The organism is Acinetobacter sp. RW6 (assembly GCF_041956835.1).
Classification (GTDB): Bacteria; Pseudomonadota; Gammaproteobacteria; order Pseudomonadales; family Moraxellaceae; genus Acinetobacter; species Acinetobacter calcoaceticus.
The window spans coordinates 115344-230686 of record NZ_CP167121.1; the positions used below are offsets into that span (position 1 = coordinate 115344).

108 protein-coding genes and 7 tRNA genes (1 of these 115 only partly in view) are annotated in these 115343 nt (G+C 38.7%); 65 read left to right on the plus strand and 50 right to left on the minus strand.

The genetic code is table 11. The features are described from left to right. Window positions 1–45 precede the first annotated feature (45 nt). The 3 genes from ACB088_RS00595 to ACB088_RS00605 form a co-directional block, all read right to left on the minus strand. On the minus strand, window positions 46–627 hold the full coding sequence (locus ACB088_RS00595; protein WP_199990782.1) for a dual specificity protein phosphatase family protein: 582 nt from the start codon (window positions 625–627) through the stop codon (window positions 46–48). Then, window positions 624–1436, minus strand: a complete 813-nt coding sequence (locus tag ACB088_RS00600; RefSeq protein ID WP_375037728.1) for an MBL fold metallo-hydrolase — start codon at window positions 1434–1436, stop codon at window positions 624–626. The genes ACB088_RS00595 and ACB088_RS00600 overlap by 4 nt, the downstream gene beginning before the upstream one ends. A 316-nt stretch (window positions 1437–1752) precedes the next feature. Further along, entirely contained in the window at window positions 1753–2403 is a 651-nt protein-coding gene (locus tag ACB088_RS00605; protein WP_000175335.1) for a peroxiredoxin, read from the minus strand. A gap of 407 nt (window positions 2404–2810) precedes the next feature. Here ACB088_RS00605 and secA point away from each other — a divergent pair, with 407 nt between their 5' ends. Both secA and ACB088_RS00615 read left to right on the plus strand, forming a co-directional pair. After that, window positions 2811–5531, plus strand: a complete 2721-nt coding sequence (gene secA, locus ACB088_RS00610; RefSeq protein ID WP_375038749.1) for a preprotein translocase subunit SecA — start codon at window positions 2811–2813, stop codon at window positions 5529–5531. A 132-nt stretch (window positions 5532–5663) separates the two neighbouring features. Further along, on the plus strand, window positions 5664–6107 hold the full coding sequence (locus ACB088_RS00615) for a hypothetical protein (protein ID WP_375037729.1): 444 nt from the start codon (window positions 5664–5666) through the stop codon (window positions 6105–6107). 64 nt (window positions 6108–6171) lie between these two features. Here ACB088_RS00615 and ACB088_RS00620 read toward each other — a convergent pair whose 3' ends face one another. Both ACB088_RS00620 and ACB088_RS00625 read right to left on the minus strand, forming a co-directional pair. After that, on the minus strand, window positions 6172–7482 hold the full coding sequence (locus tag ACB088_RS00620; RefSeq protein WP_056483459.1) for an MFS transporter: 1311 nt from the start codon (window positions 7480–7482) through the stop codon (window positions 6172–6174). Between the two features lie 133 nt (window positions 7483–7615). Continuing rightward, window positions 7616–8257 carry a hemolysin III family protein gene (locus ACB088_RS00625; protein WP_003655229.1) on the minus strand — a complete coding sequence of 214 codons (642 nt, stop codon included), beginning with the start codon at window positions 8255–8257 and terminating at the stop codon, window positions 7616–7618. 128 nt (window positions 8258–8385) lie between these two features. On the opposite strand from ACB088_RS00625, the gene ACB088_RS00630 reads away from it, so the two are divergent. Next, window positions 8386–9597, plus strand: coding sequence for an SAM-dependent methyltransferase (locus tag ACB088_RS00630; RefSeq protein WP_092708696.1), 1212 nt, complete (start codon window positions 8386–8388; stop codon window positions 9595–9597). 12 nt (window positions 9598–9609) lie between these two features. After that, the gene (locus tag ACB088_RS00635; protein ID WP_375037730.1) at window positions 9610–10029 is read left to right on the plus strand and encodes a GNAT family N-acetyltransferase; all 420 of its coding nucleotides are present in this window, start codon (window positions 9610–9612) and stop codon (window positions 10027–10029) included. Between the two features lie 29 nt (window positions 10030–10058). Here the strand turns inward: ACB088_RS00635 and ACB088_RS00640 are convergent, their stop codons facing one another. The 5 genes from ACB088_RS00640 to ACB088_RS00660 form a co-directional block, all read right to left on the minus strand. Next, complete coding sequence (locus ACB088_RS00640; RefSeq protein ID WP_375037731.1) at window positions 10059–10919, minus strand: patatin family protein; 861 nt, start codon at window positions 10917–10919, stop codon at window positions 10059–10061. 11 nt (window positions 10920–10930) lie between these two features. Beyond that, window positions 10931–11188 (minus strand): hypothetical protein, encoded by a 258-nt coding sequence (locus ACB088_RS00645; protein ID WP_004638947.1) that lies wholly within the window; start codon window positions 11186–11188, stop codon window positions 10931–10933. 164 nt (window positions 11189–11352) lie between these two features. Beyond that, on the minus strand, window positions 11353–13488 hold the full coding sequence (locus ACB088_RS00650; RefSeq protein ID WP_375037732.1) for a 3-hydroxyacyl-CoA dehydrogenase NAD-binding domain-containing protein: 2136 nt from the start codon (window positions 13486–13488) through the stop codon (window positions 11353–11355). 18 nt (window positions 13489–13506) lie between these two features. Next, window positions 13507–14712 carry an acetyl-CoA C-acetyltransferase gene (locus tag ACB088_RS00655; RefSeq protein WP_003655241.1) on the minus strand — a complete coding sequence of 402 codons (1206 nt, stop codon included), beginning with the start codon at window positions 14710–14712 and terminating at the stop codon, window positions 13507–13509. A 170-nt stretch (window positions 14713–14882) separates the two neighbouring features. After that, window positions 14883–15893, minus strand: a complete 1011-nt coding sequence (locus ACB088_RS00660; RefSeq protein ID WP_004638954.1) for an AraC family transcriptional regulator — start codon at window positions 15891–15893, stop codon at window positions 14883–14885. A gap of 210 nt (window positions 15894–16103) precedes the next feature. On the opposite strand from ACB088_RS00660, the gene ACB088_RS00665 reads away from it, so the two are divergent. The 6 genes from ACB088_RS00665 (at window position 16104) to ACB088_RS00690 (ending at window position 23914) form a co-directional block, all read left to right on the plus strand. Continuing rightward, window positions 16104–17222, plus strand: a complete 1119-nt coding sequence (locus ACB088_RS00665; RefSeq protein ID WP_375037733.1) for a CaiB/BaiF CoA transferase family protein — start codon at window positions 16104–16106, stop codon at window positions 17220–17222. Window positions 17223–17377: 155 nt separating this feature from the next. Then, the gene (locus tag ACB088_RS00670; protein ID WP_080632415.1) at window positions 17378–18610 is read left to right on the plus strand and encodes a carbohydrate porin; all 1233 of its coding nucleotides are present in this window, start codon (window positions 17378–17380) and stop codon (window positions 18608–18610) included. A gap of 175 nt (window positions 18611–18785) precedes the next feature. After that, complete coding sequence (locus ACB088_RS00675) at window positions 18786–21191, plus strand: glucose/quinate/shikimate family membrane-bound PQQ-dependent dehydrogenase (RefSeq protein WP_375037734.1); 2406 nt, start codon at window positions 18786–18788, stop codon at window positions 21189–21191. A gap of 166 nt (window positions 21192–21357) precedes the next feature. Continuing rightward, entirely contained in the window at window positions 21358–23001 is a 1644-nt protein-coding gene (locus ACB088_RS00680) for a nitrite/sulfite reductase (protein ID WP_209831984.1), read from the plus strand. Further along, on the plus strand, window positions 22994–23479 hold the full coding sequence (locus ACB088_RS00685; RefSeq protein WP_004638960.1) for a DUF934 domain-containing protein: 486 nt from the start codon (window positions 22994–22996) through the stop codon (window positions 23477–23479). The genes ACB088_RS00680 and ACB088_RS00685 overlap by 8 nt, the downstream gene beginning before the upstream one ends. A gap of 81 nt (window positions 23480–23560) precedes the next feature. After that, window positions 23561–23914 (plus strand): multidrug efflux SMR transporter, encoded by a 354-nt coding sequence (locus tag ACB088_RS00690; protein ID WP_004638961.1) that lies wholly within the window; start codon window positions 23561–23563, stop codon window positions 23912–23914. Window positions 23915–23966: 52 nt separating this feature from the next. On the opposite strand, the gene ACB088_RS00695 is transcribed toward ACB088_RS00690, so the two are convergent. The 3 genes from ACB088_RS00695 to ACB088_RS00705 form a co-directional block, all read right to left on the minus strand. Continuing rightward, window positions 23967–24410 carry a VOC family protein gene (locus ACB088_RS00695; protein ID WP_375037735.1) on the minus strand — a complete coding sequence of 148 codons (444 nt, stop codon included), beginning with the start codon at window positions 24408–24410 and terminating at the stop codon, window positions 23967–23969. A gap of 131 nt (window positions 24411–24541) precedes the next feature. Continuing rightward, on the minus strand, window positions 24542–25717 hold the full coding sequence (locus ACB088_RS00700; protein WP_375037736.1) for a thiolase family protein: 1176 nt from the start codon (window positions 25715–25717) through the stop codon (window positions 24542–24544). Window positions 25718–25825: 108 nt separating this feature from the next. After that, window positions 25826–26341 (minus strand): GspH/FimT family pseudopilin, encoded by a 516-nt coding sequence (locus tag ACB088_RS00705; protein ID WP_375037737.1) that lies wholly within the window; start codon window positions 26339–26341, stop codon window positions 25826–25828. A 379-nt stretch (window positions 26342–26720) separates the two neighbouring features. Between ACB088_RS00705 and omp38 the strand changes: the two genes are divergently transcribed. Next, on the plus strand, window positions 26721–27779 hold the full coding sequence (omp38, locus tag ACB088_RS00710) for an outer membrane protein Omp38 (RefSeq protein WP_375037738.1): 1059 nt from the start codon (window positions 26721–26723) through the stop codon (window positions 27777–27779). Window positions 27780–27903: 124 nt separating this feature from the next. Here omp38 and ACB088_RS00715 read toward each other — a convergent pair whose 3' ends face one another. The 5 genes from ACB088_RS00715 to ACB088_RS00735 all read right to left on the minus strand — a co-directional run bounded on the left by ACB088_RS00715 (window position 27904) and on the right by ACB088_RS00735 (window position 33465). After that, the gene (locus ACB088_RS00715; protein ID WP_005036254.1) at window positions 27904–28062 is read right to left on the minus strand and encodes a hypothetical protein; all 159 of its coding nucleotides are present in this window, start codon (window positions 28060–28062) and stop codon (window positions 27904–27906) included. 3 nt (window positions 28063–28065) lie between these two features. Then, window positions 28066–29271: an RtcB family protein gene (locus ACB088_RS00720; RefSeq protein ID WP_375037739.1), complete on the minus strand. Its 1206-nt coding sequence runs from the start codon at window positions 29269–29271 to the stop codon at window positions 28066–28068. 276 nt (window positions 29272–29547) lie between these two features. Then, window positions 29548–31008 carry an amino acid permease gene (locus tag ACB088_RS00725; RefSeq protein WP_375037740.1) on the minus strand — a complete coding sequence of 487 codons (1461 nt, stop codon included), beginning with the start codon at window positions 31006–31008 and terminating at the stop codon, window positions 29548–29550. Window positions 31009–31029: 21 nt separating this feature from the next. Next, window positions 31030–32043: a methyltransferase gene (locus tag ACB088_RS00730; RefSeq protein WP_375037741.1), complete on the minus strand. Its 1014-nt coding sequence runs from the start codon at window positions 32041–32043 to the stop codon at window positions 31030–31032. A 63-nt stretch (window positions 32044–32106) separates the two neighbouring features. Next, the gene (locus ACB088_RS00735) at window positions 32107–33465 is read right to left on the minus strand and encodes a uracil-xanthine permease family protein (protein ID WP_199990765.1); all 1359 of its coding nucleotides are present in this window, start codon (window positions 33463–33465) and stop codon (window positions 32107–32109) included. Window positions 33466–33642: 177 nt separating this feature from the next. On the opposite strand from ACB088_RS00735, the gene typA reads away from it, so the two are divergent. From typA to ACB088_RS00750, 3 genes are all read left to right on the plus strand, one after another. Further along, complete coding sequence (typA, locus tag ACB088_RS00740) at window positions 33643–35478, plus strand: translational GTPase TypA (protein ID WP_375037742.1); 1836 nt, start codon at window positions 33643–33645, stop codon at window positions 35476–35478. Window positions 35479–35733: 255 nt separating this feature from the next. Then, entirely contained in the window at window positions 35734–36165 is a 432-nt protein-coding gene (gene mscL / locus ACB088_RS00745) for a large conductance mechanosensitive channel protein MscL (protein ID WP_003655263.1), read from the plus strand. A 140-nt stretch (window positions 36166–36305) separates the two neighbouring features. Continuing rightward, the gene (locus tag ACB088_RS00750) at window positions 36306–36659 is read left to right on the plus strand and encodes a gamma-glutamylcyclotransferase family protein (RefSeq protein ID WP_199990764.1); all 354 of its coding nucleotides are present in this window, start codon (window positions 36306–36308) and stop codon (window positions 36657–36659) included. Between the two features lie 10 nt (window positions 36660–36669). On the opposite strand, the gene ACB088_RS00755 is transcribed toward ACB088_RS00750, so the two are convergent. Next, entirely contained in the window at window positions 36670–36960 is a 291-nt protein-coding gene (locus ACB088_RS00755; protein WP_003655265.1) for a peptidylprolyl isomerase, read from the minus strand. An 18-nt stretch (window positions 36961–36978) separates the two neighbouring features. Beyond that, window positions 36979–37803 carry a bifunctional DNA-formamidopyrimidine glycosylase/DNA-(apurinic or apyrimidinic site) lyase gene (gene mutM / locus ACB088_RS00760; RefSeq protein ID WP_375037743.1) on the minus strand — a complete coding sequence of 275 codons (825 nt, stop codon included), beginning with the start codon at window positions 37801–37803 and terminating at the stop codon, window positions 36979–36981. Between the two features lie 76 nt (window positions 37804–37879). Here mutM and ACB088_RS00765 point away from each other — a divergent pair, with 76 nt between their 5' ends. The 4 genes from ACB088_RS00765 to ACB088_RS00780 all read left to right on the plus strand — a co-directional run bounded on the left by ACB088_RS00765 (window position 37880) and on the right by ACB088_RS00780 (window position 42856). Next, window positions 37880–38446 carry a DNA-3-methyladenine glycosylase gene (locus tag ACB088_RS00765; RefSeq protein ID WP_199990763.1) on the plus strand — a complete coding sequence of 189 codons (567 nt, stop codon included), beginning with the start codon at window positions 37880–37882 and terminating at the stop codon, window positions 38444–38446. Between the two features lie 133 nt (window positions 38447–38579). After that, window positions 38580–40757, plus strand: coding sequence for a TonB-dependent receptor family protein (locus ACB088_RS00770; protein WP_375037744.1), 2178 nt, complete (start codon window positions 38580–38582; stop codon window positions 40755–40757). A gap of 9 nt (window positions 40758–40766) precedes the next feature. After that, entirely contained in the window at window positions 40767–41876 is a 1110-nt protein-coding gene (locus tag ACB088_RS00775; RefSeq protein WP_375037745.1) for an NADH:flavin oxidoreductase/NADH oxidase, read from the plus strand. 56 nt (window positions 41877–41932) lie between these two features. Then, window positions 41933–42856 (plus strand): AEC family transporter, encoded by a 924-nt coding sequence (locus ACB088_RS00780; protein WP_375037746.1) that lies wholly within the window; start codon window positions 41933–41935, stop codon window positions 42854–42856. 34 nt (window positions 42857–42890) lie between these two features. Here the strand turns inward: ACB088_RS00780 and ACB088_RS00785 are convergent, their stop codons facing one another. The 4 genes from ACB088_RS00785 to ACB088_RS00800 form a co-directional block, all read right to left on the minus strand. Then, entirely contained in the window at window positions 42891–43715 is an 825-nt protein-coding gene (locus ACB088_RS00785) for a tetratricopeptide repeat protein (RefSeq protein WP_375037747.1), read from the minus strand. A 186-nt stretch (window positions 43716–43901) separates the two neighbouring features. After that, complete coding sequence (locus ACB088_RS00790) at window positions 43902–44612, minus strand: DsbC family protein (RefSeq protein WP_375037748.1); 711 nt, start codon at window positions 44610–44612, stop codon at window positions 43902–43904. A 148-nt stretch (window positions 44613–44760) separates the two neighbouring features. Further along, window positions 44761–45483 carry a YgfZ/GcvT domain-containing protein gene (locus ACB088_RS00795; protein WP_375037749.1) on the minus strand — a complete coding sequence of 241 codons (723 nt, stop codon included), beginning with the start codon at window positions 45481–45483 and terminating at the stop codon, window positions 44761–44763. Window positions 45484–45542: 59 nt separating this feature from the next. Beyond that, window positions 45543–45659: a hypothetical protein gene (locus ACB088_RS00800; RefSeq protein WP_133747760.1), complete on the minus strand. Its 117-nt coding sequence runs from the start codon at window positions 45657–45659 to the stop codon at window positions 45543–45545. 38 nt (window positions 45660–45697) lie between these two features. On the opposite strand from ACB088_RS00800, the gene ACB088_RS00805 reads away from it, so the two are divergent. The 4 genes from ACB088_RS00805 (at window position 45698) to ACB088_RS00820 (ending at window position 47638) form a co-directional block, all read left to right on the plus strand. Next, a complete protein-coding gene (locus ACB088_RS00805) occupies window positions 45698–46150 on the plus strand; it encodes an SRPBCC family protein (protein ID WP_375037750.1) in 453 nt (150 codons plus the stop codon). A gap of 142 nt (window positions 46151–46292) precedes the next feature. Continuing rightward, complete coding sequence (locus ACB088_RS00810) at window positions 46293–46649, plus strand: DUF488 domain-containing protein (protein ID WP_375037751.1); 357 nt, start codon at window positions 46293–46295, stop codon at window positions 46647–46649. Window positions 46650–46740: 91 nt separating this feature from the next. Next, window positions 46741–47085, plus strand: coding sequence for a zinc ribbon domain-containing protein YjdM (locus tag ACB088_RS00815; protein ID WP_017392485.1), 345 nt, complete (start codon window positions 46741–46743; stop codon window positions 47083–47085). Between the two features lie 211 nt (window positions 47086–47296). Further along, window positions 47297–47638, plus strand: a complete 342-nt coding sequence (locus ACB088_RS00820; RefSeq protein WP_375037752.1) for a YegP family protein — start codon at window positions 47297–47299, stop codon at window positions 47636–47638. Between the two features lie 55 nt (window positions 47639–47693). Here the strand turns inward: ACB088_RS00820 and ACB088_RS00825 are convergent, their stop codons facing one another. The 4 genes from ACB088_RS00825 to ACB088_RS00840 form a co-directional block, all read right to left on the minus strand. Then, entirely contained in the window at window positions 47694–49409 is a 1716-nt protein-coding gene (locus ACB088_RS00825) for a proline--tRNA ligase (RefSeq protein WP_281832860.1), read from the minus strand. A 58-nt stretch (window positions 49410–49467) separates the two neighbouring features. Further along, a complete protein-coding gene (locus ACB088_RS00830; RefSeq protein ID WP_375037753.1) occupies window positions 49468–52566 on the minus strand; it encodes an efflux RND transporter permease subunit in 3099 nt (1032 codons plus the stop codon). Window positions 52567–52581: 15 nt separating this feature from the next. Then, on the minus strand, window positions 52582–53691 hold the full coding sequence (locus ACB088_RS00835) for an efflux RND transporter periplasmic adaptor subunit (protein ID WP_375038751.1): 1110 nt from the start codon (window positions 53689–53691) through the stop codon (window positions 52582–52584). Between the two features lie 68 nt (window positions 53692–53759). Then, window positions 53760–54398, minus strand: coding sequence for a hypothetical protein (locus ACB088_RS00840; RefSeq protein WP_199990746.1), 639 nt, complete (start codon window positions 54396–54398; stop codon window positions 53760–53762). A 285-nt stretch (window positions 54399–54683) separates the two neighbouring features. Between ACB088_RS00840 and pilG the strand changes: the two genes are divergently transcribed. The 6 genes from pilG (at window position 54684) to ACB088_RS00870 (ending at window position 63294) form a co-directional block, all read left to right on the plus strand. Continuing rightward, on the plus strand, window positions 54684–55067 hold the full coding sequence (gene pilG, locus ACB088_RS00845) for a twitching motility response regulator PilG (protein ID WP_042897425.1): 384 nt from the start codon (window positions 54684–54686) through the stop codon (window positions 55065–55067). A gap of 23 nt (window positions 55068–55090) precedes the next feature. Then, window positions 55091–55453 (plus strand): PleD family two-component system response regulator, encoded by a 363-nt coding sequence (locus tag ACB088_RS00850; protein WP_005036319.1) that lies wholly within the window; start codon window positions 55091–55093, stop codon window positions 55451–55453. 59 nt (window positions 55454–55512) lie between these two features. Then, window positions 55513–56049, plus strand: a complete 537-nt coding sequence (locus tag ACB088_RS00855; RefSeq protein ID WP_005309806.1) for a chemotaxis protein CheW — start codon at window positions 55513–55515, stop codon at window positions 56047–56049. 42 nt (window positions 56050–56091) lie between these two features. Continuing rightward, window positions 56092–58173, plus strand: a complete 2082-nt coding sequence (locus ACB088_RS00860) for a methyl-accepting chemotaxis protein (RefSeq protein WP_375037754.1) — start codon at window positions 56092–56094, stop codon at window positions 58171–58173. A 148-nt stretch (window positions 58174–58321) separates the two neighbouring features. Further along, a complete protein-coding gene (locus ACB088_RS00865) occupies window positions 58322–62827 on the plus strand; it encodes an Hpt domain-containing protein (RefSeq protein ID WP_375037755.1) in 4506 nt (1501 codons plus the stop codon). Beyond that, entirely contained in the window at window positions 62827–63294 is a 468-nt protein-coding gene (locus ACB088_RS00870) for a hypothetical protein (RefSeq protein WP_004639007.1), read from the plus strand. The genes ACB088_RS00865 and ACB088_RS00870 overlap by 1 nt, the downstream gene beginning before the upstream one ends. 36 nt (window positions 63295–63330) lie before the next feature. Here the strand turns inward: ACB088_RS00870 and dapE are convergent, their stop codons facing one another. The 3 genes from dapE to ACB088_RS00885 form a co-directional block, all read right to left on the minus strand. Continuing rightward, a complete protein-coding gene (dapE, locus tag ACB088_RS00875) occupies window positions 63331–64467 on the minus strand; it encodes a succinyl-diaminopimelate desuccinylase (RefSeq protein WP_056483376.1) in 1137 nt (378 codons plus the stop codon). Between the two features lie 125 nt (window positions 64468–64592). Next, complete coding sequence (locus ACB088_RS00880) at window positions 64593–64736, minus strand: entericidin A/B family lipoprotein (protein WP_003655297.1); 144 nt, start codon at window positions 64734–64736, stop codon at window positions 64593–64595. A 118-nt stretch (window positions 64737–64854) separates the two neighbouring features. Further along, a complete protein-coding gene (locus ACB088_RS00885; RefSeq protein WP_375037756.1) occupies window positions 64855–65739 on the minus strand; it encodes a DUF1853 family protein in 885 nt (294 codons plus the stop codon). 104 nt (window positions 65740–65843) lie between these two features. Here ACB088_RS00885 and ACB088_RS00890 point away from each other — a divergent pair, with 104 nt between their 5' ends. From ACB088_RS00890 to ACB088_RS00925, 8 genes are all read left to right on the plus strand, one after another. Then, on the plus strand, window positions 65844–66215 hold the full coding sequence (locus ACB088_RS00890; protein ID WP_375037757.1) for a YbaN family protein: 372 nt from the start codon (window positions 65844–65846) through the stop codon (window positions 66213–66215). A 117-nt stretch (window positions 66216–66332) separates the two neighbouring features. Beyond that, window positions 66333–66836, plus strand: coding sequence for a cell wall-recycling L,D-carboxypeptidase ElsL (elsL, locus tag ACB088_RS00895; protein ID WP_375037758.1), 504 nt, complete (start codon window positions 66333–66335; stop codon window positions 66834–66836). Window positions 66837–67043: 207 nt separating this feature from the next. Next, window positions 67044–67119 (plus strand) — tRNA-Val (locus tag ACB088_RS00900). A gap of 24 nt (window positions 67120–67143) precedes the next feature. After that, window positions 67144–67220, plus strand: a tRNA-Asp gene (locus ACB088_RS00905). Between the two features lie 48 nt (window positions 67221–67268). Continuing rightward, window positions 67269–67345 (plus strand) — tRNA-Asp (locus ACB088_RS00910). Window positions 67346–67434: 89 nt separating this feature from the next. Beyond that, a tRNA-Val gene (locus ACB088_RS00915) sits at window positions 67435–67510 on the plus strand. A gap of 36 nt (window positions 67511–67546) precedes the next feature. Then, a tRNA-Asp gene (locus ACB088_RS00920) sits at window positions 67547–67623 on the plus strand. A 66-nt stretch (window positions 67624–67689) separates the two neighbouring features. Continuing rightward, window positions 67690–67765 (plus strand) — tRNA-Val (locus ACB088_RS00925). Between the two features lie 471 nt (window positions 67766–68236). On the opposite strand, the gene ACB088_RS00930 is transcribed toward ACB088_RS00925, so the two are convergent. The 4 genes from ACB088_RS00930 to yccS all read right to left on the minus strand — a co-directional run bounded on the left by ACB088_RS00930 (window position 68237) and on the right by yccS (window position 74725). Next, window positions 68237–69022, minus strand: a complete 786-nt coding sequence (locus ACB088_RS00930) for a YdcF family protein (RefSeq protein WP_080027716.1) — start codon at window positions 69020–69022, stop codon at window positions 68237–68239. A gap of 114 nt (window positions 69023–69136) precedes the next feature. Then, a complete protein-coding gene (locus ACB088_RS00935) occupies window positions 69137–71719 on the minus strand; it encodes a PepSY domain-containing protein (protein ID WP_375037760.1) in 2583 nt (860 codons plus the stop codon). Window positions 71720–71874: 155 nt separating this feature from the next. Beyond that, window positions 71875–72450: an SdpI family protein gene (locus ACB088_RS00940; RefSeq protein ID WP_005036343.1), complete on the minus strand. Its 576-nt coding sequence runs from the start codon at window positions 72448–72450 to the stop codon at window positions 71875–71877. Window positions 72451–72550: 100 nt separating this feature from the next. Beyond that, window positions 72551–74725: a YccS family putative transporter gene (gene yccS / locus ACB088_RS00945; RefSeq protein ID WP_375037761.1), complete on the minus strand. Its 2175-nt coding sequence runs from the start codon at window positions 74723–74725 to the stop codon at window positions 72551–72553. Window positions 74726–74851: 126 nt separating this feature from the next. On the opposite strand from yccS, the gene ACB088_RS00950 reads away from it, so the two are divergent. Beyond that, window positions 74852–76066 (plus strand): multidrug effflux MFS transporter, encoded by a 1215-nt coding sequence (locus ACB088_RS00950; protein ID WP_199990736.1) that lies wholly within the window; start codon window positions 74852–74854, stop codon window positions 76064–76066. 25 nt (window positions 76067–76091) lie between these two features. Here the strand turns inward: ACB088_RS00950 and ACB088_RS00955 are convergent, their stop codons facing one another. Continuing rightward, entirely contained in the window at window positions 76092–76799 is a 708-nt protein-coding gene (locus ACB088_RS00955) for a nitroreductase (RefSeq protein ID WP_375037762.1), read from the minus strand. A gap of 509 nt (window positions 76800–77308) precedes the next feature. Here ACB088_RS00955 and ACB088_RS00960 point away from each other — a divergent pair. The 6 genes from ACB088_RS00960 to sbmA all read left to right on the plus strand — a co-directional run bounded on the left by ACB088_RS00960 (window position 77309) and on the right by sbmA (window position 83430). Next, on the plus strand, window positions 77309–77512 hold the full coding sequence (locus tag ACB088_RS00960) for a hypothetical protein (protein WP_375037763.1): 204 nt from the start codon (window positions 77309–77311) through the stop codon (window positions 77510–77512). Window positions 77513–77696: 184 nt separating this feature from the next. After that, a complete protein-coding gene (locus ACB088_RS00965; protein ID WP_132071758.1) occupies window positions 77697–77837 on the plus strand; it encodes a hypothetical protein in 141 nt (46 codons plus the stop codon). A 99-nt stretch (window positions 77838–77936) separates the two neighbouring features. Further along, the gene (locus ACB088_RS00970; protein ID WP_004639031.1) at window positions 77937–79412 is read left to right on the plus strand and encodes a sodium:alanine symporter family protein; all 1476 of its coding nucleotides are present in this window, start codon (window positions 77937–77939) and stop codon (window positions 79410–79412) included. Window positions 79413–79581: 169 nt separating this feature from the next. After that, the gene (locus tag ACB088_RS00975) at window positions 79582–80556 is read left to right on the plus strand and encodes a patatin-like phospholipase family protein (protein WP_307012654.1); all 975 of its coding nucleotides are present in this window, start codon (window positions 79582–79584) and stop codon (window positions 80554–80556) included. Between the two features lie 204 nt (window positions 80557–80760). Next, window positions 80761–81996 (plus strand): threonine ammonia-lyase, encoded by a 1236-nt coding sequence (locus tag ACB088_RS00980; protein WP_045435365.1) that lies wholly within the window; start codon window positions 80761–80763, stop codon window positions 81994–81996. A gap of 237 nt (window positions 81997–82233) precedes the next feature. Then, complete coding sequence (gene sbmA / locus ACB088_RS00985; protein WP_375037764.1) at window positions 82234–83430, plus strand: peptide antibiotic transporter SbmA; 1197 nt, start codon at window positions 82234–82236, stop codon at window positions 83428–83430. 39 nt (window positions 83431–83469) lie between these two features. On the opposite strand, the gene ACB088_RS00990 is transcribed toward sbmA, so the two are convergent. Next, window positions 83470–84219, minus strand: coding sequence for a DUF4850 domain-containing protein (locus tag ACB088_RS00990; RefSeq protein WP_375037765.1), 750 nt, complete (start codon window positions 84217–84219; stop codon window positions 83470–83472). A 124-nt stretch (window positions 84220–84343) separates the two neighbouring features. Here ACB088_RS00990 and ACB088_RS00995 point away from each other — a divergent pair, with 124 nt between their 5' ends. From ACB088_RS00995 to ACB088_RS01010, 4 genes are all read left to right on the plus strand, one after another. Next, the gene (locus ACB088_RS00995) at window positions 84344–85408 is read left to right on the plus strand and encodes a DUF1176 domain-containing protein (protein WP_375037766.1); all 1065 of its coding nucleotides are present in this window, start codon (window positions 84344–84346) and stop codon (window positions 85406–85408) included. 39 nt (window positions 85409–85447) lie between these two features. Further along, window positions 85448–86218 carry a hypothetical protein gene (locus ACB088_RS01000; protein ID WP_375037767.1) on the plus strand — a complete coding sequence of 257 codons (771 nt, stop codon included), beginning with the start codon at window positions 85448–85450 and terminating at the stop codon, window positions 86216–86218. A gap of 110 nt (window positions 86219–86328) precedes the next feature. Further along, window positions 86329–86853, plus strand: a complete 525-nt coding sequence (locus ACB088_RS01005) for a hypothetical protein (protein ID WP_375037768.1) — start codon at window positions 86329–86331, stop codon at window positions 86851–86853. Between the two features lie 124 nt (window positions 86854–86977). Beyond that, on the plus strand, window positions 86978–87565 hold the full coding sequence (locus ACB088_RS01010) for a hypothetical protein (protein ID WP_375037769.1): 588 nt from the start codon (window positions 86978–86980) through the stop codon (window positions 87563–87565). A gap of 84 nt (window positions 87566–87649) precedes the next feature. Here the strand turns inward: ACB088_RS01010 and ACB088_RS01015 are convergent, their stop codons facing one another. From ACB088_RS01015 to gatC, 5 genes are all read right to left on the minus strand, one after another. Continuing rightward, the gene (locus ACB088_RS01015; RefSeq protein WP_017392506.1) at window positions 87650–88228 is read right to left on the minus strand and encodes a DJ-1/PfpI family protein; all 579 of its coding nucleotides are present in this window, start codon (window positions 88226–88228) and stop codon (window positions 87650–87652) included. Window positions 88229–88397: 169 nt separating this feature from the next. Further along, window positions 88398–88862 (minus strand): hypothetical protein, encoded by a 465-nt coding sequence (locus ACB088_RS01020; RefSeq protein WP_199990729.1) that lies wholly within the window; start codon window positions 88860–88862, stop codon window positions 88398–88400. Between the two features lie 113 nt (window positions 88863–88975). Further along, window positions 88976–90445 carry an Asp-tRNA(Asn)/Glu-tRNA(Gln) amidotransferase subunit GatB gene (gene gatB / locus ACB088_RS01025; RefSeq protein ID WP_132071654.1) on the minus strand — a complete coding sequence of 490 codons (1470 nt, stop codon included), beginning with the start codon at window positions 90443–90445 and terminating at the stop codon, window positions 88976–88978. Then, window positions 90445–91923, minus strand: coding sequence for an Asp-tRNA(Asn)/Glu-tRNA(Gln) amidotransferase subunit GatA (gene gatA, locus ACB088_RS01030; RefSeq protein ID WP_375037770.1), 1479 nt, complete (start codon window positions 91921–91923; stop codon window positions 90445–90447). Before gatA ends, gatB begins: the two co-directional genes overlap by 1 nt. Before the next feature lie 53 nt (window positions 91924–91976). Next, window positions 91977–92291: an Asp-tRNA(Asn)/Glu-tRNA(Gln) amidotransferase subunit GatC gene (gene gatC, locus ACB088_RS01035; protein WP_000107699.1), complete on the minus strand. Its 315-nt coding sequence runs from the start codon at window positions 92289–92291 to the stop codon at window positions 91977–91979. A gap of 133 nt (window positions 92292–92424) precedes the next feature. Between gatC and ACB088_RS01040 the strand changes: the two genes are divergently transcribed. The 6 genes from ACB088_RS01040 (at window position 92425) to ACB088_RS01065 (ending at window position 97246) form a co-directional block, all read left to right on the plus strand. Beyond that, window positions 92425–93465 carry a rod shape-determining protein gene (locus tag ACB088_RS01040; RefSeq protein ID WP_004789315.1) on the plus strand — a complete coding sequence of 347 codons (1041 nt, stop codon included), beginning with the start codon at window positions 92425–92427 and terminating at the stop codon, window positions 93463–93465. A gap of 16 nt (window positions 93466–93481) precedes the next feature. Then, the gene (gene mreC, locus ACB088_RS01045; RefSeq protein ID WP_092708854.1) at window positions 93482–94339 is read left to right on the plus strand and encodes a rod shape-determining protein MreC; all 858 of its coding nucleotides are present in this window, start codon (window positions 93482–93484) and stop codon (window positions 94337–94339) included. Next, a complete protein-coding gene (gene mreD / locus ACB088_RS01050; RefSeq protein WP_003655328.1) occupies window positions 94326–94817 on the plus strand; it encodes a rod shape-determining protein MreD in 492 nt (163 codons plus the stop codon). The genes mreC and mreD overlap by 14 nt, the downstream gene beginning before the upstream one ends. Next, complete coding sequence (locus ACB088_RS01055) at window positions 94805–95365, plus strand: Maf-like protein (RefSeq protein WP_375037772.1); 561 nt, start codon at window positions 94805–94807, stop codon at window positions 95363–95365. The genes mreD and ACB088_RS01055 overlap by 13 nt, the downstream gene beginning before the upstream one ends. A gap of 113 nt (window positions 95366–95478) precedes the next feature. Continuing rightward, window positions 95479–96933 carry a ribonuclease G gene (gene rng / locus ACB088_RS01060; protein WP_005036381.1) on the plus strand — a complete coding sequence of 485 codons (1455 nt, stop codon included), beginning with the start codon at window positions 95479–95481 and terminating at the stop codon, window positions 96931–96933. Between the two features lie 139 nt (window positions 96934–97072). Further along, window positions 97073–97246: a PA1571 family protein gene (locus ACB088_RS01065; protein ID WP_002116397.1), complete on the plus strand. Its 174-nt coding sequence runs from the start codon at window positions 97073–97075 to the stop codon at window positions 97244–97246. A gap of 29 nt (window positions 97247–97275) precedes the next feature. Here ACB088_RS01065 and ACB088_RS01070 read toward each other — a convergent pair whose 3' ends face one another. Then, window positions 97276–98661, minus strand: a complete 1386-nt coding sequence (locus tag ACB088_RS01070; protein ID WP_042897680.1) for a wax ester/triacylglycerol synthase family O-acyltransferase — start codon at window positions 98659–98661, stop codon at window positions 97276–97278. 171 nt (window positions 98662–98832) lie between these two features. Then, window positions 98833–99567, minus strand: coding sequence for a phosphoadenylyl-sulfate reductase (locus tag ACB088_RS01075; RefSeq protein WP_004639063.1), 735 nt, complete (start codon window positions 99565–99567; stop codon window positions 98833–98835). Between the two features lie 184 nt (window positions 99568–99751). On the opposite strand from ACB088_RS01075, the gene thrH reads away from it, so the two are divergent. Next, entirely contained in the window at window positions 99752–100369 is a 618-nt protein-coding gene (thrH, locus tag ACB088_RS01080) for a bifunctional phosphoserine phosphatase/homoserine phosphotransferase ThrH (protein WP_003655338.1), read from the plus strand. A 59-nt stretch (window positions 100370–100428) separates the two neighbouring features. Here thrH and ACB088_RS01085 read toward each other — a convergent pair whose 3' ends face one another. Both ACB088_RS01085 and ACB088_RS01090 read right to left on the minus strand, forming a co-directional pair. Further along, window positions 100429–101793, minus strand: coding sequence for an outer membrane protein transport protein (locus tag ACB088_RS01085; protein ID WP_209735093.1), 1365 nt, complete (start codon window positions 101791–101793; stop codon window positions 100429–100431). A gap of 598 nt (window positions 101794–102391) precedes the next feature. Then, window positions 102392–103090 carry an NAD(P)H-dependent oxidoreductase gene (locus ACB088_RS01090; RefSeq protein WP_375037773.1) on the minus strand — a complete coding sequence of 233 codons (699 nt, stop codon included), beginning with the start codon at window positions 103088–103090 and terminating at the stop codon, window positions 102392–102394. A 154-nt stretch (window positions 103091–103244) separates the two neighbouring features. On the opposite strand from ACB088_RS01090, the gene ACB088_RS01095 reads away from it, so the two are divergent. Then, a complete protein-coding gene (locus ACB088_RS01095) occupies window positions 103245–104282 on the plus strand; it encodes an AraC family transcriptional regulator ligand-binding domain-containing protein (protein WP_375037774.1) in 1038 nt (345 codons plus the stop codon). A 48-nt stretch (window positions 104283–104330) separates the two neighbouring features. On the opposite strand, the gene ACB088_RS01100 is transcribed toward ACB088_RS01095, so the two are convergent. Next, the gene (locus ACB088_RS01100) at window positions 104331–105323 is read right to left on the minus strand and encodes a fatty acid desaturase family protein (protein ID WP_375037775.1); all 993 of its coding nucleotides are present in this window, start codon (window positions 105321–105323) and stop codon (window positions 104331–104333) included. A 105-nt stretch (window positions 105324–105428) separates the two neighbouring features. Beyond that, window positions 105429–106229 carry a PaaX family transcriptional regulator C-terminal domain-containing protein gene (locus ACB088_RS01105; RefSeq protein WP_375037776.1) on the minus strand — a complete coding sequence of 267 codons (801 nt, stop codon included), beginning with the start codon at window positions 106227–106229 and terminating at the stop codon, window positions 105429–105431. 353 nt (window positions 106230–106582) lie between these two features. Between ACB088_RS01105 and ACB088_RS01110 the strand changes: the two genes are divergently transcribed. The 8 genes from ACB088_RS01110 (at window position 106583) to ACB088_RS01145 (ending at window position 112111) form a co-directional block, all read left to right on the plus strand. Then, the gene (locus ACB088_RS01110; protein WP_005036395.1) at window positions 106583–107401 is read left to right on the plus strand and encodes an undecaprenyl-diphosphate phosphatase; all 819 of its coding nucleotides are present in this window, start codon (window positions 106583–106585) and stop codon (window positions 107399–107401) included. Between the two features lie 153 nt (window positions 107402–107554). Next, a complete protein-coding gene (locus ACB088_RS01115) occupies window positions 107555–108553 on the plus strand; it encodes an NAD(P)H-quinone oxidoreductase (RefSeq protein WP_375037777.1) in 999 nt (332 codons plus the stop codon). Between the two features lie 208 nt (window positions 108554–108761). Continuing rightward, window positions 108762–109637, plus strand: a complete 876-nt coding sequence (gene hchA / locus ACB088_RS01120) for a glyoxalase III HchA (protein ID WP_375037778.1) — start codon at window positions 108762–108764, stop codon at window positions 109635–109637. 266 nt (window positions 109638–109903) lie between these two features. Beyond that, complete coding sequence (locus tag ACB088_RS01125; RefSeq protein WP_375038753.1) at window positions 109904–110266, plus strand: hypothetical protein; 363 nt, start codon at window positions 109904–109906, stop codon at window positions 110264–110266. A 35-nt stretch (window positions 110267–110301) separates the two neighbouring features. Then, window positions 110302–110757 (plus strand): hypothetical protein, encoded by a 456-nt coding sequence (locus tag ACB088_RS01130; protein WP_133747800.1) that lies wholly within the window; start codon window positions 110302–110304, stop codon window positions 110755–110757. Continuing rightward, window positions 110757–111188 carry a hypothetical protein gene (locus ACB088_RS01135; protein WP_375037779.1) on the plus strand — a complete coding sequence of 144 codons (432 nt, stop codon included), beginning with the start codon at window positions 110757–110759 and terminating at the stop codon, window positions 111186–111188. The genes ACB088_RS01130 and ACB088_RS01135 overlap by 1 nt, the downstream gene beginning before the upstream one ends. 198 nt (window positions 111189–111386) lie before the next feature. Beyond that, window positions 111387–111752, plus strand: a complete 366-nt coding sequence (locus tag ACB088_RS01140) for a hypothetical protein (protein WP_375037780.1) — start codon at window positions 111387–111389, stop codon at window positions 111750–111752. A gap of 65 nt (window positions 111753–111817) precedes the next feature. Next, on the plus strand, window positions 111818–112111 hold the full coding sequence (locus ACB088_RS01145) for a hypothetical protein (RefSeq protein ID WP_375037781.1): 294 nt from the start codon (window positions 111818–111820) through the stop codon (window positions 112109–112111). Between the two features lie 356 nt (window positions 112112–112467). On the opposite strand, the gene ACB088_RS01150 is transcribed toward ACB088_RS01145, so the two are convergent. Next, window positions 112468–112540: transfer RNA gene (locus ACB088_RS01150), tRNA-Arg, on the minus strand. A gap of 356 nt (window positions 112541–112896) precedes the next feature. Between ACB088_RS01150 and ACB088_RS01155 the strand changes: the two genes are divergently transcribed. Beyond that, window positions 112897–113109: a TIGR03643 family protein gene (locus ACB088_RS01155; RefSeq protein WP_375037782.1), complete on the plus strand. Its 213-nt coding sequence runs from the start codon at window positions 112897–112899 to the stop codon at window positions 113107–113109. A gap of 118 nt (window positions 113110–113227) precedes the next feature. On the opposite strand, the gene ACB088_RS01160 is transcribed toward ACB088_RS01155, so the two are convergent. Continuing rightward, the gene (locus ACB088_RS01160) at window positions 113228–114583 is read right to left on the minus strand and encodes an amino acid permease (RefSeq protein ID WP_003655361.1); all 1356 of its coding nucleotides are present in this window, start codon (window positions 114581–114583) and stop codon (window positions 113228–113230) included. A 379-nt stretch (window positions 114584–114962) separates the two neighbouring features. On the opposite strand from ACB088_RS01160, the gene prpF reads away from it, so the two are divergent. Continuing rightward, window positions 114963–115343, plus strand: partial view of a 2-methylaconitate cis-trans isomerase PrpF gene (prpF, locus tag ACB088_RS01165; RefSeq protein ID WP_375037783.1) — the start only. The gene runs 807 nt beyond the window's last position; 381 of the gene's 1188 nt are visible here — the first part of the coding sequence; the start codon lies at window positions 114963–114965; its stop codon lies beyond the right edge, outside the window.

Consider the following 115343-nt stretch of genomic DNA (forward strand, 5'->3'; position numbering starts at 1 on the left):
TTATTTGCCTATCAATCGCGTTTGTATACAAAAGCAATCCAGTCTTTAGCTGCTGGAATTCGACAGTTGCTGTTGAGTCCATTTTACATTTTCAGGTGTAAATAGGCGGTCAATGTTTTTCCAGATAATATGGTAGCCATAACCACCTTGTTTCATTTCTTTGACCGCATCATCAATTGCCCAATTCTCAAAAATAATTCGATACATGGCAACACTGGCTCCTGTACGGTCTGAACCATGGTAGCAGTGTAATAAAACACGTTGATTATTCTGTTTGGCAATCTTAATTTGTTGCATGACTTCTAATAGATCTTGTCGATCAATTGCCCATGTGTTGATAGGAATATGTACAAGATTAAAATTTTCATTTTTAAAAACTAAATCATCTGCCGCTTTGGCTCTTAGGTTAATAATAGTTCCAATTTGATGGCGTTTTATCTCGGGAACCATCGTTGCATCGGGTTGTTCACTGCGAAAAACATCACCACTAATTTGATAAAAGTTATGACTCTGAGAGACTAAAGTACCCCAATCTTGTGGTCTATGTTCATGGGCAATACTTTCATGTTGCATACATCCCTGTAAATTTATACAGATGGCAAGTGTGATGAGTGATAATTTTTTCATGTTTGATACCGGTTAAGCTCATAAGGATCATGAGCACAAATTATTTCAATCGTTGGCTCATGTTGAGCTAAATGCTGCAAGCGTTTGAGATTAACAAGACGTTTCTCATTATCTTCTGCAAATGTTTTTTCCAGCAAACTAAGTGATCTTAATTTATTTTTAGGGTTTAACTCTAGGTGTGAGTAGTACGCATCTCCACAAAATAATAACCATTGATTTTGTTGCTTTATCGCAATGCCACAATGACCAGCTGAGTGACCCAATAAAGGCACCATTAAAATTTCATCTTGAAAAAGAGGAAAGCCTTTTACTTTTTCCAGATTAAACCATGCTTCACCTTGCTGATATTCAACGAAGTTCCAGTAACGATGGTCTTTATATTGATTGTTTCTGTAGCGAAGTTTGCCCTTAAAATTTGGTAGTTGAGCCGCGTTATATTCTGCCGCTAAAACATGAACTGTGGCATGAGGAAAATCTGAAATTCCACCTGCATGATCAAAATCAAGATGAGTGACAAAAATATGTTGTACATCCTTAGGATTAAACCCGAGCTTTTGGATTTGCTGGATGGCACTAAACTCAAGGTTAGTCTCAATTTTGCCTAAACGTTGGACTAATGAACCTAGTCGCTGTTTCATATGTAGGTAATCTTGCAGTCCGAAGCCTGTATCAATAAGCACTAGACCTCGATCGGTTTCAACCAACAGGCAATGGCAGACGACTTCAGCCCGGAAGCCTTTTTGTCCAAAGAGTGGGGCACAAACTGGGCACATGCTGCCGCACTTTAAATGATGAATTTTATGGATCATGATTTTTATTTTTTATACCGAATCGCTTCGAGTTATAACTGATCTGGGCAGTAAAAACCATGTGTATTCAATACATAAATAAAAAGCCATCACGTTGGATGACTTTTTAGAGTGTGATATTTACTTAAGATTTTCTAAAAATTTGGTACTTGCTTCGCATGTCCTGTTATGAACTTTTTAACTGGTTGCGTACGTGTCGCTGACAGTTTTTATTCGAAAAGTTTCGAATGTTTGCCTATGCGCTTCGCTTGTCTTGTAGCGAACTTTTCAAATGCTTGCCTACGCACTTCGTTTGTCTTGCAAGCAATAAAAACCTTTAGTCGGTTTTATTGCTTTCAGGCTGTGGCGTGAGGCGTAAATAAGGTTTAACCGCTGTATAGCCTTTAGGGAAGCGCTGTTTAATTTCTTCTTCATCTTTAAGTGATGGCACAATAACGACATCTTCACCTTGTTGCCAGTTCGCAGGCGTAGCGACTTTATGCTTGTCAGTTAATTGTAATGAGTCAACAACACGTAAGACTTCATTAAAATTTCGGCCTGTTGAAGCAGGGTAGGTAATGATTAAGCGAACTTTTTTATTTGGATCAATAATCACTAAAGAACGTACAGTCAATGTTTCACTGGCATTTGGATGAATAAATCCATACAGCTCTGAAACCTTGCGGTCTTTATCTGCAATGATTGGAAAATTTACAGTCGTATTTTGTGTTTCGTTAATGTCATTGATCCAACCCTTATGAGACTCTACATCATCTACTGACAGAGCAATCGCTTTAACATTACGTTTTTCAAATTCATCTTTTAATTTTGCTGTGTAACCTAACTCTGTTGTACATACAGGAGTATAGTCGGCTGGATGTGAAAATAAAATTCCCCAACTATCCCCTAAAAAATCATAAAAATTAATTGTGCCTTCGCTCGATTCTTGTTGAAAATCGGGGGCTGTGTCTCCTAATCGTAGTGTCATGATCGTTCCTCAATTGCTCATAATTTGTTATTCGATCCAATAAATATGCAGCATTATCTTTATGATTAAAATTATTGTTTTTGTATTTTATTATGAGTTTTTTATATAAGTGTAAATATATATGACTAAAACTCACTATTTTATGTGCTTAATCAATGTAACTTTAAGGTAAATTTGCTAAATTAGATTTCTCGGAAGTTATGCTTAATAGATGAGCGTTAATGTTACGTTTTTAGGGGCAGGGCGCATTACGGGGGACTAGGCGAATGATAAAACCATTCGTCTAACTATCAGATTTTTTTTAGGGGTTTTGTGCAAAACCCTTGTACTTCAAATTTCTGGCACCATAATAAACGACTGAGAAAAAGTTTATTCATTTGACCAAGCAAGATTTAGAGAGTTTATCCATGTTGGCAAGTCTGATCGGAGGTATCTTCGGTACAAAAAATGAGCGCGAACTCAAACGCATGCGCAAAATTGTTGAGCAAATCAATGCGCTCGAGCCGACGATATCAGCTTTAAGCGATGCAGACTTATCTGCAAAAACTCCAGAATTCAAACAACGTTATAATAATGGCGAAAGTTTAGATAAATTACTTCCAGAAGCGTTTGCAGTGTGTCGTGAAGCTGCCAAACGTGTAATGGGCATGCGTCACTATGACGTTCAGCTTATTGGTGGTATTACCTTACACGAAGGTAAGATTGCCGAAATGCGTACCGGTGAAGGTAAAACCCTTATGGGTACTTTGGCGTGTTATTTAAACGCATTAAGTGGCGAAGGCGTTCATGTCATTACTGTGAACGATTATTTGGCACAGCGTGATGCTGAGTTGAACCGCCCATTATTTGAATTTTTGGGTTTATCTATTGGTACTATCTATTCAATGCAAGGCCCGTCAGAAAAAGCGGAAGCTTATCTTGCTGATATTACTTATGGTACCAATAATGAATTCGGTTTTGACTACTTACGTGACAACATGGTGTTTTCTTTAGCAGAAAAGAAACAACGTGGCTTGCACTATGCCATTATCGATGAAGTTGACTCAATCTTGATTGATGAAGCACGTACACCATTAATTATTTCTGGTCAAAGTGAAGACTCTTCGCATCTTTATGCTGCAATCAACACGATTCCCCCTAGATTACGTCCGCAAAAAGAAGAAAAAGTCGCAGATGGCGGGCATTTCTGGATTGATGAAAAACAGCGTTCAGTTGAAATGACCGAAATTGGTTATGAAACTGTTGAGCAAGAACTTATTCAGATGGGCTTGTTGGCTGAAGGTGAAAGCTTATATTCAGCAACGAATCTAAGCCTTGTTCACCATGTGTCTGCCGCTATTCGTGCACATTTCTTATTCCAACGCGATGTTCACTATATTATTCATGATGGTGAAGTCGTGATTGTTGACGAACATACTGGCCGTACAATGCCGGGCCGTCGTTGGTCAGAAGGTTTGCATCAAGCAGTTGAAGCGAAAGAAGGTTTGGAAATTCAGCCTGAAAACCAGACTTTAGCGACCACAACATTCCAGAACTATTTCCGTCTATATAAAAAGCTTTCAGGTATGACAGGTACTGCTGATACTGAAGCTGCGGAAATGAAAGAAATTTATGGCCTTGATGTTGTGATTATTCCAACTCACCGCCCAATGGTACGTAATGACCAAAACGATTTAATTTATTTAAACCGTAACGGTAAATATGACGCGATTATTCAGGAAATTACGAATATTCGTGAGCAAGGTGTGGCACCGATTCTTATTGGTACAGCGACCATTGAAGCTAGTGAAATTTTATCTTCTAAGTTAATGCAAGCTGGTATTCATCACGAAGTGTTGAATGCAAAACAACATGAGCGTGAAGCTGACATTATTGCTCAAGCGGGTAGCCCGAATGCAGTAACGATTGCAACGAACATGGCGGGTCGTGGTACAGACATTATCTTGGGTGGTAACTGGAAAGCGAAACTTGCCAAACTTGAAAACCCTACTGCTGAAGATGAAGCACTTCTGAAAGCACAATGGGAACAAGACCACGAAGATGTATTACAATCAGGTGGTTTGCACATCATTGGTTCTGAACGCCATGAATCACGTCGTATTGATAACCAGTTACGTGGTCGTGCGGGCCGTCAGGGTGACCCTGGTGTTTCTCGTTTCTATTTGTCTCTTGAAGATGACCTTATGCGTATTTTCGCAGGTGACCGCGTAGTCGGAATGATGCGCGCGATGGGTCTACAAGAAAATGAAGCGATTGAACATAAAATGGTGAGTCGTTCAATTGAGAATGCTCAGCGTAAAGTTGAAGCTCGTAACTTTGATATTCGTAAAAACTTATTGAAATACGATGATGTGAATAATGAACAACGTAAGATCATTTATTCACAACGTGATGAAGTGTTAGCTGAAAATACTTTAAAAGAATACGTCGAAGAAATGCATCATGAAGTGATGAAAGGCGTGATTGCTAACTTTATTCCACCTGAGTCAATTCATGACCAGTGGGATGTTGAAGGTTTAGAGAATGCTTTACGTATCGATTTGGGCATTGAGCTGCCAATTCAGGAATGGTTAGATCAAGATCGCCGTCTGGATGAAGAAGGTTTAGTTGAACGAATCAGTGATGAAGTGATTGAACGTTATCGTCAACGCCGTGCTCAAATGGGTGATGAATCAGCAGCAATGCTTGAACGCCACTTCGTTTTAAACTCTCTTGATCGTCATTGGAAAGATCACTTAGCTGCAATGGACTACTTGCGTCAAGGTATTCACTTACGTGGCTATGCGCAAAAGAATCCTGAACAGGAATACAAGAAAGAAGCTTTCAACCTGTTTGTAAATATGCTTGGTATTATTAAAACTGATGTTGTGACTGATTTGTCTCGTGTACATATCCCAACACCAGAAGAACTTGCAGAAATGGAAGCTCAACAGCAGCAGCAAGCTGAATCAATGAAGCTTTCTTTTGAACATGACGATGTAGATGGTTTAACTGGAGAAGTTACTGTTTCTCAAGAAACCATGAACGAGTCTGCCGATCAGCAAGCTTTCCCTGTTCCAGAAAGCCGCAATGCGCCATGCCCATGTGGTTCAGGATTAAAATATAAGCAGTGTCACGGTAAGATTTAAGCTGCCTTAACGAAAAAAAGCAGAACAATTGTTCTGCTTTTTTTATGTTTGTAGTAAGCCTGTGAATAATGTTTGCAGTTTTAAGCATTAAATGCTATTTACTTCTCATCCAGAGTGTATGTTGGAAAGACAATGAAAAAAGTATTACAACCTTTATTTTTAACTGTTCTTGCTGTGCCTAGTTTTGTTTTCGCAGCAGAAGCAGCTTCAGCCCCTCAAACGACAACGGTTGATAAAGTACTTGCAGCAAAAGGGCCAACTTCGGCTCAAGCTGTAGTGAAGCAAGAAAATACAACTGTGATTAGTCCTCGTACAGGTATTCGCTATACGTTAGGTAACACAGGTAATCGCCCAATTATTTTACAAACTACTGCGATTGCTCCGGCAAACTCGGCAAACATTAATCGTATTGTGGCAACTAACCCTGCTTTATCTGTGAAGAGCCAAGAAAAAGCAAAAGTGGCTTTAATTGGTGAAGCAGCTGTAGCAGGACCAGCGGCAGTTGCGGCAAGCAATGTAGCAGCTCCAGCTGTAACAAATAGCGTTACACCAGCAAATCCGGCATCAATAAATTAAGCTGTATCTGTAAAAAAAGCCGGTCAATGATGAACCGGCTTTTTTATATAAGAATTTCTAGTTTTTAGATCTGATTATTCACATCATCATTTTTTGTTTCACGAATAAATAAGAAAGCGATGAGTGATAGAAGGGATGCTGCAGTAAGATAATAACCAACTGCATATAAACCATAAGTTTCAGCAAGCTTCGTTGCAATAAGTGGAGCAAAAGATGCACCAAAAATACCTGCCAAGTTGAACGTTAATGCTGAACCTGTATAACGGACTGAAGTTGGAAAAAGTTCAGAAAGAACGGTACCAATCGGACCATAGGTCAAGCCCATAATTGACAAGCCTGTACATAAGAAGAGAAAGACAATTAACGTATTTCCAGACTCTAACATGCTAGAGAAGAACAAACCGAAAATTGCAGCAGCAATACAAACACCAATCGAAGTGGCTTTACGACCAAATTTTTCTGCAAAAATAGCCGATAAAGGAATGAATGCAGCAAAGCACAGTGTGGCAAAGAGTTGAAGTTCCAAGAACTCACCGCGTGCATAGCCTAATTTAGTGGTTGCCCAGTTTAAGGCAAATACCGTCGTAAGATAGAACACCACAAAAGTACAGATTGCTGCAATCGTACCAAGTACAAGTTTGCCTGTATGTTTGGTTAAGACTTCTTTAAATGGAATATTTACTTCTTTTTGCTTATCCAAGACCTTTTGAAATGCTGGAGTCTCATGGAGTTTTAAACGAATATATAAGCCAACAATCACTAATACAGCACTTGCAATAAAGGGAATACGCCAGCCCCATTGCATGAATGCCTGCTCAGGAATGGCTGCACCCAATAATAAAAATGAACCTGTTGCTAAAATAAAGCCAATTGGAGCACCAAGCTGTGGGAACATGCCATACCATGCGCGCTTACCTTCAGGTGCATTCTCTGTCGCAAGTAATACAGCACCGCTCCATTCACCACCTAAACCTAAGCCTTGCCCTAGACGACATAGAGCCAATAGTAAAGGCGCGGCAAGACCAATTTGTGCATAGGTTGGAAGTAAACCAATACAGACTGTTGAAATACCCATGGTGAGCAAAGCTGCAACTAGAGTGGCTTTACGACCAATACGGTCTCCTAAATGACCGAATAATGCTGCACCGATAGGGCGGGCAATAAAGGCAATGGCGAAGGTTGCTAAAGATTGTAATACTGCGGCACTGCCACTACTAGCAGGGAAAAACAGGTGAGGAAAAATAATAACGGCAGCTGTTGCATAGATATAAAAGTCGAAGAACTCAATGGTTGTACCGACTAAGCTTGCAAACAAAACCCGCGCTTTTGAATTAGTGGCTACTGCCGGAGCAGCAGTCGCAGAAGTTGACTCCATATAAGACCTTATATCAGTTAAAATTTATTTTTAATTTACTATTCTTTTTAAAGACATATTTTTCTAAAAGAATAGTGTGAAAGAACATCATCCATGACTCTTTCAGGATCACTGAATAAGAGTGAAAAATGAACTAAACAATGTACCAATAGATAGCAAGAAAGTGTGCTCCTGCACCTAAAAGCACAAAAATGTGCCAGATCGCATGGGTATATCTTACCTTTTTTAACGCGTAAAACAATGCTCCGACCGTATAAGCTAACCCGCCAATAATCAAGAAAATCAATGCGTCTTTACTCAAATAAGTACGCATATCATCCATTACAAAAACGGCAAGCCATCCCATTACAATATAGGCCAGCAAAGAAATTTTTTGAAAACGATGAATAAAAACTAACTTGAAAAGTGTACCAATTGCAGCAATGCTCCAGAGTGCAATCAGCAGAATATGGGCTTTTTGTGTAGGAATCGCGATGCTTAAGAAAGGGGTATATGTCCCAGCAATTAAATAATAAATAGCAGTGTGGTCTAGTTTCTTATACCAGTAACGTAGATTTTGTGTTTGAGCAAAGTGATAGAGTGTTGAACTCGTGAAAACTAGAATTAGACTAAATGAGTATACCCATAAACCCACCCACTGAGCAGTTGGAAGATAAGATCCCTTCATAATTAAAAAGATAGAAGCAATAACTGCCATAACGACACCAGCTCCATGGCTGTAGGCGTTAAGTAGTTCTTCTTTAGGATCGTAAGTTTCCAGCACAGATTTACTCATGAGTTTAATTTTTTTGATTAAAAATACAAATGTATAGAAATACAAAACAGTCGTAAAGTTATTTTATTTTTAATCCTAGACCCTTTAAACTTCTATTTTATATGAGTCTTCATTTTTTAGGTATATCCGTGTCGGTTTTCTCCTTTGAGCAAGAACAGCAATTCTTTTATGAAATCAAACAAATGCTTGATGAGCAGACTTTTGAGCGTTTGATTTTGAGCCAATATAAAGGAGAGTTGGAACAACTGGAAAAAATCACTTTCCGTGTTGTCGAGTTACATGGACAAAAACAGCTTTCAGCTCTATATCACCACACTACTCAGGATGTGACCAAAAACTATTCTTTTGAAGAGGGTTTGGAGCAGATTGCAGCGCTTTTAGTGCAGTGTAAGCAAGCGAACTTATTTTCAACTAGTCAAGAAATCCAACTTAAAAAAAATAAGAAAAAAGCCCTATTAAATATAGGTAAAAAGCAGACTGTAAATGCGACACAAACGGTTCAGACGCATGATCGTGAAAAGCAACGCTATGTACAGCAGGGCAATGCATTTCTAAAAGAGCTTGGTATTACCGATGAAAAAGGCCAAATCATTCCAAGCATGGCCCGTAAATGGAAACAGATAAATAAATTTATTGAAATTTTTGCGAGTGCCTATGAACAGATTGACGCATCTCAGCAAGAGCTACGGATTGTCGATTTCGGTTCAGGTAAAGGCTATTTAACTTTTGCTTTATATGATTATTTGCAAGAACAACAAAAAACACCTCTAATTACCGGTGTTGAATTACGCCCAAATCTGGTTGAATTTTGCCAAAAAGTTGCAGATAAAGTTGATTTCAATCATTTAGACTTTTTTGAGGGTGATGTACGTAGTTATCAACCGGAAAAGTTGGATGTCATGATTGCTTTGCATGCTTGTGACATTGCTACCGATTTTGCGATTCATACCGGCATTCGTTTAAATGCATCAATGATTATGTGTGCCCCATGTTGCCACAAAGAGTTACGCCCACAATTACATAGTCCCGAAGTTTTACAGCCAATGCTCCAATTTGGAATTCATGCTGGTCAGCAAGCTGAAATGTTAACCGATACATTACGTGCATTACTTTTAAAAGCTTATGGCTATGAAACTAAAGTTTTTGAGTTTGTATCGCTTGAACATACCAGTAAAAACAAAATGATTTTGGCGACGAAGCGTAAAGATGTTGCTCAGCCTGATGCCAAGATCATGGCTCAAATTCAAGCCTTGAAAGACATGTATGGTATTAAAAAACAAACTCTAGAATTGTTATTACAAGACCAGTTGCCTATCGAGAATATTGGTTGTAAGTGTTAAGCAGGTTAACCCATGTATAAAATTATAGCGGGTGGGTGGGAGCAGCTTGAGAAAGATGCCAAGCTCATCCGTGAGCAAGTTTTTATTCAAGAGCAGGGAATTGCCCCTGAAGATGAATGGGATGATTTGGATGCCATGGTTTTACACTTTATTGTGTATGACCGTGAGCAACCCATTGCGACAGCACGCTTGTTGCCACAGCATAGTGTAGGGCGGGTAGCTGTTTTGGTACCTTATCGTAAGCAAGGTGTGGGCAAAATTTTAATGGAGCATATCATTGAATATGCGCGCCAGCAGAACTTACCTTATCTAAAGCTTTCAGCTCAAACTTATGTGACCGCGTTTTATGAAGCATTGGGCTTTGTAGTTCAAGGCGAGGAATATCTAGATTGTGGTATCCCACATATTGATATGACTTTAGAGTTAAATTGAGACTTCTTTTTAGAAATCTCAATTTGGTATTATTTCATTGCATTCCAGCTTTCAATGGCTTGTAAACCTGTTTCTAAGCCGACTTCATAGCTATAGCGAAGCTTTTTCGGATTAGTACTTAAACGACCTGCCATATTCTTAAGGGGTGGCGGGCAAATTTCTAAAATTTGCTGGTCTGGGTTAGAACCGCGGACAAAATCTACTGAAGCATTATATCTGGCACAACGGCTACGTAAGCTATTTGCAAAACCATAATGATGTTTAAACGCATATTTCGCGAGGAATTGATCACCTCTGCTGCTGGCTTTAAAGTAATTTTTCGGGCGAGTGCGTAAAACTAACAGCTTTTTGACATCACTTTGCTGAGCCGTCCAGCGAACAGGTAGGGCATCTGCAACGCCACCATCAAAGTATGGTTCACCCATAATATCGACGGGATGACGCGTTAAAACTGGAATCGAGCTAGATGCACGAAGCGCATTCAACAAGTTGTCTTTACCCGCACGAAGATATTCTGCATGCCCTGTTTTGGCATGCGTTAATACCATATAAAAATCAGGATTTTTGGCAAACAGACTTTGCTGATCAAGCGGATGCTCTTGCTCGCCAATCTCCCACATCCATTTCAAATCAAGTAAATCGCCGCCTTTAAAGAAGCGTTTGTAATCGATAAATTCAGGACGCAGGGAGTGATCGACATAAAACGTTAACGTGCGGCCTTGCTGGCCAGCTAAGTAATTTGCAACGTTGGTTGAACCAGATGATACGCCAACATATAAATCGAAAGGGTTGAACTGCTGCTGTAAAAAAGCATCAAGTACGCCACTGGTAAAGGCACCACGCATGCCTCCACCCTCTACAACAAGTGCATTACGGGAAAAATCTGTCATTTGATATCTAATTACTGAGTTGAGTTCTGATGTTCTTTCATATCCATTTCAGACATGTTGTCACTATGTTGAGCGTGTTGCTCTGTGGAATTTTCAGCTTTTTGCTGCATTTGCTCTTGTTGTGCTTTGCGCTGAGCTCCTGGCATATAGTCAGGTTCATTACTCATCGCTAAATAGAAAAAGCCAAGGAAAATCGCACTCAAAACACCAACGATCAGAACAAATTTCCAACCTAAAATTGCTGACTCGGAAGAATTTTTATCGGACATAAGGATTTCTCGAATGTGCTTTAGAAGCACAAAAATGAAGTCTATTTATAGCATATTTAGGCAGGAGGCTGAAATCTTAAAGGTCATAAAGAAAAACCCATATAAATAAAATATATTTATATGGGTAAGGTTTATACAGTTTTTAAATATCCAATAAGTCTAAGTTATTGAATATTTTGTTTCTGCTGAGCTTTGGTTTTTAGCAAAGTTGGAGGTGTAAAACGTTCACCATATTTGGCAGCTAATTCTTCAGATCGTTTTTGTGCTTTATCAGTACCGTATTGATTCAGGAACTGGATCGCACCTCCGGTCCAAGGAGCGTAACCAATACCAAAGATTGAACCGACATTGGCATCAATAACAGTCTCTAATACGCCTTCCTCATAACAACGTAGGGTATCTAAAGCCTGTACAAACAGAATGCGATCGATCATATCTTGTTCAGAAATATCATGATCTTTTTGCCAGCGGTTTAAACCTTCCCACAGGTGCTTTTTACCACTTTCAGGATATTCATAGAAACCTGCACCGGCTGCTTTACCTTTACGGTTTAACTCATGAATCATGGTATGAACGACCTCATCGACAGAGGTCTTAGGCAAATCTTTACCTTCGGTTTGTAGGGCTTTACGTGCTTCACTGGCAACATGTTCGGTTAAGGTTAAAGATACTTCATCTTGAATAGCGAGGGGACCTACAGGCATGCCTGCTTTAAGAGCGGCCATTTCAATGCGGGCCGGATGAACACCTTCGGCAAGTAAGCGCATACCTTCTTGAATAAAAGTACCAAATACACGACTGGTAAAGAAGCCACGGCTATCATTGACAACAATTGGCGTTTTTCCAATTTGTTGTACAAAGTCGTAGGCTTTAGCAAGTGTGTCGCTTGAAGTGTTTTTACCTTTAATGATTTCGACTAACTGCATTTTGTCGACTGGGCTAAAGAAATGTAGTCCAATAAACTTCTGGGCATCTTTACTCGCCGTCGCCAAACCTGTAATAGGCAGGGTGGATGTATTCGATGCAAAGATTCCACCTTCAGCTAAATATTGTTCAGCTTCTTGAGTGACTTTGGCTTTGAGCTCTTGGTTTTCAAATACCGCTTCAATAATCAGATCACAGCCTTGCAAGTCTTGTGCTGAGGCAGTTGCTGTAATGAGGGATAATACTTGGTCACGTTTTTCTGCGGTCATACGGCCTTGAGAAACGCGTTTATCTAAAAGTTTCTGCGAATAGGCTTTGCCTTTTTCAGCATTTTCAACAGACACATCTTTCAGAACAACAGGAATGCCTTTCATTGCGGTTGAATATGCAATACCAGCGCCCATCATACCTGCACCTAACACACCAACTTTGGTGGCTTGCCATTTTGCAATATCAGCAGGGCGGCTAGCGCCAGACTTAATTGCATTTAGACCGTGCCAGAAAGTACCGATCATATTTTTAGAGATTTGACCTGTGGTGAGTTTAGTGAAGTAACGAGATTCGATGCGTAAAGCGGTATCTACATCGACCTGAGCGCCTTCGACTGCTGCCGCCATAATTGCTTCAGGAGCAGGGTAACAACCTTTGGTTTTGTCTCTTAACATGGCAGGAGCAATAGCAAGAACTTGAGCAACAGCTGGAGTCTTTGGATCGCCGCCCGGAATTTTATAACCCTTCACATCAAAAGGTTGTTGAGACTTAGGATTGGCTTTTATCCAAGTAATCGCTTTCTCTAAAAGCTCTTGTTCGTTTTCAGCAGTGTCATGTATCAGACCTAAAGATTTTGCTTTATCAACACCGAACTGCTTACCTTCCATTAAAAATGGCAATGCGTTTTGTAAGCCAAGCAGGCGTACCATGCGGACGATACCACCGCCACCTGGTAAAAGGCCTAAAGTGACTTCAGGTAGGCCGAATTTGCTTTTTGGGTCATTAATTGCAATACGATGATGGCAGCTTAATGCAATTTCCCAACCGCCACCAAGGGCTGTGCCATTTAAGGCTGCAACTACAGGAATACCTAGAGTTTCAATGGTACGTAAATGACCTTTTAACTTTTCAACCATGTTGAAGAAATCAGTGGCATGTTCAGGCTGAACCTGAATAAGCTCATCTAAGTCGCCGCCTGCAAAGAAAGTTTTTTTGGCTGAGCGGAAAATAACACCCGCAAGTGCTGTTTCTGCTTTTAGTTTTTGGGTTGCTTCATCAAGCGAGTCACGAAACTCGGCATTCATGGTATTTGCAGATTGACCTGTTGAATCAAGCGTTAAAATGACAATGTTATCGGCATTTTTTTCGTATTGGATTGCACTCATCTTTTATATCCCTAATCTTTATACGCGTTCAATAATGGTGGCAATACCCATACCACCACCAACACAGAGCGTAGCTAAACCGCGCTTTTTATTTTGACGTTCAAGCTCATCAAGTAGCGTGCCTAAAATCATGGCACCCGTTGCACCTAATGGATGACCTAAAGCAATCGCACCGCCATTTACGTTAACTTTTTCTGGTGGAACATTGAGTTCATTGATAAAACGCATCACAACTGCTGCAAAGGCTTCATTGACTTCAAATAGGTCAATATCATCAATAGTAAGTCCAGCTTTTTCTAACGCTTTACGTGCAGCAGGAGCAGGGCCAGTCAGCATGATCGTTGGGTCTGTCCCGACCAGTGCAGTCGCCAAAACTTTAGCGCGCGGTTTTAAGTTTTGTTCTTTCACGGCTTTTTCAGAAGCCAATAAAACAACAGCAGCTCCATCGACAATGCCTGATGAGTTACCTGCATGATGAACATGATTGATTTTTTGTGCTTCAGGGTATTTTTGTAAGGCGATGGCATCAAAACCCATTTGTCCCATCATTTCAAAACTTGGGTTGAGTTTAGTCAGTCCTTCAACTGTCGTATTTCCTTTAATAAATTCATCTTTTTCTAAAATAACCACACCCGAGTGATCTTTTACAGGAACCACAGATTGATCGAAATAGCCATTTGCCTGAGCTGCTGCAGCTTTTTGCTGAGAGTTTACTGCAAATGTGTCTACATCTTCGCGAGTATAACCATCTAAGGTTGCAATGAGGTCAGCCCCTACACCTTGTGGAACAAATGATGATTTAAGGTTTGTTTCAGGATCTAACGCCCACGGCCCACCATCTGAGCCCATTGGAATGCGTGACATTGACTCGACGCCACCAGCAACCACTAAATCTTCCCAGCCTGAGCGAACTTTCATTGCTGCCATGTTGACTGCTTCTAAACCTGAAGCACAAAAACGATTGATTTGCACCCCAGCAACATCATCATTCCAACCCGCTGCAATGGCTGCTGTTTTGGCTATGTCACCACCTTGGTCACCAATTGGCGTTACGCAGCCCAGAACAATATCGTCGACTTTAGACGTATCGAGTTGATGGCGCTGCTGTAATTCGTTTAATAAAGTGGTGAGTAAGGTAATTGGTTTTACTTCGTAAAGAGAGCCGTCTTTTTTTCCTTTTCCGCGTGGTGTGCGAATGGCATCAATAATATAAGCCTCGCTCATAACAGTTCCTTTTTTATTGCTTAAAATTTATTTGTGTTTTGAGTGTACTGGTTTTAAGAGCGAGTGCAATGACGATAAGCGCACCCGTCAGGTGATGATTTTTGCCAATAGAGATACAAAAAAGCCCAAGTCATGCTTGGGCTAAATGTGAAACTAAAGAGATTAAAGAATTAGTGGTAGCCGTGTAGCTGGCGATATAAACCAGGAGTCACACCTGTCCACTTTTTAAATGCGCGGTGGAAAGTACTGGTTTCACTAAAGCCAACTTGTTGTGCAACATCTTCAAGTGTTAATTCAGGGTTGAGTAACAAGTGAATAGCAGCATCTCGGCGTAGGGCATCTTTCACGCCTTGGTAGCTCTTACCTTCAGCAGCCAAGCGGCGGCGTAAGGTTTGAGGAGACAAGTACAACATTGATGCAACGTCATTAAGCGTTGGCATTTCTTCACCAATCTGGCTTTTGAGCACGTCACGAATACGAGAAGTCAGCGAGTTGGTGTTTTTGAATTTTACTAAAAGCTGAGCAGGAGCTGCTTTTAAGAACTCTTCTAGCGTTTTTTCATCTTGGCGGATTGGTAAGTCAAGATAATCGGCTGCAAAGGTAATTTCAGTACGCGGTGCATCAAACTGCATGACCGGCGCAAAAAATAATGCATCATATTCATCTGCATGGGCAGGACGTGGATAGCTAAAATGAACACGTTCTAAAGGTAAGCGACGTTCAATCAGCCACGATGCCAAACCATGCCAAATCATTAACATACTTTCAGTAATGAAATGGTCCGGATCTAATGTTTTTGGAATGAGTGGAACTAAACGTGCTTCATGTTTGTCACGCTCTAGGCTTACAGACCATTCGTCACCGAATAATTTGTAAAATTGAGATGAGAGTTCAAGGGCTTGGCCCAAGGTTTTTGCATGAATAATCAACTGACACATAATGGCAAAAGTGCCCAAACGACGTGGCTGTACATCAAAACCAACGTGTTCATCTTGTGTGACCATCCACAACATTTTTATAAAACGAGTGTATTGTTCTGGCGAGATTCGAGCTTTAGGTTGACGTAATAGTTCCGCTTCGATACCCACATGTGAAAGTAACGTCTCGACATCCATGCCAAGGCGTTTTACGCCTGTTAAAGCCGCATTCACGAAGTGGATGCTAATCGTATCGCGACTCATATTGAATCCTTCAGTCTCTTTGATGTTCACTTTAAATTGACCTAAATGACCGTCTAAAAAAATAAATTGGCGATTTACAACAGAGTAAAAGCACTTTTTACATGTTAAATTGCCGAAATGATCAAGGTAAATGGCTGAACATGACATTGTTTTAGAATATTTGCTTAACTAATATAAAAGAAAATATGAATAATAGTGGTTAAAAAAACGATGACGACAGCATTAAATGGACTTAAAGTTCTAGATTTCTCGACACTCTTACCTGGACCCTTTGCCACAATGTATTTAGCCGATATGGGCGCAGAAGTCATCCATATTGAATCGCCATCACGTCCAGATTTAATTCGCATCATGCCGCCATATGCAAATGGACAAGCAACCGCACATAGTTATCTAAATCGAAATAAACAGTCGATTGTTCTCGATTTAAAAGATCCGGCTAGTATCGATCTGATTAAAGCCAAGATTTCTGAGTTTGATATTGTCATTGAGCAGTTTCGACCTGATGTGATGCGCCGTCTGGGATTAGACTACTCAACGCTTGCAGAAATTAATCCACGTTTAATTTATTGTTCAATTACCGGATATGGGCAGACTGGAAGCTATAAAGACAGAGCAGGGCATGACATTAACTATTTAGCTTTAGCCGGTATTGCTGGGTATAGCGGCCGACAAGACAGTGGTCCGCCACCGCTTGGTATTCAAGTTGCAGATATTGCAGGTGGTTCACTTCATGCAGTGATTGCTATTTTAGCCGCAGTGGTTGAGCGCGCGAGTAGCGGTATAGGGCAATACATTGATATTTCCATGACCGATTGTGTTGCTAGCTTAAATAGTATGGCTGCGTCAGCCACACTTGCTGCTCAGGTCGAGCAGGCCCCAGAGCATGGCATGCTCAATGGCGGCATTTTCTATGATTATTATATGACTCAAGATGGGCGCTATCTATCAATTGGTAGTCTTGAACCACAATTTATGTCAGGTTTATCAATAGCTCTTGATTTGCCACTATTATTACAAAAAGGTGCTTCATTAGATGCCGATGACCGACAAGAAGTTAAACAAGCTATTCAAGAAAAAATTAAAACTAAATCATTTAAAGAATGGCATGAAATATTCGCAAATCTTGATGTGTGTGTAGAACCTGTCTTAAGTTTAAATGAGGCTTTAAATTCGCCACTAGCACAACAACGTGGATGGATTGTGGATGTACCTTTGCAAAATAATACAGCAGATACAGAACCACAATTGGCTTGTCCAATTAAGTTTTCACGATCTAAAATGAGATATTCCTTTATAGGTCAAAAGCTTGGCGAAGGGCGATGGTAAGGGCTTGATGTTATTTTTTAGTCAGGGTGGGTGAAAATTATTATCTGATTAATCAATTAATTAACATTTTGAATAATTTCTTTACATAAAATTAGCGTACCCTTAATAAACAAAGACATAAAAGGTATGTAAACATGAAAGCACATAAATCCTTGATGGCTTCTTGTTTATCCGTTTTATCAATTACCCTTTTTATTCAGCATGCACAAGCTGCGGCTGCATTTGACCCAAATAGTCCGTGGATGTTGGGTGATTGGAACGGTCAACGCACAGCGTTACAAGCACAAGGTTATGATTTTTCGTTTGGATATACCGGTGAATATGCTGGTATTTTAGACTCAAAGCAGACATCTACCCATGGTAGTGCTTATACAGGGCAACTTGCTTTAGGAACTCATTTTGACCTAAATAAAATTTTAGGTTGGCAAGATACAGAAGCTCAAATCACATTAACTTATCGTGATGGGCAGTCGCTTTCTGAACACTCACCAGCTTTAGCAGGGCACTTAAGCTCGGCACAAGAAGTGTGGGGGCGTGAGCAGACTTGGCGTTTAACAGATTTATGGATCAAGAAGAAATTCATGGATCAAAAGTTAGACGTTAAAGTCGGTCGTTTTGGCGAGGGTGAAGACTTTAATAGCTTTGACTGTGATTTCCAGAACTTGGCGCTTTGCGGCTCTCAAGTAGGGAACTGGGTCGGCGATCAGTGGTATAACTGGCCAGTTAGCCAATGGGCAATGCGTGTTAAATATAACTTGCAACCTGACTTATATACGCAAGTGGGTGTATATGAATATAACCCAGAAAATCTGGACCGAGGTAAAGGTTTTAACCTAAGTACTGATGGTTCGCATGGGGCGATTATTCCTGCCGAAGTGGTGTGGTCACCTAAATTAGGTGCTCAAAGCATGTCTGGTGAATACCGTTTAGGTTATTACTACAGCACTGCTGATGCCGAAGAAATTGCTGATAAGACCAAAAATTCTCATAAGCAAGGTGTTTGGGTAACTGCAAAACAAAAATTATTCCAGCCTGCTGATCAAACAGATCGCGGTTTAACAGGTTTTGTGAACCTGACTTTCCACGACTCTGACACCAACAAAATTGATAACATGCAAAATGTAGGCTTAGTCTATAAAGGTTTGCTGAATCAACGTCCTCAAGATGAGTTGGCATTAGGTGTTGCGCGTATCCATATCAACGATGATTGGAACGATGTCCAAAATAAAGAATACGACACTGAATACAATACCGAGCTTTACTACGGTATTCATGCAACGAATTGGCTGACTATCCGTCCAAATGTGCAATATGTTCGTCATGTTGGTGCATTAAAAAATGGTGATAACACTTGGGTAGGCGGTATTAAATTCTCAACTGCATTCTAAGCGTAATTACTCCGAAAACGGATTGTCGAGGGTTAAATCATTGATTGACATAACTTGACCTTCCGTTTTTTTCTTTGTGCCTGAGTTTTATTTTAGATGTATTGATATGCCAGTTTTTTGATCAAAAGCTTGGCGTATCTTTCCGATAAAAATGATGATTGATAAGAGGTGATTTATGAATCAACCTACTTCAAGATCAGGATTAACGACTTTTACCGTAATTATTATTGGGTTATTAGCGTTATTCCTGTTAATTGGAGGTATTTGGCTCGCTACATTAGGCGGTTCAATTTACTATATTATTGCTGGTGTATTACTCCTGATTGTTGCATGGCAACTTTATAAGCGCGCTTCCACAGCATTGTGGGTGTATGCCGCTTTAATGCTAGGTACCATTATTTGGGGAGTCTGGGAAGTTGGAACCGACTTTTGGGCTCTTGCACCGCGTTTAGACATTTTAGGCATTCTTGGTTTATGGTTATTGGTTCCAGCCGTGACTCGTGGAATCAACAACCTTGGATCAAGTAAAGTTGCCTTATCTTCAACTTTAGCAATTGCAATCTTGTTGATGGTCTATTCCATTTTCAATGATCCGCAAGAAATTAATGGTGAAATCAAAACACCTCAACCAGAAACTGCTCAAGCAGTATCTGGTGTTGCTGAGAGTGATTGGCCCGCTTATGGTCGTACTCAGGCAGGTGTGCGTTATTCTCCGTTAAAACAGATTAATGACCAAAACGTAAAAGATTTGAAAGTTGCTTGGACTTTACGTACTGGCGATCTTAAAACGGGTAATGACTCTGGCGAAACAACCAATCAAGTTACTCCGATTAAAATCGGTAATAACATGTTTATCTGTACAGCTCATCAGCAATTAATCTCGATTGATCCTGCTACAGGTAAAGAAAAATGGCGTTTTGATCCGAAGCTTAAAACGGATAAATCGTTCCAGCATTTAACTTGTCGTGGTGTGATGTACTACGATGCAAACAACACAACTGAGTTTGCAACGAGTCTTCAAGGCAAGAAATCTAACTCTACACAATGTCCGCGTAAGGTCTTTGTTCCAGTGAATGATGGCCGTTTAGTTGCGGTGAATGCTGACACTGGTAAAGCATGTACTGACTTTGGTAAAAATGGTGAAGTGAACTTGCAAGAGTTTATGCCATATGCTTACCCAGGTGGCTATAACCCAACATCTCCTGGTATCGTGACTGGTTCAACTGTCGTTATTGCTGGTTCGGTAACAGATAACTACTCAAACAAAGAGCCATCAGGTGTAATTCGTGGTTACGACGTTAACACTGGTAAACTTCTTTGGGTATTTGATACTGGCGCAGCAGATCCAAATGCAATGCCGGGTGAAGGTACGAATTTTGTTCATAACTCACCAAATGCTTGGGCTCCTTTAGCATACGATGCAAAACTTGATATTGTTTATGTGCCAACAGGTGTAGGTACTCCAGACATCTGGGGTGGTGACCGTACTGAACTTAAAGAGCGTTATGCAAACTCAATGTTAGCGATTAATGCCTCTACTGGTAAATTAGTATGGAACTTCCAGACAACCCATCACGATTTATGGGATATGGATGTACCATCTCAGCCATCTTTAGCTGATATTAAAAACAAAGCTGGCCAAACTGTTCCTGCAATCTATGTATTGACGAAAACAGGTAATGCCTTTGTTCTTGATCGCCGTAATGGTCAACCAATTGTTCCTGTAACTGAGAAACCAGTTCCACAAACAGTTAAACGTGGACCACAAACGAAAGGCGAGCATTATTCAAAAACTCAGCCATTCTCTGACTTGAACTTGGCACCACAAGACAAATTGACTGATAAAGATATGTGGGGTGCCACAATGCTTGATCAGCTCATGTGTCGTGTTTCGTTCAAACGTCTAAATTACGATGGTATTTATACTCCACCATCTGAAAACGGTACTTTAGTTTTCCCTGGTAACTTAGGTGTGTTTGAGTGGGGCGGTATGTCGGTTAACCCTGACCGTCAGGTTGCTGTAATGAACCCAATCGGATTGCCATTTGTGAGCCGTTTGATTCCTGCTGATCCAAACCGTGCGCAAACTGCAAAAGGTGCGGGAACTGAGCAGGGCGTACAACCAATGTACGGCGTACCTTATGGCGTAGAAATCAGCGCATTCTTATCTCCACTTGGTTTACCTTGTAAACAACCAGCTTGGGGATATGTTGCAGGCGTAGATTTGAAAACCCATGAAGTGGTATGGAAAAAACGTATTGGTACAATTCGTGACAGCTTACCGAACTTGTTCCAATTACCAGCTGTAAAAATTGGTGTTCCTGGTTTAGGTGGTTCAATCTCTACTGCCGGTAATGTCATGTTTGTTGGTGCAACTCAAGATAACTACTTACGTGCATTTAATGTCACTAACGGTAAGAAACTTTGGGAAGCGCGTTTACCAGCGGGTGGACAAGCAACACCAATGACTTATGAAATCAATGGTAAGCAATATGTTGTAATTATGGCCGGTGGTCATGGTTCATTTGGTACGAAAATGGGCGACTATTTAGTGGCTTATGCCTTACCAGATAACAAATAAAATGCTTCTATAAAAAGGGCCTGGATTTATCCAGGCTTTTTTTATGTCGATTTATATTAAAGCTTATCAATAAAACCGTTATTAAATATGCAAAAAAAGCATTTTATTGATGAATAAAAGCTCGCTATGCTATCTGCCTTAATAATGAAACTACTAGCCGTACGCCATGTATTTATATACCGATTTCGATCAGCAGCTGATTAATCAACGAGTTGCTCAGTTCCGCGATCAGACAGAGCGCTATTTAGCGGGCAAACTTTCTGAAGATGAATACCGTCCATTACGTTTGCAAAATGGTTTATATGTGCAACGCTATGCGCCTATGCTGCGTATCGCCGTGCCGTATGGCTTAATGAATTCAAAACAATTACGTAAAATTGCTGAAGTTTCAACTGAATATGATCGTGGCTATGCACACGTATCTACACGTCAGAACATTCAGTTAAACTGGCCAGCTCTTGAAGATGTACCAGAAATTTTAGCTGAACTTGCAACCGTGCAAATGCATGCCATTCAAACCAGTGGTAACTGTATTCGTAACACAACGACTGACCAATATGCAGGTGTGGTTGCAGGTGAAATTGCAGACCCACGTCCAACATGTGAATTGATCCGTCAGTGGAGTACGTTCCATCCTGAATTTGCATTCTTGCCACGTAAGTTCAAAATTGCCGTTTCTGCACTTGAAGAAAAAGACCGTGCAGCAACAGCATTCCACGATATTGGTGTATATATCGTGCGTAATGAAGCAGGTGAAATTGGCTACAAAATTATGGCTGGTGGTGGTTTAGGCCGTACCCCAATCATTGGTAGCGTCATTCGTGAGTTTTTACCACGTGAAGATTTAATTGCATACTTAGAAGCAGTTTTACGTGTTTATAACTTACATGGTCGTCGTGATAATAAATATAAAGCGCGTATCAAAATTCTAGTGAAAGCGTTAACTCCTGAAGTTTTTGCTCAGAAAGTTGAAGCTGAATTTGAACATACACGTGAATCATTAAAAATTCAGCCAGAAATCTTGAAAAAACTGGATGAAGAGTTCATCCCATTTGACTATCAAGATTTGGCAGATGAAGATTTCACTGCTTTATTTGCTGAGCATCCAAAATTCAAGCAATGGTTCAATATCAACACACATGCGCATAAAGTAAAGGGCTATCGTATTGTTACGATTTCTCTAAAACGTGCAGGTATTGCACCGGGTGATATGACCACTGAAGAAATGAACTTTATTGCAGATCTTGCTGATAAATATACGTTCGGTGAACTTCGCACCACTCACGAACAGAACATTGCTTTAGCAGATGTGCCACAAAAAGATTTGTTCGATGTATGGCAAGCGCTTGAACAACAAAATATGGCACGTGCGCATATTGGTTTTATTACCGATATTATTAGTTGCCCTGGCGGTGATTTCTGTTCACTTGCAAATGCGAAATCAATTCCAATTGCTGAAGCAATCACGCGTCGTTTCGATGATTTAGATAAGGTGTATGACCTTGGTCATTTAGACTTAAATATTTCTGGTTGTATGAATGCCTGTGGTCACCACCACGTAGGTAACATCGGTATTTTAGGTGTAGATAAAAAAGGTGCTGAATTCTACCAAATTACATTAGGTGGTAATTCGGACCATGATGCATCAATCGGTGACATCTTAGGGCCATCATTTGCAGCAGATGCTGTGCCTGACGTAATTGAAGAAATATTAAATACTTATCTTGATTTACGTACTGAAGGTGAGCGTTTTGTTGACACATATCGCCGTGTAGGAATTCAACCATTTAAGGAGCGTGCATATGCTTAATACAGCTCTACCAGTGCTTTATAAAGATGGCACGATCGCTGACAATACTTATCAAATCATTGCTGAAGATGGTGTTATTCCTCAAGGTGACGTTGTTGTAACAACAGCTCAACTAGACCAATTAGCAAACATTCAAGGTAAAAAAGCTTTGTATGTTACTGTGAATGATTCACCTGAAGATCATACATTCCCATTAAACGAGCTTAATGCAATTTTCATTGAGTTTGCAGGTTTTGGTGATGGTCGTGGTTACTCATTTGCTGCACTATTACGTCGCCAAGGTTTCCAAGGTGAATTACGTGCAACGGGTGATGTGTTTAAGGATGTATTAAACTACTTAAAACGTTCTGGCTTTGATAGCTTTGTCGTAAAAGAAGGCAAAGACGTACAAGAAGCGGCGGCAGGTTTACAAGACTTTACCAACCCATATCAAGCTTCAACCGCTGTACCGCAAGCAAGTTATCAAACTGGCGCTTAAATAAATTTCAAATACGAAAGCTGAACTTAGGTTCAGCTTTTTTTATAAATAATTTTTAAATGACTTAACTGAAGAACAAGAATGCTAGGCTTAATTTCAAAAATAAATCCCGGTGCCTGGTGGCTATTATTTGCCATCGCGACGGATGTACTCTCAACATTCTATTCTGCCAGAGGTAATGGCTTAGTTAATAAGACAGCTCAAGGTATTGCTCTTATTTTATATATGATCTCTTTCGCTTGCGCTGCCATTGCTTTGAAATATATGCAGGCTGGAATTTTGTATGTACTTTGGTCTGGAATTGGCGTATTAGCGACAGCTTTTCTGGCAAAGATTTTTCTGGGGCAAAATATTGATGTGGCAGGATGGGTCGGAATTGGATTCATTACAGTGGGGCTGATGATTATTGCTCAATATTCCAATATCGATATTTAAAAGCCTCATAGAAATATCTGAGTGTTTCTATGAGGCTTAAGTGTTGAAAATATTAAGTATCAAGCTGGCAGTTAACCATCCACTTTATACCGAACTGGTCGGTAAAAGCGCCGTACAATGCGCCCCAGAACGTTTTTTCTAGAGGCATTTCAATTTGACCATTAACAGATAAAGCATCAAAAAGTTGTTTTGCTTTTTCTTGCTCATCTTTTTCAAGATTAATCGAAATGTAGTGATTATTACCTTGGGTAAAGACACTGTTAGGAGTACAGAACTGATCATTTGTATCTGATGCCATAAGTACAGTGTATTCATTAATTGGCAGTGAAACATGAAGAACTAGATTCTTATCAGCTTCCGATAAAGTCACGCCTTCAGTAGGTGGCATATCGCCATAGCGGCTCAACATGCCGAACTCACCGCCAAAAACTGACTTATAGAAATTAAACGCTTGCTCTGCCTGACCTTGAAAGTTGAGATAGTGATTGAGTTGCATTGTTATAGTCCATTGTTGTTTTCATTTAGAAGAATAAGTTAAAACGTAAAAGTGATTTTGTGGGTCATTTTTTGTAGTTTTTTCATAAAAAAATCCCGCCGAAGCGGGATTTTGAAATATTGTTTTTTTAATTAAATGAGTTCAATTGCAACGGCTGTAGCCTCACCACCACCAATACAAAGTGCAGCAATACCTTTTTTACCGCCAGTGCGTTTAAGAGCATGGATCAACGTAAGAATGATACGAGATCCAGTAGAGCCAACAGGGTGACCTAATGCGCAAGCACCACCATTGATATTTACTTTTTCAGCATCAAGTTTGAAATCATCAATAGGGCACATGGTGACCATGGCAAAAGCTTCGTTAATTTCCCATAAGTCGACATCTTGAACATTCCAGCCAGCTTTTTTCAGAACTTTCTCGATAGCCCCAACAGGAGCGATTGTAAATTCTGAAGGGTGCTGAGAGTTTGATGCTGTTGCGATAATTTTCGCAAGCGGCTGTAAACCACGTTGAGCAGCAACTTCACTTGATGTCAGTACTAATGCAGATGCACCATCCGAAATAGAACTCGCGTTTGCTGCGGTGATTGTTCCGTCTTTTGCAAAAGCTGGTTTAAGTGAAGGAATTTTGTCGATCTTTGCATTTAGAGGTTGTTCATCTTGATCAACAACAACATCGCCTTTGCGACTAGGTACGGTAACCGAAACGATTTCATCTTTGAAGTAGCCTTCAGTAATCGCTGTTTGAGCACGTTTCAAAGAACGAATTGCAAAGTCATCCATTTGCTCACGTGTATAGCCACGTGTGTTTGCCATATCTTGAGCAAAAGAACCCATTAAACGACCAGTTTCAGCATCCTCAAGTCCATCAAGAAACATATGATCCTTAATTTCGCCGTGACCCATACGATAGCCAGCGCGTGCTTTTGGTAAAACATAAGGCGCATTTGTCATAGATTCCATACCGCCAGCAACAACAATTTCAGCACTGCCTGCTTTAATCATATCGGTTGCTTGCATTACTGCTTTCATGCCAGAGCCACAAAGCTTATTAATCGTTACTGCACCTGTGGAATCCGGCAAGCCAGCTTTGCGCATTGCTTGACGAGCAGGGCCTTGTTTTAAACCAGCAGGAAGAACACAACCCATAATGACTTCTTCGACATCAGTAGGTTGTAAACCTGCTCTTGCGATTGCTTCTTTAATGGTTACAGCACCTAGTTCAGGCGCAGTAAGTCCCGATAACGATCCTTGAAAACCACCCATGGCAGTACGAGCACCATTAACAATTACGATGTCAGTCATTGTTCTAATCTCCAGTTGTTCTTAATCTCAAAATAAGAAATATTTAAAACCTAGGCAGTATATTGCAAAAATCAGAGAGAAATATCTTCTGCATTAGACTGTAGAGTTCTAACAATTTTTAAGGTCTTCTAAACGAATATGTCCCATTTTGCTGAGAACTAATTTAAAGTTTTTAAGCTGATCATAAGAACAATAAGTAAAACTGCCATTAGACTCACGTGGCAGTCCAGTGTCTCCCTGAAATACGATACTATTGAGTTTTTTTCCGAATTTTTGAAATTTTAAAGAACCATAACGATGATTAAGTTCAACATTGGTCAATATCTCTTCGTCGCTTTCTCTCTGTAGATTATGATTTGTGTCTACAAAGCTTATAAGGCTTGTATCCCAATTACTATTACACAGCGTTAAATCAACACTTGGGCAAAGTACGACACTCTTATGTCGTAGAATTGCGTCGTATTTTGCTTTTTGTATATGAATTGTCAGTAGTCGAGGAGTGTTTTTTAATTCTACCGAAGCTATAAATTGATGGTATAAAGGAAGAGCTATAGTGAACATAATCATAAGAATTGCGAGCGTTATAGTGAGTTCCATCAATGTGAAACCAGGAGATTTAAACATTAAAATTCCTTAATATATAAATAAATATTTTGATTTTATGCGTTCTATCAATGATTTATATGGCTTTTTATAATGAGGAAACACAAAATTAAATAAAGGTTATCAGGACGCTAGAATACTGGTAAAATCACCCTAAGCGAAAGAAAGAAGTTATTCATATTTGCTAGTTGAGTAAAAAATTACCGAATTACAACGGAAATTGTAAGTAATTTTGTCAATAATTTACTTGATTAAAATTATCAAGCACTTGGAAAGTCTATCAAGTGTTTGTATGATTCAAATGTGAATAGCTTAAAAATAATACTGGGGTAAAAATATCTCAGGGGCCAATAAATTTAGGCTGAGCTTGAACAACAATTGTTATCTCTGGAGGATATCCATGAAATTGAGTCGTATTGCACTTGCTATGCTTGTCGCTGCTCCATTAGCTGCTGCTAATGCTGGCGTAACTGTTACACCATTATTGCTTGGTTACACTTTCCAAGACAGTCAGCACAACAATGGTGGTGACAAAGGTGAGTTAACTAACGGACCTGAACTACAAGACGATTTATTCGTTGGTGCAGCTCTTGGTATTGAGTTAACACCATGGTTAGGTTTCGAAGCTGAATATAGCCAAGTAAAAGGTGATGTAGACACTAACTACGGTGAATACAAACAAAAACAAATCAACGGTAACTTCTATGTTACTTCTGATTTAATCACTAAAAACTATGATAGCAAAATCAAGCCATACGTATTATTAGGTGCTGGTCACTACAAATATGAATTTGATGATGCTCGTCTAGCTTATCGTGATGGTGAAGAAGGTACTTTAGGTAATGCTGGTTTTGGTGCTTTCTGGCGCTTAAATGATGCTTTATCTCTTCGTACAGAAGCTCGTGGTACTTATAACTTTGACGAAAAATTCTGGAACTATACAGCTCTTGCTGGTTTAAACGTAGTTCTTGGTGGTCACTTGAAGCCTGCTGCTCCTGTAGTAGAAGTTGCTCCAGTTGAACCAACTCCAGTTGCTCCACAACCACAAGAGTTAACTGAAGACCTTAACATGGAACTTCGTGTGTTCTTTGATACTAACAAATCAAACATCAAAGACCAATACAAGCCAGAAATCGCTAAAGTTGCTGAAAAGTTAACTGAATACCCTAACGCTACTGCACGTATCGAAGGCCACACAGATAACACTGGTCCACGTAAGTTAAACGAACGTTTATCTTTAGCTCGTGCTAACTCTGTTAAATCAGCTCTTGTAAACGAATACAACGTTGATGCTTCTCGTTTGTCTACTCAAGGTTTCGCTTGGGATCAACCGATTGCTGACAACAAAACTAAAGAAGGCCGTGCTATGAACCGTCGTGTATTCGCGACAATCACTGGTAGCCGTACTGTAGTTGTTCAACCTGGTCAAGAAGCGGCAGCTCCTGCAGCAGCTCAATAATTTGAGTTCTTGAACAGTAAAAAAGCGACTCGTTAGAGTCGCTTTTTTTATTGCGATTTTTAAAATATTTAATCATTTCTATGTCTCCTTCATAATAATTTCTTTTGTTTACTGTCTAAAATATTTACCAATCGCCTTTTCTCAATTGCTGTTTAGTATCTTGTCTATCTCTACGATGTTGGGCACGAGGTTTTTCCGTTTCATGCATCCCGCCTTTGTGAAGTAAGGGGGAAAGAGCTACTTGATTACGGACTTTGATTTTTGACATTTCTTTAATTTTCATATTTTAACCTTTAATACATAAAACTTGTTTAAGTGTGTGGACAACTTCAATGAGGTCAGCTTGATTTGCCATGACTTCATCAATATCTTTATAAGCACTTGGGATTTCATCGACAACCCCACTGTCTTTACGGCACTCAATACCTTGGGTTTGTTCAATAAGATCTTGCTGGTTAAAAAGGTTTTTTGCCTTGCTTCGACTCATCTTACGACCTGCGCCATGAGAACAAGAACAAAATGACTGAGGGTTTGCTTTACCTCTGACGATATAAGATCTTGCCCCCATTGAACCTGGGATAATGCCTAATTCATCTAAACCAGCACGAATTGAGCCTTTTCTGGTAATCAATAAATTTTCACCAAAATGTGTTTCACGGCTTACATAGTTATGGTGACAATTAATTGCTTCTTTTGTCATTTGAAAAGAGGGTAGAAGAGGGCGAATTGCTTCTAATATTAATCGCATCATTTCTTTGCGATTTTCAAAAGCATATTCTTGAGCCCATTCTACCGCTTCCACATAATCATCGAAACTTTTTGAGCCTTCGGCAAAATAACTCAAATCTTTATCAGGTACATGACCAAAACGATGCTGAGCCTCTTTCTTAGCTAACTCAATAAAATAAGTGCCAATAACGTTACCAAGCCCTCTGCTACCCGAATGCAGCATAATCCATACGTCTTGATTTTCATCAATACAGAGCTCGATAAAGTGGTTGCCGCCACCTAAAGTGCCCAATTGTTTTTGCCATGTCGCATCAAATTGTCGGAGCATCCGAACAAGGCCTGGATGCTTTTTGATAATCGATTCTAAGCTTTTTTCAAGTGGAATAATACTTGAAGCTTTTGCCTTGACCTGTTTATGTAAAGCAAATCCGACGGGTACTTTACGTTCGATTGCATCGCGTAAACGGCTTAAATTATCTGGTAATTGAGAAGCCTTTAGACTTAAACGAATTGCATTCATCCCACAGCCAATATCTACGCCTACAGCAGCAGGAATAATGGCATGTTTAGTCGGAATAACACTGCCTACAGTCGCGCCTTTTCCGACATGAACATCTGGCATAACAGCAATATGTGAGTATATAAATTGCAGTTGAGCCATTTTCTTGAGTTGTTCGATACTTTCACTATCTATATCTTGAGTGAAAATTTTAACGGGGACACCATACAGTGCCTCCTCATTTAATATTTTTTGTATGCCCATAATTTTTCTCTTATTTTTGTCCGAGCAGGCATAAAAAAACCTAGCGAATGCTAGGTTTTAAATTTGAGCATTCGGACAAGTGAAGTGAATTTGTACACTTGTCCGTGAGCTGACATCGTGCCAAATTATTTAGTCTGTTTTACCTTGTACTGTTGGCATGATGCCCTCCTTATTTAAAAGTGCCGTTGAAAATCTGAACGGCATTGTACGCTTTTTAAATCAAAGATCAAGTTTTTGATCTTTGATTAACTTTAAATTACCTATTGAAATCGATTTTTAATCTTGTTCAGGTTTGACGTTCATCTGATCATAAGGGATCAGTTTGGTTTTATTTTTCCACTTATAGCCTAACCAAATAATCAAGAACAATGGCAAGCTAATATAGGTTGAAAGTAGGCCTAACCAGTCAATTTTTCCACCTAAAATGGCTTGATAGTTTTGTCCCAAAATAATGATTGAACATAGGATAAATGCAAACCAAGGGGCAAATGGGAAAAATTTGGCACGGTATGCTAAATCTTCTAGTTTATAGCCTTGAGCAATATAACCTTTGCGGAAACGATAGTGCGAAATAGCAATGCCTAACCAAACAATAAAGCCGCACATACCTGACATATTAAGTAGCCAGTTAAATACTTGCTTTTCACCAATAAAAGTCGTCAAGAAACAAAATGCAGCGATAAATGTTGTGGCATATAGTGCATTCATCGGAACACCACGACCATCAAGTTTTGCAAAACATCTTGGCGCACGACCTTCCTGAGCCATTTTAAACAACATACGGGTTGAAGAGTACATGCCCGAATTGCCTGCAGATAAAATAGCGGTAAGAATGACAGCATTCATTAAACCAGCAGCAAAGGCAAAGCCAACTCTTTCATAGAGTAAGGTAAATGGAGAAAGTGCAATATTTTCAGTAGTAGCTGCTTGTAATAAATTTGGGTCATCATAGGCAATGAGAGTGCCGATAATGAAAATACATAAGATATAAAATAGTAAGATTCGCCAGAAAATCTGTTTGATTGCAAGTGGAATTGTCTTCTTTGGATCTTTTGATTCGCCAGCGGCAACGCCCACCATCTCAGTTCCTTGGAAAGAGAATCCGGCAATCATTGCTACACCAATCATGGCCTGCAAACCACCTACAAAAGGTGCTTCTTTGTAGGTCCAGTTTCCAAAAGCTGCGACACCTGGAGTTAGCATAATCTTAATGATCATGGCTAAACCAATGATAATAAAGGCAATAATAGCGATCACTTTTACCATTGAGAACCAGAATTCGCTTTCGCCGAATCCCTTTACTGTCATGGCATTAATCATAAAGATAACGATAAGGAACAGGGCACTCCAATAGAATCCTGGTATATCAGGGAACCAGAATTTCATAATAAACTGAACTGCAACAAGTTCGAATGCAACCGTAATCGCCCAGTTATACCAGTAGTTCCAACCTAAAGCGAAGCCAAAGCCTTCTTCGACATAACGACTGCCATATGTAAAAAAAGCACCAGAAGTCGGATTGTGGGTTGCAAGCTCACCTAAACTGGTCATTAAAAAGTAAATCATAATGCCAATGAGGGAGTAGGCGAGTAGCGCTCCACCTGGGCCAGCATTTGCAATGGTTGATCCAGAAGCAAGGAAGAGGCCTGTACCAATGGAACCACCAATGGCGATCATATTCAGATGACGAGCCCCGAGCTTACGCTGGAGTTTTTCAGGAGCATGTGTTTCGCTCATGGAGATTCCTTACATAGTTTGTTATGCACAGGCATATAACACCTTAAAGCCTTGAAGGTCAGTTTTAATCTGGCACTGACCAAAGTGCTTCTCAATTAAGATCGGATAGTTTAAAAAACGGTTTGCTACAATCCATAGCTCACCTGATGCCTTTAAATGTTTTTTAGCGTTCCGGCAGAGTCCTTCACTTGCATCATAGTTGGTATGAATACCTTGATGAAAAGGAGGATTACTGACAATGGCATCGAGTTCTGTCGGAGCGTCTGCAATACCTATGACAGGCTGCAATCTCAACTGGTCTGAACCTATTCCATTTCGACTCAAAGTCATTTCCGTTGACCGTAAAGCGAAAGCATCAATATCTAGAGCATGAATAATATTACTTGAATTTATTTTTGCCAAATAGCAACTGATAATTCCAGCACCACACCCGAAGTCGGCAATTCTACCTGATTTCACCTGATTAAGATAAGGGAGTAAAACAGCAGTTCCGACATCTAGGTGATTTTGACTAAAAACACCGGGTAGGGCACAAATCGTAAGCTCTTGTTCATTCACCTGAACAGTATAAGTTTTAAGCCAGCTTTCCAGAGGTTTGATCTTTTCAGTTTTCTCAATCTTTAAATGCCACAGCTGACAGTGGCGGGCACTATCAAGTTTTAGTACTTTGCCGAAGTTTTGTAATTGTTTGGCGGCTCTTTCTACGCCACCCTTTTTTTCACCGACTAAAAAAACAGCTTGATTGGTTTTAAGATGACTCATCACTACATGCAATATGTAATTCAAGAGCTCTTTAGATTTTGGAACAAAAATGATTGCTTGGTCGAATTCTTGTGGTGGAAACTCAACTGAGAAGTACGCTTTTGTTCCACTATTTATAAATCCCTGATAGTCGGCATGGTTCCATGTCCAGACTGACGCATCAGTCCCAGTGGGTAATTGACTGACTAAGGCATCATTCGGTGCATTAATTAACAAGATTCTACCTTTTAAATAGTCTTGCTGTCTTAATACCACTTCACTTCTAGGATCCATGTACATCTCTCATGAAGAAGAATGCCCAGTGGGAGCTGGGCAGTAATCAAAATTAAAAGTTAGTTATTTATGCGTTTCAGGAAGTACAACATTTAAAATTAATGCTGCTATACCACCTGTTGCCACGCCAGAGCTAAAAATATTTTTAAATAATTCTGGAAGGTGCTCTAAAATTTGAGGAACTTGAGCAACACCTAAACCTAATGCAAGTGAGATGGCAATAATTAATAATGCTCGGCGATCAAGATGAACTGAAGACAGAATATTAATACCAGATGCAGCCACTGCACCGAACATGACCATAACAGCGCCACCTAATACCGCTTGAGGAACTGCTTGTATCACACCAGCTACCGCAGGAAATAGACCTAATAAAATCAGTAAAATGGCAATCCAGATACCTACATAGCGGCTAGCAACCCCAGTGAGTTGAATTACACCATTATTTTGAGCGAAAACAGAACTAGGGAAAGTGTTAAATAATCCTGCTAATAAAGAATTTGCACCATTAACTAATACGCCACCTTTAATACGTTGCATCCACACTGGACCATTAACAGGTTGGTTGGAAAGTTTACTAGTTGCTGTCACATCACCAATTGCTTCTAAAGAGGTCACCAAATAAATGAATGCCATTGGAATGAATAATCCCCATGAGAAGCTCAAACCAAAGTGCATTGGTGTTGGAATTTGTACGAGTGGCGCATCTTTAATACCAGAGAAATCTAGATATCCCATAAATCCAGCAAGAATGTAACCACTCACTAAAGCGATTAAAATAGCTGAGCTTTTAATCCAAACCACTCGAATACGATTTAGAACAACAATAATGGCAAGTACGGTACATGACATAATAAGGTTGTCTGCACTTGCAAAAGTATGATCTTGCATGGCTTGGTAGCCACCACCCATACTAATCAAGCCTTCTTTAATAAGCGTTAAGCCAATTAATAAAACAACAATGCCAGTCACCAAAGGCGTAATTAGTCTTTTTACCCATGGAAGAATTTGCGAAACACCCATTTCAATGAAGGAACCTGCAATGACCACACCAAATATTGCAGCCATGACTTGGTTTACAGGTGTTCCTGCGGCAACCATTGCACTACCAATACCAATAATAGGACCAATAAAGTTAAAGCTTGTGCCTTGAACAATAAGAAGACCAGCACCAAATGGACCAACTTTTTTACATTGTAAAAATGTAGCAATGCCCGAAATCACCAAAGACATCGATAAAATCATGTTAGTTTCAGTACGTGAAACACCTAAAGCTAAACAAATTAAAAGGCCGGGTGTAACAATTGGTACAATAATCGCAAGCAAATGCTGGAAAGCTGCTAAAAAAGCGATCAAAGGTTTTGGTCGATCATTTAAACCATAAACAAGGTCTAAATGGTCTTGAGAGTGTTGATTGGACATGGGTGTAGGTCCGCCGCAATTTTGCAAATTGGCGCTATTCTAATCGAGATAACTATCTTTACAAAACGAAATACAGACTATTAGAAATTTTTTTGTCAATGTCAATAAACTGTCACTACTCAAGAGTAGTGTTTTTCTGTATAATTTGCCCTCAAACTTTAGGCGTATCGAATTTACATGTCAGATATTAAAACACTCCGTAACATTGCCATCATTGCGCACGTCGATCATGGTAAAACGACTTTAGTCGACAAACTTTTACAACAATCAGGTGCATTAGGTGATCGCGCGGGTGAAATCGAGCGTGTGATGGATTCAGGTGCAATTGAAAGTGAACGTGGTATTACCATTCTTGCAAAAAACACTGCAATTAAATGGACTGATGCGCGTACAAATACAGAATACCGCATTAACATCGTGGACACCCCAGGACATGCTGACTTCGGTGGTGAAGTTGAACGTGTAATGTCGATGGTTGACTGCGTACTTCTTCTTGTCGATTCTCAAGAAGGTCCAATGCCACAAACTCGTTTTGTGACATCGAAAGCCTTTGCGAGCGGTTTGAAGCCAATCGTGATTATCAACAAAGTAGATAAGCCAAGTGCGCGTCCTGATTGGGTAATTGACCAAGTATTTGATTTGTTTGATAACTTAGGTGGTACTGACGAACAGTTAGACTTCCCAGTTGTTTATGCTTCAGGTCTTCGTGGTGTTGCTGGTCCTTCTCCAGAAGAACTTGCTGACGACATGACTCCATTGTTCCAAACAATTGTAGATATCGTTGAACCACCAGCAGTTGATGTTGATGGTCCATTCCAAATGCAAATCTCTTCACTTGATTATAACAGCTTCGTAGGTGTTATCGGTGTTGGTCGTATTCAGCGTGGTTCAGTTAAATTAAACACACCTGTAACTGTTATCGACAAAGAAGGTAAAACACGTAACGGTCGTATCTTAAAAATCATGGGTTACCATGGTCTAGATCGCGTTGACGTTGAAGAGGCAAATGCTGGTGATATCGTTTGTGTAACAGGTATCGATGCACTTCATATTTCTGACACGATTTGTGATCCGAAAAATGTTGAAGCTTTACCGCCGTTATCTGTAGATGAACCTACTGTTACGATGACTTTCCAAGTAAACAACTCACCGTTTGCGGGTAAAGAAGGTAAATTTGTTACTTCACGTAATATTCGTGAACGTTTAGATCGTGAATTGATTCACAACGTAGCATTACGTGTTGAAGATACTGACAGTCCAGACCGTTTCAAAGTGTCTGGTCGTGGTGAACTTCACCTTTCAGTTCTTATTGAAAACATGCGTCGTGAAGGCTTCGAAATGGGCGTATCACGTCCACAAGTTATTTTGAAAGATGTTGACGGCGAAAAGCAAGAACCATACGAAAACGTAACATTTGACGTTGAAGAACAGCACCAAGGTTCGGTAATGGAACAAATGGGTTACCGTAAAGGTGAAATGACAAATATGGAAGTTGACGGTAAAGGCCGTATCCGTATTGAAGCAACTGTTCCTTCACGTGGCTTAATTGGTTTCCGTTCTGAATTCTTGACCATGACTTCTGGTACAGGGATCATGACATCAAGCTTCTCGCATTACGGTCCAATGAAACAAGGTACTGTTGCGAAACGTCAAAACGGTGTGTTGATTTCTATGGTTCAAGGCGTTTGTTTGGGCTATGCATTATTCACATTGCAAGACCGTGGTCGTCTATTCGCTAAACCTCAGTTAGAAGTTTACGAAGGTATGATCATTGGTATTAACTCTCGTTCAGATGATATGGTTGTTAACCCAACTAAAGCGAAACAGTTAACAAACGTACGTGCATCTGGTACAGATGAAGCGTTAACGTTGACACCAGCTGTTGAATACACGCTTGAACAAGCGCTTGAGTTCATTGAAGATGACGAATTAGTTGAAGTTACTCCAAAGTCAATCCGTATCCGTAAGCGTTACTTGACTGAAAACGAACGTAAACGTAACCGTGATAAATAATTTTTCTTAAATGAAAAAGAAAAAACCGCTAAATTAATTTAGCGGTTTTTTTAATCGTTATATCTGAAATTAAACTAAGCTTAAAATCATATTTTTCTTATCAGAGGATATGTTGTTAAAGTGTGAAATAACTTTCTTTTTTTGATAAAAATATTAAATTATCAATATCATGGCGAGTACTATCTAAATGGATAAGATGCCAATGAAAAAGAAAAATATAACGTGTTTTAACCCCCGACATCTGGAGATGTTTAGATGAGTATTATTCAAGAATTTAAAGAATTTGCCGTGAAAGGCAATATGATGGATTTAGCCATTGGTGTGATTATTGGTGGTGCTTTTGGCAAAATCGTAGACTCTTTAGTAAAAGATATTATCATGCCGCTTATCAGTGTAATTACTGGTGGTGGTGTTGATTTTTCGCAGAAATTCATTGTATTAGGAGCGAATCCTACCAATCTGCAATCTTTAGATGCTTTGCAAAAAGCAGGTATCAATGTTTTAACCTATGGTAATTTCCTCACCATTTTAATCAACTTTATTATTTTGGCTTGGGTTGTGTTCTTAATGGTGAAATTATTAAACAGACTTCGCCGTGATAAGAATGAGCCAGAAGCTCCAGCTGCAACTCCTGAAGATATTCAATTATTACGTGAAATTCGTGATGAGTTGAAAAAGCAAGCTTAACAATATTCTGAATTAATAAAAACGGTACTTAAAGTGCCGTTTTTTATTACTAAGTATTTTATGTTGGACTAAAGATATTGATAAAATTGAAAGGTTACCGATAAGTTCAACTACACATATTGTAAAAGGGGTATAAATAAATGAATCAGCTTTTTGTGTATGGAACCTTATGCCCAAATAAAGCAAATGCTCATATTTTAGAGCAGATTGGCGGTAACTGGATAAAAGCCAGTGTGCGTGGTGTGATTCATATTTTAGATTGGGGACCCGACAAAGGCTTAAAAGCAATTGTTTTGGACGCAAAAGCCGATTGGGTAGAGGGTTATCTGTTTAGCACAGAAAAACTGGCAGAAAACTGGCAGATGCTTGATGATTTTGAAGGTTTTCAATATCAACGTGTCATAGCCGATGTGAAGCTTGAGTCAGGTGAACAGATCAAAGCTTGGACATATCAACTGAATGCACAGGCTCAAGCTTCTGAAAACCACAATTAAAATAATGGAATCAACGTAAGCTACTCATTCTGAATTTAACTTCTAAAAGATGATAACCAAATTGGCTTTTTATTGGTCCTTGTAGTACACGCTCAGCGGCTGTAAATACCACTTTATCAATCACTGGTACCAGCTGTCCTTTTTTGACTTCGCCTAATTCACCACCGCGTTTTGCTGAATTACAAGTTGAATATTGCTTGGCAAGTTTGGCAAAGTCAGCACCACTTTGTAGCTTCTTTTTTAACTGTTCAGCTAAGTCTTTATCTTTGACCAGAATATGTCGGACGATTGCTGTTTGCATTATGACTTCCTCTGAAAATTAGAGCTTATTGGGCTTTTTGAGGGGTTGGCACTCTGGGCAAAATACACTAGCACGTTGTCCGAGTTTCAAGTTTTCTAGTGTGGTTTCACAGTTAACACACATCTGTCCTGCACGTCCATACGCCAAAAGGGTCTGTTGGAAATAACCATTTTCTCCCATGGCATTGCTGTAATCACGTAAGGTCGAACCACCCAAATCAATCGCCGATTTTAAAATCCGTTTGATTTCGATCACCAGTTTCTCGATTTGCTCAAAGCTAAGGTCCGCAGCAGGCTGTGCGGGATGGATCCCGACATTAAATAAACTTTCAGTTGCATAAATATTGCCAACACCAACCACAACATGATTATCCATAACTGCAATTTTTGTGCCGACAGATTTGTTTTTAAGTTTTGAAGCTAAATATTCTGCATTAAAGTCGGTACTTAAAGGCTCGGGCCCTAAAGTATCAATTAATTTCCCTTGTGTTTCAGAGTTTAGCCAGAGAATGCAGCCAAAGCGACGTGGGTCATGATAACGTAACTCATGTTCTTCAAAGCGAATGATGAAGTGATCGTGTTTTCTTAATTCATCATTTGGTTGACACAAGCGGAAGCTGCCTGACATTCCTAAATGCCAAAGCATTTGATCTTGTTCAAATTCTGCCAAGATATATTTAGAACGACGATTTAATCCAATAAGACGTTGTCCAACGAGTTTTTGAACATCATCTGGTATTGCCCAGCGTAAGCTAGGATTGCGTACTTCTACACTTTGAACTTTTTGATTCAATAAGGGAAATAAACTGGTTTTAGTTGTTTCGACTTCGGGTAACTCAGGCATCGCCAACTCGCAGAATTAACAGATATACTGGAATAATCAAGTATATCGTGTGGTATGTAATATTTCAGAGATTACTATGTCAGATATTTTACCATTAAGCTGGTTTCAACGTGAAACTTCACAGGTTGCTCATGATTTAATCGGATGCGTGCTATGTAAGCGACAGCCTGATGGACACGTCATTCGATGTACGATTACCGAAACAGAAGCTTATTTAGGAATTCGAGATAAAGCTTGCCATAGTTACAATGATAAACGCACAGCTCGAACAGATGTAATGTATGGTCATGGTGGTACGATTTACGTCTACTTAATTTACGGCATGTATGAAATGCTCAATCTCATTACCCAGACAGAAGGCATCCCTGAAGGGGTAATGATTCGTTCTGTATTTTTAAGTAATGCTTCAACTAAAAAAGAATATAAGCTTTTAGCTGGACCCGGCAAACTCACACGATATTTAGGCATTGATCGAAGTTTAAAAGGTCAGACTTTAGGTGAAGAATCTGGACTGTGGATTGAATCGGCATCAACGCAGCCTGAAGTGGTGATGACACCACGTATAGGAATTGACTATGCCGAAGAGGCAAAAGATTGGCCTGAACGATATTGCTGGAAAGATCATCCATCTTTAAGTCGTTAATTAAAGTAGGTAGTAAGTTCTTCGATAGTGATTAAGTGTGTTCCAGATTTACAACAATGCAGAGCGAATTCAATATCCAGACAAGACACTGCTTTTTGTTATCATAACTACAATATAAATAAAGGAAATAAGCATGTCCTTATTACGCTTAGACCGACTTCATTACTGTATTTTGATGAGTATGGGCTGTATTTCTAGCCCACTCGTTTGGGCAGATGACTTAGCTCAAGACATTACGGTATTGCCAACTTTACATGTGGAAGCAACGCGTACCGATACAACCTATTTGCAAACACCTGCTTCGGTTTTTAGAGTTGATGCGCCTCAACTCGATACTTCTTCACAAGTAAATTTAACTGAAGTTGTAAAAGGCATACCGAGTTTACAGATTCGTAATCGTGAAAATTATGCACAAGATTTACAGCTCTCCATGCGTGGTTTTGGTGCACGTTCTACTTTTGGTGTTCGAGGTATTCGCCTGTATGTGGATGGTATTCCTGCAACAATGCCAGATGGACAAGGTCAAACGTCTAATATCGATTTAAGTAGTCTGGACCATGTCGAAGTTCTAACAGGACCTTTCTCTTCACTTTATGGAAACTCATCTGGCGGGACGATTTTAACGTCTACTAAAGAAGGGCAAGGTAAAGACTCGATTGAGCTGAGTTATTCGGGCGGAAGTCATGATAAAAGCCGAGCTGGGCTTGTGCTACAAGGTGGGGCAAAGAGTGCGAATGAACCAAGTTATGTTATTAGCTCATCATATTTCGACACTGATGGTTACCGAGAACATAGCGGTGCAGAAAAAGTATTAAATAATGCAAAACTCAGTTGGAATCTTGATGATGGCAGCAAAATTAACTGGGTGACCAACTATGTCAAAATCCATGCAGATGACCCACAGGGTTTAACTCATGACCAGTGGAATGCAAACCCAAAGCAACAGGTTCCATTTTTAAAGCAATTTAATGTCCGTAAAGATATTGAGCAAACTCAAACTGGCGTGACGTGGTCTAAGCCGATTAATGATAAAAATGAACTCTATGCCATGGCATATTTAGGCAATCGTCAGGTGACACAATATCAATCGATTCCAAAAGGTGAAGTAACGCTAAAAGATGGTAAACCTATTTACTCAGGTCAAAAAAGTCCTACACATGCTGGTGGGGTAATTGATTTTGAGCGTAACTATTATGGTGCTGACTTCCGTTGGACGGGTAAAGAACTTTTGCCGAATACGACGATTAGTGCAGGTATTGCACTTGATATGATGGATGAGGACCGCAAAGGTTTTGAAAATTTTAATGTAAATAATGTTTATGGTGTTAAAGGTAATTTACGCCGTGATGAAGACAATACTTTGTGGAATATCGACCCCTATTTACAAGCTTCATGGCAGTTTTTGCCCACATGGCGTTTAGATACGGGGGTGCGTTATAGCAATGTGCACTACAAATCAAAAGATCATTTCACTTCAGGGCCTGATCAGTACGGGACTGTGAACGGTGATGATAGTGGTAAGACTGATTACAATAAAGTTTTGCCTTCTGCTGCTTTAAGCTGGCAAATTTTACCTGAACTTATAGCCTATGTGAGTTATGCCAAAGGCTTTGAAACACCAACATTTACTGAAATGGCATATCGTCCAGATGGTTTGAGTGGCTTTAATTTTGATTTAACAGCATCAACAAGCGATACCTATGAAACAGGCTTAAAGTCACAAAATCATTTAGGTGATTTTACTTTGGCAGTTTTCCAAACTAAAACTAAAGATGACATCGTTTCTGCGGGTAACTCAAATGGCCGTTCAACGTTCCGTAACGCAGATAAAACCTTACGTGAAGGCGTCGAGTTTGCATGGAACAAAAAATTGTGGCGAGATTTAACTGCGACTGCTAGTTATGCCTATTTAGATGCAACCTTTGATGCTGATATTCCAGCCTCAGGAAGTGTTGCTCAAATTTCATCAGGGAATTCCATTCCAGGTATTGCTAAAAATCAGGCTTATGCATCTTTGGCTTGGCAACCTACGCACGGTCTATATGGTGGTGTAGATGTACAGTATATGGATAAAGTATACGTGAATGATACCAATAGTGACGCAGCGCCAAGCTACAGTGTAACCTCAGCTAATGTTGGTTATGCATGGGTAATGGGCGACTGGAAAGTGAATAGCTTTGCCCGTGTTGATAACCTATTTGATAAAAACTATGCAGGTTCAGTCATCGTAAATGATGGGAATGGGCGCTACTTTGAACCCGCTGACGGGCGGAACTGGAGTGCAGGTTTACGTGTAATTAAACAATTCTAGGAATTAAAAATGGCAAAATTATTTGAAACGGTTAACTTTGGTTCACTACAATTGGTCAATAGAATTGTAATTGCCCCAATGTGCCAATATTCGGCAACAGATGACGGTGAAGTGACCTATTGGCATGAACAGCAATGGGCAAATTATGCGTTGTCTGGTGCAGGGCTTTGTATTGTAGAGGCGACTGCTGTGCAAGCTGAGGGACGTATTAGTTATGCGGACCTTGGACTTTGGAATGATCAGCAACGTGACCAAATCAAAACGTTATTGGGTAAGGTTAGAACACTTTCACCCATGCCATTTGGAATTCAGTTAGCACATGCAGGACGTAAGGCTTCTACTGAAAAACCATGGTTAGGGAAAGGGCAAATTGCAAAAGATCAGCCACATGGTTGGCAAACTGTTGCCCCAAGTGAAAGTACCTTTTCCGTTCATGATGCAGCACCGCATGCTTTAACCATTGCTGAGATTAAACAAGTTCAACAAGATTTTGCTGCCGCTGCAAAACGTGCTGTAGAAGCTGGCTTTGAGTTAATTGAAGTTCACGCTGCTCATGGTTACTTGTTACATCAATTCTTATCGCCAATTGCGAATCAGCGTACAGATGAATATGGCGGTTCTTTAGAAAACCGTATGCGCATGACACTTGAGGTTCTTCAGGCGATTAAACTCGCTGTTCCTGCTGGTTATCCAGTGGGAGTTAGATTGTCTGCGACTGATTGGTTGGACGGTGTAGAACACTGGAATATTGAATCTACAGTTGGTTTATCAAAAGCTTTAGAGCAGTTGGGCGCAGCCTATGTGCATGTGTCTAGTGGTGGTTTACACGAACATCAATCCATTAAGATTGGCGCGGGTTATCAAGTTCCTTTTGCTGAACAAGTCAAAAAGCATGTGTCTATTCCAGTCATTGCTGTAGGACTGATTACCGAACCTGAACAAGCAGAAAGTATCCTTACTTCGCATCAGGCCGATGCAATTGGTCTTGCTCGCGCCATGTTATATGACCCAAGATGGCCTTGGCATGCAGCAGCAGCTTTAGGCGCGGAAGTTAAAATAGCACCTCAATATTTACGTTGCCAACCTTACGGGGTAAAACAGCTTTTTAATTCTTTTTAACTGTATCGGGCAAAGTCATCTTTGCCCGTTTTTCTTTAGATGAGTGAGGTCGTTCGGTGGTTTTTCAGGTTATTTTGCCTATCTTGATATTGCTATTGATGGGCTATATTTGTGTCCTCATCAAATTGGTAACGCCTGAACAGATCCGGGCACTTAGTGCATTTGTGATTAAAATTTCTTTACCAGCTTTTTTAATTCATTCTTTAGCAAATAAAAACTTACAGGACATTTGGCACCCCGCTTACTTTCTTGCTTATGGTGGTGGGTCTTTAATTTTATTTTTCTTAGCTTTTATTCTTTATCGAAAATATTTTAAAAATAGTTTAACCCATAGCGCCGTAATCGCGATGGGCGCTTCGATGTCCAATACTGGATTCATGGGAACTGCTATTTTGACTATGTTGATTGGCAATCATGCTGCGATTTATATTTCTTTAACCTTAATCATTGAAAATTTATTGATTGTGGCTCTCATGCTGATTTTGGCCGAAGCTGGCTTACATCAACAACAGAATCTTTTGCCACTTTTAAAACAAACCTTTTTGAATTTACTCAAGAATCCAGTGATTATCGCTATTTTGGTTGGGATGGGATGCATTCTTTTAGATGTTAATCTTCCTACTACTCTTGATCAGTCTTTGGAGTTACTTGGGCGCACGGCATCACCTTTGGCTTTGTTTGCAATTGGGGGAAGCTTAGTTGGGATTGGAATCACCACAGTAAACATGCAAAGTGTTTTGTTGGCGACATTTAAAGTTATCCTGATGCCATCTGTTATTTTTGCACTCTTTTTAATCACTCCAGATGTAAGCCGTGAAATGCTTTACGCTGGAACATTAATCGCTGCTTTACCAATGCCGATTGCTTTTGGAATTTTTGGACAAGCCTATGGCTTAAATGAAAAGGCCTTAACACCTTTAATGATTAGTACAGTTGTTGGTTTTATTGGGGTGAGCGGACTTATCGCTTTGTGGTGGTAAATTAAAAAGCCCCTTGCGGAGCTTAAGTCATTCACTATTTTTTCGGGGCTGGTTGTGCAGGAGCAGTGGCTGGTTGTTTACTTTTTTCTGCAATAATTTTATCAACCGAAGCTAAAGATTCTCTAGCATTGGGAACATTTTGGTTAGCTAACTCAGTAAAAATCTTTTTAGCCTGTGGCAAATTTTGCGGAATGATATTGCCATTGGCCATCATGGTCGCTAAAGCCATAGAAGCTGGTGCATAACCTTTCTGCGCAATTGATTGTAAAGCTTCGATGCCTTGGCGTTTCATGAGTGGGTTTTTATTTTCAACACCTTGGCTAATATCATAAAGCGCTTTGACCTGAATAGCAGGGTAGTTTCCTTTTCGAATTAAAGGCGCTAACTTTTGCAGAGCGATTTGATGTGATTGCGGTTTTTTCTGAGCAAATAAAATCGTAGCAATTTTTACAGTCGCATCATCAGAACCTTGAGCCGATGCTTTTTGAATATATTGACTGAATTTGTTGCTATCTTTGGCAACTCCTAGTTCACCTGTCTCATAAATTTGTGCAAGCGTGTAACTCGCTTGTGCGTAGCCTTTATTAGATGCATCTTCATAATACTTGAGGGCTTTAGAAGAATCTTTTGCTGTGCCTTGCCCCGTTTGAGTCATATAACCTAAGTTATAGATGGCTTGGGCATTACCCGTTTGAGCTAGGCGTTGCATTTCCTGAAATGCAGCTGGGTAATTTTTTGCTGCATAGAGTTGTTCAGCTTGTTTAAAAGCATCTGTTTTAGCAGCAGCGGTAGTATTATCTGCTGCAAAAATTGATGCACTTGAAAAGGTGATTAGGCTTGCGATTAGTAATTTCTTCATTTCTTTTTAACCTTTTACTTCGTAGCTACATCATTCCGTTGATGCATTAAAATAGTTTCAAGTTCTCATCATAAATCTTGAATGCTGAAAGTAAACAGCCGATTTGTATATAAAGCACTGCACTTTGGGCAAATTATGGAGAAAATAATAGCCACTCTGAGAAAACCTTCAGAATGGCTGTTTGTATTATTTTGCTGACTTGAGTAATGCCTCAATTTGTTTAGCATCACTCGGTACACCCGCGATTCTTTGACCATCTTGTAAGAATATAGTAGGTGTTCCATCAATATTTAATTTATTACCTAAAGCTATGTTTTTCTGAATTGGTGTCGAACAGTTTTTGCTGGTCGTAGGTAACTTACGGTTAAGCATATAGTTGGTCCATGCCTCTGCAGGATTTTTTGAACACCAGATTTGATTAGATACTTTTTCGGCGTTCGGATGCAAACTGGTAAGAGGGTAAAGGAAGACATATACCGTTACGTTGTCTACTCCAACCATATTTTGTTCTAAGTGTTGGCAATATGGACAGTCAGGATCGCTAAAGATATAGATCGTACGTTCGCCTTTTCCTTTTACGTATTTAATCGCTTGATTGAGTGGCAAACTTTTAACATCAATCTTACCCAATTCAGCAATTCGTTCATCAGTCATATTTTTTTGTTGTTTGATGTCGACTAAATTACCTACAAAAAAATACTTGGCTTCTTGATTGGTATAGACAATACGACCGCTTGTATACACTTCATAAATGCCTTGTACTGGAGATTGGTAAACACCTTTTACAGGCAAATCTGGATAATTGGTCTTAAGATTTTGTTCAAGTGTTTTAACATCAGCATGAGCAGAACCGAAAATAGCCAAACTCAACATGAGTGTAGCAAGTTTAGTTTTCATCTTTTTTCTCTTTAATTTCAACAGGGTTAATGATGGCATATAAAACTTAAAAAATTGACGTTCTAATTTAACGAGTTCATTAGTATTTTGTATCTATAAAAAAGCCCACAAGTGTAGAGGTGGGCTTTTTAATCAAACAAATAATGAGTTATTGTGGTCTGGCAACATCACCGCTTAAAGCTTCAGGTAAATCTAGAACTTGAAGTCCTAGCTCTTCTAGAGCAGCAGGTTTAGCTACGACTAAAGCAAGATAGCCCTCATCATTTGCAACACTATTGACGACTTCAATATCGTTATGGAGTTGAGCTTTCGCCGCAGGTGCTTCACCTGTACCTTGTACGAGATGTAACCAGTGTTTTGGTTTTGCTTTAAACCAAAGGCGCGCCACAATTTCTTGACCTAGGTAACAGCCCTTATCGTAATTAACGCCTTCGCGTTGGTGCAAACGCAATTCCTGTGGTTGAAAGTCGTGTTCTGTTGCCTGTGTAATCCAAGCTTGACCAGAAAGAATGGCTTGTCTCTGCCATTCAGAGATATCTGTTTCTACAGTAGAAAACTCAGTTTGATGACCGACAACTTTTGGAAAAACAGAACTTTGTTCACTCAAGCTCATTTTCGAAAAAGCACCAAATTTTTTAATATGTTTGGCAAACTCTTCTGCTTGATCTTGAGCAACTACAATTTCAAAACTTTCAGCATTAATCTTTTTTAGCCACAAGCCAAAGTGAATACGACCTTTAAGATCACAGATGGCTGTATAGCGTGTTTCATTTTCAGCTAAACGTTCAGTATCTACAGTAACTTGGCCTTGTAAAAACTTTTGTGCATCTACACCGTTTAAAGTATATGAAGAGAAAGCGAGCAGACTCATGATTAATCTCAAATTCAATATGTTTCTTTATGATTGCTGACTATTTTGCTCCATTTTCACTAAAAAATCAGCCATAGTTTTCGTAATTTGATTTTGCGTAAAACATAACTTTTTTGTTTAATAAAACACCAAAAATATACGTTCAGATAAATCTGAAGGTTTAAGCTAATAAACATAATTTCGATAATTTAAAGGAAATTAAAATAAGGAGAATATGATGGCAACAGGAACAGTGAAATTTCATCGCGTGTTTAAAGCACCAGCCGAGCGAGTTTATCGTGCATTTTTAGATCCAGATGCTTTAGTAAAGTGGTTACCACCTCATGGTTTTACCGCAAAGGTCCATAGTTTTGATGCAAATGTTGGTGGCTCATATAAAATGAGTTTTACCAATTTTTCGACAGGTTCAACACATGCTTTTGGTGGAACCTATGTTGAATTAGTTCCAAATGAATTAATTCGCTATAACGACCAATTTGATGACCCTAATTTACCCGGTACGATGCAGGTCACCATTACATTAAAAACAGTATTGGTAGGTACGGAAGTACATATTACTCAAGAAGGAATACCTGAAGTTATTCCTGCGGAAGCGTGCTATTTGGGATGGCAAGAATCCTTATCTTTACTAACTTTGTTGATAGAAGCAGATATTCCTGATCAGTAAACCTTCTCAAATTTTAATTCAATATTTAAAAAGTGAGTGGAGCTAAATCTACTCACTTTTCTTTTATCAGATCTATCCAAAATGAAAAAAATATTGAATGATTTTATAGGGCTAAAATATAAATCTTACGCAGAGAAAGACTATGGATATCCAAATTAAACGAATTTATGAAAATGTTGACCCTAGTGATGGAAAGCGAATTTTGGTTGACCGTCTATGGAGTAGGGGAATTAGCAAAGAAAATGCTCATTTAGATTTATGGTTAAAAGACGTGGCTCCTTCAACTGAACTTCGAAAATGGTTCCATGCAGCAAAGCCAGATCATTGGAAAGAGTTTAAGCAGTGTTATCTGGAGGAGCTTGAAACCAACTCAGCAGTGAAAGAGCTACAAGAGATCGCATCGAAGCATAAAGTCACGCTCTTATATTCAGCAAAAGATCTTGAAAATAACCATGCAATTATTTTGAAAGAATATTTATTAAGCAAAAACTCAAAATGAATGTATAAATTTTTTTTTGGTAAAAGTCTTTTATTTAAAACTTTAAAAAATGAGTCATATCTCGCATAATATACTTTTTGAGATTTTTTTCATGTCTTTGCCAAACTGCCCAAAATGCCAATCAGAATATACTTACCAAGATGGCGACTTATTGATTTGTCCTGAATGCTCAAATGAGTGGAAAGAAGGAGATGCTTTAGCAACTGAAGAACAAGAAATTATTAAAGATGCTAATGGAAATATTTTAGCTGATGGCGACAGCGTGACTGTAATTAAAGACTTAAAAATTAAAGGCTCATCTTCAGTGGTAAAAGTAGGCACGAAAGTAAAAACGATTCGCTTAGTTCCAGATGCAAGTGACGGTCACAATATCGATTGTAAAATTGATGGTATTGGTCAGATGAAATTAAAATCTGAATTTGTAAAAAAAGCTTAAACTGTTAATTTTCATTACATTTCGATAGGGATATACATCTATATCTCTATCTTTTAAATTCCTAACATCATAATAATTTTATTACGAAAAAGTATAAAAAATGGGCTATTCAAGGAGTGATTGCCCATTTATATTGTCATAAATAACAAATAACTTTCGTCCAGAATAATAACGAAAGTCATACCCACACCAACAAAAAAATGAGGTTTTTATGGCAGGATGGTACGAAATTTCACAAGCGAGTGATGGTCAATACCGCTTTATCTTAAAGGCAGGAAATGGTGAACCTATTTTAAATAGTGAGCTATATAAGGCAAAAGCCTCTGCTGCAAATGGTATTGAATCAATTCAAAAAAACAGTGGTGATGACGAGCGATATGAGCGTTTAACTGCAAAAAATGGAAAGCCTTATTTCAATTTAAAAGCTGCAAATCATCAGATTATTGGAACGAGTCAGTTCTATGCGAGTGAAGCTTCACGAGATAAAGGAATTGAGTCTGTTAAAACCAATGGTTCATCAACGACCATCAAGGACTTAACAGTTCAGGCATAAAAACTAAGTTAAAAAAAAGCAGCTTCTAAAAGCTGCTTTTTTATTTGTCTATTTATTAACGCGCTAACTTAGCTAAAAGTTCTTCTTTAGTTAAATTGCTCGCTTCAGCATCTCGGCGGCCTTTATATTCAAAAGTGCCGGCATCAAGACCTTTTTCACCGATCACGATACGGTGTGGAATACCCATCAATTCAAGGTCAGAGAATTTAACGCCCGGACGTTCGTTACGATCATCAAGTAATACATCAAAACCTTGTGCCTGAAGTTCTGCATAAAGAGATTCTGCTGCTTCAAGAGTACGTGGAGATTTGTGCGCATTCATTGGAACAATTGCAATTTCAAAAGGTGCAATGGCTTGTGGCCAGATAATGCCTTTGTCATCGTAATTTTGTTCAATTGCAGCTGCAACAACACGTGTTACACCAATACCGTAGCATCCCATGGTTACTGTAAATGGTTTGCCATCTTCACCTAAAACTTTACAGCCTAAAGCTTCAGAGTATTTAGTACCAAGTTGGAAAATATGGCCTACTTCAATACCACGTTTAATTTGTAGTGTGCCTTTACCATCTGGAGATGGATCGCCTTCAACTACATTACGCAAATCGAAAACTTCGGTAATTTGCGCATCACGTTCCCAGTTTACACCTACAGCATGTTTGTCAGCTTCATTTGCACCAGCAACGAAGTCTGAAAGAACAGATGCAGCACGGTCAACAATCACGGTTAATCCTTTTTCGACTAAACCTTGTGGACCTGTAAAGCCAGCAGTTAAACCAAATGCTTGAAGTTGTTCTTCAGTTGCAAAAGTAAGAGGCGCAGCCACTAAGGGATGCTTCTCAGCTTTAATCTCATTAAGTTCGTGGTCACCACGTACAAATAGAGCAACGACAGGAACTTGACCTTTCTCGTCAGCAACGCCTTGAACCAATAATGCTTTAACAGATTGCTTAGGATCAGCATTTAAGAATTGGCAGACATCATCAATCGTTTTCTGATTTGGTGTTTCAACCAATTTAAATTCTTGTGTAGGTGCTGCACGTTCGCCCACTAAAACAGCCTCAGCCATTTCAACGTTTGCTGCATAATCAGATTCAGTTGAAAATGCGATGTCATCTTCACCACTTGAAGCCAAAACGTGAAACTCATGTGAAGCTGAACCACCAATTGAACCTGTATCTGCTTGTACTGGGCGGAAGTCTAAGCCTAAGCGAGTGAAAATACGGCTGTATGTGTCGTACATCACGTCATAAGTTTCTTGTAACGATTCTTGAGTTGCATGGAAAGAATAAGCATCTTTCATGATGAACTCACGTGAACGCATTACACCAAAACGTGGACGAATTTCATCACGGAATTTGGTTTGAATTTGATAGAAATTTACAGGAAGCTGCTTATAACTTTTGAGTTCGTTACGCGCCATATCCGTAATAACTTCTTCATGCGTTGGTCCAAGTACAAATGGGTTCGCATGGCGATCTTTAAAGCGTAATAGTTCAGGACCGTATTGTTCGTAGCGACCTGATTCTTCCCAAAGACTTGCGGGTTGAGTCACGGGCATGAATACTTCCATTGCACCTGAACGGTTCATTTCTTCACGAACAATTGCATCTACTTTTTTAAGCACACGTGTTCCCATCGGCAGCCATGTATATAAACCAGATGCCAATTTACGAATCATCCCCGCACGTAACATGAGCTGGTGTGAAATCACTTCAGCATCATTTGGGGTTTCTCTCAACGTTGCAAATAAAAAGCGGCTTGCGCGCATGGAAAAAGTCCTAAAAGTTAAGCGTTATAAAAACGCAGATTATACGATAATCGCTGCATTATGACATGAATCGTCGAGTTTGACGCAGCATAAAGTTTTTCAAGTCATCTAGATAAGTGAAAATGACGGGTACAACCACAAGAGTCAATAGGGTAGAGGTAATCACTCCCCCAATCACAGCGTGAGCCATTGGTGCACTTTGCTCACCGCCTTCACCTAAACCTAAAGCTAATGGAACCATCCCCATTACCATGGCGCTTGTGGTCATTAAAATTGGGCGTAAACGGGTTTTGCCAGCTTGTAAAATAGCATCATAACGGCTGACACCCTGATCCATCGCTTTCTTAATAAAATCGATAAGCAAAATAGCGTTTTTAGTGACAAGCCCCATCAGCATGATAATGCCAATAATCGAAAATAGATTTAGAGTACTTTGGAACAAGAAGAGGGCAAGGAATACGCCAATCAGTGACAATGGTAAAGAGGCCATAATCGCAGCAGGATGAATAAAGCTATTAAACTGAGAACCTAAAACAATATAGATAAACACAATCGATAGGGTAATTGCTGTTAATGCATATCCGGCAGATTCTGCCATATCGGCATTGGCACCTTGAGTATCAAATGTATAGCCCGCAGGTAGCTTAAACGCCTTTTGCATTTTATCGATGTCTTGGCCAATATCCCCACTAGGTCGCCCAGATGTATTTGCCTCAATGAGCACTTCACGCTCAAGATCACGTCGATTAATTTGTGAAGCACCGAGTTTCTCTTCAGTCGTTGCAACTGCGCTAAGTGGAACTAAAATGTTTTGCCCGGTTGCATTGGTTTTATTTGAGTTGAGATATAGGTTCTGAACATCTTGCGGAAGCATACGTTTATTTTCGTTTAAACGGACATTAACGTCATAGTTTTCACCATCCCGATCTTCCCATGTTGTCACATTATCACCAGCAATTAATGGACGAATGGCATTGGCAATTTGTGAAACAGATAGGCCTAAATCACTTGCCAGTACACGATTAATATGAACACCCAAAGTTGGTTTTGGTTCTTTCAAAGAGCTTTCTAAATCAACTACACCTTTAATTTTTTCCATTTCAGCGATAAAACGATCTGAAATTTTTTGTAGTTCATTTAAGTCTGTCCCTTTAATAGAAATCATGATTGGCTTTTGCCCACCCGAGACAGAATCTTGTGCCGCTGCAACAGACGTAACTCGAATGCCCGCTACAGTTTGCAAACGATCACGGAATTCATTATTGAGCGCATTAAGATCCTTGTTTCGCTGTTGTTTCGGCTTTAAGGTAACCCCCAAACCGGCGCGGTTTTTACCAGAATCAACTCCACTATTGACAACACCATAAGTTGAAACAACATCTGGAAATTGCCTGATAATTTGGTCAACCTGATGGAGTTTTGCTTGGGTATATTCCAAAGAAGCGTCTACAGGAGTTTCGAACTGAATCCGAATTTCGCCTTTATCTGGGGTAGGTACAAATTCAGTTCCAATGAGTTTAGAAAGTCCTAATGCAGCAAATAATGAAGCGATTGCAATAATCACCGTGATGAAACGGAAACGTAGAGCAAGTTTTAATAGCTTTTCATACACATGACTAAGCCGATCTAGCAAATTAGAAATATGATTAAAAAACCGTTGTAGCCAATTATCTTTTTTCTTGACTGGATCTTTCCAGTGAGCAGAAAGCATTGGATCGAGCGTAAAGCTAATAAACATTGAAATTAGAACAGCGGTACTCACTGTTACACCAAACTGATAAAAGAAACGTCCAATCAGTCCGCCCATAAAGGCAACAGGTAAAAAGACGGCCACAATGGTCAGCGTAGTTGCGAGTACAGCCAAACCAATTTCTTTTGTCCCTTCAAGGGCTGCTGTGACATGATCTTTGCCAAGTTCTGTATGTCTTACAATATTTTCCCGAACCACAATCGCATCATCAATTAATAGGCCAATACTGAGTGATAGGGCTAACAGCGTCATCATGTTAATGCTAAACCCAAAAGCCCAGATAAAAGTTAGGGTTCCAAGAAGGGTAATGGGTAAGGTTAAACCTGTGATGATTGTAGAGCGGAAAGAGCCTAAAAATAATAAAACAATTAAAACTGCTAACGCGGCACCTTCAATAATAGTGCGGGCAACATCTTTAATTGAAGCACGAATGCCTTTAGAACTATCAGCTACGACTTTATAATTTAAACCCGCAGGCATTTGATCTTTTAATTTCTCTAACGTTTGATAAGTCTGATCGACGACTTTAATTACATTGGCATCGGAACTTTTTAAAATATCAATAGAGACAGCCGTTTTACCATTATAAAAAGCGCTTGATTGTAGTTCTGCTTGAGTGTCTTCAACAGTTGCCACTTGTTTTAAGAAAATCGGTGAACCATTTTTATTGGCAATCACCAAATCTCCAAATGCAAGGGGATGAATAACCTTGGATTGAATCTGTACAACCAGTTCAGAGTTCTTTTGTTGTAAGGTTCCAGCAGGAACTTCAATGTTTTCATTTTTTAACGTATTAATGACCTGATCGATGCCAATACCGTAACTTTGCAATTGCTCAGGAAGAATTTTTATTCGTATTTGTCGTTTGGCATCCCCCAATAAATTCACATTACCGACACCTGAAACGGTTTTGAGTTGAGGCACGATCCGTTTATCGACATATGAACTCAATTGAGCCAAATTCATGCTAGTAGATTCAAAGACAACAGACATAATTGGGCTAGAGGAAGGATCGTAGCGCTGTACAATTGGTGTATCAATTTCATCACGGAACTGTGCTGCGACGGGAGCAATTTTGTCTCGAACATCTTGTGCTGCAATGGCTGAAGATGTATCAAGGTTAAACTCTGCAACGACCATCGAAAAACCTTCACTTGAACGTGAAGTAATTTGCTTAATGCCTGAAATCGTATTGATTTGATCTTCGAGTTTTTTAGTAATATCTGATTCGACAGCTTCAGGCGAGGCACCCGCATATTCTGTAGTCACTACGACGAATGGGAAATCTATATTTGGAAACTCTTCAACGGTCATCCGTTTCCAAGAAGCTAACCCGAGTACCATTAAGCTGATCATCATCATAATAGTAAAAACGGGGTATTTCACACTGATTCGAGTAAACCACATACGCTATTTGCTACCTTATTTATTTTTGTCGTTTGTAACCGTCACTTTTTTATTAATGTCGGAATCTTCAAATTGAATACGGCTCACCATATCTGTGCTTTGCAAACCGCCAACCAAAGCAATATTGTCGTTATAGCGCTGTTCAATCACTCGAATTTTAACTTTTTGGATGGTGTGATTACGTACCACCCATACAAAAGGATCATGTTGCATATTTTGAATGCTGTCTAAAGGAATCGTTTGGCCTTGATTGGTATCACTACGAAGAATATTTCCATTAATGAAAGCTCCTATGCTTAACGAATCAATTTTTTCTTTAGGAACTGCAAAAAATTCGATTTGTCGGCTGTCTTGATCTGCAACAGGTGAAATACGAGTAAGCGTTGCGTTTAATTGTTTAGAATTTCCCTGAATCTGATATTGAATGCTGTTACCTACTTTAAGAGCAGACTGTTGCTCAATTGGTAACTTGGCTTGTATTTCAAGTTGGTCTGGATTTACGATTTCAAATAGTGTTTGACCAACTGATACAGTCTGACCAGGTTCTACTTGTCGTTTAGTAATCACACCTGAAATTGGGCTGGTAATAATTCCGTCTTGATCAGCCTTTCGAGCAATATCAACATTCGCTTGTTGAGCTTTTACACTTTCAAGTTGGCCTTTGTAGTCAACCTGACTTTGTTCAAACTCGACACGAGCAATAAACCCTTGATTAAACAGTCTTTGCTTTCGGTTCATTAAATTGCGTGCAAGTTCAGCTTGTGACTGAGCTGATGCAAGATTGGCGCGTGCTTGGGCTAATCGTGCAACATTGTCCTGATTATTCAATCTCACTAAAACTTGGCCTTTTTGTACCTGTTGACCAACATTTGTAGTTACAGTGGTCGCCGTGGCGCTCACTTGAGCCTGAATTGAACTTTGCTGAACCGCACGAATCGTTCCTGTAAAAGCAGTTTGAGAGTCAAGTGCTCCCTCTTTAACTGCAATCAGGTCTTGAGGAATGAGTTCAATTTTTGCTGGAGCTGGTGCCGTTGTTTTAGTTGTTTCTTGCTGATTACATGCAGCTAAAATCAAACATAAACTAATAATACTCAGTTTAAAAATAGTGGAAGGGGTGAGATGCATTTTGTGCATACAGCATCATCCTATAATTCAAATTTTATTTTGCCCCTATTCTTGATAAACCTTTACAGTTATTCAAGCTTTTTTAAACGTTCGATAATATTTTCATACTCGCTATTGGTACGGTTATAGGTCTTGGAAAGTGTTTCAAGTGTTTGTTTGACCCTGTAAATATTATTTAGATTGTTTTCAATCAACGTCTTATGGCGCTCAGGAATAACTTCTCTCTTTCTGAAATATTCCATTTCTTGACGTTTAAATAAAATTTTATCTTGTTGTAACTGGTCGAGTTGTTCCTGTTGATAGTTAATTTGCTTCTTTATAGCGAGTAATGCTTGATCTCTTTTAATCAAAGCTGTCTTACTATTGCTATAGGCTTTTTTTAATTTGATATCTAGTTCTCTATGCCGTGCTGATAATGCCCGTTGACTTGATTGATTTAAATCAGCCTGCGCATTATAAGAATGATTTCTTTTAATCACTTGCATATTTTGATCTAGAACTTCATAACCATAACGAATATGAGCAGGCGTGACTGATGTACTGATATTAGCCGTACCTTGTTGATCATAATAACGATACCAGACCACTTTAGAAGTATCGGCTATAGCAAGGGTAGAAGCCCAGAAAAAGAGTGAACCGAAGGAAATAATGCCTATAGATACAGACAAGCAGTTCCTATAAAAGGCATATTTCATCCAATCATTCATTGAAAATCCCCAAAAAAGAAAGCTAAATCGCTTATTTTTAAATAATTAATCTTTATTATATTAGTTATTATTTAGCTGAATAAAAATATAGTCATTATAAAAAAAATGATAATTTCAATTAAAGTGTGATGAGGTTAAAAGTTATTGTTTATAAATGAGAAAGTAGACAAAAATGCCTCATTGAAAATAGACCGTGAGATATGTTAAAAATACTTATAAATGTGTAAAAACAAATTTAAGTTAAATTGCATTTATATTTTATATTTATTGGGGATGGAAGATTAAATGGAAGATGCATTCCAAAATCTGAAAGTAATGGTAATTGATGACTCAAAAACCATTCGCCGTACAGCCGAAACTTTATTACAGCGAGAAGGCTGTGAAGTGATTACTGCGGTGGATGGATTTGAAGCTTTGTCCAAAATTGCAGAAGCAAATCCAGATATTATTTTTGTCGATATCATGATGCCTCGTTTAGATGGTTATCAAACTTGCGCTTTGATTAAAAACTCTCAAAATTATCAGAACATTCCCGTTATCATGCTCTCTAGTAAAGATGGTTTATTTGATCAGGCAAAAGGGCGTGTGGTAGGTTCAGATGAATACTTGACGAAACCTTTTAGCAAAGATGAATTGTTAAACGCGATTCGTAATCACGTAAGTTCATAATTAAGTAATTTAAGGGCAAAGAAATGACACGTATTCTCATTGTTGATGATTCACCAACAGAAACTTTTCGTTTTAAAGAAATTCTAACCAAGCATGGTTATGACGTACTTGAAGCATCTAATGGTGCAGATGGTGTAACTTTGGCAAAAGCAGAACAGCCTGACTTAGTGTTAATGGATGTTGTCATGCCAGGTGTAAATGGCTTTCAGGCAACCCGCCAGATTACCCGTGATGAAGACACTAAGCATATTCCTGTGGTAATCGTGAGTACTAAAGATCAAGCAACTGACCGAGTATGGGGCAAGCGTCAAGGTGCAATCGACTATCTGATTAAACCTATCGAAGAAAAGCAATTGATTGATGTAATTAAACAATTTCTAAAGTAACTCATCCATCCATAAAAACATAAATAACGGGGTTATATGCCCGTTTTATAGGATCGAGTATGGCAGCGAATGGATTTATCGAGTTACTTCGTTTGTCTAAACGGGGTAATAAGAATTACGCTTCAGTTCAAAATGAAGCACAGCGATGGTCAGGAATTGCTTTTGAAATGAGAGGGCAATACTTCGTCGCACCACTTGGGGAAGTGTCAGAAGTTATCTATCCACCGAAATATACGCCAGTTCCAAATGCTCAAAGTTGGGTGAAAGGTTTGGCGAACATTCGGGGACGATTGCTTTCGGTTTCTGATTTGGCTCATTTTATTTCAGGGCAACGAAGTACATTTTCGTCTGCCCAAAAAGTGTTATGTATTAGCCATCACGACCAGTATGTGGGGTTGGTTGTGGATCAGGTCTTGGGGATTCAGCACTTTAATAAAAAAAGTTTTTTTTCTCAAAGCTTAGACTTGGAGGAAAATCTAAAAGATTATTGCCAAGGTTATTTTCATCAACATAACCAGCATTGGCATGTCTTTTTATTTAGTCGTTTATTGCAAAACCCACATTACATGAATGCATCGACAAAATTTATAAACTAATTTTTACGCTGTGAAAAACAGAGTATTTTCTGGGGAGAAGCTATGGGCTTTAAGCTTAAAAAGAAAGGCGGCAATCGTGTTGCGTCCGAAAAATCGGGTCTCAATTTTATTGCAAAAATCCAGTCGGGAATTGAGCAATACGCCAGTTTATTTGGGGAAAGTGAAAAGTCCAAGCCTATCCTTTATGTAGCGTTATTATGTTTATTATTTGCTTTAACTTCGCTCGCTTATTTATTTTATAGCGTACCTCGACATAACGAATTAACACGTAGTTTGGGTGAGTTGCGCTTATTGTCACAAACTATTTCTAGACAGGCTACAGAAGCAACGGCTTCTGGATCACCTAAAGCGATGAAAGACTTGGCTGAATCAAATAAACTTTTTGCAGAAAATATGAAAGATGTTGAAAGTATTCATGGTACATCTTCAAAAGAATACAAAAAGGTTGCAGTTCTGTGGAAAGCTTTGTCTTATGACGTTAACTTGATCTCGTCACATCAGGACGTAATTAATCAGTTATATAACATGAACATCTCGATTAGTGACTCTATTCCAGAGATTCAGGCTGAATATAACTTGATGGTCGATAAGATGGTTCGCGAAAAAGCACCGAGTAGTCAGGTGATTATTGCTAAAAACCAGGTATTTATTGCAGAACGTATTTTACGCTCTATTAACTCTGTTTTGGTTGGTTCAGAGAACTCTGAGAACTCAGCGCATGACTTTAGTGTCGATATTGAGACCTTTGGTGTGTATTTAAATGCACAGCTAAACGGCAATGCTGAATTGGGTGTTGCTAGAGTTGAGTCTCCAGAAGTACGTGAATCTTTGGAAGGTATTAAATCTGAATATGATCAAGTTTTAAAATCTGCAGCGGCATCAGTTCTTAAACATACAGATCAGATTGTAAACGTACGTCAATCATCAGGTGAGATCTTCTCGGAATCTGATGAAATGTTATCTGTATTGGGTGATCTTTCTAAGCAAACACAGTATGGTTGGAAAGCCTTTGCTTTAGTTGCGCTTCTTACATTATCACTTATTGGTTTAATTAGCTCAGTCTTAAAGCTTTTATCACTTCGTAGTAAAGCGGATAAACAACGTGTAACTACCTTGCAAGAAGAATATGACCGTAACCAAAACGCGATTTTACGTTTACTGGATGAAATCGCCGACTTGGCAGATGGTGACTTGCGTTCATATGCAACGGTATCTGAGGACTTTACTGGAGCGATTGCCGACTCGATTAATTTCGCGATTGACCAATTACGTGATCTTGTATCCCGAATTCATGAGACTTCTCAGGAAGTTGCCCGCTATACGCATGATACACAAAATATTACTAACCAGTTAGCAGAAGCATCAGAGCATCAGGCACAAGAAATTGCTGGCGCATCAACCGCAATGAATGAAATGGCGCAATCAATTGACCAAGTATCTTCAAATGCATCTGAATCTACCGAAGTAGCAGAACGTTCGGTACAAATTGCTTCTAATGGAGCACAAGTAGTAAACCGTTCAATTGAAGGTATGGATACGATTCGTGAACAGATTCAGGAAACCTCTAAACGTATTAAACGTTTGGGTGAATCTTCACAAGAAATTGGTAACATCGTATCGTTAATTAATGACATTACAGACCAAACAAACATTCTTGCATTAAATGCAGCAATTCAAGCATCTATGGCTGGTGAAGCAGGGCGTGGTTTTGCCGTGGTTGCAGACGAAGTACAGCGTCTTGCGGAACGTTCAGCATCGGCAACTAAACAGATTGAAACTCTGGTTAAAACAATTCAGACCGATACGAATGAAGCTGTTATTTCAATGGAACAAACAACCACTGAGGTTGTGCGCGGAGCGAACTTGGCAAAAGATGCAGGTATTGCCTTGGACGAGATTCAAAAAGTATCTGGTGACTTGGCAAACTTGATGGCCAACATTTCTGATGCAGCAAAACTTCAGTCTGCATCTGCGAGTCACATTGCGACAACCATGACCGTCGTACAAGAAATTACTTCGCAAACGACAACTGCAACATTCGATACAGCGCGTTCTGTTTCTGAATTAGCAAATATGGCAGAGTCATTACGTGAATCGGTAACGGACTTTAAATTACCTGATTAAATTGGGGACGAGGATAGCTGTTTCTATACTAGCTATTCTTCTAAAAAGTATTAACAACACCAGATAAGTATTGGGGACACAGCTATTTATCTGGTGTTGACTCTGTCGTTTTTCTCCATTTAGGGGACAAGCAAAAGAAGCCTTTGCTATGAAAGAAATATTAAAAACTTTAACTGAAGCAATGATGCTACCGGAAGATAGCTATTCTCAACAAGATGCCGAATTTCTTGATATCTTCGTTGAAGAAATTGAAGAAATTTTTGTTGAATTGCAATCTTTGATTCATGAATGGATGCAATCTAAAAATGTTGCTACGCTGACTGAAATCCGTCGCCATTTTCATACCTTGAAAGGTTCGGGGCGAATGATTGCAGCGAAATCCTCTGCTGAGCTTGCTTGGACTGTAGAAGATACGCTTAATCGGGTAATCAATGAGAGTCTCACATTAACTCCTAACGTCCAACAATATGTTCAGTTGGTATTTAAGTTCTATTTCTTTAAATTAGTAGATGACTTTAAATCTAAAAAGGAACATGCAGTAGATTTTAGGCCTCTTATTTTATTGGGACAACAATTACAACAACAGCAAAGTTTAGAGCCTGCTTTAGAAGAACTTTTATTATTGTCGGATACTCTCACTGCGGAAACTAAGACTGGTTTAGAGGTGGGTGATTTAGAACAGGAATCAGATAATTTAACTCTAGAAACTGCCGTAGAAAGTGAACATAACCTTGCTGAAACCTTAGTTTTATTTATGGAAGAAGCGGAGGAGCACTTAGCGACCATCGATCAGTTCTTAGAACAAGAAATACATCAGCATGAGAGTTACAATGCGCTAATCCGTGCATTACATACGTTGCGCGGCAGCTCGGCAATGGCTCAGGTAGAAGCAATTTTTGATGCTAGTACTAAAGTTGAGCATTTATTTAAAATTCTATTACAAGAAGAGCTATCTTCTCATTCAGAAGAAATTTTACTACTCCGTGATTACCGTCAGTTTATTCGAAATTGTTTAGATCTATTGGCTGCGCATTGCTCTAATGAGCAATTAGACTCTAACCTGAAACAGTTCAATCAGGTTTGGGATGCTTATATGGAACAACATGGGGAGCATGCGAGCCCGCTCACGCCTCCACATGGTTTAGTATCTCAGCTGTTACAGCTCGATGTTTCAGAATTACTTGATGCAGAGTTAGATTTTGAGAAAGGAATTCGTTCTGAGTTCCCTCATTATCTTGAACGTTTAAGTGAACAGGCTGATTTGTTATTGCAACATACTCAGTCGCAGGCCATGGTTGGTTTATATGAATATACGAACCAGCTGAAAGATAGCTATGACGTATTGCTTGATCGACCTGATTTATTACACTCAGATTATGTTTTTGAAATTTATCAGAAAGCACATCAACAATTAATTCAGTTATTTGATGCATTAGCTGCGGGTCAAAGAGTTAGTATTATTGAGCAACACCAAAATATTTTGGAAGAGCTAAAACTATATACCCAATATATTCCAAGCCTTAATTCTGAACCATTAGAAAGTCATCAGGACGTTGTTGAGTCACTCTTTAATGCTGATGTAGAACAAACAGCAAATGAACCTTCAGCATCTATCGAAAGTATACTAACTGATCATGTAGTCATGAGCCAGAGTGTGCATTTAGATCGCCAGTTCATGTTTACTGAGCACGTAAACCGTTATTTTGATCCAGAATTGTTAGATATTTTTCTTGAAGAAGCCGATGAGTTGCTTGAAGGAATAGATACAGATCTTAATATTTGGGTTAATGATCAAGAGAACTTTGCTGCTCTTAATAATCTGATGCGCTATTTGCATACCTTAAAAGGTGGGGCAAATATGATTCAGGCAAATTATATTGGTTTAATTGCACATGAACTAGAAAGTATTTATGAGCGCTTAATTCAAAGACAGTTAATTACTTCATCTGCTCTCATTGATTTTATCCGTCTGGTTCAAGATGATTTAGCTGATCGCCTACAAATAGTACGTGAACAGCACCTAGATTATGCTGCTTCTCATACTATTCAAGCGCTTAAGAATGCAGGTAAGGTATATAATTCACTCGGGTCTGCTGCTAAAGAGATGCAAGCAGAGTCTGAAACAGATGTTATACCGGAATCAAGTTTTGAAGTATTACAACAAGAAGCTATACACAATACTGCGTTAAATCTCGATGAGTTAACTTCTAATTTTGAGCAGATTGTTGAGTCTAATATTAGACTTGTTGAACACACAGAATTACAAGTTTTTGATGCAGAAGGCTATACAGACAGTATCCAAGATCAGGATATTGACTCTGTTGTCGAGCAGACATTTATGGAGGAAGCGGCCGAGCTGTTAGAGATGGCCGATCACCTATTAAAGCAGTGGTTCGAGCAGCGTACCAATCGTAGTATCTTGCTTCAGCTTCAAAGGGCAGTGCACAGCTTGAAAGGTGGTTCCCGTATGGTGGGACTTGAAACCGTACAAGCGATTGCTTATCAACTTGAAAACGCTTTTGAAAAATTTGCGCTTTATCATTTTAGCTCAAATATTTATGACAACTTGCTAGAGAGTGCGATTGTTTGGTTAAAAGAAGCAATTTTCAAGCAAAATTATCAACATTTTGATGGTTTACAACAAAGTTTAGAAAATATTCAGTTTATTGAAACTGCAATACAAATTCCAAGTAAGTTGACTAGAACTGATCTATTTAGTACTGAACCTGTAATGAGCTTCGTGCAAGGTGATGGGGCAGAACCACCACCAATGATGGGGGCATGGGAACAAACGCAGCATCTTGAACAAAATAATGAGATGATCCGGGTTTCGGCAGATTTAATTGAGAAAATGATTGATTTGTCTGGTGAAAATTCGATTAACCGTTCACGAATTGAAATGGATCTAAGTCAATTTGGCCATACGTTAGTGGAAATGGAATTAGCCATTCAACGACTTGCAGATCAGTTACGTCGAATGGAAGGCGAATTAGAAAGCCAGATTATTGCAAAACACGGTATTGAGCACTCTCGTTATACAGAATTTGATCCTCTAGAGATGGACCAATATTCTTCATTGAATCAATTATCGAAATCACTTGCCGAATCTGCATCGGATTTAGTGGATTTCAAAAATACATTATCTGAAAAAATCAGAGACACTGAAAGTTTGCTGGTACAGCAATCACGTATTCAGGCCGAAATTCAAGAAGGGCTAATGCGAACACGATTAGTACCATTTTCTCGATTGCTACCTCGTTTACAAAGAATTGTGAGGCAGACTTCTACTGCGTTGGATCGACCAGCAGAGCTTTTTGTTAATAATACCGAAGGTGAATTAGACCGGACAATGCTAGAACGTTTGGTTACTCCACTTGAGCACATGCTTCGAAATGCAATTGACCATGGTTTAGAAGATCGTGTGCAACGTGAACAAGCGCGAAAACCAGAAACTGGACGTATTGAACTGAATATTCATCGTCAAGGTACGGATGTTGTTGTTACATTTAAGGATGATGGCCGAGGTATTGATATCGAGAAGGTCCGTCAAAAGGCCCTATTGTCTGGTTTGATTAATTCTGAGCAAGTATTAGAACATCAAGATATTTTACAGTTGATTTTCCATCCAGGGGTAAGTACGGCCGATCAAGTCACTCAGATTTCAGGTCGTGGTGTAGGACTAGATGTTGTACAAAGTGATATTAAAGCTTTGGGCGGACATGTGAGTGTCGACTCTGTGTATGGGCAAGGAACAATCTTTACAATACGCGTTCCAACCACAGTGGCTGTTAGTGATGCCTTAATGGTTAAAGTTGCTGATCAACAATTTGCAATTCCTTTGGCTCAAATTGATCGAATTGTTCGAGTTTCACCAACATCATTAGAACAGTATTTTGGAAGTGCACAAGAATTCTTTGAATTTGAAAATAAACGCTATCCATTACGCTATTTATCTGAGTTTGTTGGTAATCAACCAATTCCGCGTTTAAGCGGGATAATGTATTCACTACCAGTATTAATGATTAAGACAAATAATGGACAAACAATTGCATTATTGGTTGATCAGCTTATTGGTTCACGTGCGCAGATTGTGGTCAAGCCAATCGGGCAGCAGTTCTCTAGTATTGGTGCGATTGCAGGCGCAACTATTTTAGGTGATGGTCAAGTTTGTCTAATTCTAGATGGACAAAATATTGCTCGCCAAATTCAGTCTACCCGCCGACATAAGCAGCTTAATGAAGCTATCTATAGACAACGTGAGTCTGATGAACGCCGTCTCATTATGATTGTAGATGACTCTGTCACAGTCCGTAAGGTAACGACTCGTTTACTCGAACGTCAGGGCTATGACGTAGTCACTGCTAAAGATGGTATCGATGCAATTGAGCAGTTGGAAAATATTAAACCAGATCTGATGCTGCTTGATATCGAAATGCCGCGAATGGATGGCTTTGAGGTACTTAACCTCGTACGACATCATGATCTACATCAAGATATGCCAGTCATTATGATTACATCTAGGACTGGCGAAAAACACCGTGAACGAGCATTTACTTTAGGGGTTAACCAATACATGGGTAAACCTTTCCAAGAAGAAGACTTACTTCACAATATTGATGCTTTTTTCACGATACGTGAAGAGGAACTTGCCTAATGAAGAGTCATATCAGTACATCTTTAATTAATGAAATGGATCAGCAAGAACTTCAACATTTAATTACTGTTTCAACTGGTTTTATTGATGCATATATTATTGAATGTGATCAGCAAGTGCCGATGCTATTACCACAAAACATAGTGTTATCAGCTATGGATGTTAAAAATGGTATCAAGCATATTGAATGGCATGACGTAAAACTTCCAGTCTATACAGTGCATAATGAAATTGATTCGCGAGCGGTGGCATTAGTTATTGAAAGTGAAGATATCAGCCAACGTTTTGCACTCATATGTAAATCGATGCCAGTTTCAGTTCGTCTGCGTATTTCTGAAGTCGTAGATGAAAACGAAGATATACAGGACTCTTTGCAGCACCCAACTGTATTTAAATATGTGCGTATGGAGAATCAACGCTACCACGTTCCTAATTTGCAATATATCCAAAATTCGCTTCATCTATAAAAAAAGGAACTCAATTTGAGTTCCTTTTTTTAATTTTTATTTAGCTAATAAATTTTCTAAAATTTGTTCATAAATATCAGTCAGTGGATCGAGGTCATGTACGTCAACATGTTCATTAATTTGATGAATTGTTGCGTTAAGAACGCCTAACTCCAATACCTGTGCGCCTGTTGGAGCAATAAAACGTCCGTCAGAAGTACCACCACTTGTTGAAAGCTCAGTTTCAGTGCCAGTTACATTTAAAATAGCAGTTTGAGCCGCATTAACGAGTTCACCAACTGGCGTCAGGAAAGGTAAACCAGAGAGATTCCAAACGATTTCATACTGTAAACCGTGTTTATCTAAAATCTCATGAACACGTTGTTTAAGCTGTTCAGCAGTCACTTCTGTTGAATAACGGAAGTTAAAAGTAACTTCTAAAGTACCTGGAATTACGTTGGTTGCACCAGTTCCAGCATGAATATTTGAAATCTGAAATGATGTTGCTGGGAAATATTCATTTCCATTATCCCAAACGCTTTGGCATAGCTCTGTTAAAGCAGGTGATGCTTCATGAATTGGGTTTAGTGCTAAATGTGGATAAGCCACATGGCCTTGTTTACCTTGGACCTTTAATACAGCATTGAGGGAACCACGACGCCCATTTTTAACAATATCACCTAATTTATGAGTACTTGAGGGTTCGCCGACCAAACACCATTTAATTTTTTCATTACGTTCTTCAAGAGTCTCAATAACCTTGACCGTACCGTTAACCGCAGGACCTTCTTCATCAGAAGTAATCAGAAATGCGATGGATCCTTTATGGTCTGGATGTTTCGCTACAAAACGCTCAGATGCGACAACCATAGCAGCCAAAGCTGTTTTCATATCAGCTGAACCGCGACCGTATAATTTTCCATCGCGAATTTCAGGCGCAAATGGGTCTGAATTCCATGCTTCTAATTTACCTGTCGGGACTACGTCAGTATGACCTGCAAAACAAAATACAGGTTCTTCAGTTCCGCGACGTGCCCAGAGATTATCTACCTCACCAAAACGCATTGGTTCAATATGAAAACCAACTTGGCTTAAACGGTCTGCCATGATGGTTTGGCAAGTGTGATCAATTGGAGTAACAGAAGGTTGTTGTAAAAGTTCTAGGCTAAGCGAGAGAGTATCTGAATGGTTCATACCGGAAATTGCGTGCTGATCAGGTGAAATATAGTCCGATATAATAGGCGAATCTCTACCTGATGGGTACGTAAAAATAAAAAAACCTTATCGGAATGATAAGGTTTTTTAGTGACAACTCTAACTTACATTTTATCTTGTGTTTTTTCAGCAGTATTCGTTACAGCATCACCTGCTTTAGAAACATCTTTACCAAAACCCTTAAACGTATTACAGCCTGTTAAAACAACAGCAATCATTACAGAAGCAGCTAAAACTTTTTTCATCATTTTCTCCGTTTAAATTTAATAATGAAGTAAATTTAGATTAAAAAACAAACGGAAAAAGAAACATGACTGTTTAATAGTAAAAACGTTATAAAATGTTTCTGGAAGCTTAAAGTTATTGTTAATTATTTGAATTTCTGAATGTTGACTTAAATTTTAAGTGTGAAGGGTGTCTAAACATATAAAACACAACCTCCTGACCATTTTTACAATATAAGCCGTCTGTCCACCAATGTGCTGGGGCGGAACTAGGTTGTTTATTTGGACACAGCCATTCGTGCCTTTCTAATCGATAAAAAGAGGAATGAGGAATTGTGGTGCCCCAATATCCCAAACGACGCTTTAAATTGACCCAGTCAGGTAGGGGCTGCTGCAAATTTAAATCTAAAGGGAGATAAAGTTGTCCCTTTAAAACTGCAAAGCGTTGATGAATTTCAAAGTTTAATGCTTCAGGAAACTGAAATTGTTTGTTGGTAAAGTGGTAAAGCTTTTTGCTTAAAGTATCCTGACGGTTCAGGCCAATCCATTGTTCTAAATGTAAATCTGCCTCACCGAGATAATATTTTAAGGCGACCTCCCAATGTTCAATTTTTTGAGTGTCTTTATTTAAAATTAAAAAATCCAGCTCGCCTAATGTTTTTGCCCCCTCAATTTTTTGAATACTATGTCCCAATAATTGATAATGATGATACTGATCTTCTTGTAACCAAAACCAGAGTAGATGTTCAAAGCGTAAACCTAAACGTGTACTTTTAAGCTGAGATAAAAATTGAAGTAGGGGTTCTGGTGATTCATCAAGTTGTTTTAACCGTGGTAAATAATCTTGAAAATGATCTTCCCATACTTTATCGCTATGCAAATTAAAGTGATGCTGGATAGATAAACTTGTGGGTAATTGGCAAAGTAAATTTGGGCTGGCAATGCAAAAAGCGAGTTGTCGAACGATAGGATGTTGAAATTGAAGCCATGGCTCGAAATAGGACGTTTTAACTGAGGCAATATTCATACATTTAATACTCGAAGTAATTCATCCTAATTTCATAACGGATCAACAAAAAAACATTAGAAAAACACTTTATACTAACGCCAACAGCAGGTTAAGGTTTATATATGCGAACATTGTTCTGGCGCTCTTTAGTCGTGATTTTTATCACGCTAGGCATTATTGGAGCAATTTTACCAGGTATGCCGACAACAGTGTTTTTGATTCTGGCTGCTTGGGCTGCTTCAAAAGGCTGGCCACAAATGGATGATTGGTTGTTAAATCACCCTAAATATGGACCAACATTACGTAATTGGCGAGCCAATGGCACAGTACCTCGTAAAGCGAAGTGGATTGCAAGCATAATGATGGCAATTAGCGGAATTATAATGCTATTTACTTCAGCGCCACTTTTGGTCAAGGCTTTTACTGATATTACTATGTTCATCGTTGCAGTTTGGTTATGGCTACGCCCTGAGCCAGAAAACAAAGACCACTAATATTTTGTTTTTTCCCCATGGCTGTGTATAGAAATATAGGTAATGGTTAACCATTATTGAGCTGTAAAACCTAACAAATATATTCAAAAGTGATATTCAGATAAGAGAATAAGTTCAATGACTCAATTTAAACTCGAAGATGCTGATGTTCTCATCGATTTAGCAAATCAAACGTTAACTTTGCCTAAACATAATAAGTTTTATGTCGTCTCTACCGGAAAGAATGGAATTGGTGAGCAGGAAAACACGGGTAGAACACCACGTGGATGGCATAGAGTGGCTAAGAAAATTGGTGCAGAGTCTCCCCAAAATGCAGTTTTTATCGCACGTAAGCCAACAGGGGAGGTTTATAACACTGAGTTAGCTGCCCAATATCCTGAACGAGACTGGATACTTTCTCGTATTCTCTGGTTAGATGGCCTAGAGACTGGGTTTAATAAAGGGGAAGGCCACGACACTATGCAACGTTATATCTACATTCATGGAACTCCAGACACGCAACCAATGGGGGTGCCAATGTCACATGGGTGTGTTCGAATGCGTAATGAAGAAATCATTGAGCTATTTAATTTAGTTGCTGAAGATGCATTAGTTTATTTATCTGAACAATCTTTAACCTGAGTGCGAGTTTTATCTATTCTTGGTTCGCGGTGTAAATGCAGAAAATATTGAAATAAGTGTTTAAATAAAATACAAAAAATTGTTTTTTACTTAATAATGACTTATTTTTAATCATTCATTCGCATTTTTTTAAAAAGAAGTCGAAAAGCGTTTGACACCTGTTAAAGATTCTCTATAATGCACCTCACAAACGATGAAGACGTTAAAGGGCGCTTAGCTCAGTTGGTAGAGCGTCTGCCTTACAAGCAGAATGTCGGCGGTTCGATCCCGTCAGCGCCCACCAAGCCTTTACGTTAAGCTCTCAAGTGCAGCGGTAGTTCAGTTGGTTAGAATACCGGCCTGTCACGCCGGGGGTCGCGGGTTCGAGCCCCGTCCGCTGCGCCACTTAAGACTTAACATCGTTTTACCCCACAATTTCGATATTGTGAAAGTGCAGCGGTAGTTCAGTTGGTTAGAATACCGGCCTGTCACGCCGGGGGTCGCGGGTTCGAGCCCCGTCCGCTGCGCCACTTTTCAGTTCGGGTTGTGTTTGGAAGATGATTTGAGATGTAAAAATCTTATATCAAAAAATTAATGAATAATTAATTTTTTCTTCTTGGGGCGCTTAGCTCAGTTGGTAGAGCGTCTGCCTTACAAGCAGAATGTCGGCGGTTCGATCCCGTCAGCGCCCACCATATATGTGACCATGCTTTATTTTAAAGTATTGTAGTGCAGCGGTAGTTCAGTTGGTTAGAATACCGGCCTGTCACGCCGGGGGTCGCGGGTTCGAGCCCCGTCCGCTGCGCCATTCTCTTGATTCCCTTGTCTAGAGAATGTAGAGTATAAAGATACATTCGTTATCTTTTCTCATTAAGGGCGCTTAGCTCAGTTGGTAGAGCGTCTGCCTTACAAGCAGAATGTCGGCGGTTCGATCCCGTCAGCGCCCACCATTATTTCATTCCGAAAGTTAAATTTTTCCAATATTTAAGTTGCTTATTTATTTGTAATTCTTAATCTGTATTTGAATTCTTTATATAAGTCACTCTAAATTTAGTTGTTCTATTTTAAAGCTCAATGTTTATATCTCCAATTGACTAAAAAATCATTAGTTAAGTTATGTCTTATTTGGATAAATGACTTTTGTGTTATTTAATTGGGGGCTATAGGTTTAAAACCTAACTGTGTTTAAAAGTGATTGCCTGAGTTATAGACTAAAAAATTATTTCACATAAAATTTTCTTAAAAAATTTATTTTATATTTTTATTGAATAGACTTCTCTTATATTAAATTTGCCATGTAATGACTCAAATAGAGCTTTATATATTTCATAAGCTTACTAGGTCTATTTCTAACGAATAACAATACTTTCTTGCGTAAAAAAACTACTATTTTTTAATAGCAGTTTTGAAATAAGTCATTCTTAATATTCGTTAAAAAACCATCCACTTGCAAAAGCGAAATATTCTCGTAACCAAGAATTGTAGCGAGTAGCTAATGGTGTTTCAGCAGCCACTGTATAAACTTGCGTATAACCTTGTTTTTTAGCAATAGCTGCTGCTCGTGGAGTGTGAAAATCGCTTGTCACAATAGCTATCGGTTGGTCGAGGGTAATGTGGTGCTGTGCTAATAGTGGTTTACTATTCATTAGATTAAGTTCAGTACTTGTACTTTTATCTTCAAGTATCATTCGTTCTTTTGCTAAATGATAATGTTGCTCTAGATAACGAGACATTACTAATGCTTCGCTTTCCTTTTCTGAAAAATCAAGACCTCCCGTTACAACAACTTTTGCTTGGAGTTGTTTTAGAGCAATAGGGGCGGCCGTATCTAAACGTTTTGCAAGAGTTTTGGATGGCTGACCATTTTCTACCCCACTACCTAATACAATGATTGCATTTACTGGAGGGAGATTTTGACTTGTCTCTTTATTCTCTTTAATAAAATCAAAGAAATAGCCTAAGCTAATTAGCCATATCCAGAGGCATAACCATCCAAAACGCCAAAGTGTGTGTAAGCGATAATGATAGAAGAAGAAACGCTCTAAATGATAATAAAATAAAGAATAGAGGCAGAAGAAAGCGCCCAAAATTAAAGGGATAATTGTGCCGACATTAATTTTATTGAGACAAATTAGAACCAATCCATCTAGAAATAAAATCGAACCAATGATTGCTAGGAAAATACGGATCCACTTACTGACTTGCATTGTGTTTACAGTTGCAATTTAAATTGCAGACAGTGTATGCAAAATCATTCTGAATGCAATAAAAAACCGAGTAAAGCATCTGTGCCATTACTCGGTTTTCTGATTTATTGGCCTTTAATAAACATCACGGCGATAACGGCCTTGTTGTCTTAATTCATCTACCTGTTCATCACCTAGAATTTCAACCAGTGCTTGGTCGACTCCGCTTGCCATACCATCAATACTACCGCAAACATAGAGAACAGCGCCGCGCTCTATCCAGCTTACTAATTCTGCTGCATTCTGACGGATTACATCTTGAACATACACGCGTTGTTCTTGATCTCGGGAAAATGCTAGATCTAGGCGTTTTAACATTCCTGTTGTTTGCCATGCTTCAATAGTTGATGCATAGAAGAAATCACATCCTCTTTGACGTTCACCAAAGATTAACCAGTTTTCAGTGTAGTCATGACGAGTACGTGTATGTAACAGGCTCATTAAACCTGCAATACCGGTTCCGTTACCAATACAAATAATAGGGCGGTTGTCATCAATAAGATGGAATGATTCATTGGTACGAATACGCAAAGCAACGTCATCATTGACTTGAGTATGTTGAGTCAGCCATCCAGAACCTAAACCTAAATTACCAGACTCATCATGCTGTTGACGAACAACTAAACGAAGCACTTGCTGAGAAGGAATACTCGCAATTGAGTACTCTCGCGTTGGTAAGTTAGGAAGCTGTTCCAATAAATGATCTAGATTAGCAAATGGTTCAATTTCACCAGTTAAGTCTTTACTCCAAAGCACTTTCTCAATTGAGATATCTAATGAGTCAACTTTGGAATTTTTAAGAATATGATGCTTCTGCAAGAATGCGTGAATACGTTCAGGGCTATTACCAGGCTGAATTTCAGCAATATCACCCGCTTGCCATATTGCTTCGTGCTTTGCGTTAAGCTCAATATTATAAGCAGGTTGCCCTAAGCTATTTGGATTGAGTAAGTCACGTTGTTGTAATGTCCATGTATCAAAAACTTTTTCTAAATTTACAGCGTGCAAATCTAATTTAGTTGCTTTCGCGAGTGCTTGATTCCAGTTTTGAATATCCGCTAAGTGTGCATTATCAACTTCAATTGTATTAAAGAGGGCATGAGCACCATTAGTTTTAAGCCAAGCATCTACTGCATGACCAAAGCTACAATACGTATCAGGATATTCTTTAGAACCTAGCGCCAAAACAGCATAGTTCATGTGCTTAAGATCCAGATTCACTTTTAAAAGCTTTTTAGCAAAGCTTGTAGCGAGGTCGGGAGCATCACCAGTACCGTATGTACTGATTACAAATAAAACCTGCTCATGCTGCTCTAAATCAGATTGTGTTAGCTGCTGTACAGGTTTAACCAGAACTGGCTGATGAGCTTCTTGTAAACTTGTTGCTGTACTCCAAGCAAGTTGTTCTGCTACGCCAGTTTGAGTTGCGTAGGTAATAAGCCAAGGCTTTGCATTTGGATCAATGTATTGCCCAGCTAAAGACTGACGAGCCGCCTGTGTTAACTTTTTCTGTTTCCGGCGTTTAAGATAAAGCATCAAGCCTGTAACAAAGAATAAAGGCATTGCCAATGAAGCAAGCATCGCAACGAATTGATAAATTGGTCCAAAGAAGCTACCACGGTGCACGGGTAACATACTGCTCATGATTTTTTGATTAAGCTTTTTATCTTCGTAAAGCTCCATCTTTTCGATAGTGCCAGTTTGATAATTATAGATGGCTTGGTTGCGTGCACGTTCGTGTTGCGGGGTAGCATCGACAAAACTTAATTCAATTTTTCCATCATCTTTTTTCGGTAAGTTCAATGTTAGTGTCGAATAATCACGTCCGACCTGACTATTGAATCCACTCCATGTTTGATTAAGTACTGTAATGAGTTGAGTATTATCTAACTGAGGCTCTGATTTTTTATCAGTATTATGCTCAGATCGTTTATTTTGTTGCATTCCTCGATTTTGAGGAGCGGAGCCATGACCTTGTGGTTTGGATTGTTCAACTCCCATCACTTTGAACATGCCGCTGCGCCACCAGTCATAAGACCAATATAGACCTGTACATGCGAATAGTAGATAAAAAACAATAACCCATGTCCCAACAACAGCATGTAGATCCCAAATAAAATTTCGGCCTTTCAATTTTGGTTTAACCGCGAGCCATTGACGCGCAGAATGCTTTTTAGGCCAGCGTAAATATAATCCACTCAGTACAAAGTAAATTAACATTAAGGCACAAGCACCAGTAATTTGCTTACCAACTTCGCCTGCGGTCAAATTACGATGAATTTGTTGTATTAATAACAACAGTTTTCTGCCTTTAACATCGGGCAGAACCTGAGCATTATAAGGATTCACCATCATATTATAGCCACGGCGTTCACCTTCTTTTTCAATATTGACAGTAGAAGAGGTGGTCGGATCCTTGGCAATCGTAATGCTATTAATTTTAATTTCAGGCTGAGTCGTATTGAAATGTTGATATAGCTGAGCAGGGGTTAATTTTGGAGTGCTTTCAGCTTGAACAACATAACTATCAGAGTTTACCCATTTTAAAATTTGTTGGTCATAAGAATAAATTGCACCTGTTACACCCATAATGGATAAGATTAGGCCAGCAGTAATACCCAGAAACCAATGAATTTGAAATAAAATTTTTTTAAACATGGTCGAAAATGTAAATATGATGGAGATCTTGTAACGAAGTATAGCCGAAGATTGAGTAGATAATATGGATTTTGGAGATAATATTAATTTTCATTATCATTTGTTTTTACTGCAATAAAAAACCTCCATAAGGAGGCTTTTTATGAAATCAAAACTTACAGAGTTTTCGGTTCGCCTACAGCTTCTTTTAAATGCGTGCGAATCGTATTGAACGAGAAGTTTTTAGAATCCATGCGCTTAGGTAAAATATAAGCACCTTGTTGTTCTTGGCCTTTTGGATCTTTTACTTTGAAATTTACCAAGATGAAATCAGGTCCATTGTACCATTCGTAGATATTTTTCCATCCAATTGTACCAACGCCTTCTTGTTGGCCCATTTTTTGGCGCATCACAATACCATGAGGCTGTACACCTAAACGAATACCTTTGATTTCCTGTACCGGAAATTCATTCATTTTGCGTTTAACGTACCATTCTAATCCGTATTTACGACCTAGGTAGTAAAGTACTACAGCGACAATAGCAACCCAGCAAAAAACAGTAGAGTAGTTCTTAATAAAAATAAGACCTAATATAGCTAGGGCTAAAACTACACCCATAATTGCCCAAATTTTTGTGCTGATTTTATTGGTGCTGCGCCAGATAAGAAGCTGTGCATTACGTTGTTCAGCTTCTGACACGTCATATGGAACAGGCTGAAGCGTATAAGCGTATAAAGTTTTCGCGGTCATAGTGCAAATAACAAATTGTAAACTGTTTTAAGTTTAGCACTAATTGGCATAAGTCAGGAAAGGATATTATGCCAATTTAATACTAAATTCCGATGCAAATTTATAATGATGCAAGCTCACTGGCATCATTATCAAGATCATGACTTAGCCGTTGTTTTAACATACTAAATCGGTTCAATACCCCAAGCATGAGCGAGAGCTGCTGTAAAATAATGAGTGATTTTTGGTCATTTTCATCATTTTGGCTTAGACGCTGACGTATCGTTTGGAGCATATTTTGTGCTGTAAGATCAGGCATCTCATCTCTTAAGAGAGCTCCTTGAATATCATCTAGCGCTTGGTCTAATAATTTAAGAACAGCTTGATCCTGAAGGCTTTCTCGATGTGCCCCAAGTGCCGCGATATAGCTTAAAAATGTATGGTTTAAACATAAAAATTCAAAAATATCGGATTTACGAGTTGGGTCAAAGTCTGGCTCAGTCGCTAAAGTGGAAATAAGTGAAGCTACTTCAGCATCTGTATTGTGTGCAGCTCGACGTACAATTCGGTAATTCAGCGCATGATTATGGCCTTCATGATATTGTTTGACGACTTCAGCTAAATAATTACATTGAGCTTGTAATGAACGTCTGATGTTGCGAGGTAAACGACGGAACTTCCAGTCGGGCCAAATAAATGTCACGCCAAACCAAGCTAAAGCACAACCAATTAAGGTATCTAAAAATCTTGGAATGGCCGCAGCCATTGCTGAACCGTCCAGATTAAAGTTAATTAATGCCAAAATTGTAATAAAGGCAGTTGCTTGCGCATATTGTTTACTGCGTAACTCAAAAAACAGTACTCCACTTAATATCAACATAAATAGTTGCCCTTCAGTTGAAGGAATTAAGAAGATAATCGCAAGACCTACAATAATCCCAACTAACGTTCCAACAATTCGTAGACGTAAGCGGCGCTTGGTAGCGTTAAAATTAGGTTGGCTTACAAATAGAGCTGTAAGCATAATCCAATAACCATATTCAATATTGGTCATTTGGATGAGTACATATCCAATAAATAAAACAATCGATACACGAATCGCGTGGCGGAACAGCACAGATTCGGGAGTTAAATTTTGTTTTATCCGGATGACAATATCATTCCATCCTTGTAAATCATCATCTTTAAGCTGGTTTTCGGCTTGTTTTACTTTATCAGATTGAATGTGTTGTTCTGTTTCCAGATTGAGTAACTGGGAATCGATAGATTTTAAGTTTTGGTATAAAGCGAAAAGCGCATTTACCCATAAAAGGTCATAATGCTGATCACGACGTAACTTTTCTAATGAGAGGCGTAGGTTTTCAAAGCTTTGTTTAAACCTTTTATTATGGTTATAAGGTTTACGTTGTAAAATACATTCATTTAACTCTTGGCAAGCTTTGCCTTGGATCGCCAAAATTCGCTGGAATCTAAATAAAATATCACTGTGCTGAAAAATTTTGGCTAACTTTTGATAGTCGATATGAGCGGAGTCAGCACGCTCATGAATGTCTTGAGCGACAAAATAATAATGTAAGCTCCGGCGCGTATCTTTTTGTCCACGGTCACCTTTTAAACGAGTTAATAAAGCTGTTTTTAAGTCGTTAAAAATCGTAATTAACTTACCGTTTTCTAATGACAGTTCGATCATACTTTGCTGATAGCTGGCAGCAGTCATATCTACATCAAACAAATTTGATTTTGCAAATAGAAAATCACCTAGGGATGCATAAGATGCAGCTAGTTTGTCTTGGAGTTGTCGAACCGGAAATAGTAAAAAACTAATAGTTGCAATTAAGCCATACCATGCAGCACCTGCAACTAAAAGGGCTGGTTGAATATACCAGTGGTCGAAGAGATGAACACCTAGCATGGTATAGACTGAAACAACCAAACATCCATAAGAGATGGTTGCGTAACGACGTCCTAATGAACCCAGTAAAATCCAGCCAATACACGAAGCAATCAATCCCAAAGCAAAAGCCATTGGGTAGGGGAAAAGTAATTGTACGGAAGCGGCGGTAATGAAGAACCCAATATAAGTATAAATCAGGTTCATGATTCGTACTGAAAAGCGATCATCAATATCGCTTAAACCGGCTGCAACCACACCTAAAGTAAGTGGAATTGTTGCTAATTGATAGCCCAGAAAATAAGGCACGAAAGCAGTTCCTGAAAAGGCTATCAGCATTCGCACGTTATACATAAATGTTGTGTTATAAGTCGCTCTTTTTAGGCGTTTAAACCAAGATTTCAAAGGAAGTCCTTGCTGATCAACCTGAGGATAAAGGATTTGTGTATTTCTACACCAATGTTGCACAAATCATACGATAGACAGTGTAAGCTTGTCTGTATGCAAATGATTGAAAAATGAAATATCGTTATGTCTGAACAAACAGCCCAGCGTCAATACTCTATTGGCTGGATTATGTTGCTCGCTTTACTTACGGCTTTAGGGCCATTATCCATCGATATGTACTTACCTGCTTTGCCACAGATGGCGCATGATTTTGGGGTAAGTACACAAATGGTGGCCAATACACTACCAGCTTACTTTTTTGGTTTAGCTGTTGGGCAGCTGGTTTATGGTCCTCTAAGCGATCGGATTGGTAGAAAAAAACCACTTTATTTTGGTCTCGCACTTTATGCAGTCGCAAGCTTATTTTGTGTATTGGCTACAAATGAATGGGGCTTGATTGCTGCTCGTATTTTGCAAGCTTTAGGTGGCTGTGTTGGTGTGGTTATGGCCCGTGCAGCCATACGCGATAGATTAGATGTTCAAGGCTCGGCACAAGCTTTTTCAAGCATGATGATTGTCATGGGGTTAGCACCTATTTTGGCACCTATGATTGGGGCATGGATTTTAATTTGGTTTCCGTGGCAAGCGATTTTTATTGCGCTTTCAATCGTGGGAGTCATATGTTGGTTGTGCGTACATTTCTTCTTTAAAGAGACCTTGGCAATCGATAAAAGACTCAAGCTGTCACCATATCAAGTCGTTACCCTCTATGGGGCTATTTTCAAAGATGCGAGTTTCCGCTTACCTATGTTTGCAGGCTGTTTAACAGGGGCGGCGCTATTTTGTTATATCAGCTCAGCACCAGCAGTTTTTATGGATCAATACGGACTGAATCAGCAAGAGTTTGCTTATGTCTTTGGACTAAATGCTTTTGGTATTATGTTGATGTCATCTTTAAATAAGCATTTAACATCACGTGTTGAAATCACTAAACGGTTAAAGGCAGGTTCACTTGTACAAGTGACTGGAGCCATTATCGTATTTATTGCGGGTTTAATTCCTGCTGCGCCTTTATGGCTTGTTATGTTAGGGCTATTTTTAGCTATTTCAGGCATTGGTCTAACAGGACCAAATGCAATGGCGCTGGCAATGTCCAAACAAGGTGCCCGTGCAGGAACAGCCAGTGCAATTATGGGAAGTATGCAATTCGCTTGTGGCCTCTTGGGGGGCGTGCTGCTTAACTTCCTCATTTGGTCTGCATCGCTCAACATGGGCGTGATGATGGTGTTATTTACGCTGAGTGGGTTCGTTGTCGTTTTAAAAGCGGCGCAACAAGTAGAAACCAAGCCATTCTCATAGTTTTAAAAGAATGGCGACTTAGATTTTATTCGTCTAGAAAAACTGTGAAATTTTCGACAGGTTCTCTAGGTGTAATGAAGGTATTTACAATGTGATTAGGATCAGCATGACCTAACGCAATTGCACAAACTAGCTCTTCATCATCTGATGCACCCACCATATCTAAAACAATAGGGTGAAAATGGTTCCAAGCTGCTTGTGGGCATGTATCTAAACCACGTGCCTTGGCAGCAACCATCACGTTTTGGATCATCATTGCGATATCCATTTTAGACCCGATTCCCATGGTTTTATTTACTGTAAAGAAAAGGCCGGCTGGTGCATCAAACAGTTTAAAGTTACGTAACTGTTGTTCAGCCATTTTTTCTTTTTCGCCCTTTTTAATTTCGAGTAGACCATAGAGCCCCCAACCATTTTCGCGGCGGCGGTCAATAAAAGGGGATATCCATTTTTCAGGGTAATAGGCAAAAGTTTCTTTATATTGTTCTGCAAGTTCCGGGTTTTTTGAAACTTCGATTTGTGCTGCACAAACACGTTCAACCATTTCATTACGCTTGTTGCCTGTTACTACATAGACTTTCCACGGTTGAGTATTTGTTCCAGAAGGTGCTCGACTTGCGACTTGTAATATATCTTTAATAACTCCTGACTCAATTGGAGTATTTAAAAAAGCGCGGACAGAATGTCGAGAAGTGATAGCTTCATCAACGAGACGAACTTGTTCCAGATTCATGAGATACTCCTATATCTTTGTCTTAAATATTTCATACTTTACTGAAGCTTAATTTCATGTTTTGAAAGTACTTCATTTATAAGCAAAAAATATTAGAAAAGAGATATTCTTACAGGTATGATAATTTAATTAGTTTAGACATATTGTCTGATTAATCATAATTCGAATATGCCACTTTAGATTTAAATAGACAAAATAGTATGATTTTGTCGGTTATAAAAATAAAAGCATAACAGTGAGTGGATGAAAAATATTCAATTGAAAAAAAGGTATAATATGTTTAAAAACAGTACAAAACGGATAGTTTTATATAAAATATGACCATTTTTTATATAAAATTTTAATGAAAAATATACACAAAACTTTAAATTTCTGCATAATACCGACTTTTTTACGCAGGTATGATTTCTCCATACTCACGTTAGGAAATAGTGGCTGCAAACAAAATCCCTTTACAAAAAGGATTTAGGTGCAGAAATGGAGAAATACACGAGGTATAGGAGCTTTACATGAGTCTACCACTCATCAACAAGCAGTTCATGAAACAAGGATTGGCGATTACCATTGCAACCATGAAAATGAACGTAACTCACGCAGCTACTGAGCCACAAAAAATACAACAGCTTAGTACAGGTCTAAATGCACTCTTCTTTGATCATGGAGAAAAGAGCGCAGATAGTCGCGTTATGGCGATCGCTTGTTACAGTCTTTGAAATTTATATCCAGTTTAGACATTTGCTCAAAAGTATATGTAAATATGCTTATTGGCTTAAATCCAGATTTTGTATAACTCGCTTGATTGATGGGAATCATTAGACGAGTTTATTTAGCGGTGGTCATTTGTTAGTTTCCAAGTTTTTAGCTGAGTCGATGCATACTGTTTTTCCAAAAGCGGAAATTTTCAGTAGTGCAATGATACTATTTTGTCTGAAGGTAGCTTTCTCTCATGCAACCTTCAAAGGCTTAGTGTTGGGCATGATGTTGCTTAAGCTTGTGACGATAATTGCTATTCAATTGACATTAAAAGTTTTTTCTTGAATTTACTGAAAAGTCCCGGTTTCTAGGGGCTTTTTTGTTTATTGCAGTATTTTGGCATGTGCTTTTAGCACATTAGCAAGGAACGTAAGCGGACCGAGTATGAATGAACAACTCAATGCCACACTGATGTCGTGGGTAAAATTTTTTAATGACCCTTTATGGGACTTTTTGGTTATTTTCTTGCTGGCTGTAGGTGTTTTTTATACGGTCTTAACAGGAGCAGTGCAAATTCGCATGTTCTTGCAAAGTATCCGAGTGATGAAAAGCAGTCGTACAGAAGGCGAAGATGAGCATGGTCTTACACCTTTTCAGGCGTTTGTAACAGGCCTTGCGAGCCGTGTTGGGGTAGGTAATATTGCTGGTGTAGCAATTGCCATCGCAATTGGTGGTCCTGGTGCAGTGTTCTGGATGTGGGTAACAGCTGTTCTTGGTATGAGCTCTGCTTTTATTGAGTCTACGCTTGCTCAACTATTTAAAGTTCGAGATAGTAAGACTAAACAGTTCCGCGGTGGACCAGCCTACTATATTACTCAAGGTTTACGTAGTAAAACCTTTGGTGTGGTCTTCGCACTTGCATTGATCTTTACCTATGGTTTCGTATTCAACTCAGTTCAAATCAATGCGATTGCTAATGCATCATCACATGCTTGGGGTTGGGACAAAGCTAATTTTATTGCTCATTTAGGTGGCGTTGATCTAGAAATTTCATGGGTTGGCCTTGCTCTTGTAGTTTTAGTGGCATTGGCAATTTTTGGTGGTATTAAGCGTATCGCTAAATTTGCAGAGATGTTTGTACCTTTAAAAGCAGGTCTTTATCTATCTGTTGCTCTATATATTGCAATCAGTAACTATGCAATTTTGCCTGATATTTTAAAGCTGATTGTGACTGAAGCTTTCAATTTTAACTCTGCTGCAGGTGGTTTCTTTGGTGCGGCAGTATCAATGGCAATGATGCAAGGGATTAAGCGTGGTTTATTTTCTAATGAAGCCGGTATGGGTTCTGCGCCAAACGCAGCGGCTGCATCTGATGTAAAACATCCTGTAAACCAAGGTTTGGTACAAATGCTCGGTGTATTTGTAGATACTTTCATCGTATGTACAAGTACTGCAATCATCATTTTGGTTTCTGGTGTTTACCAAGATGCAGGTTTTGTCGGTGTTGAATTAACACAACGTGCCTTAGAAACTCAAGTTGGACATTGGGGCTCAGACTTCCTTGCAGTTTTATTATTCTTATTCTGTTATTCAGCTGTACTAGGTAACTATGCCTATGCAGAAGGTAATGTACAGTTTATTAATAACAATCCGAAAGTCATGTTCATCTTCCGTATTTTTGTATTGGTGATGGTGTACTTCGGTGCAATTGGTAGTGTTCCACTCGTTTGGTCTATGGCTGACTTGTTTATGGGTATCATGGCAACCATTAACTTGATTGCAATCTTACTGTTAACGCCGATGGCGCGCACATTGTTGAAAGATTACCGTGAACAATTGAAAAAAGGCATTAAAGAGCCTGAGTTTAAAATTGATAAGTATCCGGAATTGAAAAAGAAAGTTGATTCAGATATCTGGTAAGTTAAAAAAGGCCTCTTATAAATAAGGGGCCTTTTTCATAGGGGGATAGATAAAATACTTGAGTCTAAATTTTAAACATGACAAATTAAATAAATTCGATACAGCTTTTCACAAGACTAGCAACTAAAATTGCAATCCGAACTTAAACCTCATAGTGCGAAAATAGGCCATGAAACAGCTTAAATTGTGGGTTCTCGGACTCTCTATGGTGTTGGCAGGCTGCCAGACCACTACACACTTATCTGCTGCTCTAAAACCGCAAACAGCGGAGGCTTATGCTCGTTCTGTCGATCAGCCATTTGCACGAATTAAAAAACAGCAAAAACGTCCAGTTGTTGCGCTCGTACTGGGTAGCGGTGGAGCACGAGGTTATGCTCATATAGGCGTCATTGAGGTTTTGGAACAACATGGTATTCGACCCGATTTTATTGTAGGTACCAGCGCCGGTAGTATTGTTGGAGCACTTTATGCAAGTGGTAAAAGCCCTTCTGAATTACGTGATACTGCATTAAAAATGAAAGCTGGCGATGTGCGAGATATTAGTATCGGGCTAAAAGGTTTTTTTGATGGCAAAAAAGTAGAAAACTACGTTAACGAGCAAGTAAACAACATGCCACTCGAAAAAATGAAAATCCCAATGTATGTGGTTGCAACTGAATTAAAGCATGGCACTAAAACTGTGTTTAACTATGGTAATACTGGGCAAGCTGTAAGGGCTTCGGCTTCAATTCCAAGTATGTTTGTACCAACTAAAATAGGTAAATCTGAATATGTCGATGGCGGTTTAGTGAGCCCTGTACCTGTTGAAGTCGCTCGCGATTTAGGTGCTGATGTCATTATTGCTGTTGATATTTTAGCTCAGCCTATTTACACAGAAACCTCGAATGTCTGGGGACTGTTTAACCAGAATATTAATATTATGCAAGGTCGTCTAGCGGCAGAAGAATTACAATATGCGGATGTTGTTATTCAACCGGATTTAAGAGAAAAAGCGCATATTTTTGATGTGAAAGGTCGTGAAGCTACTATGAAATCTGGCATAGATGCAGCTAATGCCAAACTTTCCGATATTCAATTTGCTATTGATGAAAAAATAGCTGAACAGAATATGTCTACTGAAGGGTTAAGTGCGCAAACTCAATAATTTAACGTTAATCTTTTGAAAATTAAATAAAAAGCCTGAGTAGGGCTTTTTTTTATGCGAGTTTAAATCCTTAATTTTTGGAATAAAAATTTTTGTATATTAGGTACATGTTGGATATGCTGAAAACTCTGATGACCAATATGAAATATTGAGGTCATTTTTAAAAAATAATTGATTTGTAATGTATTGAGGCTGACTAGATAAATGATACAGCAACAGGTTAAAAATGGGTTTCCAACATTAGATGATGTTCATGCTGCCGCAGAGCGTTTGGAAGGTTTAGTCGTAAAAACTCCTTTTGTTTTCTCAGAAACCATTTCTAAAACCTTAGGGGCTGAAATGTGGCTGAAATTTGAAAACTTACAATTTACAGCTTCTTTTAAAGAGCGTGGGGCACTGAATAAACTGTTGTGTTTATCTGACCAAGAAAAACAACATGGTGTTATTGCAGCTTCGGCAGGCAATCATGCACAAGGCGTAGCGTATCATGCTCAGCGCACAGGGGTAACAGCGACCATCGTGATGCCGAAATCTACACCTAATGTAAAAGTACAGCGAGTGCGTGAATATGGGGCACGAGTGATTTTACATGGACAAGACTTCTCAGAAGCTGCTGCTGAAATGCACCGTGTTGCACAAGAAGAATCTTTAACGATTATCCACCCATTCGATGATGCAGAAATTATTGCAGGTCAAGGGACTATTGCGCTTGAAATGCTTGCAGCTGTACCTGATCTAGACATTTTAGTTGTACCTATTGGTGGTGGTGGCCTAATTTCAGGTATTGCGATTGCTGCCAAAGCCATAAATCCAAAGATTAAAATTATTGGGGTGCAATCAGTTGTATACCCAAGTATGGCAAAACTACTGTGCAATTATCAGCATGCAGTTTCAATGGGTTCTACAGTTGCTGAAGGTATTGCTGTAAAAACTCCGGGTGAGCTTACAACTCAAGTTGCTAAAGAATATGTCGACGATATTGTGGTTGTCACCGAAGACATGATTGAAGAGGCAATTGCGTTGTTACTCAATATTGAAAAAACAGTATGTGAAGGGGCAGGTGCAACAGGTATTGCTGCAATTATGTCGCGTCCCGATCTATTTTTAGGCCATAAATTGGGTGTGGTGCTGTCTGGTGGCAATATTGATACACGCGTTATGGTTTCAGTATTACAACGTCATTTAACGCGTACAGGTCGTATGGTCCGTATTCGTGTTGAATTGCCGGATAATCCAGGTGCTTTAGCTCGTTTAACCGCAATTATTGCTGAGCAAGGCGGTAATATTTATGAACTACGCCATGAGCGCTTTGCGGCAACAAGTCGTGCAAAAGAAAGTGCCGTAAGTGTTGACGTTGAGCTTAAAAGCGCCTCAGACTTAGATTTGCTCATTCAGGCAATGCAGTTGGAAGGTTATATTGTTCGTAAAGAAGAGATTTAATCTCTGATATTGCTGTGTTATAAAAGCCGTATATGGCTCTATCGAGGGTCATATACAAGGCAATTTAAATGGATTAAATTGCTCAAAAGGGATGAATTTACAAAAAAACGATCAAATCCTTCAATGAAACGAGAAAAACTGACAATTCTCTAAACTTTATTCTTCACAATTTTAAGGTTTAGGTTTTAGTATTCTCCTCATTGTAAATTTGAAGAAATATAAGGATATCCGCGCTCAATGTTCAAATCATTTTTTCCATCACCACGATATTTCTTTATATCTGCGGTCATTTGGCTCGCTTTAAATATGGTGCTCTGGTACACAGGCGGAGATCACTGGGGTGAGTATCTAGGCTTTCCTCATGGTTATGGTGAAGCTGAATTACCAGTTGGTGTAAACCGTTTTTGGTCACCTGCTTTTTTATGGTTTTATCTTTGGTTTTTAGTCTCTACCGCTCTCTTTGCTGGCTTTTGGAAAATTATTTCCAATAATCCATGGCAGCGTTGGTCTATATGGGGCTCGGCATTTATTTTGTTTAATATCTGGTTTGCTGTTCAGGTCAGTGTTGCGATTAATGCATGGTATGTGCCATTTTGGGATTTAATTCAAAAAATGCTTTCGAATGGTGGGGGAAATCTTTCGGCACTTTATAGCGAGACCTTAGTCTTTCTTTATATTGCAATGGTGGCTGTAACTCTGGCTGTGATTAATGCTTTTTTTACCAGCCATTATGTATTTCGTTGGCGTACGGCAATGAATGAATATTACACTGAGCACTGGGAGCAACTGCGCCATGTTGAAGGTGCCTCACAGCGTGTACAAGAAGACACGATGCGCTTTGCAACTATTTTGGAAGATTTGGGTGTTGAGCTGGTAAAGGCAATTATTACACTTATTGCTTTTTTACCTATTTTATTCCAACTGTCTAAACACGTTCCTACATTACCAATTATTGGAGAGTTAGATCATTCGTTAGTATGGGCGGCAATAGTCTGGTCAATTTTCGGTACTGTTCTGTTAATGGTAGTAGGTGTAAAATTACCAGGCCTTCAATTTAATAATCAAAAAGTAGAAGCGGCGTATCGTAAAGAACTCGTCTATGGCGAAGACCATGCAGACCGCGCAAAACCTGCTACCTTGCGTGAGTTATTCAGTAACGTACGTAAAAACTATTTCCGACTTTATTTCCACTATGCATATTTTAATATGACGGCGATTTGGTATGGACAACTTGATATTTTGTATAACTTGGTTGTCCTTTTCCCATCAATTGCTGCTGGTAAGCTCACATTAGGTTTAATTCAACAAATTGCAAATGTATTTGGACGTGTACGTGAATCTTTCCAATACTTAATTAGTTCATGGAAAACAATTATTGAATTACTTTCGATTTATAAGCGTTTAAAAGCCTTTGAATCGATATTACATAAGTAAAAAAAGCCCGCGAAAGCGGGTTTTTTTATGAGTTTTGTTTTAATGAGTTGCGTTATAAAAGTTGAGAATAGGGCCAACTAAAGACTGTTGCGATTTACCTAAGGTCACTTGAATCTCTTTATAGTTAAACGTGTCTTCGTCATAATATTTCGCAATACCATGTGTTTTATTGTTGATTTGGGGAATTTGATAACTAAAAAAAGCTATTTTCTTAGAGGGATGAACAGTATTGATCAGTTTTTTAGGGTCTTTATATCCACCAAACTCATTTTCAATACTTTCTTTTAACAGTTCTGGAAAATAGAGCGTTGCATTTGGCAATCCACATCCAACACAAAATGAAGAATCATAAAGCTCTATCGCTTGTTTTTGATCTGGACTCATTATTAGAGCAAAACCAGTTCCATTAGCACCTGCATTTGCTTGCACATCTTGCCAATTTCTAGGCACAAGCACTAACCCTGTTTCAGGTAATGCAAGAAGCTTAAGCTGCTTGGCATGATGAGCATCAAGCTTAAAATTAAAGCGGCAATTTTTTAGTGTGCATTTTTCAAAATCTTTAAGCAAACCATCATCTGTTGGACTCAGCGCAGTAACACCATAAAATGGGACCGTAACGCCGTTTAAAAATTTTGCTTCTCCGAGAGCGTAGAACTGATTATCTGCTTTTCGGGTTGCAGCTGAGCTATAAAACTTTGGGAAATGAGGAGTAAAGCTTTTTACTTCGGCATGTGTAATTGAAGCTGTACTCACTAACGCGACACATAGTAAAAAATATAGTTTTTTCATTTTTAAAAAGTAATCATTTAAATTTTATATCAACCTAGCATATTCTTTTAAACTAGACGGTAACCCAAAATTTTATACTGTTTTTAACTTAATAATAAAAACAGATCTATAGAGACATGAAAAAATGAAAAAAATGCTTTCAATCTGCTGTTTATCAGCCATGAGTTCTTATAGTTTTGCTCAAGACATAAAAGGCATTTCATTTTCACATCAAGAGTGGGAAATCTCTTGCAGTAATACGGGAAAATGTAAGGCCGCAGGGTATCAAAATGAAGAAAATGGTGATAATCCAGCGTCGCTGCTATTAGTACGTAAAGCAGGCCCAAAGCAAGCTGTACAGGCTGAATTTGCTTTATCAGACTATGAGCAAAGTTTGCCTTCAAGTCAGCTTAAAAATATCCACTTTTATGTGAATGGCAAAGATTTAGGCACTGTCATTGTGGATGGCGTCGAGCTGCCATTAATGGGGAAACTGAATAACTCACAGGTCAACGCTTTACTCCAGCAGTCAAAGCAGAAAACTGAAATTATATTTAAAAATGCGCAGCATGAATGGACGATTTCCGATGCAGGAATGACTGCTGTATTGCTAAAAATGGATGATTTTCAGAAGCGTATCGGAACGGTTGGTGCTTTGGTCAAAAAAGGGTCTGCTAATGAATCAAAAGTGTTGGCAGCCCAATCCAAATTAATTGTAAAGCATGTCAAAACAGCGGCTAAGCCATATTTGACGTTGCAACCAAAAAGTAAGTCGTATCAATCTGTTCATCATAGTTTAATGTCAGCTCAATCGAACCCAAAAGAGGAAGGATTTTGTGAAGGAATCTATGGTAGTAGCGATGGAGCTGAACCGCAGGAAATTGAACTTTATAAACTGACCAATGAGAAAGTTCTGGCAACTACGCTATGTTGGAGAGGTGCCTATAACGAAGGGTATGGCGCTTGGGTGCTTGATGAGTCTTTGACTGGTAAAGCAACATTTGTAGCTGAGACAGCATCGGATTTTGATAGTGGCATTATTAGCAGCGCTCAAAAGGGAAGAGGCATTGGAGATTGCTGGGCGAGTGAGGAATGGGTGTGGGACGGTCAAAAGTTTGTACATACGAAAGATATGTGGACAGGCATGTGCAAAGGTTTGGCAGCAGGGGGCGTGTGGGAGCTTGATAAAATTGAGTCTATTGTCAAATAGCTTAGTGGTCGACTAAAAATATCTTTAGGAAAAGAATAAATGATTAAAAGGAAAATAGAGATAGCTTTCTTGGTTGTAGCTGGAATGTTTGCTTGTTTTGCCAATCCTGCTTTTGCTGCAACTTTAGATATTTTAGAGTTTAAAAAAACACAATTAAGCCAAAATGAGCAGGACCAAGTTTGTATACAAGTTAAAAATATTTGTGAGCATCCTGATCAATGGCGGGTTTTAAAAACAGCAGATCAGAAATTATGGCTTCTGTCAGGTGGTGATATTATTCAATTTAATCACTCTGCGGCGGGGCTCAAATTATTGAGACAGTGGCATGTAGATCTTTCTAATCAAAAGGAGGGTACATCTGATGGGCAATTTATTTTTCCCAAGCTTTTTCCTATGACCCTAAACCGTTATGCCATTGCTGTAATCGACTCATTTTCTGAAATGTATTCAGGAGGCGGTGCAAATATTGAGCGTGCTAGTTTTTATGAGTTAACTGATTCTGGAAAGATCCACCAGTTTATTGCGAACTATCCATTTAGTTTTAGTCGGATGATCAGAGCCTGTTTTTCTGAGCAAGATTATGAAAGTTCCAAAGGGAATTGTCATGATGAGGATTCTTTAAGTCTGGATATTCGTCCAATCAAACCGTTATTGTGGCAATTTCGCTATCGTTATAGTTTAGGCGTATCACCTGCATCAGATTCAGGTGAGAAATCATATAAGGGCAGTAGAAACTTAAATATTGACTTAAATAAAGCACCAGAACAACCGAACATTCCTGAAACATGGAATTATGCCGGAATGGGTTAAGGATTAAATCAGTTGATAAATTTGAAGAAGTAGACGATTTACAGAGTCATAACAGGTAACTCCACTCGCTCTGTGATACAAAGAACAGATTGTTTATTGGAGCTAGACCTATGTCACGTCATGTTTATGCGATTGCCCGCCGTAAGTTTTCACATTTGAGCCGTTCAGTTTGTATGGCTGTTGTTGTACTGGGTACAACACAAATTGCGATGGCTGGCCCAACGGTCGATCAGTTGAGTGACTGTTTAGTTAAGGCCACAACCACTTCAGACAAGACCACTGTACTTCAATGGACATTTACGGCTTTAGCTGCTCATCCAGATTTAAAAGCATTTAGTAATGTAACACCTGAGCAAAAAGATCAGTTAGACCAAAAACTGGCACAGGTTTTACAGCGTGTGATTGTGGAGCAATGTTCTACCCAAACTAAAGCTGTAATTCAAGCAGAAGGCGTTAAGGCGGTTGGAGAGGCTTTTCAGCAGTTAGGTCAAAGTGCTGGTGAAGATATTGTGAAAGACCCCGCAGTTAAACAGCAGTTGCAGGGCACGTTGCGTTATATCGACTTAAATAAATTGGTGACAACGTTTTTAACCCCAGAGATTTGGAATAAGTTGGGGGTGTTAAGAGGGGAGTAATTTGAAGTTGTCCTCTATGAGGCCTTTAAATAAAGAAAATTAAAAAATAGCAGTTCATATACCTTGTATAAGTAATGCTGTTTGTTAAAATTTGCATCAAATTTTAGTTCATTCTTATAAACCTATGAAAAAAATATTGATTACTCTTTTAACTACGCTGCTTGCAGGGTGCACTGCTGGTGTTGTGAACCAATCAAAAAAACTAATAGGGCATAAATTATATCAAGATTCAGCAGCGAATTTAGCAAGTAATATTCGTATACAACAAGGTCAAAATTTCAGTGTGAGATTATATCCAAATGGATGTATGACCTCGATGCAACCCAAGTTTTTGATGTCAACAGAAGTTGAAAGTATTGGCGCATTAGGTGGTGACATTCGCTACAAACCTAAAACGTTAAATATGCCTTATCCACCTAAAAACGAACAATTTGCTGAATTTAAAATACCAGCAGAACGTTTTATTGCTTTAAGTGCATATAAAAGTTATCACACAGGTGCAGAATTACGTGGTTGTAGTGTAGATGCCATTTATAAGTTTACTTCAAATAAGAACTATGAACTGCTTGATCATAAAGGTGGTGCTCAATGTTCTTTGGAGGTTCAAGAAATTTTGTCTAATGGTGAAAGAATTGAGCTTAAACCATTAAAGTATTTACGTAATATAAATGAGTGGGCTGGGTGTGATGCGCAGCTTGAAGGGCTCAACTAGGAATATGCTCACTGAATATAGAATAAAATTTGTCTGTACAAGATCAAGCTATCTTGTACAGATTTCATTTGATGCTTTACTTCTCTAAATACTAATTGTTGCTCCTAAAACTTTCACAAACTGCGCTAACCAAGCTGGATGCGCAGGCCAAGCAGGCGCAGTCACTAAATGTCCATCTGTAACAGCTTCGGTCACAGCAATATCTGCGTATTGTCCACCTGCTAATTTTACTTCGGCAGCACATGCAGGGTAAGCAGAACACAAGCGGTCTTTTAGTACGTCTGCCGCAGCAAGTAACTGAGCGCCATGACATACCGCTGCAATTGGTTTTTTCACTCGATCAAACTCACGCACAATTTCGATAACACGTTCATTCATGCGTAAATATTCTGGTGCACGACCACCCGGAATGACTAAACCTACATAGTCTTCAGTATTAACTGCATCAAAATCATAGTTAATAGCAAAATTGTGACCGCGTTTTTCGCTATAGGTTTGGTCACCTTCAAAATCATGAATAGCAGTCGCAATATGGTCGCCGTTTTTTTTATTTGGGCAAACTGCATGCACGGTATAGCCTAAACCAGTTAAAAACTGAAAAGGAACCATAGTTTCATAGTCTTCGGCATAGTCACCGACTAACATTAAAATCTTTTTAGACATGATTTATCTCTCTTTTTAAAATATAAGTTATCTAAATTCTTAATTTAAATTAGCACAGTCACTGTGTCATTTTTTAGAAAAAAGTACATTATTTAGTCGAAGGATGTTTCATAAGTGATGTAAAAAAGCCCCGATAAATCGAGGCTTTAAAATTTATGGAGTCTGTTTTTTATAACTCACAAGCTTTACCTTGATATTCATAACGGTTTACAACGTATTCTTGACCATTCCATCGATAAATAGCAAAACAAAATCCCGGGCCTCCATTCTCAATATCAGGCCAGCCATCTTTACCTTTGGTTTTCAAAAAGGTGGGTATGCCAGAGTTACTAAATAATTGTTTCCATTTTCCGTCTTTTTGCTGTGAAACAATATAGTAGCCAACCCCAGTATTGCCATAGCAAATGCTGCTACTATCTTGAATAACGGCATCTTTACGCCCATCACCATTCAAATCTTGATAAATGATAATTTCACCAATATCACAATTGCCTTCCCATACATGTTTTGTTTTTGCAAAGCCTGCTGCTTTAAAAATAGGTGCTACCTCGTTCTTTGGAACTTGAGCAGCTTGAGCAAAAATTGTCGAGTTTATTAACAATAAAGAAGTCGTAATAAATAATCTATTTTCCATGGTTAACCTGTTGAGTATAGTTTTAGTTTAAAAATTTATTGTGGATTCATTAAGTTTATAAAACAGATAAAAAACCCGCTCTAAAGCGGGTTTTCTTTTGAAATTAGCTTGGCTTAACCAATCAATTTCTTCATTAATTCATTGACTTGTGCAGGGTTGGCTTTACCCTTAGAAGCTTTCATGACTTGACCTACAAGACCATTAAAGGCTTTTTCCTTACCAGACTTGTATTCTTCAACCATTTTTTCATTGGCTGCAAGTACTTCTTTAATGATTGCTTCAATCGCACCAGTGTCAGTTTCTTGCTTTAAGCCTTTTTCCGCAATAATGTCATCGGCAGATTTACCTTCCGATTCCCACATAAAGCCAAAGACTTGTTTTGCAATCTTACCGCTGATGGTGTTATCAACAATACGTGCAATCATGCCACCAAGCTGTTCAGCAGAAACAGGAGAGTCTGCTAAATCTAGGTTTGCTTTGTTTAATGCGCCTGAGAATTCGCCCATTACCCAGTTTGCAGATACTTTACCTTGTGCAGCACCGCCCGCAGCAGCCACAACAGCCTCATAGAAGTCCGCCATTTCGCGTGAGAGCGTAAGTACATGTGCATCGTACTCAGTTACACCAAAGTCTGCGATAAAGCGTGCACGGCGTGCAGCAGGTAGCTCTGGAAGCGCAGCACGAGCAGCTTCAATTTGCTCATCTGCAATAATGACTGGTAACAAGTCTGGATCTGGGAAGTAGCGGTAGTCATTCGCTTCTTCTTTAGAACGCATTGAACGCGTTTCCATTTTGTTTGGATCGAACAAACGTGTTTCTTGGTCGATGCTTCCGCCGTATTCCAAAATTTCCATTTGGCGTTCAATTTCAACATTGATCGCTTGCTCGATGAAACGGAATGAGTTGAGGTTTTTTAGCTCACAACGGGTACCAAATGGCTGTCCCGGACGACGTAAAGACACGTTACAGTCTGCACGGAATGAACCTTCAGCCATGTTACCGTCGGAAATACCTAACCAACGCACAAGGGTGTGAATTGATTTGATATATGCCACTGCTTCTTCAACCGAACGCATGTCAGGTTCAGAAACGATTTCAAGCAAAGGTGTACCAGCACGGTTTAAGTCAATGCCAGACATACCTTCAAACTGGTCATGAATCGATTTACCCGCATCTTCTTCAAGGTGAGCACGAGTTACACCAATGCGTTTAGTCGTACCATCTTCAAGTTGGATATCAATGTGGCCTAAGCCGACAATTGGATTATCCATTTGACTAATTTGGTAGCCTTTTGGTGAGTCAGGGTAGAAGTAGTTTTTACGTGCAAACACAGATGCTTGATCGATGTAGGCATCGATACCTAAACCAAAGCGAATCGCAAGATCAACCACTTTTTCATTCAGCACAGGTAATACACCCGGCATTGCCAAGTCTACAAGGCTTGCTTGTGTATTTGGGTCTTGACCAAATTCAGTCGATGAACCAGAGAAAATTTTAGAATTGGTTGCAAGCTGAGTGTGAATCTCGATACCAATAACGACTTCCCAACCGTCAATCAATTTCAACTTTTGAGCTTCAGCCATTATGCATTCTCCTCAGCAATTGCAGCACGTTTGGTGTGCCAGTCAGTGTTTTGTTGATATTGATGAACAATTGACAACAATTGTGATTCTGACCAATAGTTACCAATTAACTGTAAGCCGACAGGTAAGCTGTCTTTATCAAAACCAACAGGAGCATTAATCGCTGGTAAGCCTGCTAAGTTCACTGCAAGTGTATAGATATCGCCTAAATACATTTCAGTTGGACTTAAATTTGCACCAATTTTATAAGCAGTTGTTGGTGCAGAAGGAGCAGCAATCACGTCTACATTTTCAAATGCTTTTAAGAAGTCTTGTTGAATTAAACGACGTACTTTTTGAGCTTTTACATAGTAAGCATCGTAATAACCCGCAGAAAGAGCATAGGTACCAATTAAGATACGACGTTGAACTTCTGGACCAAAACCTTCTGAACGTGAACGCTTGTAAAGATCCATCAGGTCAGCTGGGTTCTCACAGCGATAGCCGTAGCGAACACCGTCATAACGAGACAAGTTAGAAGATGCTTCTGCTGGTGCGATGAGGTAATACGTTGGAACATAGGCTTCAGTCATATTGAGATCAATCTCAACAAGCGTTGCGCCCATTTCTTCAAGCTTTTTCAAAGACTCTTCAACGCGTGCTTTTACGTCTGCATCTAAGCCTGCAACGTTGAAGTACTGTTTAGGAATACCAATACGTAAACCTTTTACAGACGTACCATTTAAGTTTGCAACGTAGTCATCGACTTCTTTTTTAACAGAAGTTGAGTCTTTTGCATCGTGACCTGCAATTACATTCATCAGGTAAGCACAATCTTCAGCAGAACGTGCCATTGGACCTGCTTGGTCAAGTGATGATGCGTAGGCAATGATACCGAAACGAGATACACGACCATAGGTTGGTTTTAAGCCCGTTAAGCCACAGAAAGAAGCAGGTTGGCGAATAGAACCACCTGTGTCAGTACCTGTAGCAAAAGGCGCTAAATCAGCTGCTACAGCCGCAGCAGAACCACCTGATGAACCACCAGGAACATGGTCAAGCGCCCATGGGTTACTCGTTGCGCCAACATATGAGCTTTCAGAAGTTGAGCCCATCGCAAACTCATCCATGTTCACTTTACCTAAAGTGACAAGACCAGCTGCTTTAGTTTTTTCAACAACAGTTGCATCGTAAGGAGATATGAAGTTGTCTAGAATTTTTGAACCGGCAGTCGTTTTAATGCCTTTAGTACAAAAAATATCTTTGTGTGCTAGAGGAATACCCGTTAGAGCAGTTGCATTACCTGCTTTTAATGCAGCATCGGCAGCGTTAGCTTCGGCAAGCGCCTGTTCCGGCGTAACCGTCACATAGCTTTTAACTTGCGGATCAATTTTAGCAATACGTTTTAAATAGTGTTCAGTCAGTTCGCGAGATGAAAACTTCGCTTGGCTTAAGCCCTCAGCAAGTTCACGAATTGATAAGCGATGTAAATCAGTCATGAGTAAAATTTCTTTACATTCAAAATAGGGAAGATGGGTTAATTGAGTAAAAGTTATTCAATCACGCGAGGAACAAGATACAAACCATCTTGAGTTGCAGGTGCAACTGCTTGGTATTCATCTCGATGATTGCTTTCCGTTACCACATCAGCACGTAAAGGTTGAGGATTGTCAAAAGGACTTTTCAAAGGTTCTACGCCTTCCGTATCAATGCCTTTTAAGGTTTCCATCATGCCTAAAATTTTATTTAGACTTTGAGCATATTCAGCAGATTGCGTATCATTGAGCGACAATCGAGCAAGATTGGCGATTGCTGAAACTGTTTGTGCATTTAAATCTGCTGAATGCTGTGCATCCGATGTAGACATAACATCACCTAATCAGTATTAAAAATTTTCAAAATATCGTGCGTTATAATAAGCGATTGACTTGTTCAAATCATCACATTTAGTTTAAAGTTGCCACCTTGCATCCACATGAAAGTTTAACTGAGAACGAACCGTGATTCTAAAACGACTAATTGGCTTGTTTTCGCCGGATCTAGCCATTGATTTAGGTACAGCAAATACACTTATTTATGCACCAGGCCGCGGCATTATATTAAATGAACCAACAGTTGTGGCAATTCGTCACAGTGGTTCACAAAAAATTGTTGCTGCAGTAGGGCTGGACGCGAAACAAATGTTAGGCCGTACACCTGCGAATATTTCTGCAATTCGTCCAATGAAAGACGGTGTAATTGCGGATTTTGAAGTGACTGAAACCATGTTAAATCAGTTTATTGGTAAAGTTCACGAAAAACGTTTGTTCCCACCTGCACCTCGTGTGGTTGTATGTGTACCATGTAAATCGACTTTGGTCGAGCGTCGTGCTATTCGTGAAGCAGTATTTAATGCTGGTGCACGTGATGTTCGTCTTATTGAAGAGCCTATGGCTGCTGCAATTGGCGCAGGTATGCCAGTTGAACAGGCGTGTGGTTCTATGGTTGTGGATGTTGGTGGTGGTACAACAGAAATTGCAATTATTTCATTGCAAGGTTGTGTCTATGCTGACTCTTTACGCATCGGTGGTGATGTTTTTGATGAACAAATCATCAATTATGTTCGTAAAGCTCATGGTTGCGTGATTGGTGAAACCACAGCAGAAATTATTAAAAAAGAAGTAGGTATGGCTGTTTCTGATGGTACAACATTAGAAATCGAAGTACGTGGGCGTAACCTTGCAGAAGGCGTACCTCGTGCGATTACTGTAACTTCTGACGAAATTACTCAAGCAATCTCTGATCCGTTACAAAACATTGTAAGCGCAGTAAAATCAGCACTTGAACAAACTCCTCCAGAGCTTTCTTCTGATATCGCCGAGCGTGGTATTGTGTTGACAGGTGGTGGTGCATTGCTTCGTAACCTCGATAAGTTATTAGCTCAAGAAACTGGTTTACCAGTTGTGGTTGCTGAAGATCCTCTTACTTGTGTTACCCGTGGTGGTGGTAAGGTATTGGAATTCTTTGACAATCCGAACCATGACATGCTTTTTGTTGGTTAAGTTTAAGGATTAGGCGGTGCAACCGAATATTTTTTCAAGACAGCCGCCATCTTTCCGCTCGTTTATTATTGCGGTCATTACATGCTTGGTTGTGCTATTTTTTGATTGGCGCATGCCGTATGTGATTCAGCCAGCAAGGGATGTCTTGTACGCTGCATATAATCCAATTTATGCATTGGCTAGTTATCCAGTACTGTCGAGAGAATGGCTGAATCAGCAAACAAAATCTGAAGCACAACTGCGTCGTGAAAATACTGCGATGCAGGCTGAGCTTTTACAAGCTCAAGTCCGCTTACAAAAGCTTTCTGAACTATCTGCTGAAAATACCCGTTTGCGAGGTCTTCTTGATACTCCATTAATTATTGATGGACGTATGGAGATTGCAGAAGTGATCGGGACAGATGCAGACCCATTACGTCATATCATCATTATTAACCGAGGCTCTATGGACCATTTAAAGGTCGGTCAAACGGTTCTGGATGATAAGGGGATCATGGGGCAGATTATTAATGTATATCCTCATAGCTCACGTGTAATGTTGTTATCAGATAAAGAACACTCACTTTCGGTCCGTCTTGAACGCACTGGAATGCGGGCAATTGTTTCTGGTACAGGTGATTTGGGTCGTTTGAAAATGGAATATGTGCCGACTAGTGCGAATATTCAAGTGGGCGATAAAGTGTTTAGCTCAGGTTTGGGTGAACACTTCCCAGCAGGTTATGCAGTAGGTACGGTTGCCAAAATCAAACGTCATAACTCAGGTGAGTTTGCGGAAATTGATGTAACACCAGCAGCACAATTAGCAACAGGACACCATGTAGTTGTACTTTTTTCGGATTCATTAGCGAAGGAGCAGCCATATGCCAATCGCTAAACTGAAACGAGAAAAGCGCAAAGATCCATTATGGGGAATTATTATCTCCGTTATCGTGGGTTCTGTACTCATGGTTTACCCGCTGTCCTACGATATTTCAGGTTGGCGCCCATTATTCATGTTGATGATTATGCTGTTTTGGGTGGTATGTCAGCCAACGTGGTGTGGGGTCTGGTTTGCATTTGGAATGGGGATTTTTACAGACTTATTGCTTGATGCTCCTTTGGGCCTCAATGCCCTAAGTTTTGTAATTATGACTTTTCTTACCCGTTTTTTAATTCGTGAACGCCGTATCTTAACCTTTGGTAATTTATGGACGATTGCAACTCTGGTCATTATTGCTCATTTAGCGTTTATGTGGGTAACCCAGACCATGGGTGGAATTCATTTTTCGATTGCTAGACACTGGCAACCATTAATGACAAGTATTATTACTTGGCCAATCGTCTATTATTGTTTGGCAAAATGGCGAATATAGTTTTAGCATCTAGCTCTCCTCGTCGGAAGGAGTTGTTGCAACAACTGGGTTTGGATTTTGAAATCTATAGCCCTGATATTGACGAATCTGTTCATGAGAATGAACTCGTTCATCAGTATGTTGAACGTTTAGCTAGAGAAAAAGCGCACACAGTATTAAAACTTTTTCCAGAAGCAATTGTTATTGCTGCCGATACAAGTCTAGGGCTGGATGGCCAAATAATTGGTAAGCCTGAATCGAAAAGCCATGCTTTTGAAATATGGAAACAATTATCTGGGCGTTGGCATGACGTGTTTTCTGGAATATGTGTTGCTACTCAACAACAAATGTTGAGTCAGGTTGTACAGACACAAGTTGAGTTCCAACATCTGACTACGCAAGATATGGAAGATTATTGGACCACAGGAGAGCCTGTTGGGAAGGCCGGTGGATATGCAATTCAAGGGATTGCTTCTCAATATATTCCCCAAATTCAAGGAAGTTATAGTAATGTGGTAGGACTTCCTTTATACGAATTTGCACAGTTATTAAAAAGAGTAAAGACATAAGGTGTTGTTATCATTCTTAATTGAATAGCATTGTCGATGAATACTAGACAAAGTTAAAGTTAACAGCTTCTCTGACTCTTTAATAAAAATTTTATAATGCTTTGAGTTTATGTATGTCAGAAGAATTACTTATTAATGTCACGCCTATGGAGTGTCGGGTGGCATTAATCGAAAATGGAACTGTTAATGAGCTGTATGTCGAGCGTACAGTCAAGCGCGGTCTAGTCGGCAATATTTACAAGGGTAAAGTCGTGCGAGTGCTTCCGGGCATGCAAGCTGCTTTTGTTGATATCGGTTTATCTCGCACAGCCTTTTTACATATCAATGATATGGTTTGGCCTCGTTCACAACCCACCCCAAACGTTTTTGAACTCTTACATCCCGGTCAAACCCTGACCGTTCAAGTCATGAAAGATATGTTAGGAACGAAAGGGGCACGTCTGAGTACAGATCTCTCAATTCCTTCTCGTTATCTGGTTCTCATGCCATATGGTAACCATATTGGCGTATCGCAGCGTATTGAGTCCGAAGAAGAGCGAGAGCGACTACGTAATATTATCGAAAGTATTCAATCTGAGCATAATCTGCCGGGTAGCGTGATTGTACGTACAGCCGCCGAAGGTGTGGATGAGGCAGAAATTGCACGGGATATGTGCTATCTGAGTAAATTATGGGAATACATCCAACGTAAGCAGATTGATGTTGCAGTTCCTTCCTTAATTTTTGAAGAGCTTCCATTACCTCAGCGCATTATTCGAGATTTAGCAAGCGAAGAGACTGCAAAGATTTATGTCGATTCGAGAGAAATTCATGCCAAGCTTCTTGAGTTTGTTGAAGAATTTGTTCCGAATATGCAGAGTCGACTCATTCATTACCCAGGTGAGCGACCACTATTTGATCTCTATAACGTCGAAGAAGATATCCAGAAGGCCCTTCAAACACGTGTTGCTTTGAAATCGGGTGGTTATCTGATGATTGACCAGACTGAAGCTATGACGACAATTGACGTTAATACTGGCTCATATGTTGGCGGTCGTAGTCTTGAAGACACCGTTTTTAAAACCAATATGGAAGCGACTCAAGTCATTGCACGTCAACTTAGACTGCGTAATTTGGGTGGTATTCTCATTATTGATTTTATTGACATGCAAGAGGCAACTCACCGTGAAGAGGTGATGCGTCAGTTTGAAAAAATGCTTGAGCGTGATCACGCTAAGACCAAAATCACTCAGGTATCAGAACTTGGTCTGGTCGAAATGACTCGTAAACGAACACGTGAATCGTTAGAACATTTGCTGTGTGAGTCGTGTCCAACGTGCCAAGGACGTGGTTTTGTCAAAACAGCAGAGACAGTGTGTTACGAAATATTTCGTGAGATATTACGATATACCCGCGCATTTGAGTCAACGAGTGGCTTTACTGTTGTTGCTCACCCTTCTGTGATTGACCGATTATTAACAGCAGAAGCACCCGCAGTGGCTGATTTAGAGCATTTTATTAACCGTGTCATTAAATTTCAGGTCGAAAATTTATATACGCAAGAGCAATACGATATCATTTTAAGTTAAAGTTGTAACAAGATATCGCTTAATCCTTGTTACAACTGAAATTTTACTTTCATTCATGAATTTTAAATACTACTTACATACAGTAGCCCTAGACGTTCTCCCTATTTAACGTCTTAGCAAACAATAAGAGGTATAACCCATGAATGTAAGTGAAAACTTAATTAGCAACGGTCTTAAACATGTTTTAGAAAGCACGCCAGTAAATAGCTGCTATATGTTGAATGACCAAGGTAAAGAAGTACCGATCACAACTGCAATGATTCGTTCAGTATGTCATCAGTTGCTTAACCAGTGCCGCACAATCAAAAAATAAGGGGCCAATTCAAAGCCCCTTAGTTTTCTCTAGCTAGCTGAATGATGTTTCAGTTGCTTCTCAGCAATAATTTCTTCAAAACGTTGAATCTCATCCTCTAAATGAGTCAAAAGGTTTTGCATTTTTGGCAAAGCATTTCGACAAGCCGTTAATCCAACTTCAAGCTTATCTAAATAGCTGGTCATGGTAATATTTAAAGCTTGTCCATCCATGACAATCGAAGCAGGGTAGAGAGCGTCTAATTTCGCGCCATTCCAATAAAGTGGCTCACGTGGCCCTGGTACATTGGAAATCACTAAATTGAACGCCTGACGCTTAGGAAGCATTCCTGACATGATGTTTAATCCTGCTGGACCATAAACAACCGCGCTATAGTTTAAAATTTCATTAGCAGTCATACGGCTAAAGCGTTGCTTTGAGTTTTGCATGCTGCGACGAATAATTTCTAGACGTTCTAACGGTTGGTCTTTATGAGTCCCTAAATTTGCCAGAATCATAGTAATCCGGTTACTCATATCAGAATCATCTGTGCGTAATGAAGCTGGAACCATGGCAATAAGTGGCTTTTTAGGTAAGCTATTTTGACTAATCAAATATTCACGTAAAGCACCAGAACATACTGCTAGCACAACATCGTTAATCGTTACGCCTAATGCTTTTGAAATTTTTCTAAGGCGGCTCAGTTCAAAGGATTGGGCAGCAAAACGACGTGAAGCACTTACTCTTTGGTTCAAAATCGAAACTGGCGCCTGAAAGGTAGAAACATAATCAGGATTTTTGCCCATTTCTTTAAATATAGTCTGAGATAACTCTTGCATTACTTTAGGAGCTATATCGAGTTGAGACTTAATGCCTCCTAAAATACTCTTAATTTTACTTGTACTTGGAGTAGGCACTTTTAGGCGTTTAGTTCTTTTGCTCTCAACACACCATAAAGGAACCACGTGTTTCTCTTCAGGTGTCTTTGAAAGTGATTTCTCGATCAAACGCATACCCGCAACGCCATCAACCATTGCATGATGGATTTTAAAATACATAGCAAAACGGTTGCCTTCGATTCCTTCAATAATGTCACAGGTCCAAAGCGGCTTGGCGCGGTCAATTAATGAGCTGTGTTGCTGTGAAATATAAACCAGAAGTTCACGAATGCGCCCAGGATGAGGCAAAGCAATGTGGCGAAAGTGATGATCGATATCGAACTCTTCATCCTCATCCCAAAATAGACCATTTAAACGGTTATTAAAGGGAGGAATAGGAATGCTTTTTGAGCGTTTAATATCTTCTACTAAATCATGTACAAAGGTTTCAGGTGCATTTTCAGGAATTTCAAATAAAAATAATCCACCGACATGCATGGGTTGCTGTCTTTTTTCAAGTGACAGAAAAATGAAATCAATTGGGTGTAATGGACGCATAAATCATTGTGCCTCATGCATTTTTCTAAGAAGCCCTTATCTGAGCTCTTATTAGAATTATAGAACCGTAAAATTAAGTATATAGCGTTTAGAGTAGAGAAAATATGACTTTGTGTACGTAACATGACATAAAAAAAACCACTGATTTGCCAGTGGTTTTTTGATATCAAACTACTTTTTCATGTTACCTGCATGTAATCCGCACTCTTTTTGAGTCGCTTCTTCCCACCACCAGCGTCCTTCACGTTCATGCTGGTTCGGTAATACAGCTCGTGTACATGGTTCACAGCCAATAGAAACAAAACCACGTTCGTGGAGAGGATTATATGGAATTTCCATCATACGGATGTAGCTCCATACTTCGGCACTTGTCCAATTCGCTAGAGGATTATATTTAATAAGTTGCTTATCTGGTCCAGAGAAGCCAGCATCAGCTTGTACCACTGGAATTTCTGTGCGTGTACCAGGACTTTGGTCTTTACGTTGACCTGTAATCCAGCCATCTAAGGTCGCAAGTTTTTTACGCAAAGGCTGAACTTTTCGAATACCGCAACATTCCTGATGCCCATCTGTAAAAAAGCTGAATAAACCTTTTTCATTTACCATGTTTTGAACAGCTTCAGATTCAGGAAAGCAGATTTCGATATTAATATTGTAGTGTTTACGGACAGTTTCAATAAATTGATAAGTTTCAGCATGGAGGCGGCCAGTGTCGAGACTAAAGACACGGAAAGGCTTACCCAAACGTGAAGCAATATCAATTAAGACAACATCTTCTGCTCCCGAAAAAGAAATTGCGATTTCACCTTGTTGGCTTAAGGCAAGTTCTAAAATTTCCCGAGGGCTTTTGGTTGCATATTCAGCAGCAAGAGCATCTACGATATCAATAGTCGGAATAACGGTCATGTGTGTTCCTGGCAAAAGGCTTGGGCGCATTGAGTTATGAAAAATATTCTAAAGGATAGTTGATAAACTGCTTAGCACTTTAATTTCGATCCTTATGAATAAAATTGATTTGATCAATAACAACGCAAAACTGAAAATCTTAATGGTATGATACAGCAATTTTTAACCAACGTTGGAAGCATTCATGGAAATCGTATGCCTAGATCTTGAAGGGGTTTTAGTTCCTGAAATCTGGATCAATTTCGCTAAAAAAACAGGGATTAAAGAACTCGAGGCTACAACTCGTGATATTCCGGATTATGATGTTTTAATGACTCAGCGTCTTAATATTTTAAAACAACACGGTCTAGGCTTAAATGACATTCAAGAAGTCATTGCCGAGATGGGGCCTTTACCAGGTGCAAAAGAATTTGTTGAATGGGTGAGCACTCATTTCCAACTCGTGATCTTGTCAGATACTTTTTATGAGTTTGCGCATCCTTTAATGAAGCAATTGGGTTGGCCAACAATTTTCTGTCATAAGTTAGAGACAGATGAAGAAGGAATGATTACAGCTTATAAGCTACGTCAACCAGATCAAAAACGTGAGTCTGTTAAGGCACTACATGGCTTAAATTTCCGTGTAATTGCTGCAGGTGATTCGTATAACGATACAACCATGCTGGGTGAAGCTGACCATGGTTTCTTGTTTGATGCACCTGCAAACGTAATTGCTGAGTTCCCGCAATTCCCTGCAATTCACGGCTATGACGCATTAAAAGAAGCAATCCGTTCAGTTTCAAAGCGTAGCATTCCAGCTTAAGAAATAAATAATAAAAAAGGCGCTTTAAGCGCCTTTTTTATTATGAATAGTTTTGAAACTTAGAATTTATAACCAAGTTTTAAACCGTAAGCGATTGCATTGTTGTCAGAGAATTCTGCAACATAATAGTCATCGCTACCAGCTTGTGCACCAGTTTGTGCTTTTGCATCACCTAACCAGAAGTATTTTACACCGCCAGCAATAAATGTTTGAGGAGTTGGGCTATATTGAAGTCCTAAACCTACGTTCCAGTAACCTTCAGTTGGGCCTAAAGTAGTTACAGGGTTACCTGCGCCAGAGTCCCAACCTACAGAAACGTTACCCGCCCATTTATCGTTAAGCTTACGGCCTACACCCGCATTAACAGACCATTGGTCATCAGCATATTCAACTAGATTAAAACCATTTGGGCGGCTAGGAGTTGCTATTGGACCTACAGCTTCTGATACTTTGCCAAATTTATATGGACGAATCGCGAAATCTTTCCAATTCACCCAGCGTACATTCGCGAATGCGACTGTATTTGCCATAATCCCTGTCTGGAAATCAAGGTTTACAGATTGAGGGGTGGTAATTGTAGTTTTTCCTTCTAATTGGTTAGCAGCAATAGCTTTGCCAATTGTTTGTTGGATTGCTCCAGCTTGGGCTGGAGTTAACTGACCAGCTGCAACTAATTGTCCAATAGTTGATCCAAGTGCTCCAGCATTGGCTGTAATTGAATCTGCAAGTGCAATTGTTTCATCTGCATCAATTTTGTGATCAATTTCTGAACGATATGTGATAGAGGCTTTAAGTGCGATTTCTGGAATTTGGAAAGCGGCCCCTGCTAACCAACCAGCTGCCCCATCTTCAGGAATCGAAGCATCATAGCCATTATATAAACTATATGCCGCACCTCTTAAATGAACATTTCCTTTGATAGTTTGATATACACCACCACCATAGAAGTTAAAGTTTTCAGTAGGTTGGAAACCAAAAATCATCGAAATATTTTGGCTATCAACTTCAACAGAAGTTGCACCCTGAGTTCCGCCTAAAGCGCCTGTTGTAATTGGTAAAGTACCAAGAATAGGATCTGATGGGCTTGCTACGAAGGCATTCTTACCAGAATATTGTGCATCGGCTCCAAATGGTTGATCGTAGAGCAAACCAAAAGAGAATTTATCAGTAAGTTGTAGTTTTAAGGCTGCACTTGGGAAATAATAATCATCTCCCATATCGCCAATATTACGACCCGTTTTAATTGTACCGGCTTCTTTACCCGCTACATCCGGATCTAAAACAGAAATACCAGCTTCAAAGTAGTTACCAGGCTGCAAAAATGCAGAGATAGATTGTCCAGAGCGATCCAATGCTGCTGCAAAAACCCCAGTTGCAGGCAGCGTTGCTAAAATCATTGCAGTGCTCAGATGTTTTAATTTCATTTTAATCTTTCCTTGAACTTCAAGACATTTTTTTAAAAGTAACAGAGTTAAACCGTTTAAACTGTGTTGCCTTCAAAGCTTCTAATTACAACTTATAAAAGCTTTGATAACTCCATGTAACAAAAATAGCATAATTACAATAAGAGTAAATCTGTTATATGAACTGAGCAGTACTCATTTTTTATACAAATAAGGTCAATAATGGATGAAATATGAAGGAATATTTTGATTGATAAATTATTTTAATTAATTGATATTTATATTTTTAATCTATTAATAAAGTAGTTTGTTTTAGTGACATTTTTGTCACAAATCCAAGAAAAATGGTCAAAGATTTTTTTGTAAAAATATGAATTAATTGATTATGAAATGAGTATTAGTTGCCATTTTTACTTGATAAGTCTAGTTTCTCTACATCTGTATATTATTGATTCAGTTTTATATTCTTAATTTTATAAAAAAATTTCTCCTTATTTTTTTACCATTTGATCTATTTTTTGGGCAAATTTAGAGTTTATATTTGAGAGGTTCAGCAAGAAAATAACCGAAAATAATAAGCTAGATTCGATTATTCATTTTTTAGAGCTAAAACACAGCGTTAGAGTGGGTATAACTTTTCATCAAATTGTTCAAGTTTAGGAAATTCTAGTGGTTCAAGTTGGTCTAGATGCGTTAGATAAGTTACATAGTCTTCGAGGAGAGTTTCTCTGGCTTCTTGGCTAATATAAGGTACATGGTAGGCAGTGAATGGCGGTAGAACTTCAAAACCAGCATATGCCAAAGTACCGCGTTGGATTGGTGATAGATAATGTTCGATTGGACCGTGAATAGCGTTTTCCCCAAACATGTGTGTTCTACCACCGAGTGTTAAACACAACATGGCTTTTTTACCAGTCATTCCGCCGTGGTTATAAAAGCGTTTACCACCGTAAAAGAGCCCTGAAACAAATACACGATCAATCCAGCCTTTTAAAATTGCTGGTACAGAGGTCCAGTAAAGTGGGAAATTTAAAATGACTAAATCAGCTTTTTTTACTTTTTCAATTTCTGCCTGAATATCAGGAGCTAGAAGTTGATTTTTACTGGCATTTCTTTGTTCTAGAGCATAGTTAAAATAGTCAGGCTGATTGAGCTCTAAAAAATCCTCTTTGGATGCAATAGGGTTAAATTGCATGGCATATAAATCTGAAACCTCTACGCGATGTCCCAATTTTTCTAAGGTTTGCTTTGCTGTACTTTTTAGAGCAGTGGTAAAAGATTGTGGTTCTGGGTGGGCATGGACAATCAGGATATTCATAGGGGCACCTGTGTTTTTCAGAAATTGTGTTGTCTAGTGCAATTAAGCGGATTTTGTTTTGAATCACTATGCATCAATTTAAAAGCATGGCATAGTTCATGAACTGACAGTTTTTACCATTTCGCGCCATTTTATTTTGTTCAATGGGTTGCTCATGAATCCAGAATTACCCGGAACTTATATTAACTTAATGGTCGAGACTGTTAAGCGGTGGGGTGTCTCTTGCGAGCAGCTTTTAGATGGAAGCGGCATAACACTAGATCAATTAAAAAAACCATATTGGTATGTTGAGTTTAATACCTTAAATCAGCTCATTGAGCGGGCCATCGAGTTGTGCAAAGAGCCTGCATTAGCGGGGTATTTGGCTTTAGAAATGACTGCTTCATGTTATGGTTCAGTCGGAATGGCTGCCATGGTTTCTCCAAATTTAGGGGAAGCTTTGAAAATTCTTGAACAGTTCATTGGGTCACGTTGCGAGGTTTTTAAACCAGAAGTAAAACAAGAAAATAATTATGCATATTGGTTCATTCATCAGCCTGTAAAGGAATTTCAGTTGAGTCCAAATGCCAATATTTTTTTATTGGTAGGCTTTGTTCAAATTGCAAAAAATTTAACAGGCTTATCCAATTTAGGGAAAGTTGAATTAAAAATGCCAGAACCGACAGGTTTTGCCAAAATAAGTAGTCAACTGGCAGTCACTTGTTTATTTAATCAAAAACGCAACAGCTGGATATTTCCAAAAGAATATTTAGCACAGCCTGTATTAACTGCAGACCCGATGTTGGCGCCTTTGCTAAACGCACAATGTAAGCGAGATATAGAAAAATTAAAGTTACACAGTGGCTGGAAAGGGCAAGTTAAACAAGTTGCTGAAAAATTACTTGTAAATGGCGAGGTTGAGACATTAAAAGTAAGGCAAGTGGCTCAAGTCATGAATATGTCAGAGCGAACTTTGCAACGATATTTAGCCATTGAAAATACAAGTTTCACCATCTTGGTTGATTCACTTAAAAAGCAACATGCCCAGAAACTTTTAGCTCAAAATAACATGTCGATTGAAAAAGTGGCTTTAATACTAGGTTATGCCGAGACTTCTCATTTTACCCGTGCGTTTAAGCGTTGGATGGGAGTCACACCCAAGTATTTTCAGACCCACAGCAAAATGGATGAATTGAGTTCACATTTGGGTTAGAGAGGCCACTGATTTAATTGCATAACCTCTAAATCTGATTCGAGAGCTCTAAGCCGTTCGTTCTGGCTTACATGAAAGCAACTGAATCACTTCAAAATAGCTAGGTGGTGTCGGGACATGTCCGCGGTCTCTCAATAGACGATGCATGTGTGGCAGTTTGAAGTAGGGAACCGAAGCCATTAAATGATGTTCCATGTGGTAATTGACGTGAATAGGGGCCACAAAGCTTCTAGCAATCCAACCTGCACGTGTTGTACGCGTATTTGTTAAGGCTGTAAGACTCGTTTGCATACCTGCATGCTCCGCCATTGAACGAATTCTTAAAAATAATGGAAATGGTGTTAAATAAGCTAAAGGCCATAACCAATAAAAACGTTGCTGACCAAATGCCTTTAAAACACCATAAAGAGCTGCGTTTGTTGCAATGGCTCCGCTACTGTTTTTTACAAGACTTTTGGCATAATCAACAAGATGTTTATTGCTGCGGTCTAACCAAACCTGATCATTTGCAACGGTCCACTTCATTAAATCGAGATCCATTAGCACTCGACCAAAGCTAAATTTTAATCCCGTCATACCCGTTAAATCGCGTAAGAATTTACGAGTAAGAGATTTTTTGCTTACAGGAAAATCCGACACCAAAGAAAGGTCGGGATCATCTGGGGTAGAGGTTTTTGCATGATGGCGAACGTGATGTTGACGGTACTTGTGTAGATCATTCCAGATTAGACGGGCACACAACCACTCTCCAACAAAGTCATTAATTTGTTTATTTTTAAATAAGCTTTTATGGGATGCATCATGCATCAGAATTGCTAGGCATAATTGGCGACCAGCTAAGATAGCGAGTGCGAGCATACAGGCGAGTAATTTGCCCCAACTAGGTAAGTAATCCCACATCATAATTAAGCTAGCAAATGTTCCCCCAATAACAGCCCATGTACTTGCAACAGCCCAAGCGCCGTAAGCATCTGAAGGCTCCGTGAGTCCTTGTATTTCTTCTCTGCTAAATAGATCGGTAACACTAACCTGTGTATTCATTTTTATTCTCCCAAATCAGATTTTGATATTCATATTTTATATTACTAATATAATCATAAAATTTTAAAAGTTGTAATATTTGTTTGTAAAAAAATAAATCGTTCTTTAATGTGTTAATTCATTTTCATAAAGTTTTTGCCACAGCTTTTGTCCAATCGAGTCTAGCTGTTGTACATTTTGAGCAAATTGATTGCGGGCATGTTCGTTAACAAAGGGAGAGGGCAGCAAAGGATCACTCATTAATAAAGTAATGGTTTCTCGCCCTAGTAACAATGCTTGAGCAGCAGCGTCATTGAGCGGTAATTTTTCATATTTTAAAAGCCACTGCTGAATATCTTGGCTATAGTTTTTGTAGTTTAATTCGAGTTGTTTGGTATCCCATAAAGAAGCAATCAACTGAAGGCTTTTTGAATCAAACTGTTGAATAACACAAATTTTTGTTTCACTTTCAAGGCCTGCTAAAACAAGTTCCTCACATGTTTTTTCGAAACTATAGGCCAAATTGTCAGGTCGAATATAAATACCAGTTTCGAGTTCTTTAAAGCCAAATTGACGTAATGCTCGTTCTCTCTTTTTTAAAGCGGTGCGATCTATGCGACCTAATGTGCCTGTAAATACTGCAATATAATACTGTTGCCATTCTTTGGTTTGTTTAATGCCATTTTTGCGGTTCAAAATGATTTTTGCCCATTCTTTGGTTGATGGCGAAAGTTGATAAATACCGCGCTCGACACTTTCTATCATGCCTTCATTTAATAACCGAGTTGTAGCAACACGAATTCCATTTTCACTCATATTAAAGAGTTTGGCGGCAATTAATATCTGTTTGATGGTGAGTTGAGGATAGGCTGAGGAAAGAAACAAATCGATAATAAGATGGCGTGCATTAATTTTGATATTTTTCATTTAGATAGAATTTTTAATATGAGCTGCATTTAATCACAATAATATCATGTTTTTTTAAGCACTTTTTAAGATCATTTTGTAGAGTAAGAGGCGGCAAAAAGCTTTATCTATAACAAGAGAAATTTTGGCAGTTCTTTACCAAGTTTTATCTTTTTACGATAGTTAACCCAAGTTTGTCATCATGATGTGATACATTATCGCACTTTAAATAAACTGCCTTTAACTAGGGGCAATAACCACAAACGTTAGAAATGATCTGATATTGAACATGTGTTAAGTCAAATTTGAGGCTTACCAATTGCGATAAAACAAATTTTAGATCGTTCTAGTGATTAACTTTCTTTGAGCAAGTTATGGAAAATTTTGAAGTTATAAAAGCACTGTTTCTAGGCTTTGTTGAAGGCTTAACTGAGTTTTTACCCATCTCGAGTACAGGCCATCTGATTTTATTTGGCCATATTATCGATTTCCATTCAGACGGTGGACGTGTATTTGAGGTCGTAATCCAGTTAGGTGCTATTCTGGCAGTGTGCTGGTTATACCGACAAAAAATTATTAATTTGATTAAAGGTTTTTTTAGTGGAGACGTCGAGTCTCGTCATTTCGCTATCAGTGTACTTATTGCATTCTTTCCAGCAGTAATTATTGGTGTTTTGGCCGTCGACTTTATTAAAAGTGTTTTGTTCAGCCCAATTGTCGTTGCTATTGCATTGATTGTGGGTGCTCTTATTATTTTCTGGGTTGAATCTAAGCAGTTTGAACATAAGACAGACGATGCGACCAAAATTACTTTTAAACAAGCACTTTTAGTTGGACTTGCTCAGTGTGTTGCCATGATTCCAGGAACTTCACGTTCAGGTGCAACGATTGTAGGAGGAATGTTTGCGGGTTTATCACGTAAGGCTGCTACAGAGTTTTCTTTCTTCCTTGCAATGCCAACCATGTTGGGTGCAGCAACTTTTGACTTGATCAAAAATGCAGACGTACTTACCGCTGATAATATGATTAATATTGGGGTGGGCTTCGTTGCAGCCTTTATTGCCGCTTTATTTGTTGTAAAAGCATTAGTGCTATTTGTAGAGCGCCATACGTTACGCGTATTTGCTTGGTATCGAATTGTATTAGGTGTAATTATTTTGATTGCAGCAATGTTTTTTAATTTATCGGCTTAAAATCTGATGAAATGAAAGGGCCTAGACTATTCTAGGCTTTTTTATGCCTAAAAATTGATTTGAATTGCCTATTTATACAAAGTAAACCTAAGACACATGTTTTCATTTTAGGTTCATTGTTATATTCATTTAGACAAGATATGGAGCAGATTAATGACCCTTCCAACAACCATGAAAATTATTGAAATTACCGCTCCAGGTGGACCTGAGGTTCTAAAAGTTCAAGAGGCTAATATTCCAGTACCTCAAGCAGATGAAGTCTTGATTGAAGTAAAGGCTGCGGGAATTAACCGCCCTGACGTGTTACAGCGTATGGGGCTATATCCGATGCCTAAAGGTGTTACTCAAATACCGGGACTAGAAATTGCTGGCGTGGTGGTTGCGGTAGGTGACCAAGTGCAACAGTTCAAAGTTGGAGATAAGGTTTGTGCTTTAACAAATGGTGGTGGTTATGCACAGTACTGTGCAGTTGCTGCGACACAAGTATTACCAATACCTGAAAATTTATCGTTTACTCAAGCCGCTGCTATTCCAGAAACATTCTTTACAGTTTGGGCCAATCTTTTTGATATTGGTCGTTTAAAGGCAAATGAAACAGCATTGATTCACGGAGGGGCCAGTGGCATTGGTACCTCTGCTTTAGCCATCTGTCATGCTTTAGGGATTAAGACTTTTGCTACGGTTGGAAGCGAAGATAAAGTTGAGGCACTCTTTGATTTGACCACGGCAATTAACTATAAAACCCAAGATTTTGAGCAAGAAATTTTGAAACACACCCAAGACCAAGGTGTTGATGTTATTTTGGATATTGTGGGTGGCTCTTATTTCCAGAAAAATTTAAATCTATTAAAACGTGATGGTCGACTTGTCATTATTGGTTTTATGGGTGGTCGAATCGCAAAAGAATTTGATTTACAAAAATTGATTTTAAAGCGTGCCACGATTACGGGTTCAACGATGCGAGCGCGTACTAGCGAAGAAAAAGCACAAATTGCCCAATCTTTGCATGAGCATGTGTGGCCATTACTGGCACAAGGTAGGTGTTTACCTCAAATCTATAAAACGTATGCTTTTTCAGATGTACAAAGTGCTCATGAATGTATGGAGCAGGGTGATCACATCGGAAAGATTATTTTAGAAATGAATGCGTAAAGCTGTAATCACTAAAGTTTAGGTGAACGACAGGTTCACCTAAACTAAATTTTATAATTTAAAGCTCTGCCTATTTCTCTATAAAAATTGCCAAATTCTATTGGCAGATTGCACCAGTTCTATGACTTCACCTATAAATTGAGTAAGAAATAAGAATTGGCTCTTAATTTATTATTTCTTTCCATACTGATGAAAAAGGATAGTAACAATGAATACCGCAAATATTGATGATAAAAATCCTACTCCAGATTTGGCTGAAGATAATGCCTTTTTCCCATCACCTTATTCACTGAGTCAATATACTGCTCCAAAAACAGATTACGATGGAACTACATACTCAACGCCGTATACGGGCAGTAAAAAAATCTTAGTGATTGCAACCGATGAGCGTTATATTCAAATGCAAAACGGCAAGTTTTTTTCTACCGGGAATCATCCTGTTGAAATGCTTTTACCGATGTTTTATTTAGATAATGCTGGCTTTGAAATTGATGTTGCGACACTTTCAGGTAATCCTGCCAAGCTTGAAATGTGGGCGATGCCAAAGCAAGAACAAGTCGTATTAGACACCTTTCAGAAATATGCAGATAAGTTAAAAAATCCTCTAAAACTCGCAGATATTTTAGAAAATGTAGTGGGGGAAAACTCACCTTATGCAGCTGTCTTTATTCCGGGTGGGCATGGTGTATTAGCTAAGATTCCACATAGCCTTGACGTAAAAAAAGTTCTTAAATGGGCAGTTGAACAAGATAAATTTATTATTACCTTATGTCATGGACCTGCTGCGTTATTGGCTGCGGCTGTAGACGAAGCGCCTGAAAACTATATTTTCAAAGGTTATCAAATTTGTGTATTCCCTGATGCTTTAGATGCAGGAGCAAATATTGATATTGGCTATATGCCAGGTGCTTTACCTTGGCTAGTCGGTGAGAACCTTGAGAAACTCGGTGTGGAAATTTTAAATAAGGGTATTACAGGTCAATGTCATAGAGACCGTAGATTGTTAACAGGCGATAGCCCACTTGCTTCTAATAATTTAGGAAAACTTGCAGCTGAAACATTGTTGGCTGAAGTGAAGGATTAAGTATATTGTTTTTATCGAAATAGGGCTTTTATTAAGTCCTATTTTTTTATAATAAATAGAGTGTTAGGTGGAAATTTGAAAATGGTAAATGATATAAAATCAGTATAATAAGTAAGAGATAGGAGAATATTAAAATGATAAAAATAGAAGATATAAATCTACTTGAGCAAGGATATAAGTTGGTTTTTGATTTAAGGTCATCTTCTTCAATATTGATGGATGAAAATTATATCAAAAATATACAGCAAACTACGTAGGATAAGGAAATTACTATTGGTCTTAAAGGTGACAATGGTTTATATGCAACAGCTGAATGGTGGGGAAATATCGAAAATTACTATGTTAGAGGGTTAATATTTGAAATAAATGAAGAAAATCCATTTGTAGATGGAAGTACCATGATTACAATTAAAGTAAATGGAACTGATAAAGAAATATTTCAAGATATAGTTTTTACTAATGAAAGAGAAAAAGCTATAAGTAAAGAGCTCTATAAAGTTGGAAATGAAATAGTATCCATTTATATTTTGGATAAATTAAAAGAGGATGGTGTTTGGAATTGGGTAGTAGAAGAAAAACTAGGTGTTTCTCCATTACTTAATAGGGTTTATATTAAGGGTGGGGATTAAAATTATTCTATATTGATGGGTTGTAGGTGTTTAATATGAATGAAGATGAAATTAATATTATAGCCTATAACTATGTGGGTTATATTAAATTATACAAAGATATTATTTTTCCTACTGATGGGAATGAAAATGATGTTATTTATAACCAAAGTGGAGTTAATAGGAGAGAGTTTTCTGGATATATCAGCTTTCCTGAAGTTGAAAATAATACTTTATTTTATATGAAAGCTTTTTTACTTACTCTTACTGTAGATATACCTTGTAAGGAGGAAATTCATTCTTTGATTAAAATATTTTCATATTGTGAAAATCAATCTTCGTTAATTGAAAAGTTATCATTAGGGCTGAAATCTAATTCAAAAGGTCTGGTTTTTAATGGGCTTAAAGAAATAATAGGTGATTTTTACTTGTTTGAAAAAATTGATGACTTGTTTTTCTACGATGGAAGAGAAGAATATTATAAAAAACGTGATGTTGGAGGTAGTTGGTAATGGGGAATTTGTATAGCTTACTGTTTATACCCGTGTTAGTGGCATGCTCTGGTACAGTTGATTTGCTTGTTTCGGGTAATGTTAATAAAGGAATTGTATTTCAACTATCTAAAAGTGATGCCAAAAAGCTTGATAGTGGTTTTAGATTTTATGTAATGGATAATAGTGCTGTTCCTGTTGGTGCGTTGAAAGAAACAGTATGGGAGGTTAAGATAAGCAAGGAAATAAGTTGGTTTAATTTTAAAAAAGATTACACCTATAAATGGACTTATGGAGTTAAACCAAGTGGATTTAAAGAGATTGTAAAGCCCAAGCAGCTAAAGTTAAATACTCAATATTATTATTCGATTGATGGTGAGGCAGGCTATCATGGTTCAGGTTGTTTTTATTTAAATGAGAACAAAATGGTTCTAGATAGTAAGCACTGTTGAATCGGGTACTGTTCATAACTCTAGTCTTATAGTTTATTATCTATAGGCATCATTACGCTATGCTTGTGCCTTATGGGTTAACATAATGTGACGGTTATGATGTGGGCACTAACCAGTTCTAAATTTTTATATAAAAGATATGAAATAAAATAATTTTAAAATAAAGCTATAAGGTTCTATTTGGAGAAAGGAAAAAATATGAGACCTTTTTTAGTATGTTTGATGTTTTTTCTTGGTGGTTGTAAAGCTCTAGAAATTAATAAGGAGTATTATTTTCAGCAAGGTTTTAATGCATCAACTGTTGCGAATTTAACCAATTATATCTATATAATTAAAGAGTTACGAAAACATGGAGATGTTGGTGTTGATATATATATTCCTTTATTACTTATTGCACAAGATATGAGGAGAATATCAGAAAAATATTTAACACTTTATGATAAAAAGAATTTATGTCAAGTTAAGTATTTTATAGATAATAGATATTTAAATGATCAAAGAAAGATTCAAAAAGATCTCTTGGAAACTAAAGAATGGCTTTTAAATCTAAATTACTGTGATTAAATTTATATATGAAAATTTAAAATTGGAATAGTGTCTTAAGAATACTTTGATATTAAAGGAACTGTATGAAAAATTATATTATAAATTTATCTGATGACTTTTCTGAATATGTTTGGGAAATTGAGTTAAAGGGATGTTTTGAGGTGGATATACAGGTATTTGATAAACTATATACATTTAATTTTTATGACCCTATTAGATTGAAACAAAATATTGAAGATGATTTGAGATCAGATCAATATTTTTTCTGTGAAAATCTGGTTGTATTGCCGAAAGTAAATTTAAGGAATATTGAAAAATTTATAGAAGATATAATTGATACTCCTTATCTATTATCTTTTTCTACAAAAATAATCTAATAAAAGGGATAAGAGGTAGGAAGTGAAAGAGACTTATCTTCTAATATATACAAAATATAAATTTCCAATATTTTTGATATATACATTAATTTCTGCTCTTGGATTATTTATGGAATATATCAAGGAAGTTTTATCTATAACTTCCATTTTGGTTGTATTTGCATCAACATTTTTTTGCTTATATGCTTGGTTTAATGGAACTTTTACTTTCGTATTTGCGATAGATGTTAATAGTAGTACAGGAGAGGTTTATTGCAGATGGTGCGTAATTATTTTTAGCTCTTTATTCTATGTGTATACTTTAATTGATCCTTTTCTATAATCATTACTAGTATATCTGTTTACTAGATTATATGTGCGCCCTGCGGGACTCGAACCCACGTCGGTCGCTTAGGAGGCAACTGCTCTATCCAGTTAAGCTAAGGGCGCATAATTTTATGATTATAAACGAAAAAGCTATTGCTAAGGCAATGGCTTTTTCATGTTTTAAGTATTAAAACTTTAGCCATAGTAGGGAATATAGATAAAGTTGAGCCACTCAATGGTTTCACAACCACTTATGCCGTGTAGAAAATTACAGCTTATAAAGCTAAAAAATCACAAAAAATTCATGCTTATCTTTCTATGATCTGAAGCAAAAGATGAAAAGATTCAAGCAAGCAATCGGGTAGATAGCGTTATTACCAGAGAGTTGTTTGTTAAAAATCAGATTTGGCTACCGTATAATTCAAAAGGGCATAACATGAAAAAAATTGCTGAACAAGGACTTATCTAGAATTATTGAAATGGCATGGGAAGATCGCACTCCATTTGAAGCAATTGAGCGAGAGTATGGCTTAAGTGAAAGCGAAGTTATTCGTTTAATGAGATACAACCTGAAAACCAACAGTTTTAAGCTCTGGCGCAAACGTATGGCAGGGCGTAAAACTAAACATCAGCAATTACGTTTACCAGAAATTGAACGAGCTTACTGTTCGCGTCAGTATAAATATGCATAACTTCTAATTTTATTATCGATGAAATTTTAATTTTTACAGTGCATAATTTTCTGATTATGAATAAAAAAAGCCCCTGTCGAAACAGAGGCTTTTTTGTATTTAAGTATGAAATATAGAATTATTGTTTTTTAGAATTCAATAATTTAAATAGTACAAACATGAGAACGATCCAGATTGGAATCATCATCACTGACTCTTTGAAACCTTGGCTCCACATGATGTAGAGAACAACTGCAATAAAGCCTAAAACCAAATAGTTACTAAATGGTGCCCAAAGTGCAGGGAAGTGAGTTTTTTCACCTTTTGCTTTCATTGCTGATCTAAATTTGAGGTGAGTCAAACTAATCATTGCCCAGTTCAATACTAATGCACCAACGACGATATACATTAAGTGACTTAATGCATTTTCGGGTACAAAGTAGTTCAACAGTACACAACCAAAAATTAACAATGCAGAAAGTAATACGGCTGGAACAGGTACGCCTTGTTTGTTTACTTTTTTGAAAACTTTTGGAGCGTTACCTTGTTGAGCTAGACCGTATAACATACGGCTGTTTGCGAACATACCACTGTTATAAACAGATAAAGCAGCAGTTAAAATAATAAAGTTAAGAAGATGTGCAGCCCAACCAATTCCCATTTGGCTAAAAATCATAACGAATGGGCTTTTGTCGAGACCACCAAGATCTAACTGGTTCCATGGCACTAATGAAAGCAAAATTGTCAATGAACCGATATAGAAAATTAAGATACGGAAAACGACTTGGTTAATTGCTTTTGGAATGGTTTTTTTCGGATCTTTTGCTTCAGCCGCTGCCATACCAATTAGCTCAATACCGCCAAAGGCGAACATTAAGAAAGCTAACATATAGAACAGGCCACTAAAGCCATTTGGAAAAAAGCCACCATGTGTCCAAAGGTTGCTAAATGAAATGCTTGAACCAACATCTGCTGTAAACAACAAATAAAGGCCAAAAACAATCATAGAGATGACCGCAGTTACTTTAATAATGGCAAGCCAGAATTCAGATTCACCATAAAATTTAACGTTGGTTAAGTTAACTGCCGTGATTACGACAAAGAAAAATAAGACAGAAGTCCATGCTGGGATATGGGGCCACCAATAATTAATATATTTGGCCACAGCGGTGAGTTCACTCATCGCAACCAGAACATAGAGTATCCAATAATTCCATCCAGCTAAAAATCCAGGAAATTTCCCCCAATATTTATAAGCAAAATGGCTGAACGATCCTGCAACAGGTTCTTCAACAATCATTTCTCCCAAGTGGCGCATAATCAAAAACGCGATTAAGCCGCCAATGGCATATCCTAAAATAATGGATGGTCCCGCAGATTGAATCACTTGCGCCGAGCCTAAAAATAATCCGGTACCAATTGCTCCACCCATAGCAATTAATTGGATGTGTCGATTTTTTAGTCCTCGTTGCAGTGTAGAAGATTCGTTGGTCAAAGGTCTTCACTCACAATGAATAAGTAAATTATTCTAATAGATGGAGTTATTTTAGCCTAGCCTACAAATTAATAACGAGTGACTGAAAAGTACTCTTAAAAAATATTTAAAATCAATAATTTGTATTTAATATTTCAATATCGAGTGAAAAGTGTTCTAAAAAATATAATTTCATATAGACTTTTTTTCTTAGATTTTGCTTAGATTAAGTCATTGCAAGCACATTGCTAAATTCTCAGAATATGCTCACGTCAATACGATTGATGTATAAAAGCAGAGTGCTATCTCTTGACCTTAAAACAATTTAAGATGAAGAGAAGGGTAAACAAGAATGCTTGTTTTGATATAGAAGAACATAATAGTAAGGATAGCAGTTGATATGAGCTCAGTACCGCAAATTAAAATTCCAGCAACTTATATGCGTGGTGGAACCAGTAAAGGTATATTTTTTAAGCTTGATGATTTGCCGGAAAAAGCCCAAGTTGCAGGACAAGCACGAGATCAACTCTTACTACGTGTAATTGGTAGTCCAGACCCTTATGGAAAACAAATTGATGGGATGGGGGGAGCCACTTCTAGTACTAGCAAAACTGTTATTCTCGCGAAAAGTACTCAGCCAGAGCATGATGTAGATTATTTATTTGGTCAGGTTTCAATAGATCAGCCTTTTGTAGACTGGAGTGGTAACTGCGGAAACTTAACTGCTGCGGTTGGCTCTTTTGCTATTTCAAATGGTTTAGTGGATGCAGACCGTATTCCT

What these genes read in the sequence shown, in the direction of transcription:
- ACB088_RS00755 (WP_003655265.1), bottom strand. Translation starts at nt 36,960, where the DNA reads ATGCAAACAGCAATCGTCCGACATATTCTGGTCAAAGATAAAGACTTA.
- ACB088_RS00715 (WP_005036254.1), bottom strand. Translation starts at nt 28,062, where the DNA reads ATGAAAATTAAAGAAATGTCAAAAATCAAAGTCCGTAATCAAGTAGCT.
- ACB088_RS01135 (WP_375037779.1), top strand. Translation starts at nt 110,757, where the DNA reads ATGGGGAATTTGTATAGCTTACTGTTTATACCCGTGTTAGTGGCATGC.
- ACB088_RS00890 (WP_375037757.1), top strand. Translation starts at nt 65,844, where the DNA reads ATGCGAACATTGTTCTGGCGCTCTTTAGTCGTGATTTTTATCACGCTA.
- ACB088_RS00820 (WP_375037752.1), top strand. Translation starts at nt 47,297, where the DNA reads ATGGCAGGATGGTACGAAATTTCACAAGCGAGTGATGGTCAATACCGC.
- ACB088_RS01075 (WP_004639063.1), bottom strand. Translation starts at nt 99,567, where the DNA reads ATGACCGTTATTCCGACTATTGATATCGTAGATGCTCTTGCTGCTGAA.
- ACB088_RS01010 (WP_375037769.1), top strand. Translation starts at nt 86,978, where the DNA reads ATGAAAAAAATATTGATTACTCTTTTAACTACGCTGCTTGCAGGGTGC.
- omp38 (WP_375037738.1), top strand. Translation starts at nt 26,721, where the DNA reads ATGAAATTGAGTCGTATTGCACTTGCTATGCTTGTCGCTGCTCCATTA.
- ACB088_RS00605 (WP_000175335.1), bottom strand. Translation starts at nt 2,403, where the DNA reads ATGACACTACGATTAGGAGACACAGCCCCCGATTTTCAACAAGAATCG.
- ACB088_RS00980 (WP_045435365.1), top strand. Translation starts at nt 80,761, where the DNA reads ATGATACAGCAACAGGTTAAAAATGGGTTTCCAACATTAGATGATGTT.
- secA (WP_375038749.1), top strand. Translation starts at nt 2,811, where the DNA reads ATGTTGGCAAGTCTGATCGGAGGTATCTTCGGTACAAAAAATGAGCGC.
- ACB088_RS01155 (WP_375037782.1), top strand. Translation starts at nt 112,897, where the DNA reads ATGGCATGGGAAGATCGCACTCCATTTGAAGCAATTGAGCGAGAGTAT.
- ACB088_RS01100 (WP_375037775.1), bottom strand. Translation starts at nt 105,323, where the DNA reads ATGAATACACAGGTTAGTGTTACCGATCTATTTAGCAGAGAAGAAATA.
- thrH (WP_003655338.1), top strand. Translation starts at nt 99,752, where the DNA reads ATGGAAATCGTATGCCTAGATCTTGAAGGGGTTTTAGTTCCTGAAATC.
- ACB088_RS00790 (WP_375037748.1), bottom strand. Translation starts at nt 44,612, where the DNA reads ATGAAAACTAAACTTGCTACACTCATGTTGAGTTTGGCTATTTTCGGT.
- ACB088_RS00855 (WP_005309806.1), top strand. Translation starts at nt 55,513, where the DNA reads ATGGCAGCGAATGGATTTATCGAGTTACTTCGTTTGTCTAAACGGGGT.
- ACB088_RS01020 (WP_199990729.1), bottom strand. Translation starts at nt 88,862, where the DNA reads ATGGAAAATAGATTATTTATTACGACTTCTTTATTGTTAATAAACTCG.
- ACB088_RS00865 (WP_375037755.1), top strand. Translation starts at nt 58,322, where the DNA reads ATGAAAGAAATATTAAAAACTTTAACTGAAGCAATGATGCTACCGGAA.
- ACB088_RS00750 (WP_199990764.1), top strand. Translation starts at nt 36,306, where the DNA reads ATGAATCAGCTTTTTGTGTATGGAACCTTATGCCCAAATAAAGCAAAT.
- ACB088_RS00660 (WP_004638954.1), bottom strand. Translation starts at nt 15,893, where the DNA reads ATGAGTCGCGATACGATTAGCATCCACTTCGTGAATGCGGCTTTAACA.
- mutM (WP_375037743.1), bottom strand. Translation starts at nt 37,803, where the DNA reads ATGCCTGAGTTACCCGAAGTCGAAACAACTAAAACCAGTTTATTTCCC.
- ACB088_RS00680 (WP_209831984.1), top strand. Translation starts at nt 21,358, where the DNA reads ATGTATTTATATACCGATTTCGATCAGCAGCTGATTAATCAACGAGTT.
- mreD (WP_003655328.1), top strand. Translation starts at nt 94,326, where the DNA reads ATGCCAATCGCTAAACTGAAACGAGAAAAGCGCAAAGATCCATTATGG.
- ACB088_RS01140 (WP_375037780.1), top strand. Translation starts at nt 111,387, where the DNA reads ATGAGACCTTTTTTAGTATGTTTGATGTTTTTTCTTGGTGGTTGTAAA.
- gatB (WP_132071654.1), bottom strand. Translation starts at nt 90,445, where the DNA reads ATGGCTGAAGCTCAAAAGTTGAAATTGATTGACGGTTGGGAAGTCGTT.
- ACB088_RS01115 (WP_375037777.1), top strand. Translation starts at nt 107,555, where the DNA reads ATGACCCTTCCAACAACCATGAAAATTATTGAAATTACCGCTCCAGGT.
- ACB088_RS00675 (WP_375037734.1), top strand. Translation starts at nt 18,786, where the DNA reads ATGAATCAACCTACTTCAAGATCAGGATTAACGACTTTTACCGTAATT.
- ACB088_RS00765 (WP_199990763.1), top strand. Translation starts at nt 37,880, where the DNA reads ATGTCAGATATTTTACCATTAAGCTGGTTTCAACGTGAAACTTCACAG.
- ACB088_RS01145 (WP_375037781.1), top strand. Translation starts at nt 111,818, where the DNA reads ATGAAAAATTATATTATAAATTTATCTGATGACTTTTCTGAATATGTT.
- ACB088_RS01095 (WP_375037774.1), top strand. Translation starts at nt 103,245, where the DNA reads ATGAATCCAGAATTACCCGGAACTTATATTAACTTAATGGTCGAGACT.
- ACB088_RS00640 (WP_375037731.1), bottom strand. Translation starts at nt 10,919, where the DNA reads ATGACAGATTTTTCCCGTAATGCACTTGTTGTAGAGGGTGGAGGCATG.
- ACB088_RS00775 (WP_375037745.1), top strand. Translation starts at nt 40,767, where the DNA reads ATGGCAAAATTATTTGAAACGGTTAACTTTGGTTCACTACAATTGGTC.
- ACB088_RS00600 (WP_375037728.1), bottom strand. Translation starts at nt 1,436, where the DNA reads ATGATCCATAAAATTCATCATTTAAAGTGCGGCAGCATGTGCCCAGTT.
- typA (WP_375037742.1), top strand. Translation starts at nt 33,643, where the DNA reads ATGTCAGATATTAAAACACTCCGTAACATTGCCATCATTGCGCACGTC.
- ACB088_RS01130 (WP_133747800.1), top strand. Translation starts at nt 110,302, where the DNA reads ATGAATGAAGATGAAATTAATATTATAGCCTATAACTATGTGGGTTAT.
- ACB088_RS00620 (WP_056483459.1), bottom strand. Translation starts at nt 7,482, where the DNA reads ATGGAGTCAACTTCTGCGACTGCTGCTCCGGCAGTAGCCACTAATTCA.
- ACB088_RS00975 (WP_307012654.1), top strand. Translation starts at nt 79,582, where the DNA reads ATGAAACAGCTTAAATTGTGGGTTCTCGGACTCTCTATGGTGTTGGCA.
- ACB088_RS01065 (WP_002116397.1), top strand. Translation starts at nt 97,073, where the DNA reads ATGAATGTAAGTGAAAACTTAATTAGCAACGGTCTTAAACATGTTTTA.
- ACB088_RS01055 (WP_375037772.1), top strand. Translation starts at nt 94,805, where the DNA reads ATGGCGAATATAGTTTTAGCATCTAGCTCTCCTCGTCGGAAGGAGTTG.
- ACB088_RS00970 (WP_004639031.1), top strand. Translation starts at nt 77,937, where the DNA reads ATGAATGAACAACTCAATGCCACACTGATGTCGTGGGTAAAATTTTTT.
- ACB088_RS00770 (WP_375037744.1), top strand. Translation starts at nt 38,580, where the DNA reads ATGTCCTTATTACGCTTAGACCGACTTCATTACTGTATTTTGATGAGT.
- ACB088_RS00635 (WP_375037730.1), top strand. Translation starts at nt 9,610, where the DNA reads ATGTATAAAATTATAGCGGGTGGGTGGGAGCAGCTTGAGAAAGATGCC.
- ACB088_RS00700 (WP_375037736.1), bottom strand. Translation starts at nt 25,717, where the DNA reads ATGACTGACATCGTAATTGTTAATGGTGCTCGTACTGCCATGGGTGGT.
- ACB088_RS00795 (WP_375037749.1), bottom strand. Translation starts at nt 45,483, where the DNA reads ATGAGTCTGCTCGCTTTCTCTTCATATACTTTAAACGGTGTAGATGCA.
- ACB088_RS00625 (WP_003655229.1), bottom strand. Translation starts at nt 8,257, where the DNA reads ATGAGTAAATCTGTGCTGGAAACTTACGATCCTAAAGAAGAACTACTT.
- ACB088_RS00995 (WP_375037766.1), top strand. Translation starts at nt 84,344, where the DNA reads ATGAAAAAAATGCTTTCAATCTGCTGTTTATCAGCCATGAGTTCTTAT.
- ACB088_RS00990 (WP_375037765.1), bottom strand. Translation starts at nt 84,219, where the DNA reads ATGAAAAAACTATATTTTTTACTATGTGTCGCGTTAGTGAGTACAGCT.
- dapE (WP_056483376.1), bottom strand. Translation starts at nt 64,467, where the DNA reads ATGAACCATTCAGATACTCTCTCGCTTAGCCTAGAACTTTTACAACAA.
- ACB088_RS00940 (WP_005036343.1), bottom strand. Translation starts at nt 72,450, where the DNA reads ATGACCGCGAAAACTTTATACGCTTATACGCTTCAGCCTGTTCCATAT.
- ACB088_RS00685 (WP_004638960.1), top strand. Translation starts at nt 22,994, where the DNA reads ATGCTTAATACAGCTCTACCAGTGCTTTATAAAGATGGCACGATCGCT.
- ACB088_RS00830 (WP_375037753.1), bottom strand. Translation starts at nt 52,566, where the DNA reads ATGTGGTTTACTCGAATCAGTGTGAAATACCCCGTTTTTACTATTATG.
- ACB088_RS00615 (WP_375037729.1), top strand. Translation starts at nt 5,664, where the DNA reads ATGAAAAAAGTATTACAACCTTTATTTTTAACTGTTCTTGCTGTGCCT.
- ACB088_RS00960 (WP_375037763.1), top strand. Translation starts at nt 77,309, where the DNA reads ATGAGTCTACCACTCATCAACAAGCAGTTCATGAAACAAGGATTGGCG.
- ACB088_RS00930 (WP_080027716.1), bottom strand. Translation starts at nt 69,022, where the DNA reads ATGCAAGTCAGTAAGTGGATCCGTATTTTCCTAGCAATCATTGGTTCG.
- ACB088_RS00800 (WP_133747760.1), bottom strand. Translation starts at nt 45,659, where the DNA reads ATGTTTATTAGCTTAAACCTTCAGATTTATCTGAACGTATATTTTTGG.
- ACB088_RS00810 (WP_375037751.1), top strand. Translation starts at nt 46,293, where the DNA reads ATGGATATCCAAATTAAACGAATTTATGAAAATGTTGACCCTAGTGAT.
- ACB088_RS00735 (WP_199990765.1), bottom strand. Translation starts at nt 33,465, where the DNA reads ATGTCCAATCAACACTCTCAAGACCATTTAGACCTTGTTTATGGTTTA.
- ACB088_RS00670 (WP_080632415.1), top strand. Translation starts at nt 17,378, where the DNA reads ATGGCTTCTTGTTTATCCGTTTTATCAATTACCCTTTTTATTCAGCAT.
- mscL (WP_003655263.1), top strand. Translation starts at nt 35,734, where the DNA reads ATGAGTATTATTCAAGAATTTAAAGAATTTGCCGTGAAAGGCAATATG.
- ACB088_RS00655 (WP_003655241.1), bottom strand. Translation starts at nt 14,712, where the DNA reads ATGAGCGAGGCTTATATTATTGATGCCATTCGCACACCACGCGGAAAA.
- sbmA (WP_375037764.1), top strand. Translation starts at nt 82,234, where the DNA reads ATGTTCAAATCATTTTTTCCATCACCACGATATTTCTTTATATCTGCG.
- ACB088_RS00595 (WP_199990782.1), bottom strand. Translation starts at nt 627, where the DNA reads ATGAAAAAATTATCACTCATCACACTTGCCATCTGTATAAATTTACAG.
- rng (WP_005036381.1), top strand. Translation starts at nt 95,479, where the DNA reads ATGTCAGAAGAATTACTTATTAATGTCACGCCTATGGAGTGTCGGGTG.
- ACB088_RS00885 (WP_375037756.1), bottom strand. Translation starts at nt 65,739, where the DNA reads ATGAATATTGCCTCAGTTAAAACGTCCTATTTCGAGCCATGGCTTCAA.
- ACB088_RS00665 (WP_375037733.1), top strand. Translation starts at nt 16,104, where the DNA reads ATGACGACAGCATTAAATGGACTTAAAGTTCTAGATTTCTCGACACTC.
- gatC (WP_000107699.1), bottom strand. Translation starts at nt 92,291, where the DNA reads ATGTCTACATCGGATGCACAGCATTCAGCAGATTTAAATGCACAAACA.
- ACB088_RS00870 (WP_004639007.1), top strand. Translation starts at nt 62,827, where the DNA reads ATGAAGAGTCATATCAGTACATCTTTAATTAATGAAATGGATCAGCAA.
- hchA (WP_375037778.1), top strand. Translation starts at nt 108,762, where the DNA reads ATGAATACCGCAAATATTGATGATAAAAATCCTACTCCAGATTTGGCT.
- ACB088_RS00805 (WP_375037750.1), top strand. Translation starts at nt 45,698, where the DNA reads ATGATGGCAACAGGAACAGTGAAATTTCATCGCGTGTTTAAAGCACCA.
- ACB088_RS01085 (WP_209735093.1), bottom strand. Translation starts at nt 101,793, where the DNA reads ATGAAATTAAAACATCTGAGCACTGCAATGATTTTAGCAACGCTGCCT.
- ACB088_RS00785 (WP_375037747.1), bottom strand. Translation starts at nt 43,715, where the DNA reads ATGAAGAAATTACTAATCGCAAGCCTAATCACCTTTTCAAGTGCATCA.
- ACB088_RS00720 (WP_375037739.1), bottom strand. Translation starts at nt 29,271, where the DNA reads ATGGGCATACAAAAAATATTAAATGAGGAGGCACTGTATGGTGTCCCC.
- ACB088_RS00705 (WP_375037737.1), bottom strand. Translation starts at nt 26,341, where the DNA reads ATGTTTAAATCTCCTGGTTTCACATTGATGGAACTCACTATAACGCTC.
- ACB088_RS00860 (WP_375037754.1), top strand. Translation starts at nt 56,092, where the DNA reads ATGGGCTTTAAGCTTAAAAAGAAAGGCGGCAATCGTGTTGCGTCCGAA.
- ACB088_RS01005 (WP_375037768.1), top strand. Translation starts at nt 86,329, where the DNA reads ATGTCACGTCATGTTTATGCGATTGCCCGCCGTAAGTTTTCACATTTG.
- ACB088_RS01090 (WP_375037773.1), bottom strand. Translation starts at nt 103,090, where the DNA reads ATGAATATCCTGATTGTCCATGCCCACCCAGAACCACAATCTTTTACC.
- ACB088_RS00725 (WP_375037740.1), bottom strand. Translation starts at nt 31,008, where the DNA reads ATGAGCGAAACACATGCTCCTGAAAAACTCCAGCGTAAGCTCGGGGCT.
- ACB088_RS00815 (WP_017392485.1), top strand. Translation starts at nt 46,741, where the DNA reads ATGTCTTTGCCAAACTGCCCAAAATGCCAATCAGAATATACTTACCAA.
- ACB088_RS00835 (WP_375038751.1), bottom strand. Translation starts at nt 53,691, where the DNA reads ATGCATCTCACCCCTTCCACTATTTTTAAACTGAGTATTATTAGTTTA.
- ACB088_RS00950 (WP_199990736.1), top strand. Translation starts at nt 74,852, where the DNA reads ATGTCTGAACAAACAGCCCAGCGTCAATACTCTATTGGCTGGATTATG.
- ACB088_RS01105 (WP_375037776.1), bottom strand. Translation starts at nt 106,229, where the DNA reads ATGAAAAATATCAAAATTAATGCACGCCATCTTATTATCGATTTGTTT.
- ACB088_RS00695 (WP_375037735.1), bottom strand. Translation starts at nt 24,410, where the DNA reads ATGCAACTCAATCACTATCTCAACTTTCAAGGTCAGGCAGAGCAAGCG.
- ACB088_RS00825 (WP_281832860.1), bottom strand. Translation starts at nt 49,409, where the DNA reads ATGCGCGCAAGCCGCTTTTTATTTGCAACGTTGAGAGAAACCCCAAAT.
- ACB088_RS00730 (WP_375037741.1), bottom strand. Translation starts at nt 32,043, where the DNA reads ATGGATCCTAGAAGTGAAGTGGTATTAAGACAGCAAGACTATTTAAAA.
- ACB088_RS01015 (WP_017392506.1), bottom strand. Translation starts at nt 88,228, where the DNA reads ATGTCTAAAAAGATTTTAATGTTAGTCGGTGACTATGCCGAAGACTAT.
- ACB088_RS00645 (WP_004638947.1), bottom strand. Translation starts at nt 11,188, where the DNA reads ATGTCCGATAAAAATTCTTCCGAGTCAGCAATTTTAGGTTGGAAATTT.
- ACB088_RS00850 (WP_005036319.1), top strand. Translation starts at nt 55,091, where the DNA reads ATGACACGTATTCTCATTGTTGATGATTCACCAACAGAAACTTTTCGT.
- pilG (WP_042897425.1), top strand. Translation starts at nt 54,684, where the DNA reads ATGGAAGATGCATTCCAAAATCTGAAAGTAATGGTAATTGATGACTCA.
- ACB088_RS00690 (WP_004638961.1), top strand. Translation starts at nt 23,561, where the DNA reads ATGCTAGGCTTAATTTCAAAAATAAATCCCGGTGCCTGGTGGCTATTA.
- ACB088_RS00840 (WP_199990746.1), bottom strand. Translation starts at nt 54,398, where the DNA reads ATGAATGATTGGATGAAATATGCCTTTTATAGGAACTGCTTGTCTGTA.
- ACB088_RS00935 (WP_375037760.1), bottom strand. Translation starts at nt 71,719, where the DNA reads ATGTTTAAAAAAATTTTATTTCAAATTCATTGGTTTCTGGGTATTACT.
- ACB088_RS00650 (WP_375037732.1), bottom strand. Translation starts at nt 13,488, where the DNA reads ATGAGTGCAATCCAATACGAAAAAAATGCCGATAACATTGTCATTTTA.
- gatA (WP_375037770.1), bottom strand. Translation starts at nt 91,923, where the DNA reads ATGACTGATTTACATCGCTTATCAATTCGTGAACTTGCTGAGGGCTTA.
- ACB088_RS01070 (WP_042897680.1), bottom strand. Translation starts at nt 98,661, where the DNA reads ATGCGTCCATTACACCCAATTGATTTCATTTTTCTGTCACTTGAAAAA.
- ACB088_RS00955 (WP_375037762.1), bottom strand. Translation starts at nt 76,799, where the DNA reads ATGAATCTGGAACAAGTTCGTCTCGTTGATGAAGCTATCACTTCTCGA.
- ACB088_RS01110 (WP_005036395.1), top strand. Translation starts at nt 106,583, where the DNA reads ATGGAAAATTTTGAAGTTATAAAAGCACTGTTTCTAGGCTTTGTTGAA.
- elsL (WP_375037758.1), top strand. Translation starts at nt 66,333, where the DNA reads ATGACTCAATTTAAACTCGAAGATGCTGATGTTCTCATCGATTTAGCA.
- ACB088_RS01000 (WP_375037767.1), top strand. Translation starts at nt 85,448, where the DNA reads ATGATTAAAAGGAAAATAGAGATAGCTTTCTTGGTTGTAGCTGGAATG.
- ACB088_RS00880 (WP_003655297.1), bottom strand. Translation starts at nt 64,736, where the DNA reads ATGATGAAAAAAGTTTTAGCTGCTTCTGTAATGATTGCTGTTGTTTTA.